The following is a 115,343-nucleotide window of genomic DNA, read 5'->3' on the forward strand; positions in this document are numbered from 1 at the left end:
TAAGGCAGATTCGCCTACAGGCTTGTAATATAAACCACTACGATGGATACTCAACAGTTTACACTGATGGGTAACACTTAACTTGTGTGCCTTGTCAACATGCCCTCTGCGTTGCTGTACATTCTATTTCATGACAAGGCTTTCTTTAAAAAATCAATCTCTACCTTTTGCTGCCCAATGGTTTTTAATAAACGTTCTTCCTTTTCCTCTGCTTCTGTTTTTTTGGACTTTGAACCTTTGGTAAAAACATCCTCGGCATTTTTAAGAAACTCGCGTTTCCAAGAGGTGATTTGCTGCGGAGCAACATCAAAACGTTGTGATAACTCATTGGTCGTCTCTCGTTCTTTTAAAGCTTCTAAAACAACTTTTGTCTTGAATTTTGAAGTAAATTTTCTTCGTGTCATAATACAGTAAATTTAATCATTTTTTGAACTTAATTTACTGCCCTAATTTTGGGGGGAATTATATTCAAAACGTGACCCAACTTCCGTTACAAAATTTAATCCTATTCATCCCGTTGTTTTTTATTTTTGGATTTTTACTTAACGGTGCCATTACTACTTTACTAGGTATATACTCCGGAAACAAAAATTCAAACCATTTGATGTTTCTAAGCAATATCTTTAATTTTGCGTCGATTTATTTTGCTATGTTTGCTGCGACTAATCCTGATCACGTTGCGGTACTATATGGAAAATATATCCCTTTTGTAAGCTATTTAACCATACCCACCTTATTGCCCTATGGATTGCATCTCACAGAATTACTTCTTGCATTATTCATATTAATACTAAGTACAATAGGTATAATGGTATTATCTGCAAAAGTTTATAAAAAACCATTTTCTCTGCAGGTAATAAAAATGCTGCCAAAAAAATTAACAGATTACTTGAAAGAACATGATGTTTAAACCCGGATTATGCACTATAAAATCTATATATGGCTTGAAATACTTTATTCTAATACGTAATCCGGGCTTGATTCACGTTCATTTGTGTAACAGTAAAAAAATATCCACCAGATTGCCTTATCCTGCAGAAAGGTGGATATTTTTTGAATACAATGGTCAAAATAGTAACAGGTAGTACCGAATACTTACTTAAAAATCATCTTCTTAGTTTGTTCTGTAGTTCCCTTAGTGCCTTTTGCTACAAACTTTACAATATACATACCCTGGCGAATATTTTTTGGCGTGTACCGAATCAAATGTCTTCCGGCTTCAAACGTTTTATTAGCCAAAGTAGCTACGAATTGCCCCTGAGTAGTATATATGGAAACAGTAACTTGTTGCTTTTCAGGAATAGAAAAACCAATTGTTGTGGTGTCTGTGAAAGGATTTGGGAAATTACCCCATAATAAAGGTTTAATATCATTACTAGAAGTTATAGGATCTTCATTCTTTGTTTTTGAATCCTCGAGCGTGCTGATTTTAGTATTCTGAAGGTCTACAATCGACGTATTTGTTTTTGATTCTGGAGCTTGATCAGCATATGATACTATAAGTCTAGGAGCCATAAAGCCTTCACTGCTGTAAAAATCCCATCCATTACCTCGGGTAGGTAAAATCGCCCAACCATAGTTTGTTTGTCCTTTGGCCCAAGCTTGCAAACTGGTAGTAACATCAATAGATAGCATTCCTTTTTTTACAGTAGATACTTCGCTATCGGGTTGCGAGATTGCTTCTTGATCGTTTGCTGAAATTCCATTATTGAGCGTATTCCAGGTTTCATTCTCGTCCCATGAGGTCAACATACGATGAAAACGACCTCCTTTACCTTCATTTACCACTCGAACTTGTAATGTAGCCTTTTGAATAGAAGCATCGTTAGGTATCTGACCCTGCGCCGACCCAATGATATTTTGAAATCGCAATAACGATTGATTATCTCTGCCACTCCACCATGGATCTGCATCATCTACAAGTAGTGTTCCTCTCGAACCGTAACTACTATTGCGCTCATGGCGTCTTACATAAGTATCTACAGTGCCTCGGTATTGGTTAAGCCCCTGTTGAAATACGAGTATGGTATTATTTTGAGATGAGGTTACTTTTAAGGATTGATCTGCGTTATACACCGACCCCGGAACAGAGGGCAGCGCTAACAAATTAAGGGCAAGATTAGCAACTTCTCCATATCGAATAGGTAATAATGAGCCGTCATCGGTGGGTTGTCTTGTCCCTGGATCTTTTCGTATATCAGTATTAAGTGCATAGAGATCTGCACCTGGTGTTATCCCAGGTCCCCAGACATAAAAAGGTATCGTATAGTTATCAGGATCAAATAAGTTACCATGATTTTTTTTACCTTCTTCACCGCCATGATCGGCAGTAAGGATAATTGCTGTACGACCGGCTAATCCTGGAGTGGTTTCAATAACTTGAAAAAATCGACCTAATAAAGCATCTATTTCTGCTACTTTTTGAGCGTATGCTGAAATAGTATTCAATTCCCACCCGGTCGAATGTCCTTGCCCGTCAGGATTTCTGAAATGGAAAAATGCATACGTATACTGTTGTGTTTTATAATCTTCAATAAAGGTGGAAGCCAATGCTTGCATATCAGAGGTATTGACATAGGTGTCAATTTTGTCTCTTCCATTATCGACACCGATACCATCTGCCGCACCAGAATCAGCGTCATAAGAATTTTCGTAGAGTATGAATTTGCTTTTTCCTGCGTAAAGCGCAGTAGAGAATCCGTGATCATGAACAACATCAAATACAGAAGCGATATACGTTTGGGAATGCAGGGTAAAAGGTCCGGGATCACTATTCCACCAAAATCCATGACCTTGATCCCCAAAAACAGGTCTTCCGGTAATATGACTTGTATGACCGGGAATGGTAGAGGTATTTAGCACATCGGTTCTTGCGTTATCGGTCCATGCACCTTCAGTACGAAAACGAAAAAAATTGGGCACATTTTGTGCACCAAGAGATGTAAGTACATCTGGTCGCAGTCCGTCGACACTTATATGCAGTACATGATCAATTTTCGATACTTCAGATGTTTCGTTAGATGCTTGAGCGTTTGACAGGATACTTGCCAAAAGAACGAATAAAGAGAGTAGTGATTTTGTAGTATTCTTCATGATTTAAGGTTTTAATTATAGATATTAAGATGAGTTTTATATATTTTCAAAGAAAAAAAACCTGAGGACACCTATTTGAAATTTACTGTTATGTTTTTGTAGTAAAAAGGTTAAGGATGACCCTTATGAAGTTGATTTTCTAGATAAACATGCCTTTACATCTTCCTCTTTCCCAAAGGCTCTTCAGAAATGAGATTAAAACTGTCTACAGGACACTTTTTTAACGCTTCGGTCGTTTTCAAGATTACTATTTTAGTGATGATTCGTGATCACCGACGAGCGAGGTACGAAGCGAGAGGATGATCTTTTTGAAGTAACTTTTATACTTCATTTGCCAACGCACCATCTCGCACCTACGCTAAAACTGTCCACTGGACACTTTTTTAACGCTTCGGTCGTTTTCAAGATCATTATTTTAGTGATGATTCGTGATCACCGACGAGAGAGGTACGAAGCGAGAGGATGATCTTTTTGAAGTAACTTTTATACTTCATTTGCCAACGCACCATCTCGCCCCTATGCTAAAACTGTCCGCTGGACACTTTTTTAACGCTCCAGTCGTTTTCAAGATTAATATTTTAGTGATGATTCGTGATCACCGACGAGCGAGGTACGAAGCGAGAGGATGATCTTTTTGAAGTAACTTTTATACTTCATTTGCCAACGCACCATCTCGCCCCTATGCTAAAACTGTCCGCTGGACACTTTTTTAACGCTCCGGTCGTTTTCAAGATTACTATTTTAGTGATGATTCGTGATCACCGACGAGAGAGGTACGAAGCGAGAGGATGATCTTTTTGAAGCAACTTTTATATTCAATTTGCCAACGCACCATCTCGCACCTACGCTAAAACTGTCCACAGGACACTTTATTAACGCTTCGGTCGTTTTCAAGATTACTATTTTAGTGATGATTCGTGATCACCGACGAGCGAGGTACGAAGCGAGAGGATGATCCTTTTGAAGTTACCTCTAGGTTCAATTTGCCTGCGCGCCATCTCGCACCTACGCTAAAACTGTCCACTGGACACTTTTTTAACGCTCCGGTCGTTTTCAAGATCATTATTTTAGTGATGATTCGTGATCACCGACGAGAGAGGTACGAAGCGAGAGGATGATCTTTTTGAAGCAACTTTTATATTCAATTTGCCAACGCACCATCTCGCACCTACGCTAAAACTGTCCACTGGACACTTTATTAACGCTTCGGTCGTTTTCAAGATTACTATTTTAGTGATGATTCACAGGCTGTGTCGTCTATTTGCCTCTTCAGAACCTGTTGTGAATTGCTTTCAAGATTACTATTTTAGTGATGATTCACAGGATACTTGCTTCAATTAGCTGGTATTCTGTGTTTTATATTTATGATAGGATTAGTGTTTTTTGTATTACAGTAATTAGATCTGTTCTGTATACTAAGATTTTATACTGTCAAAATAGTTCCAATTGCTGACTTGGCGGCTCAGGTTCTACTTCCTTTTGACCATGAAAAAGTTCTATCATCCCGAACTGTTTGTCTGTAATCTGCATAATGCCTATCTTTCCTTTTTTAGGCAATGCGCTTTTAGTACGTTTGATATGAACCTCAGCATTTTCGCGACTGGCGCAAAATCGCATATAGATACTAAATTGAAACATAGCGAAACCATCATTCAGTAAATTTTTGCGAAATCTTGCAGCTACCTTACGTTCCGTCTGTGTTTCAGTCGGCAGATCAAAAAAGACAAGTACCCACATAGACCGGTATTGATTTAAACGTGAAAAGCGTTCCATTTACATACATATTATTAGTTTCGTTATGCAAATTCAGGATATACTATTTTTCTTCGACTTCCCTTAAAACATTCATATAAACTAGCGGTTGTTCGGCTCATTGCATTCATTAGTGGACTCAACTTCCCATCAAGTACAACATCCAGGGTGGGAATGCATAATAGTTGAGATTTCATATTTGTAGTAAATTCTTCAAGATTACAACCCGTTTCTACGATATCATACACTACGGAATCCACAAAAGGCCGATACGGTTCCATGACATCGTCTGCCAGGCAAAAGGCATTGTATTTATTACTGTGAAAGATTCCTACGCTGGGCAATAACCCGCTGCTCACCAAAGCCCTGGCCGCTATAGCCCTTAAAATAGCATAGCCATAATTCAGTAAATTATTAGGAGCTACTCCTTTTTGATTTCGGCTAAAACCATCAAGATCAAAAAGATTTTGAAAATAAAAGGCTGCTGCGAGTGCTTCTTCATTGCCTAAATCACCACTCCGTACTTCTTTCGCATAACGTTTTAAACGTAGTGCATTTTTACCTTGTTGCAAAAAATGAGCTGCCTGGTTTTCAATCTTGGCAGTAACTGTCTGCTGCCATAAATTCTTTTTCAAAGGAACACTGGCATTCAATTGATGCCGAAAACGTGCTGTTTGTTCGCTATGACCCACAAGAGGCTGTAAAAAAGAGCAAGGTAGATGTTGTTGGTCACAGGTGATCACTGCGGTTTTGTTTTGTACTAATTTCATTAATAATCCATTAGTGATCGTGATCTGTGGGTTTTCCAACACAACGTATCCAAGATCCTCAATAGGAATAGACTTTTCTCCCTTTTCCTTTTCAGGATAATTGACGACTAACTGTTCGTTTTTAGTGCTTAGATAAGCAGGGTTGCCGAAAAAGAGGGTGCGTTTAATCATATCAATATTCTCCTATTTGAACGATTTGACCTATGTGATCTAATCGAACTTTTTCAATACCCTTCAATAGATTCGTAGATTGATAATGTCTATAAGTAAAATCAATATTATTTGTTATTGTAGTTTCTAAATGGTGCCTGAACATATAATTCTTAGTTGCAATCTTTTGAACTCTAAATAGGTAAGGAGAAATCAAAGAACTATTTCTAGGATCCAACAGATCTATCTCTAAAGGGTTAAAATCTTCAGCAGGAAAAACAAACATTTCATTTTGTTTCATGGTAAATAGAAATTTCCAGCCTTTAGAATGATTTTTATTGATTACTGCATTTCCCTGGTTTTTCCTGATCACAGCTTCGTAAAAGGAAACCACCTCTTCTTGCAGATTTCCATCCTCATCTTCATAAATGGCAATATGATGATTATTACCAGTACTGACATAATCTACCGGAATGTCTCTGTTATTCTTATGTATATGATTTCCCAGATGGTCTTTGGCAATATGCAGGGGCTCGGCATTGCTTACTCCGGTTATCGTAACACGCTTAATAGGTATTCTTTTCTGTTCATTGAGCCAGATAGGGTTTTTGTCCAAATCAGAAAAGGCTTTTTTAAAATCTTCATGATATATTTTAAGTCTGTTTTTTAAGGTCGTTTTCACCCCTTCATCTAGAATTTTATCAAGATGTTTTTCATTTTTAAAATTATCGTAAGTAATATCTTTTCTGATCGTATAGATTTCTTCAAAACAATACACTTCTTTAAGTACCTCTTTTTGGCATATCAATGGCTCCTTTTTCAGGGTTTTAGTATCGAAAGCAACCTCAGGATTATGATCATATTTTTGTAGGTGAGCTAAAACTGTTTTTCTTTCCTGATAATTTATGATAAGATGCGCCTGTTCAAGGGTAAACCTCTTATTGACCTTAATAGGCTTCTTAAGCGGACGTTTCGATTTTCCATAAATAGTTTCTTTATGTAATTGTCCGCGCGGAGTGAGCTGAACCTTAGTATTGATTTTACCTTTACCTACTTTGGTTACATTCACATTTTTGGTGACCACCTTATTTTTGTTTTTAAAACTTATTAAAATACTCTCGGTATGTTCTTTAGCGCTTTCGCGAAAGCGGGGCAAAGGGCTTTTAAAAATACGTTTCCCTTTATGATTTTTCTCGGTAATCAGCGCCTCAATATTTTTTATGACTGGGTGATTATCCTGCGAAGTATCTTTTCTGGCACTTAAATTGTTTATGTATTGAATATGGTTTTTGGTTGTAAATGCAACGGTGAGTGCATCCATAGCATGATGGCGATGATCATTTCTTTTTGTCCAGTCTTTGATCACTTCACGTTTTATTATTTTTCCTGAAGATTTATCTAAACGTTCTTCAAACTCGGTTAGACCTAAAGCACGATATTTTGGCAAATTAAGCTCTTTCATCACGTTTACCAGATCCCAATCATTTCTAAGTTTATTAGTTATACTTCCTGTAGTAGGTGTCACTTCTCTGAATACCTCAAAAAGCATTTTACGTGCCTCTTTTGCAATATATTGAGTATTTCGTAAATCACGTTCAATAAACTCATCAGGAATTTCTCTTAAAGACATCAAAAGTTTTTTGCCTTTAGTCCTACTTATAGTTTTGTTTTTTACCATTCCTTCAACACGTTCTTTAAACTGCTCTAATGTTGAGTTATAATCTTGGGAGATAAAATCATAAGCCGTTCTATTGGCTTTTTTAAGGTTATCCTTTTTAAACGCTAGCGTCTTATTTGAAAATGAATCGTCAAACAATAGCGCTTTTGGAATAATATGTTCTATATCTATTTCTTTTGAAAATAATTTATCCGGCGCAATGTATGTATCTGTAAATAAATCTTTATGACCTCTGGATTCCAGTTCTTTATATAACCGGTAGCGGATGACATCATTTTTAGTGGGATTGGGGATTTTATAATCTCTGTTTATAATTTTACGTATTTCATCATTGCGCCTTGTAGCATCGGCAATGCTCTTAGTCATTTCGGCACGTTCTTTTGCTGATTTTTTTAGTTCCCGAGCTAGTTCAATCCGTATTTCATCCGGTTTTCCGTAAGTTTCAATCACTTGATTTACTACGTTCACCATCTGATTCAGGATTTTTTCTACTACTGGATTGCGTAGGCTGTTTTTCTTTAGAATTTCAAGCTTCGGCTTTAAAACCCTATCCTTTAATGCTTCCTTATCTAAACTATGGGAATGATTATAGCCAGCCAGTTTACAAGCTTCTGAATATAAATGACCCTGTTGCAGGTAAGGAAAAATATTACGTATAGCTTTAGCCGAAAGGTTTCCATAATCTTGCGAAAAAGAGATGTTAGCCAATAATGAACTGTATTCTGGCTTAAAACCAAATTTGTCCTGAAGTTTCTTTTTTAAAGAGACACTAGAGTTGCCATAAATAAGCCTATCCTTTTCAGTCACTTTGTCGTCTTCTTCTGTAGCATACAGTAGATGCCACAATTGATAGCTTGGTTGTTGTTGTAGGTTCTCATGCGCATTAAAGTCAAAAATAGTAGGATCTATTCCAAGTTCCGGAAATGTAGTCGCCAGTTCATTCTTAATTTCAGAAGCAGACTTTTTTTTCCAATCTAAGCCATAGCCTTCACGTTCTGAAATAGTTTGAAATATATTATATAGTGCTGCATTCGTACGATTACCTTCTATTTTTTCAAAGTTGGATCGCCATTGGCTTACTTTTCCTAATTTCATATATTGAGAAAGTACTTTCAATGCCTCTTTTGCAGTTAAATCTCCTCTTAGATTCAACTCGTCAAATAGTACTTGCCGTACTTCCTGATCTAAATCTTTAACTTCTATCTTCTTTTTTTCTTCATCATTAGTAAAAACAAGATGATTCAGATTCTGCCATATTTTGAACTCCTGGAATAATGGCGAAGACTTCGGGATAACCCGCTTACCGATAGTACGCGTTTTAGTCTTTCCCGTTTCTTTTTGAATATATTCTTGCTTCCAACTTTCAAATTGACAAAAACTAAGTAACGCTTTCTGGGATTTTAATTTACGTTGATAGAAAATGATAGTATCTCGAATTTTATCTTTCAAACCAAGAGTCAGTTCCTTATAAAATGTAGCCTGTGTTTCCCAAATCCTTTCAAACTCGTCCAGATAATCCTGTCGATAAAAAACTTGATTTTTTAAGGAAGTATGAGGATCTCTTACTAATTGTTTATATAAATATTGACCCACCGTTTCATTGTTCATGTATAACTGCTTACTTCGGTCAGAAATTGCCCCCAGATACCCACTGGATTGATTGATGTTATTGTTTATTTCCTGTAGGGCAATGACCAGGTGTTCTAATTCCAATTGCTCTTGTAATCCCTGCACCCTCCATTTATAATTCTCTTTACGTTTTTGAGCAGCAGTACCTATCCTCTTGATTCCTACGATGGAAAAGGGCTGTTGGCATATCGCCCAGGTTTGACTTTTGTTTTTACCTTTAAGTTCTTTGTAAAGCCCTTCTGTCAAGATATTAGGATAGTACTGTTTTTGGGTATTCCAAATAGTATCAAATTCCTCTTGAAGGTCTGAGTGATAAAAATCAGGAATGTATTTACTATCTTTTTCAAGTATTTGTAAGGCGTACTGTCCTGGGGTAAGATTTTCATCATACAAAGTTTTGGCAATTTGCATGCCATCAATAGCTTGTCCTTCTTCTTCGTTAGCAGCTTTTCTACTGCTTTTATAGCCTCTTTTTTTATTAATGGCTAAAAGTACTTTAGCCAGATCTTCCAACGCAATTTTTTCTATAGCTGCCCGAGCCCTTAGGGACAAGGTTTGATGTGTGGTATTTTTTCCAATCTCTGTGAGTGGTGTTTCTCCTGAAATGAAATGATGCTCTCTTAAAATATGAATAAGCGTTTCTCTTCTAAGTTTATAGCGCTGCAGATTACGACGCATACCTCTCTTTTGAGTTCTCTCAGCATTTGTAGAAAGGGGTCTTCCTTTTTCAAAATTGGTTTTTTCATCTACGGTCAGTGGATTTACACGCACACCTAATTTCACTATAGAAGATTCCTCTTGATCATTTTCTGCTTCGTTAATTAACGCCCAGCCGATTGAATTGGTTCCAAGATCCAAACCTAATATTCTTTTCATGGTATAGATTCGATTATTTACTTTCTAATATAAGCAAAAACACTTCAATAGATTTGTGAAAAACCACAATGAACGTAATTTTTTTTTGCGTATTTTTGAAATATTGAAAGCAATTCACAATAAGGATTATTCCGTTGTGAAAACATTTAAAGCGGCCTTACAAGGGTCGCTTTCTTTTTCTTAGAACCCTCCTGAAGTGAAAATCGATTATTTTAGATATCTTCGAACTTTGGAAATTCATTGACAAATTGCGCTATTTTTTTTAGGTCACATTTTTAGAAAGTACATTAAATCACAATTGGAAATTCATTCCCATGCTTGTTTCAGTAGAGGTTATATATTTTCTATGCAAATCTTCTAAAAACAAAAAAGAGCTACAATTCTAATTGTAACTCTTTAATTATGAAGCTCCCCCTCTTGGGCTCGAACCAAGGACCCTTTGATTAACAGTCAAATGCTCTAACCAACTGAGCTAAGGAGGACTATTTCTTAGCAAAAAGAAGATGTTTTTCTCTTTTGCGAGTGCAAATATATACTATTTTTTGTATCTCAAAAAGATTTTTTTGTTTTTTATTGGTACCGCCAAAGGGGCTGTATTCTTTGATTCGTTTCTAAAAATGAAAGTTTTGTTCATAAAAATATCTAAAAGCCTCGTTATAAAGAAGTTTACTACTTTCCGGTAATGGCTCGATAAATATCGTTTCCGTTGGCAAAGAGTAAAAGCGCGATGAGAATAATAAAACCTACCAATTGCGCATATTCCATAAACTTATCATTGGGTTTTCTACCGGCTATAATTTCATATAACAAAAACATGACATGTCCTCCGTCTAATGCAGGTATAGGCAGTATATTCATAAACGCCAAGATAATCGAAATAAATGCAGTAGTACCCCAAAAGGCCCTCCAATCCCAAGTATCTGGAAAAAGATTACCTATGGCTCCAAATCCACCTACCTGGCTGGCCCCTTTTTTAGTAAATACGTATTTAAATTGCGCAACATAATCATGCAAGGTCCAGTATCCAAATTCAAACCCTTTTGAAATACTTTCGACCAACGAATATTCTTTGTGTTGTACGGTATAATTTACTTTGGGATACACGCCAAAAGCACCGTCTTCGTCGGGTACTATTTGCACGGTATTCTCTTTACCATCCCTAAGATAGGTAACTTTAATAGCGGTATCTGTAGTGTCTTTTGCTTTTATACTATTAAAGTCACTCCAATAATCTACCTTTTGATCATTAAGCGATAAAATTTTGTCTCCCTTTTGCAATCCTGCTTGATTGGCAGGAGACCCTTGGATAATACTATCCAAAACCGGTGGCATTAGTGCAGAAAAAGGGCGTAGCACTCCAGATTCAAACATGGTTGTGCCGATATCTTCGGGAAGTGTAATGGTTTCTTCCTGACCGTTTTGATGTACTACTCGTATGGTTTCTACATCGCGCATAAACAGATAGTGATTAATATCTGTTACGTCTTGAAGCGGTTCACCATTTACAGATAGAATACGGTCTCCGTCCTCAAAACCATACGCTTTAAAAGATTCTTCTACTGCAAATCCTTTAGGCATATCCTCGAAGCCCACGTAACTTATTCCCCAGGTAAATATAATGGCCATGTAGATTAAAAAACCAAGAATAATATTTACGGTTACCCCACCTAACATAATAATAAGTCTTTGCCAGGCTGGTTTCGATCGAAATTCCCAAGGTTGTGGTGGCCCGGCCATTTGCTCTTTGTCCATGCTCTCATCGATCATTCCCGAAATTTTAACATAGCCGCCCAAAGGTAACCAACCTATACCGTATACGGTTTCCCCTATTTTTTTCTTAAATAGCGAAAACTTGACATCAAAAAAAAGATAGAATTTTTCAACTCTGGTTTTAAATAGTTTTGCCGGTATAAAATGTCCCAATTCGTGTAAAACGATCAGGATGGATAAACTTAATAATAGCTGTATAGCTTTTACAAAAAATGGACTCATAGGTCTTGTTCAAAATTAAATCACGCAAAAGTAACCTTTTACTAGAGTATATAAAAATATGTATACGCGATATCCTAACTTTTAGTATTATTTTAATGCGGTAAAAGCACTTTTCAGTCAAAATACCCGTAATTTTGCAGCCAGAAAAATGTAAGGATGCTTCAGTTTTTTGCCAAATATAAATTTTTTGCAGTAGTACTCTTTGTATTATCTGCCATTATCGTTTCGATAATTTATTCTATCCTGAAACCAGATCGAAAATTACCCGTATATGAGCCTGATATGGTAAATACCGAATTGGTAGACAGCACGGTTCAATACATACGGAAATATCATCAAATAGCTGATTTCAATCTGACTAATCAAAACGGAGTATCAATTACTCAGCAGGATTACAAGGATAAAATTTATGTGGCCGATTTTTTCTTTACTACCTGTCAAACGATCTGCCCGATTATGACGGGTCATATGAAAGAGATTCAGGATCGCTTGATTGATGATCAAGAGGTTTTGTTATTATCACATACCGTAACTCCAAAAATTGATAGTGTGCCAAGACTTAAAGCATATGCGCAAAAAAAAGGAGTGATCGATTCAAAATGGAATTTGGTAAACGGTGACAAGAAACAGATTTACGATCTGGCACGAAAATCATATTTGGCAGCCAAATCAGATGGTGATGGCGGTCCTTATGATATGGTACATACTGAAAATTTTGTGTTGGTTGATACAAAAAGGCGAATTCGTGGATTTTATGACGGTACCAATCCAGAAGAAATCGATCGATTGATAGAAGATATTATCCTTCTAAAAAAAGAGGGGAAGTAAACTACTTCGGTATAAGCCCTTGGATGGGTGTTTGCTGGAAACAAATTTTCAATTTCGAGTCGCTTCGGTATATCATATCCTTTAGAGGTACAAATGCATTCTATTTTAACGAATTGTTAAGCCTATTTTAAGGGCAGGGCTTTCCTAATACGATTTTTTCAGTTACTTTTGTCTTGTTTAAAATCAATCTAAATAATTTTTTTGAAGACTACTATAGCTCATCTCAAACGAGGTCAACGCGCATTAATAAAAGAAATAACCTCAGATAGAATTCCGTTAAAATTACTCGAGATGGGATGTTTGCCGGGAAATGAAGTAGAATTGATCCAGACGGCACCTTTTCAATGCCCAATGTATCTAATGATTAATGGTAGTCATCTTGCAATACGCAAAGACATAGCAGCTCAAATAGAAGTTCAAATTATTTAGTCGTAAGGAATATATATGGCTAAACCAATTAAAGTTTCATTATTAGGAAACCCAAATACCGGAAAAACATCAGTTTTTAACCTGCTAACAGGCCTTAATCAACAAGTGGGAAATTACCCCGGTATTACAGTCGAAAAAAAAGAGGGTGTTTGCAAATTGTCGAAAGGGGTAAAAGCGCATATTTTGGATCTTCCGGGTACTTACAGTCTCAACGCTTCTTCTTTAGATGAAAATGTGGTAATAGAGCTACTTTTAAATAAAAATGACATCGATTTTCCTGATGTAGCAGTAGTGGTAAGTGATGTTGAAAACCTGAAAAGAAATCTTTTACTTTTTACTCAAATTAAAGATTTAGAGATTCCTACGATTTTGGTCATTAATATGGCAGATCGAATGAAGAGACGCGGCATTACCCTCGATATTCCTTTATTAGAAAAAGAGCTAAACACTAAAATTGCTCTGGTAAGCGCACGAAAAAAAGAAGGAATCGATACGCTTAAAGCATTGATCGAGTCCTACACATTATTACCAAAAACACCCTGTCTTCAGGCATTGTCATTTGCTCCAGACTATTTTAAAAAGTTGCAAAAGACATTTCCTAATCAGTCGCTATACAAGCTTTGGTTAGTGATTACGCAGGATGTAAACTTTAGAAAAGTAGACAAACAGGAGTATGTGACTACTCCAGATTTTAAAATTAAATCAGAAAGTGAATTAAAAAGACTTCAGCAAAAAGAAACTATAAAGCGATACCAATTTATTAATAATGTGCTTAAAAAAGCACTTGTTATAGATGAAAAAGCCGCAACAGGAATGCGTGCCAAACTTGACAAAATCCTGACTCATCAGTTTTGGGGGTATTTTATTTTCTTCGGAATTCTTTTGGTCATCTTTCAGGCGATTTACGATTGGTCTTCGTACCCAATGGATATGATTGATGAGGCATTTGCCTGGTTAAGTGAGACAACAAAGTCGATATTACCTTCGGGTCCCTTTGTCGATTTAATTACTGAAGGAATTATACCCGGATTGGGTGGGATTGTCATTTTTATTCCTCAAATAGCGTTTTTGTTTCTCTTCATTTCAATTTTAGAAGAAAGCGGCTATATGAGTAGGGTAGTGTTTTTGATGGATCGCATTATGAGGCGATTTGGGTTAAGTGGCAAGAGTGTGGTGCCGCTGGTTTCTGGTACTGCTTGTGCTATACCGGCAGTTATGGCTACTCGCAATATCGAAAGCTGGAAAGAACGGTTGATTACTATATTGGTAGTGCCTTTTACAACTTGCTCGGCTAGATTACCGGTTTATCTCATTATTATTGCACTTGTTATTCCTGATAAAAAAATAGGATGGATTTTTGGTTATCAAAGTCTAACCCTTATGTTTTTATACTTTTTGGGTTTTGCCACTGCAATCGCAGCTGCATGGTTACTTCATAGAATTTTGAAGATGAAAAGTACTTCATATTTTGTGATAGAAATGCCGGATTATAAAATTCCGTTATTCAAAAATGTCATCATTAATGTTGTTGAAAAAACAAAGGCATTTGTATTGGGTGCAGGAAAAATTATTCTGGCTATTTCGATCATTTTGTGGGTTTTGGCAAGTTACGGACCCAATGAGAACTTTAGTAACGCTCAAGAAATCGTAACCGGTCAATTTACTGATCTTTCTGAAGAGGAACAAAAAAAGAAAATTGCATCTTATAAATTAGAACATTCATTCATAGGATATGCAGGTAAAGCTATAGAGCCTCTAGTCGCACCATTGGGGTACGATTGGAAAATAGGGATCGGAATTATTAGTTCCTTTGCCGCCAGAGAAGTCTTTGTAGGTACTTTGGCAACAATTTATAGCGTTGGCAGTGAAGAAGACGAGACCATAAAAAACAGAATGGCAGCAGAGGTGAACCCCGTTTTAGGAGGACCTCTGTTTAATTTTGCTAGCGGAATATCATTATTGCTCTTTTATGCATTCGCCATGCAATGTATGAGTACCCTGGCCATCGTAAAACGAGAAACAAATAGCTGGAAATGGCCAGTTATACAATTAGTTTCTATGAGTATTCTGGCTTATGGCGTAGCGCTGATAGCGTATCAAATTTTAAAATAGTTACAGGTATTGATTTTGTATATTTGTATAAAATGAACAATAATAAGTCTTTGGAATATCGATTAAAATTCATCATTCATAAAATAGTAAGAATTTCATATGAATATCCGTAATCAATCATACTGCACTGTCTCCTCGAGCGCAGTCGAGAGGTTAGTAAACCTAACGAGCTCTAAATCAGATCTCGACTGCGCTCGACCAGACATTAAAGTTAATGCTATGATGTATAGCGGATATTCAAAAAAATTTAATTCAATATTAAATAAATACTTATGAATATCATCTTTCAAAATATACTTGTTTTTCTTGTTTTTGGTGGGGCAGTAGGGTATTTGATTCAAAAATTCTTCTGGAAACCGTCACCATCTTCTTCAAAAAAGAAGTCCTCATCATCTTGTGCCAGTTCAGATTGTGGGTGTCGTTAAAACTTTCGTTTCTTTAGCCGTGCTACTGGGGCACTACTAATAAGATAAACCCCGATCACAATCAATACACAACACAATAATTTGGTAAGCGTAATATCACCTTCATATTGGCTGTTCACCATACTATACGATACTGCAGCTACAAGAATCATGGCTACTGCCGGCTGCACATAAATATAACTGCTCGAAACCGTTGGCTTTACATACTGAAGCGCAAACATATTCAATAAATAAGCTAGAAAAGTAGGTCCGATGACTACATATGTTAAAGAAATCCAGTTTGATACAGTTAAAGACTGAAAATCGGTATGTATTGCAGGTACAATACAAAACGGAAACATAAAAATAAACCCAAACAAAAAAGTCCAGAGAATCACTGTAACCGGGCTATACCTAGACATCAACGGTTTTACGATAACCAGGTAAAAAGCAAATGCCAAAGCGTTGATGCATACAAAAATGTTTCCTCTTAACGAACCAGTTCCTAATCCTGAATTCCCTAAATAAATGAGTAAAGTAGCGCCTGTTGCTCCAATAGAAATACCTGCTATTCGTTGTAGGGTAAAAGGCTCTTTAAGCAAAAAACGACTAATAACCACGGTAAAAACAGGCATTGCTGTAATTATAATGGCGGCATCTACAGGAGAGGTAAGACTTAGGCCATTCATAGAGAAAAATTGATTGGTGGCCACCCCTAGTAATCCGCATAAAGCCAATCGGGGAATATCTTTTCTATCGATTTTTTCTTTGTGAAAAATACGTAGTGTTAAAAATAATATTCCGGCACCGCTAATACGCAAAAATACAAGGGCAGAAGCTTCGATTCTATTTGGCATAAGCCCTTTGGCTATAAGATAATTCGCGCCGTAGATCATATTGACACTAATTAACGCCAGATGCGCCGTAACTTTTTTCGAAATCATTTGGCAAAGGAAATGATTTCTATAGATTATTTTACTACGAACTGTAAATAATATAATGATTTACGAGAAGTACCCGTAGATGAAGGGTAGGGATAAAGATCGTAAACATATAGTATTTTTTGATCGATAGCGCATAGCTTAGCGGGAGCATATGGTTGAATATGATCTGCTCCAAAAACCAGTTCCTTATCTTCTTTATGAGTTCCATTTTCGTAAATGCGTACTAGGGCAGTAGCTTTGCCCGACCAGAAACAGTTCCTATCTTTCGGGCATCTAGAATCTTCAATTACTTTAAGAAATTCAATGCTCTTAGTACCATACAATAGGGTGTCTTGTAGGTTAAGTGTACTACTATCTAGAAGATTTTCGAGTAGTACAGACCCCTGCGCGGTCATTTTGAAAGGTAAGAAAACAAAACATAAGACAAGTACAGATAACTTCATACGACTTCGACAGAAGTTAAAGATATACAAAAATTACGGTAGCATAAAGTACATTATCTTCTAATTGTTGATTTTTGAAGAATTCAATTTACGTTGCTTAGTTTTGTTACGTAAAACTAGTTCAATACCAGAAGCACATCATGCAAAGAAAAAAAGCCGTACTTATAGGATCTGGTATCGCCAGCATAGCTACTGCCATACGATTACAAAATTTAAACATGGATGTTCATGTTTTTGAAAATAATGACTCGCCTGGGGGGAAACTAACAGAAATACACAAAAAAGGATATCGTTTTGATTGCGGTCCCTCTTTGTTTACCATGCCACAATTTGTAGAAGAACTATTCGCGATCTCTGGAAAATCTACTGAAGCTTATTTTCAATATATCAAAAAAGAAAATGTTTGTACATATTTCTTTGAAGACGGTACTAGATTTACTGCTCATGCAGATCAAGAAAAGTTTGCCCGAAACGCTTCTCAGGTTTTCGATGTAGAAGCCTCAAAAATTTTAGAATATTTTAAAAAAAGTAAACGAAAATACGACCTTACCGCATCTTTGTTTTTAGAAAAGTCGTTACACAAAATAACCACATACTTTTCTTGGGATACTATCAAAGCGATACTAAGAGTACAGGCTTTAGATGTCAATAAATCATTAGATCAGGTGAATAATCAAGCCTACGCAGATCCAAAAATGGTACAATTCTTTAACAGGTTTGCCACTTACAATGGCTCTTCGCCTTATCTTACTCCGGGGATTATGTCTATGATTCCTCATCTCGAACAATATTACGGTACGTATTTTCCGAAAGGCGGAATGTATAGCATTACCAAAAGCCTCTATCAATTAGCACTAGATTTGGGGGTTACTTTTCATTTTAATGCTAAGGTAGAGCAAATCGTAGTGGCAAATAAAAGCGCAGTAGGAGTAAAGGTGGGCGAAAAAGACATTCCGGCAGATGTTATCATTTCAAATATGGATATTGTTCCTACGTACAAACGACTTTTGCCAGATCAAAAAGCCCCGGTTAACGTACTACAACAGTCAAGATCCAGTTCTGCTCTTATCTTTTATTGGGGCATACAAAAGAAGTTTCCAGAACTGGATCTGCATAACATCTTTTTTTCTCAGGATTATAAAAAGGAATTTGACTGTATTTTTAATCAAAACACAGTGTATAGCGACCCTACAGTATATATTAATATCACCTCAAAAAATGAAGAGAACGATGCGCCCAAAGGTTGTGAGAACTGGTTTGTAATGATTAATGTTCCTGGTAATAAAGGACAGGATTGGGATCAAATCATTACTAGGTCACGAAATCAAATTTTCAAAAAATTATCCAGAATCCTGAAAACAAACATTCAAGATGTGGTTGAGACCGAAGAAATTCTAGATCCCAGAACAATAGAAAGTAAAACGCAATCGTATCAGGGTTCGCTATATGGTGCTGCCAGTAATACGAAGTTTGCTGCTTTTTTAAGACATCCTAATTTTTCAAAAAGGATTAAAAATTTATATTTCTGCGGGGGCAGTGTGCATCCTGGAGGGGGGATTCCTTTATGTTTGTTGTCTGGTAAGATTGTATCAGAATTAATTCAAAAAGATTATCATTTGTAAGACTATGGATAGCAGTAGAAAAAAATACATTTCGATATTCGTTGTTTGGTTATTTACTATTTCTGGCGTACTAGGGATTTTAATGGGCTACAAACAGTGGTTCTTATCATTAACCTGGCTCAATTTACTTGTTTATTTTCTAATCATCCTCTGGAATGCGGATTTCAACAAAACCGTACTCTTAGCGCTTTGCATCCCCTTTGGAATTGGAATGGTCACAGAGTTTCTAGGTGCGAATTACGGGTTAATTTTTGGAGCGTATGACTATGGTGAGAATCTGGGTCCCAAAGTTTTAGGGGTACCCTGGACTATTGGGCTCAATTGGGCCATTTTAACGTACTGCTCTGCAGGTATTGTAAAGAAATTACAAAGTAATTTATGGATATCCTCGGTATTGGGATCGATATTGATGGTGTTTTTAGATCTTATTATCGAAGTTTCTGCGCCCAAATTTGATTTCTGGAAATTTGAAGAGGAAATTGTACCCCTTCAAAACTATGTGGGTTGGTTTTTTGTGGCCTTATTGGCTCATGTATTGCTGCAGCGTAGCATAAAAGTATTTCATTTTACCGTTTCCCTGCATATTTTTATTGCTATATTGTTCTTTTTTAGCGTCTTTTTATTCGTGTGAATGCAAACATATGATTACATTATAACAGGTACAGGAGCAGCAGGCTTGATACTCATACATCAACTTATCTCAGATCCTCATTTTGATAAAAAACAGATCTTAATGATCGATAAAGAGATCAAAAACAGCAATGATCGTACATGGTGTTATTGGGAAAAAGGTGAAGGGAGTTGGGACGAAATTTTGATAAAAAAGTGGCATCACATTTATTTTGGTAGTGAATGGTTTAAAAAGAAGATAGATATTTTGCCTTATCAATATAAAATGCTTCGTAGCCAGGCATTTTACAGTTTTATCATCGATAAGGTGAAAAAAAGAGCCAATGTTACTATCGTTTTAGAAAATGTTCTTACAGTCAAAGATCAAGAAAGTAAAGTAGTGGTAACAACCGATCAAAACAAGTATCACGGCACCAAAGTTTTTAATAGCATTCCCTTTACTTCAGCGTATAAAGACCAACAAAAATACCCGGTTTTAAATCAGCATTTTATAGGTTGGTTTATTCAGACACCTCTACCTGTTTTTGATGATAGTATGGCTACTTTTATGGATTTTGCCGTACCACAAAAAGGAAATACGAGATTCATGTATGTGCTCCCTTTTTCTAAAACCGAAGCATTGTTTGAATACACATTATTTTCAGAAACCCTTTTAAAAGAAGAAGAGTACGAAAGTGAAATCGAAAATTACCTAAACGAAAAAGGAATTACAACCTATCAGATTACTGAAAAAGAAAAAGGATGTATCCCAATGACCTGCTACGAGTTTTCACAACATAATTCTAAAAATTTGATTCACATAGGGACCGCCGGCGGGTGGACCAAACCAAGTACCGGATTTACATTTAATCTTACCTCAAAAAAAACACTACAACTCTCCGCTTTTCTTAAAAAAAATGATGACCTGTCTAAATTTGGCAAAAAAACCAAGTTTTGGTATTATGATTTACTGTTTATCGATCTTTTGTATAAAAAGAATTACTTAGGCGCTTCATTATTTTCAAAATTATTTCAGCGAAACAAGACTTCGCAAATTTTAAAATTTTTAGATGAAGAAAGTAAAATATTAGAAGACGTTAGCATTATGGCAAGTTTACCACCGTTAAATTTCTTGCGCATGCTTTGGGCGAGAATGCTGAAATAAATAACTCGATATACCACCAAATTAAATTACAATAACAGCATAGATGTACATAAAAGGCAGTTTTATGATAGATTAGATAGTGTATCAGCTCATACCACGCTCTTTTTTAATCTGATCATATGCTTTTTGAACTTCCTGAAATTTTTCTTTCGCTCCTTTTCTATATACCTCGTCCATATGCTGTAGTTTATCAGGGTGATATTTTTTTGCCATGATTCTAAATGCTTTTTTTACTTCGGCATCGCTTGCGGTTTTTTCTATTTCCAGGATTTTGTAGGCATGATCTCCTGTTTTGAAAAACATGGCCTTTATACTTTCAAAATCTCTAAAATTGATGCGCAAAAATTTTGCAATATTTTGAATTTCATTTGCCTCTGCGGTACTTACAGTGCCGTCTGCATTAGCAATTCCGAACAGAAAATGAAGAATTTGAAGTCGAGAAGGATAGCGGGTATGTTGATTGATGTAGGCACAAATTCGATGTGCAGAAACATCCCGGTTTTTAATAATTTCGTTAAATGTTCTAAACGTGGCATTGGCGCGTTCTTTACCATACGCACTCACAAAATAGCTACGTACATAATCAAGTTCGGTTTGATTTACTTTGCCATCTGCCTTGATTACGATAGAGGATAACGAAAGTAAATTGAGCTCAAAATCGGCCGGAGTAACCTGCTTACTTTCAGAAAAAACAGATGAAAAACCACCCCTGGTTTTAATTGTCGATGAGTCGAGAAGACTTCCTATTATAAAACCAAGCACACCACCCGGAAGCCTAAAAAATACATATCCTAATATCGCAGCAAACCACTTAATCATTCAAATCCTTTTTTCGAGGGTAAAGATACTTTAAAAAATACGAGTAAGAAATACAGTTTAGGTATTCGATAAGATGGTTCTTATTTTTGTTACCCAAATAAATCATAATTTTAGTTAAATAATGGCATGAGGATCAGAATGGAGTATTCTAGAACTGCTACTTAATTTGTATCTTTGCAGTCAAAATTTAAACAAAAAATAGGTAAGATATGTATCCAGCAGATTTAGTTAAACCAATGCGTGAAGATTTGACCAACATCGGTTTCCAAGAATTACATACAGCCCAAGCTGTAGAAGAGGCTATGACAAAAGAAGGAACTACATTGGTCGTTGTAAATTCGGTATGTGGTTGTGCCGCTGCAAATGCCCGTCCGGGAGCGAGAGTTTCATTAGACAATGATAAAACACCTGATCATTTAATTACTGTTTTTGCAGGAGTGGATCGAGAGGCAACCGATAAAGCGAGAGGCTATATGATTCCTTTTCCACCTTCATCACCATCTATGGCACTTTTTAAAAATGGCGAACTGGTTCATATGCTGGAGCGACATCACATCGAGGGTCGACCTGCAGAAATGATCGCAGAAAACCTCAAAGATGCGTATAACGAACACTGCTAAAAGCAATTTGTTCGCTTTTTGGGCATTCTTTTAAAAAAGTCGTATTAAATTAAAAGTAATATATACGAAGTTTAAGTAAAACCGTTTCAGTACACTAACGATTTTACTTAAACTTCGTGTTTTACGCCAAATGTATTTGAATAAAAGAAATGGAGAGATTTAAAAAGATGATCAGTTATCCTCTTTCTATAGTTTTCTATATGTGTTTTGGGTTAACATTAGTCATTTTTCATCCTTTGCAATGGTTGGGTAAAAATATTGGAGGCGCTTCTATACATAGGGGAGTAGTAAATATCATGAATCTGTTCTTATTACGATGTTTACACCTTCTAGGGGCTTCGATTAGTTTTAAAAACAACCATAAGCTACCTATTAACCGACCGTTAATTATTGTTTCTAATCATCAAAGTATGTTTGATATTCCTTTACTATCATGGTACTTACGTAAAAATAAACCAAAATTTATCTCTAAAATAGAATTAGGTAAAGGGATACCAAGTATCTCATACAACCTTAAACATGGGGATAACGTTTTAATTGATCGAAAGAATCCTAAGCAATCCATTCCTGCATTAGCAACATTTGCGAAGTTCATTGCTGAACATAATTTTTCTGCAGTCATTTTCCCCGAGGGAACCAGAAGCCGGGATGGAAAATTAAAACCTTTTGCACCCACAGGTCTGAAAATTTTATTGAAAAAAGCTCCTGATGCCCTTATTGTACCCGTAGCAATTACTAATAGTTGGAAATTTTTACGATACGGAAATTTTCCAATGGGTCTTGGCGTACATTTGAAACTCGAAGTACAAGAACCGCTAATAAATGATAAAGAACCTGAAATATTACTCGAAAAGATAGAAGAAAGGATTACTTTAGCAATAAAAACGTAACACAATCTCATTATGGCCTTAGATAATATACGATTAGAAGTAATGCAGTTGCTCGAGAAGAAAGTAGATTCTTTTATCGATAAATTCTTAATCCCTATTGACACGGTATGGCAACCAACAGATTTTTTGCCAGACTCTCAAAACGAAGATATTTTTTATGAAGAAGTAAAAGAGTTGAGAGCATTAGCAAAAGAATTACCATATGATTTTTGGGTTGTTTTGGTAGGAGATACTATTACTGAAGAAGCACTACCAACTTATGAATCCTGGCTGATGGATGTTGAAGGGATTAATCAACATGATGGGGGAAAAGATAATGGATGGGCAAAGTGGGTGCGGTATTGGACTAGCGAAGAGAATCGACATGGGGATACGCTAAATAAATATCTGTATTTATCGGGTCGAGTTAATATGATTGAAGTAGAACGTACTACACAACACTTGATTAATGATGGTTTTGATATAGGAACCGATAGAGATCCTTATAAAAACTTTGTATATACAAGCTTTCAAGAATTGGCGACCAATGTCTCACATAGTCGGGTAGCCAAATTGGCAAAAGAGTATTCTAACAAATCCTTGGCCAAAATGTGTAGAATTATAGCAGGAGACGAGATGCGACATTTTAATGCCTACAGCGAGTTTGTTAAGCATATATTTGAAGTAGACCCAAGCCAGATGATGATTGCATTTAGCGATATGATGAAACATAAAATCGTTATGCCTGCTCACTTTTTGAGAGAATCTGGGGATGCCATAGGTACAGCTTTTGAAGAGTTTTCGAATGCCGCCCAACGCTTAGGGGTCTATACTTCGCAAGATTACATCGATATTATGCAACGCCTAATTAATAAATGGGAGATTGATAAACTCGTAGATCTTACAGATGAAGCTGAAAAAGCTCGTGATTTTGTGATGAAATTACCCGCCAGAATGCAGCGAATTAGTGAACGATTAGTGATTCCTGAAGAAGTCTTTAAGTTTAAGTGGGTAGAGCCAGCATTGACAAAATAGTTGAAGATCATGCAGCCTTCAGCGATTGTTGATAAAACCATAGCTTTTGTTCGAGATACCTTACACGGTGCAGAAGGTGGTCATGATTGGTTTCACACACAACGAGTATTAAAAAATGCTATACTCATTGCAAAAGATGAACAAGTTGATCCTTTAGTAATCGCTTTAGGAGCGCTACTTCATGATATAGCAGATTCCAAATTTCATGATGGGGATGAAACCATAGGTCCCAGACTCGCAAGAGAATTCCTGGAGCAGTTTGATATCGAAAAAGAATGTATAGATCATGTAATTCTTATCATATCACATATTTCATTTAAAGGAGGTAACGAACAACAGCAATTTCGTTCAAAAGAATTAGACGTTATTCAGGATGCTGATCGTCTAGACGCCATCGGAGCTATAGGTATTGCAAGATGTTTTAATTATGGAGGTTTCAAAAACAGAGCTATCTACGATCCTGATATTTCACCGAACCTCAATATGACCAAAGAAGCATATAAAAATTCTACCGCACCAACAATTAATCATTTTTATGAAAAGCTATTGTTGTTAAAAGATCGCATGAATACCAAAACAGGTAAAAAAATCGCACAACAAAGACATGAATTCATGAAAACATTTCTTGACCAATTTTATAAAGAATGGAATGGTGAGGAAACTTTTGGATAACCATAGGTAATTCAAAACTAAGCAGCGTCGAAAACCACTCTGTTTTCGACGCTGCTACCCACACTTTTTGCTATTTTTGAGCGCTGCTATACGCTTCAAACTATAGATTTGGTATTATTTAAATACTTTGATATTTTTTTCATTTCCGTCTTGTAGTATACGCAAAATATAGAATCCTTTTGGTAATCTATTCGTGTCGATGCTAATTTCATTTCCATTCACTACTGGCTTGATTCGTTGAGAAATACCATTTATGCCAATCAGTTGAATAGAACGAGCCGTTTTTTTAGAGGTAACTCCTTTGATAGTAAGTTCATCACCAAACGGAATAGGAAATACTTTTATACCCTCAAAATCGGTAAGGTCTACAGCTGGCGGAGTAGGAGCACTTTCAGTATCCTTAGTTGCAAGCCTAGCTTCATCCTGTGCAGGTGTATATCTAACGGTGAACTCTGCGACAGAAGCCCATCGTTTTCCATCTACTTCAGAAAGCGCTCTAAAATATAAATACTGCCCTGTAAATTTTTCAAAATCTACAGTTTGTTTCAAGTTGGATTTCTGAAAAGTACCTGTAGATAATTGTTTCCAATTGTTACCCGTCCAGCCAAATAAAATATAATCCTTAACCATACCAGTAGTTCCTGTTTGTCTTCCTTGATATGAAAAGCCTACTAAGTCTCTTTGTTGACCAAGATTGATGGCAATAAAGTGAGGATGAGAAGTCTCGTCGTCATACCAGTTAGAGTGCCAATAGGTATTGGGGTCGCCATCTACTGCTTTTTCTTTGGATTGATCAGCATTTTTGGTTTCTTCACTATTCGTATTATATACAATACAACCTTCGCAATTGTCTATGATATTAGGCGGATTTACGACATCTCCTATAACTACTCGGGTCGTATTGGAAAAACCAGAATAAGTGTCGGCGTCATAGGCTCTAACTCGATAAGTATACGTTCCATTTACTAAATTTTTATCGGTATAAGTTTGTATTCCTGTTGTTACATAACCAATTCTTTCAAAAGCGCCTCCGTTACTTCTTTGAATCGTGAAGCCATCCTCGTTAGAAGAGTTGTCTTTCCAAGTTAAGGTAATGTCTTTACCTCTTACTTGTGAGAGTAAGTCACTCGGTGAATCAAGTCCTGCACCTGTATCGTCGTACAGATCAGATTCCCAAATACCACGACCATAAGTCGCAACTCGAATTTTTCTAGAAGGATAGTGAATCTCTAAATCTGTAGTTTGCACACCTGGTAGATTCGTAGAAAATGGCACCCACGAACTAAGATCATCATTTATATAATATACACCCGACTGCATTCCCAAATACAAACCATTTTTTTGAGTGTCATCAAACACCAGACATTGCGCCGCGATATTAGGGAGATTCCCTCTGATGTTTGTCCAGGTATCCCCTGCATTGGTTGATAAATATACTCTAGAACCTGTGGTAGCGATTGCTACACGTTGCGGATCGTTTGGGTCTACGGTAATGAAATTTACGTCTCCTCTAAAATTACTAACTTCAGTCCATAACGGATTTGAACTTCGACCGTTTTTGGTTCTCCATAATCTTCCTTTTCGAGCGATATAGATATAATTGTTATTTGAAGCAGCAATAGCCATTTCATTTAAATTACCACCAATAGTAATAGTAGAAGTTATATTTCGCCAGCTACCGCTACTTCCTCCATTATTACTTCTGTAGAGATTTTGATAGCCTACGTAAATCGTTTTGTTATCTATGGGGTCCATCATAAACGGGGTTACCCATTCTCCGCTAAAATTTCCGGGTTTACTGATGTTTCCGATACTATTTCCAGCATCTGTACTTTTGTAAAGTGATCCAAACTGAGTGGTTCCATATACGATATTACTATTTTTATGATCTATAAAACACTCCATTCCGTCTGCGCCTAGCCATTCTCTAAATTGTCGGTTAGCCCCACGCATGATATTGGTACCATTATCTTGGGCACCCCCTATAATCATATTAGCATCGGTGGCCGCACCTCCGATTCGATAATATTGTCGCACTGCAAGTCCGCGTTGCGTTAGATCAGTAACATTATTTCCACGATCTCTGCTTCTAAAAATACCTCCATCGGTACCCAAATAAAGTGCTCCGTTGACGTATTGAATTACTTCAATATCAGCGTGAACATAAGATCTATCATTAGGTTGGTTCCAAGCAGCAAGCGTCGTAAAATTGGCTCCTCCGTCTACAGATCTGGAATAATTCATACCTCCAACATGAACTTCGTTCGCATTTGTATTAGATACAGCAATGGCCATGTCTCGCGAAGCCTGGGTAAAATAGACTTCGTTGTTAGAAACTGTCGTATATGAAGCGCGTATACTGAAGTTGGATCCACCGTCTAACGATCTATACAAGTATCCAAAACTACTACCTCTTTTTTGAACTAAGTACACGACATTTGGATCTGCGGGAGTAACTGCCATTTTCATACGTTCTGTTGCAGCTATCCCTCTGGTAATACGACTAAAGGAAGATCCACTATTGGTAGAGCGATAAAAAGAATTTCCACAGGCATATACCACATTTGTATTGCCCGGTTTAAATTCGACATCCTCGGCACGAGCATTAAGGACTCTGGTAAAACTACTTCCTGCGTTGGTACTTCTATATAAAGCTCTGGTTGTTCCTATAAATAGTACATTGCTATCAGGATGTATAAGAATTCTTCTTGGTGTACCGTTAACCCTATAAATTTCGCTCCAGGAATTACCACCATTAGTAGATTTCATGATCTGACCGGCAGCGTTTCCTAAGTAGACAAGATTGTTATTATTTGGATCAATGGCTATTGCCCAGATTGACATATTGGTCATTTGATCTCCCAAGGGCTTCCAGCTCTGCCCGGCATCATCAGATTTCCAGATTCCTCCTCCGGGAGATCCGGCAAATATAATTTGTTGATCTTTTGGCTCTACAGCAATTGCAGTTATTCTTCCTAATCCGGGATTCCAGCTTCTGGTTCGTGTCCAGTTAAATGGTCCTAACTCAGTCCAACCGCTGCTTTGTTGTATATTTTTCGTTGTAAGGTCTTTGCTATTCTTAATCGATTTTTGATATGCTTTGCGTTCATCGACGACTGTCTCATCGCTAATTACATTGCCGTTTTTATCGGCATTACGCTTTGCCCAGTATAAATTGCGCATATATAGCTTATATCCACTGCCTTTACCTTTGTCGTGATCTTTAAAATGACGTTTGCCTAAACGTTCTAGTTTATTAACATTAACATGGTCTTTTTGTGTGAGCTCATAAAGTTCCTGAGCGTAGATTTGAGTACATAGTGTACTGCATAACAAGAAGAGCAGTACAATCACGAACTCTTTACAAGTGATAGTTACTTTTGTAAAATACATAATGATTTGTGTTTGGTTAAAATTTTATAGCTAAGTGTGGGATTAGAAAAATGTATAAGAATAGAAGAACTAATTAAGCAACCAGAACCTAGTAGACTAGTACAAGTTATGCATATTCTTAGAATACCCTAAAATTGAATAGTTGCTACTATGATGGAGTTAATTTATATATATATGGAATTGTAATTCTAAACTAACTTATCAATTCTGAGTAGTCATCAATTCTAATACTAAGCAATTAAAAATGTTTTGAATACGATATGGTTTCAATACTAATAAATTACTTACTTGAGATTTATGATGTAATAATTAAGTAATTGACAGTAATAGAATGTAAGAGAATTTCGATGTTTTTTCATGGTGTTGAGTTTTTTGTGTTATGTAAGAAATATGAAAAGTTAATTTAAATTGGTAAGCGAAATATACAATTTTTTATTTTAATTAACAGAAAGCTATGTTAACTTTCGGGAGGAAGTAGGCAATAATTAAGCGTTCCTTGCTAAAAGATCAGTCAAAAAATCGAGTGGTGATCAATGAAGGTACTCAAAACAACCTCAATTGCTTGTCTTTGTATTGTGCATGTAAATCACAGTTTAATTGAAGCTTTTGATAACCAGAGAAATACTTTCTTTTGGCTACCTCAAATAATTGGTGAATTTGATCTGCAGTCTTTCCCGTACCCTTCATTCTAATACCAAACTGGCTATTGTTTAAATTACCTTTATGGCATTCTGCAATTTGATGCAAAACTTTATCCTTTCGATCGGGTAAGGTTTTCTCTAACCAGGTAGTAAAGATTTGGTCTAAAACGCCATTAAGTCTTACTACAGTAAATCCTATATTTCGAGCACCTCTAATAGCAGTTTCTTTGGCGAGTGCGAGTATTTCATGGCTATTGATAGCCGGAATAATAGGTGCCATCATTATAGTCGTAGGCACGCCTGCAGCGGTTAGCCTTTCTAGGGTTTTTAGTCTTTTTGCAATGCTGGATGTTCTTGGTTCTAAAATTCTTCGAGTTTCTTCGTTTAGGGTAGTGATCGATAAGTAAACCATGATTAAATTATCTTTTGCCAAAGCTGATAAAATATCTAAATCTCTTAGGATAAGCGCGTTCTTGGTGATGATACCTACAGGATGCTTGTAGGTAAGAAATAGGTCGAGTAGCTTACGTGTTATTTTTAGCGTTCTCTCTATAGGTTGATAGCAATCCGTATTTCCAGAAAGTGAAATGGGGCACGCTTTCCACTGCTTACTGCGCAATTTTTTTTCAAGTAATTCTGGTGCATTTTTTTTGACTAATATTTTGCTCTCGAAATCTATCCCGGCACCATATCCCCAGTATTCATGAGAGTTTCTGGCGTAACAATATACACATCCATGTTCACAACCTTGATACGGGTTAAGAGAATACGACATTCCAACATCTGGACTAGTAACCCGATTAACGATAGTTTTAGGATAGGTAGTTATGTAACTAGTTTGTGATTTGTCGATCGGCTCTCCAGATTTTTGGCAAAAATTTAAGAAATCATCCCTAAGGTCATGATGATTTTTTAGGTATTTATTTTTAACTTTTTCTTGTGCGCCCCTGCCTTTATTGTGGTTTTTCGGTTTCATGTGTATGGTTTTATTACGGTTTAAAAGTAAAACTTTTGTTGGAATATTTCCTATAAAAAATGGAATATTTCCAAATAAAGAAAGTAATTTTGTACAAGTGGATTTCCGATAATAGGTATTCGGAATTTAGGTATAAAAATAGTCAGTGATGAAAAATAATAGCTATGAGTATGATGTGGCACTCTCTTTTGCGGGAGAGAATCGGGCGTATGTAGAGGAAGTTGCAAATAGCCTGAATAAAAAAGGAATTAAAGTGTTCTACGATTTGTTTGAAGAAGCAAATCTGTGGGGAAAAAATTTATATGAATATTTGTCTGAAATATATCAGAATAAAGCGCAATATACGGTATTGTTTATTTCAGGGTTTTACAATCAGAAATTATGGACAAATCATGAGAGAGTTTCGATGCAGGCTCGAGCGTTTCAAGAAAGTCGGGAATACATTTTGCCAGCAAGATTCGATGATACAGAAATCCCGGGTATTTTGAAAACGGTCGGATATATCGATCTTCAACAAAAAACACCTGAAGAATTAGCCTCTTTGATCGAAAAAAAGTTGAATAAAGATCAAACTTTTTTCAGAAGACGATGGTCGAAACTCTCTACCATGATTAGTGCAAAACCTTTTATATTTTCAATAAAAATTCAAGATAAAAACAAGGCACTTATAAAAAATGCCAAGGTGGTATTAATTGCCAATAACGCTACGTATTTAGAAGGTGTTTCAGACGAAAAAGGGCTGGCACATTTTATAATTCGCACTCGTAAACTGTATACGGTTCTTATTGCGCATCCGCAATATCCTGCTGTGATCTTCAATAATGTGAATCCCAAAGAAGATATTGAAGTAACTATCGAGAAAACTAATGGCTTTGGTTCTCAGATTATCAACAAATCAGGTGAAATTCCTGGTCTTACAGGTAAAATAGAGCCTGTTCATAAATCAGATAATCAGCTCGCCCTGTATGCAGACAATATTGCTATAGAAGAGGGAAGCCATCAACCACACGACTTTCAGTTAAATAAGTCAATAGTTTTAGAAGACAATAGTGGAAATAGCATACACCTAACGTTTAGATTCTTTTTAGGACGAATCGCCTTGGTCGATTATAGTAAACATCAATCGGTTTAAGTGATAGCCGCTTATTTCAGTTCATGACGTTTTAGCGAGATCTATCTAAAATACTACCGGAATATCTGTAAAGTTTCCTAAAACAGTGCTCGTCAAGCCGAATTCGCTCTAGAATTCAGCATAGATTTGTTTCAGTCATCAAAATACTGCCAATTTAAAAATTAAGTATGACAGGCAATCTCAAACTTTTGTATTATTTTTATCAAATTAGCTATAGTAATTAAAATTTACATCAATTCTTCAAAAACACGTGAACGTATGAAATGAGCATAAACTTTTTTCAGCGTACCATACCGATATGATTACAATAAGTTTATGCGAAAACGAAGTGGTTACATCTATTTATAATTTTGTAATTACTTATTTTTCATTAAATTAATTGATTGTCCGTTATTATATCTAAAATTTAACTGAGAAGTCATCTTGAATTCATTTCAGGATCTCATTAAGTTTATTTTCAGTAAATTGAAATGAGAAGCTGAAACGAGTTCAGCTTGACGAGCACTGTTTTAGGTTAAATTATGGATATTCATATTAAATTATAAAATTTTAAACAAATGAAAAGAGCACTTATTTTTTTTAGTTTCGTTTTATTTCTAGCCTGTAAAGAACAACCTAAAGAGGCCGCAGAAACGTCTGTTTCTAAAAATGAAAACACGCGCACAGAACAAGTAGAAAATACATTTGGAATAGTAATCCATGGCGGTGCCGGAACGATATTGAAAAAAAATATGACTCCAGAAAAAGAAGCCGAATACAAAGCAAAGCTTGAAGAAGCAATTCGAGTGGGTCATACGATCTTAAAAAATGGAGGTACCAGCTTAGAAGCAGTCGAAAAGACAATTAATATCCTAGAGGATTCCCCATTATTTAATGCCGGTAAAGGTGCCGTTTTTACTAGCGAAGGTAGTAACGAATTGGATGCCTCTATCATGGATGGTAGCACATTAAATGCCGGAGCCGTAGCTGGTGTAAAAACGGTTAAAAACCCTATTAACCTGGCCAAAGAGGTCATGCTTAATTCACCACATGTACTTTTATCTGGTTCAGGGGCCGAACAGTTTGCCAAAACACAACATCTGGAGCTTGTAGACCCTTCTTATTTTTTTACCGAAAACCGGATGAAGGCCCTGGAACGCGTTAAAGAAAAGGAAAAAAATAAAGAAGCCAACCAAACGACAGCGTTTTACGATCCGGTGATTAGAAATGCTAAATTTGGTACTGTTGGGTGCGCCGCCTTAGATAAAAATGGTAATCTTGCCGCAGGTACCTCTACAGGTGGGATGACAAACAAAAAGTGGAATAGAATAGGTGATTCTCCTATAATCGGCGCCGGAACGTATGCCAATAATGCAACTTGCGCAGTTTCCAGTACAGGATGGGGAGAGTATTTTATACGAGGGATGGTCGCACATGATATTTCTGCAATGATGGAATATAAAGGGATTTCACTAAAAGAAGCCACATCAGAGGTGATTCAAAAGAAATTGACTGCTCTTGGAGGCACTGGTGGGATAGTTGCCATAGACCGAAACGGTAATGTGTCTATGGAGTTTAATACCGAAGGAATGTATCGTGCCACTATGAATGCTGATGGGCAACTAACTATCGGTATTTATAAGGAGTAGTCGTTCAATTTTCGATTTGTTATCTCGACTTAAAACGAAGTGCTATACCTATACGGATTGGTACTCTTGGTTTTATATTCGTTCTGGTAGTAGAAGACCTATCTAATCCCGCACTTTGGCTTGGTTTATCTGTGATGATTTTTTTAAGATGTTTAGATATTAGAAATTGTCTTACATTTATAAGATCAACCAAATTTCACGCTTTATATGCTACTCCATCGAATTCTTTTGCTGATCTGTATAGTTTTTATTAGTAATGCTTGCAAAAAAAAAGATACCGAAACTATTGCGGCAGAAAACGCTTCAGAACTACATAAATATCAAGAGTATGTCTCTGACGTATCGTCGGGAACAATTTCGGTATCAGAAAATGTGTACATTGTTTTGCGTAGGCCTATTTCAGGCTGGAATGATGGTCAAGAATTAGCTCAAAACCTTTTTCAGGTTTCACCGCGTGTCAAAGGAAAAGTCATTGCCGTTAATAATAGAACGATATCATTTCAACCAGAAAAGGCTTTTGACCAAGATACACACTATACTTTTACAGTAGCTCTTAAAGATATAGTAAAAGAGCTACCCGATGATCTGGCTGATGAATTCGTATTTAGCGTACAAACCATAAAGCAACAGTTTTCGATACGTATCAATAACTTACAATCCTATACCAAAGATTGGCAGTATATCGATGGAACAATAACAACTAGTGATCAATTACAATTTAGTGTCGCTAAAAACCTAGTACAGGCAACGCAAAAAGGAAAAAGAATTGCCGTAAATTTTAATGAAACAATCAGTAAAGGCAAACAATTTAGTTTTAGAATCGACAGCATTCGTCGTTTTGATGAAGATTCTGAAATTACGGTAAAATGGTCTGGAAAATCGTTTACTATAGATACTGAAGGAAGTGAAGTATTACCTGTTCCCGGAAAAGATAATTTCTCGGTACTGCATATCGCTGTCGTTAATGATGATAAACAGTACGTAGCCATCAATTTTACCGACCCTCTGAAAAAAAATCAAGATCTTCAAGGGTTAGTAACCCTCTCTGGTATAAAAGACCTAAAGTATACCATAGACGGTAATGTTTTAAAAGTTTTTCCTAAGAAAGAACTCAAAGGAACTGCAGAAATAAAAATCTTTCAGGGAATTCGAAGTGTGAACGATTATAAACTCAGAAATACGTATACTGAAACCATAGCATTTGAGCAGCCCAAACCAGAAGTTCGTTTGCTGCAGAATGGTGTAATTTTACCGACCTCAGATCAACTAAAATTTAATTTTGAGGCTGTAAATCTGCGAGCGGTAGAAGTTCAAATCATTAAAGTATTTGAAAATAATATATTGCAATTTCTTCAGAATAATAATCTAAATGGTAATAGCAATATACGAAGTGTGGGAAGACCCATTGCTAAAAAATTGATAAATCTAAGAGAAAATGCATCATTAAATCTAAGTAAATGGAATGCATTTTCTATAGATTTAGAAGAAATAATAACTCCCGATCCGGGAGCTATCTACCGACTCGAATTAAACTATCGTAAGTCGTATTCTTTATATCCATGTGATGGCCAAAACGCAGACGATACCTCTATACAAGAACTTACTAAAAATTATGACGAAGAGACCGAATCAAGTTTTTGGGATTCTTCGCAATATTATTATGATAATTATGAAGGGTATACTTGGCAAGAACGAGATAATCCCTGTAGTCAGTCCTATTATAGAGATCGAAAAGTCGGGGCAAATATAGTAGCATCCAACTTGGGTGTTATCGTTAAAAAGGGACTTAATCATTCCTACGCTATTACTGTTAACGATATTATAACCACAAGACCGGTTCCTGATGCTACGATAACCTTTTATAATTATCAACAGCAAAAAATGAGTGTGGTCACTACAGATAGTGATGGAATGTCGGTTTTTGATGCCGATCGCCCTGCATTTTTTGCTATCGCCAAATCGGGGAAACAACAAACGTATGTCAAGCTTAATGATGGTAATGCCTTATCGGTGAGTAAATTTGATGTGTCTGGTGTTCGTCTTCAAAAAGGAATCAAAGGATTTATCTTTGGGGAACGTGGTGTTTGGCGACCTGGTGATACCCTATTTTTATCATTTATACTTAACGATAAGGCGAATCCACTTCCTAAAAACCACCCGGTCAAGTTTGAACTTAGAGATCCCTACGGTAAAATTGTTCACCAAGAAACCAAAACACAGGGAACTACTAACTTTTACAAATTTGTAACGCAAACGTCAAATCAGGCACCTACCGGTAATTGGCAAGCAAAAGTCAAGGTAGGGGGAGCAAGTTTCACAAAATCTCTTAAAATTGAAACTATAAAACCCAACCGACTTAAAATCAAGACTACATTCGATAATGATTTGCTAGAGGCGAATACGGCTATTAAAGGGAACTTAGAAGTGCTTTGGTTACATGGTGCAGTTGCAAAAAACCTTAAGGCCGATATTCATGCTCGTTTTGTAGCTTCAAAAACAAGTTTCAAAGATTTTTCCGGTTACATTTTTGATGACCCTACCCGTCGTTTCAAAAGCGAAGAACAAGAAGTATTTACCGGCAAAATTTCTAATACAGGAAATGCAAATTTCAGAATCACGCCAATACTTCAAAACAAAGCTGCAGGCATGCTGAATGCATCTTTTATTACCAAGGTATATGAAAACGGAGGTGATTTTAGTACCGACGTAATTTCAAAATTGTACTCCCCTTACCAAACATACGTAGGTATCAGTATTCCCAAGGGTGATAAAGCTAGAGGTATGCTACTCACAGATACTCAACATACTTTTGATGTGGTAACGGTAGATGAAAAAGGAACCCCAAAATCAGTAAAAGATCTCGAGGTTTATATTTATAAAGTCGACTGGAGATGGTGGTGGGATACTTCAGAAGATAATTTATCATCATATAACCGCGGTTCTTATCACAATGAGGTATTTAAAACCAAAGTTACAACTAATGCAGCAGGCAAAGCTAATTTCAATTTTGAATTAAAATACCCAGAATGGGGAAGGTACCTTGTACGAGTAATAGACCCAAACGGAGGTCATGCTACAGGTAAAACGATCTATATCGATTGGCCCGGCTGGGCAGGAAAATCCCGTAAAAACGACCCTTCTGCTGCAACCATGTTATTATTTTCAACAGATAAGAAAACGTACATCGTAGGAGAAAAAGCGATAATTATATTTCCATCTGGTGAAGCAGGTAGAGCACTTGTAACAGTAGAAAATGGAACCGAAGTATTGTCATCACAGTGGATTACACCCAAAAAGGGGCAAACCAAATTCGAATTACCTATCGAGAGCGTGCACACTCCCAATGTGTTTATTCATATTACCTTACTTCAACCTCATGCTTCTACCGCAAATGATTTGCCCATTCGGTTATATGGCGTCGTCCCGATTACTGTAGAGGACCCCTCGACCAAAATACAACCACAATTAACAATGCCAGATGTTTTAAAGCCAGAAGAGCATATAACAATCAAAATAAATGAAAAGCAAGGAAAACCGATGACGTATTCCATAGCTATTGTAGACGAGGGATTATTGGATTTAACACGATTTAAAACGCCCAATCCCTGGGAGAATTTTTATGCCCGAGAAGCCTTGGGAGTGAAAACATGGGATATGTATGATGAGGTAATTGGCGCCTACGGCGGAAGTATTAATCAAGTCTTTAGTATTGGAGGTGATGCTGAAGCTGGCGGAAGCAAAGTCAAAAAAGCCAATCGTTTTGAACCTATGGTCATTTACAAGGGTCCGTTTGAATTAGCTGCTGGTAAGACCCAAACGCACACTATCAAAATTCCAAAATATATTGGTGCTGTTCGAACCATGGTAATAGCCTCTAATGCTAATGAGGCCGCTTACGGAAGCACTGATAAAACTACTCCGGTTAGAAAACCACTAATGGTGCTAACCTCGGTACCCAGAAAAATCACCCCCGGCGAAAAAGTTACCATACCGGTTACCGTTTTTGCTATGGAAAAATCGGTAAAAAATGTTGAGGTAACGCTAAAGCCCAATAAAGGATTTAGAGTGATGGGTAAGACCCAAAAACGTCTTTCTTTTTTACAACCCGACGAGAAGATAACCTACTTTGATATCGAAGTTTTAAATGGGGTATCAACAACGGTAATTGATGTGGTCGCCAGCAGTGGTAACGAAAAAGCATCGTATACTATTCCTATTGCTATCACCAACCCTAATCCTGTAACTACGGCGGTTACTTCACTTATTTTAGAGCCCAATAGCCAAAAAGAGATCAATTTTGAAGCATTCGGGGTGACGGCAAGCAATAGTGCTACTTTAGAGTTGTCATCACTACCTCCTATGAATTTTGAGAGTAGACTCGATTACCTAATTCGATATCCTCATGGTTGTGTAGAACAAACCACCTCGGCTGCTTTTCCTCAGCTATATTTAGATGATATTTTTGAGATTTCTTCTGATCGGCAACTCAAAATTCAAAAAAACATTGAAGCTGCAATCACGACGTTAAAGCGCTACATTCAACCAAACGGTGGTCTTTCTTATTGGCCTGGTCATAGTGAAACTGATGCCTGGGGGACTACTTACGCCGGCCATTTTTTACTCGAGGCTAATAAAAAAGGATATATATTACCCTTGGGCTTCAAAAGTAACTGGATTACTTATCAACAACGGCAAGCCAAAAAATGGCGAAGCGGAGGTAACGATCTGGATCAAGCTTATAGGTTATATAGCTTGGCTCTGGCCGATAGTCCAGATTTAGCTTCTATGAATAGACTCAAAGAAATGTCAAATTTATCCAATGATGCAAAATACAGACTAGCCCTAACGTATAGTCTAATTGGTCAGAAAACTGCAGCAGAGCGACTATTACATTCGGCCGCTATCAATTTTCAGCCAAAATCAGACTATAGTGCTACCTATGGTTCGGCTCATCGCAATCGAGCTATGGCTTTAGAAACGCTGGTTATATTGGATCAAAAAGCAGCAGCTCAACAGGTAGCTGTTGAGCTTGCCAGCGCGTTGTCTTCAGAAAAATGGATGAGTACACAAACGACTTCGTATGCGCTTATGGCTATGGCAAGATATGCTATTTATGTTGGCGGAAAAGGAGTACAATCGACATATACATTGAATGGAGCAACCGCTACTGTAGCTACTCAAAAGGCTATGGCAACATCAGGCAGGCTTGCTATTCAGGAAAAAAATACATTACGTTTACAAAACAATAAAGATAATACAGTTTTTGTGCAACTTTTAAATAGTGGTATTTTGCCTGTTGGCGAAGAAAAAGTAATCCAGAATGATTTGAAGGCAATTGTTGATTACAAAGATCGGGGGGGTACAGTTATAAATCCGGCCCAACTTCATCAAGGAACCAATTTTGTTGCCGAAGTTACCGTTACGAATACATCAGATAATGTAATACGCGATATGGCAGTCACCGAAATCTTTCCATCGGGATGGGAAGTCGTAAACACCAGATTTACAGATTTTGGACCTTTTAAAGCTAACGAAGTTGAATATACCGATATTCGCGATGACCGAATCAATTTCTATTTCGACTTACAGCCTAAAGAAAGTAAAACAGTAACTGTTTTATTAAATGCTTCTTACTTAGGTACGTATTATTTACCAGGTATTCAATGTGAAGCTATGTATGATCATAACTATAGTGTAAGAACAAAAGGAAAATGGATCGAGGTGGTACAGTAGTATGATTAATGGTTTTAAGTTCTGAAATTATAGTAATAAAAAGACTTCTATTGTACAGGGGCTGGTCCTTATGGAATTTACAAATGAAAAATGAATTGGAGAAAAATATACAAGTTCATAACCATACGATCTATAGGCTTTACTGCTACTGCAGTACTATTAATTGGCTATTATTTTGTGCTTCCTAAACCCCTATTTAATGATCCTACGGCTACGGTCTTAGAATCAAATGAAGGAGAACTTTTGGGAGCAAAAATCGCTACAGATGGGCAATGGCGTTTTCCAGAAACCGATAGTGTGCCTTTTAAATTCAAAAAATGCATCCTTGCCTTTGAGGATCAGCAATTTTACTATCACCCTGGCTACAATCCCGTTTCGATAGTTAAAGCATTGATACAAAATGGCAAAGCTGGTAAAATTGTTAGGGGCGGCAGCACGATCACACAACAAGTCATACGCCTGGCAAGAAAAGGTAAAAAACGAACCTTTACCGAAAAATTTTGGGAACTTATCCTAGCGACACGTTTAGAACTAAGCACTTCTAAAGAAAATATTCTCAAACTTTATGCATCGCATGCTCCCTTTGGAGGTAATGTGGTGGGGATTGACATGGCGGCATGGCGATATTTTGGATTACCGGCACATCAACTTTCCTGGGCAGAACATGCGACTCTAGCGGTATTACCCAATGCTCCATCACTAATTTATCCGGGAAAAAATAAAGAAATTCTTAAAAAAAAAAGAGACAAACTCCTGCAAAAACTTTTGAGAAAGCAAATAATTGATTCGCTAACATTTACTCTGGCAATTGCCGAGGCACTACCTGTTAAACCTTATCCTCTTCCGCAAACAGCACCACATGTTGTAGAACAATTGGCCAAAAAGTATCCCGGTGAGAGCGTTAAAACAACAATTCATTCAGCATTACAAAAACAAATCAATCAGGTAGTTAAACAACATTATGAAACGCTTCGTCAAAATGAAGTGTATAACATGGCGGTTTTAGTGATTGATGTGGCTACTCGCGAGGTGATGAGCTATGTAGGAAATTCACCAACTGATGCTCATCATCAAAAAGCAGTAGATATTGTTCAGGCTAATCGAAGTACAGGAAGTACCTTAAAGCCACTTTTGTATGCAGCTATGATGGATAAAGGTGAGTTATTACCTACGCAATTGGTTTCAGATATTCCTACCGTGATTGCGGGATATCACCCCAAAAACTTTGATAAGCGTTACAGTGGTGTTGTACCTGCAAATCATGCATTGGCAAGATCATTAAATGTACCTGCAGTGCGTCTATTGCAAGAATATGGTTTATCGAGATTTAGAGAAGAAATAAAGGTCTATGATATTAAGGGCATCCAAAATACTGCAGCTCATTATGGGTTGTCATTGATTGTTGGGGGCGCTGAAGGTAGTTTATGGGATCTTTGCAAAACGTATGCAGGTTTAGCTGGAATTGTAAATCACTACCAAAGCACTTCTGGCAGCTATTATCAAAATGAATTCATACCACCCATATTAGTAGCTCAAACAAAAGCAGATTTTGGGAAAAAAATACAACAAAAACCAATATTAGGAGCAGGAAGCGTTTGGCTTACCTTAGAAGCCATGAAAAAAGTAAACCGCCCCGAAGGTGACGAAGCTTGGGAGTTTTATGATTCTTCTCGAAAAATCGCATGGAAAACCGGAACAAGTTTCGGGAACCGTGATGCCTGGGCTATAGGAATTAGTAAAAAACATGTGGTTGGCATTTGGATCGGTAACGCCGATGGGGAAGGGCGCCCGCAGCTAACAGGTCTTAACGCTGCGGCACCGGTATTGTTTGATATATTTAACCTATTACCTAGAACTGAATGGTTTTCAATCCCATATGATGACCTAAATCAGGTCGAGGTTTGTAAACAGAGTGGTTTTTTGGCTGGGAAGCATTGCAAAGGTGAACATATACTAGTGCCCGTTACTGCAGTGAGCAACAAGTTATGTCCTTTTCATCAATTAGTGCATTTGGATGAATCTAAAACGTATCGGGTGAATTCATCATGCGAATCTGTTACGGCTATGATTCATCAACCTTGGTTTGTGCTGCCTCCGTTGCAAGGGTATTATTTTAAGATGAACAATGCTCAATATCAACCTTTACCACCGTATCATCCGGATTGTTCTTGGGAAGCCGAAACCAAAATGGATTTTATATTTCCCAAAGCGAATAGTACTGTGTACTTACCTAAAGGCTTTGATGGAAAAACAAATGCTGTTGTACTCAAAGTGGTACATACAAATTCTGAAGCAAGCCTATATTGGTATCTCGATACAACTTTTATAGGAACTACCAAACAATTTCATGAAATGCCCATTGCACCAGAACCAGGAACATACCTCGTTACAGTGTTAGACGAACAGGGTAATGAATTAAAACGTATGATTGAGATTAAGAAATAAATTGATTATCCATTAGTATACCTAAAATTTAACTGAGAAGTCATGCTGAATACTGAAACGAGTTCAGCACAGGCTCGTTTCAGTATTCAGCTTGACGCAAACCGTTTCGATTAAATTATGGATATTCGTAAAAAATAATAGCGCTACCCCTCTATATCTCCCTCAAAGGGAGACTTTCTTCTGTTTTTCTCTAAAAAAGATACCACAATGTAGCTAAATCTTTTGCATCACCATGTAGCATAAGGTGTTTTACTAAGTTGAGAATTATAATATTTTGGATCACCTGTGACTTCTTTTCCAAGCCAATCTGGCGATACAAAAGGTTCGTTTTCATCAGTTAATTCTATTTCTGCGAGAATCAAACCATTATTTTCACCTAGAAATTGATCAACTTCAATCGTGTGTTTACCCGACGGAATTTCAAAACGTATTTTTTCTATTACTCCGGGCTCACAAATTTTTAATAATTGTGCTGCATCGTTTCTGGTAATTTCTTTCTCCCATTCAAACCTGGAAATGCCTGATGAGTTTCCGATGCCTTTTACGGTAATAAATGCTTTTTCTCTTTGTATTCTAATTCTAACGGTTCGATTGGGATTGGTGTTCAAGAACCCTTGTACAATACGATAATTGTTTATAGATTCTGAAATAAAAGCTTCTGAAGTTACTAGAAATTTACGTTCTATTTCGATCATAAAGATTATTTTTTGGTTTGATAATTGGTATAAAATGCCCTAAAGTTGTTCGCTACCGAAGAATGCAATTCACCGGGATAATGCTACTTTTGATACTTTGAAATTTGTTTAAGCTCATCAGATTCGATCCGCAGATTGCTACATTTGTTATTAGCCAACCAAATCATAGCAGAAACGATTGTTTCAGGAGGTATCATTCGATATTTCTTTAGGGCTCCAATGAGTAAGGGTTGAATGACTTTCATCATAATTTTAAAGAGGTATTCACCTAATCTCTTTTCAGTTCTTGAACCCCCAATAAGCGATGGCTGAAGAATGTGAGTTTTAGGAAGGTGTAAGGCGATAATAGCATTTTCCATTTTTCCCTTGGTTCGATTATAAAAAATAGCACTTTCAGGATGAGCGCCAAGTGCTGATATAACGATAAACGTTGGAATACCATTTACTTTGCATAGCTGTGCTGCATTTACTGGGATCCCATAATCAATTTTATAATACAATTCTTGGTCAGGAGTTTTGGCTTTAGTAGTTCCGATACAGCAAAAAACTTCATCGGCTACAAAGTGATCGGCATACTCCTTTAATTTCAAAAGATCGATGATATGCTCTTCTATTTTTGGATTAGAAATAGGCACACGCTGTCTCGAAAAAAGTTTAATTTTTGCATATCGTTCATCATGTAATAATTGCTGTAATAAGATGCCTCCGGTAAGACCGGTGGCTCCAAGGATGATTGCTGTTTTCAACATTTTTGACCGATTTGTAGATAAAGGTATAAAAGTGACGTATTAGTTTAAGAAAAGAAGCCATAAATTTGTAAAAGAATAATGATTTGGTTGGAAAACTCTGATTCACATAGAAAAATTATCCACGTCGATATGGATGCCTTTTATGCCTCGGTAGAGCAACTCGATAATCCCGAATTGAAAGGGAAACCCTTGGCGGTAGGGGGAGGCTCAAAAAGAGGGGTGGTAAGCGCGGCCAGTTATGAAGCTCGGGCTTTTGGTGTACGATCTGCTATGCCAGGTTTTACCGCTAAAAAATTGTGTCCTGATCTTATCTTTGTTCGTCCTAGATTTGATCGATACAAAGAAATTTCATTAAAAATTCGCAAGATATTCTACCACTTTACAGATCTTGTAGAACCCTTGTCACTTGATGAAGCCTATCTCGATGTTACTAAGAACAAAAAAGGAAATCCTAGTGCCACATTAATTGCCCAGGAGATTAGGAGACAAATTTTCGACGAATTGGGTCTTACTGCTTCGGCCGGGATATCAATTAATAAATTTATTGCCAAAGTCGCTAGTGATTATAATAAACCAAATGGTCAAAAAACTGTAAATCCTGAGGAGGTGATCACGTTTTTGGAGGCGTTGGATGTTAAAAAGTTCTACGGAGTCGGTAAAGTAACTCAAGCCAAAATGTATGCCATGGGTATTTATACGGGTAATGACCTTAAAGCAAAATCAGAAGAGTTTTTGACAGCACATTTTGGTAAGGCCGGCAGGCATTATTATCGCATTGTACGAGGTATTCACCTTAGCGAAGTAAAGCCTAATCGAGAGCGTAAATCTTTGGCAGCCGAGCGAACCTTTAGCGAGAACATTGCCTCAGAGATTTATATGTTGGAGCGATTAGAAAGCATTGCCGAAGAACTACAAAAGCGATTAAAAAACAATAAGGTATCAGGAAGAACGGTTACCTTAAAAATCAAATACAGTGATTTTACCATACAAACGCGTAGTAAAACATTGCCCTATTTTATAAGCGACGCCAGGATACTTTTAGAAACGGCAAAAGAACTGTTATATCAAGAAAAGATGAAAAATTCTGTACGACTACTCGGGATTTCACTTTCTAATTTAAATACAGGGCAAATACCATTAAAAGAGAAAAAGAAAAAGAAAAATGAATTTGAAGTGGTGCAACTTAGGTTTGATTTTTAATTTAATTTCGTCTATCCTTTTTAGGTTATCAGTCGTCTTTACAATGTAAAACCGTAGAACGTATTTTCTTGCCAATTGACGTCGGACTTGCTTTGAAATCTAGAAATCCATTCAATAGAATAATGGCACTATATTGCCGTGCGATCAAACTCATCGAAGTAAAAAATGTCGTAGAAATACTTGGAAGTTTAGAATCAATAGTCTTCATGGTTCAAATTTACTATATTTCCTAAGAGAACATGGTTTTTTGTTTAAGTTTGAAGGTTGATTTCCAACGATTTCAAAATAAAACATAAACAAAATATAGCTCTTTTTTAAATTCATTATAAATACGAGATAAACAGATTAAAATGTTGGTAAAAAGGTACATGAGCCTTACTTTTGTTGTGCGAAATTTTAAACATTTTAAATAATGGGTGGATTGATAAAATCATCAATAGCTAGAAAAGTTGCCATGGCACTTTCGGGACTTTTCTTAGTATTTTTCTTATTACAACATTTCAGTATCAATTTTACATCAGTTTTTAGTCCAGATTTGTTTAACGAGCTTTCTCATTTTATGGGAACTAACCCTATCGTTCAATTTGTATTGCAACCGATTTTAATCTTTGCAGTCGTTTTTCATTTTGTTATGGGTTTTATATTAGAAGTTCAAAACAATAAAGCCAGAGCTGTAAAATATGCCAAATATAACGGAGGCGCTAATGCACCATGGGTGTCTAGGAATATGATCTATTCGGGATTGGTAGTATTAGCATTTCTAGGATTACATTTTTACGACTTTTGGGTGCCTGAGATCGTGTACAAATACATTGAGACGAATCCAGAGGTACCTACGCGATACTACGAAGAATTATTGCACAAATTTGAAAGTCCGATCCGAACTGGATTGTATGTGCTTTCTTTTGTTTTTTTAGCCCTGCACTTGTGGCATGGTTTTGCATCGTCTTTCCAGTCTGTTGGATTTAACAATAAGTATTCTGAAGGATTGACCAAGTTTGCCAAAGCATTTGCAGTGCTTATCCCTCTTGGCTTTGTGGCGATTGCTGTTATTCATTATTTTAATCATTAAAAACCACTATTATGTCGATTTTAGATTCTAAAATACCTGAAGGGCCACTGGCTGATAAGTGGACAAAACATAAAAATACTATCGATCTCGTTAATCCTGCAAATAAAAGGAATATCGACGTGATCGTAGTAGGAACTGGTTTAGCGGGTGGTAGCGCAGCAGCGACGCTTGCTGAACTAGGCTATAATGTTAAAACTTTTTGTTATCAGGATTCACCTCGTAGAGCACATTCTATTGCTGCACAGGGGGGTATTAATGCTTCAAAAAATTATCAAGGCGATGGAGACTCAGATTATCGCTTGTTTTATGATACCGTAAAAGGAGGAGATTATCGTTCTAGAGAAGCCAATGTGTATCGTTTGGCTGAAGTATCTGGTAATATCATTGATCAATGTGTTGCACAGGGAGTACCTTTTGCTCGCGAATACGGAGGTTTGCTTGATAACAGATCCTTTGGTGGTGTGTTAGTATCCAGAACCTTTTATGCTAAAGGACAAACCGGACAACAGCTACTGTTGGGAGCATATTCTGCCATGAACCGACAAATCAACCGAGGTAAGATACAGGCGTTTAATCGTCATGAAATGTTAGACTTGGTAAAAATTGACGGTAAAGCACGCGGTATTATAGCTCGAGACCTGGTAACCGGTGAAATAGAACGACACGCTGCCCATGCTGTAGTATTAGCTACCGGTGGATATGGTAACGTATTTTTCTTAAGTACCAATGCTATGGGAAGCAATGTCATGGCCGCTTGGAGAGCACATCGAAGAGGCGCATTTTTTGCCAATCCTTGTTTTACGCAAATTCATCCAACTTGTATTCCTGTTTCAGGAGAAAGTCAGTCCAAATTAACACTCATGTCTGAGTCGTTAAGAAATGATGGTCGTATTTGGGTGCCCAAGAGAAAAGAAGATGCCGAAGCGATACGAGAAGGTAAATTAAAACCGACACAACTATCAGAAGAGGAAAGAGATTATTATCTGGAGCGTCGATATCCTGCTTTTGGTAATTTAGTGCCACGTGATGTTGCATCAAGAGCGGCAAAAGAGCGATGTGATGCCGGTTTTGGTGTTAATAAAACAGGAGAGGCTGTGTATCTCGACTTTGCTTCAGCCATAGAACGTTATGGAAGAGAAAAAGCATTGACTTCAGGTATGCAGGATCCTACCAAAGAACAAGTGATCAAATTAGGAGAAGAGGTAGTAGAAGCCAAATACGGGAACCTGTTTCAAATGTATGAAAAGATCGTAGACGAAAATCCATACAAAACACCGATGATGATTTATCCTGCTGTGCATTACACTATGGGCGGACTTTGGGTAGATTATAATTTACAAACCACTATACCTGGATGTTACGCTGCCGGTGAGGCGAATTTTTCTGATCACGGAGCGAATCGTTTAGGAGCCTCTGCATTAATGCAAGGATTGGCAGATGGATATTTTGTATTGCCGTACACGATAGGAGATTACCTTGCGGATGATATACGTACAGGAGAAATTCCTACAGATACACCAGAGTTTGAACAAGCTGAACAAGAAGCTAAAGAACGTATCGATAGGCTAATGAGTGCCTCGGGAACCCATTCTGTAGATTATTACCACAAAAAACTAGGTAAAATCATGTGGAATAAATGCGGAATGTCTCGTAATGAAACAGAACTAAAAGAAGCCATCGAAGAAATTGCAAATCTGAGAGAAGATTTCTGGAAAAATGTAAAAATTCCCGGTCAGGCTAACGGTGTAAATCAAGAATTGGAAAAAGCAGGAAGAGTCGCTGATTTTCTTGAATTAGGAGAACTGTTTGCCAAAGATGCTTTAACAAGAAACGAATCTTGTGGTGGTCATTTTAGAGAAGAATACCAAACTAAAGAAGGTGAAGCGTTAAGGGACGATGAAAACTTTAAGTTTGTATCTGCCTGGGAATATAAAGGAGAACCTAAAGATGCTGTGCTTCATAAGGAAGAGTTGGTATATGAAAATATCGAATTAAAAACACGTAGTTACAAGTAATATAGCTCATAAAGATATCACTAGATGAATACAATTGTGAAGTCTTATAAAGTAAAATGCGTAATGCCTTTATTACATCAATAGACAAATGGCTATTGACTTTTGGCTAAAAAACAAAAAAATATGAATCTTACATTAAAAATATGGCGTCAAAAAGATGCTAAGTCACAAGGAAAGATGGTAGACTATCAAATATCAGGTATCGAAGGTGATATGTCTTTCTTAGAAATGTTGGATGTGTTAAACGAAGATTTAATAAGCAAAGGAGAAGAACCAGTAGTATTTGATCATGACTGTAGAGAGGGCATATGTGGTTCATGCTCATTACAAATTAACGGAGAACCTCATGGTCCCGATCGATTGATCACGACTTGCCAGTTACATATGCGTAAGTTTAACGATGGCGATACTATTTACATCGAACCCTTTAGAGCCAAAGCTTTTCCTGTAGTAAAAGATTTAATGATAGACCGTAGTGCTTTCGACAGGATACAACACGCCGGGGGATACATCTCTGTAAATACTTCGGGAAATACTATGGATGCCAATGCTATACCAGTAAATAAGCATGATGCAGATGATTCTTTTGCAGCGGCTACCTGTATTGGATGCGGTGCCTGTGTTGCAGCTTGTAAAAATGCATCGGCAATGTTATTTACATCGGCAAAAGTATCGCAATTTGCACTTTTACCTCAAGGACAGGTTGAAGCCAGTGAGCGAGTTATGGCCATGGTAAATCAAATGGATGCAGAAGGTTTTGGTAATTGTACAAATACGGGAGCATGCGAAATTGAATGCCCAAAGGGTATTTCACTAGAAAATATAGCACGTATGAATCGTGAATATTTAAAAGCGAGCGTAAAAGGATAGATGCTATTCAAACAATACTATTTGTAGTAATATCAACTGTCAAGAGGTTTTGAGAACGTATAAGCAAGTTCTTTTTCTATCGCAGAAGCACTAATCAACTTTCCTTTTGAAGGTGTTTTGTGGTCATAGTCGGGTGTCGATAATCCCATGCGCTTGCAGATAGCAGTATAATATGTAGCTTTTTCAGGATGATCGGGGTATGAGGCATTAAAATGTTCTCCCCAAAACTCGATAGTTATAATTTTTTGTATAATTGCGATACAATCTTCTAAATGAATGAGATTAACAGGGGCTTTAGGGTTTTTGATATTTTCTCGTTTAGATAACATAGTTGCAGGATGTCTTTTGGAACCAAATAATCCTGAAAATCTCAAAATCGTAGTCTTAAAGTTTGAATTTTCTTGTAGTAATTGCTCTACTTTAATAAGTTGTTTTCCGGCATTAGAACTTGCATTCGGCTTTGTTTCTTTAGAAATAACAGGAAAACTTTCGTGATCTGCAAAAACTGAGGTCGAACTGATAAAAAGAACCTTTTTGATCGTAGCAGCTTCAATAAAGGGAATAAGCTTCTCAATTTTGGCTACAAAATCAACTTCAGGGTTTCGTCGTAATCCCGGGGGAATATTAATGATGATAAGTTCACTTCCTTTCAAAAAAGATGCTATAGCTCCCTCTGGACCATTTTCGGTGAGTGTAATTGTGTAAGCTTTTATTTTCTTTTTTTCTAAAGTAGGCAACTTTTCGTCTGTGGTAGTAGAGCCTTTTATGATCCAATTCTTATTCATAAGGGCTTCTGCCAGCGGCAATCCCAGCCAGCCTGTCCCTAAAATGCTAATTTGCATATGTTTCTTTATTAGTTGTATTCAAAAATTCAGTAGTAGTGGTATCTCTTCTCTTAATTTGATATTCGGGTATAGCGAATTTTTTTGTAACAACAACAGCATCATTTACAATAAAAGGTTTGGGCATCATATGTTTATCGCGTTCAGGAACACTAAAATGTTTATTCTCTAACAGATCATAAGAGGTTTCATATAAAATAAAATTGGGTACCGAGTCTTTATGAAATTCCATTGCCAGTTCTAGCGGTTCGTTATTAGAAACCAAATATGTGATCAAATTTTCATTCCATCGCTTCGTATATGCATTGTATTGTTTACCATCTTTATGTGTAAAACTGATTGCCGTTTCTCCGTTAGCTTTCAACTTCTTAAAATTAAACAAAGTTGCTGTGTACAAATCCATTCTCTGTATGTTTCTTTGAGGGGCGATACATAAATTAATTGATCGTGTTTCGCCATAAACAGTATCCTGGCTAAACTCTATTATGGGCCGTGCTATATTTTTAACAGGTGCTGCGCTACGGTATGTAAATGCTTTACCGTACTTGCTTTGTAGTGTAAAAGCAATAGCTTTATTTGCATCTTTTTTCGAAAGTTGTTTGTTTTCATCGCTAGGATTATCTTCTTTGGGTTTGATGTAGTTTTTTGTCCATGAATCTAGCGTTTTATCATAAGTAGCCCAAAAGGCCTGGTTTTGATTGGCGTCAAGGGTATATATCAAACTATTTGGTTTTTGTCTTTGTTCCGTAAAATCTGCCGACAAATGAGCAGAAAACATAAAGATTAGTGCGGCAAATAGCGCTACATTGCCCACCAAGTGTTTTCGTTTATAAAATCCAAAAACCGGAAGCATGATTCCGAATAACATTACGGTTAATAGGGAAGAAACAAATAAAATTTTAAGTCCTAAAGCAACAGGAAAAGAGGTGATAAAAGGAAATACAATAAAAATGGCTGGCAAGCTTAGCAAGACCATTAAATAAGGGTTGGGTCTTTTTTGTCGAATAAGCACAATCAACGAAATAAGCCCAAAGAAAACGATGATGATAAAGTAACTGGCTCCTTTGAGATAAAAAGCAGCAATAGCAGCTGTAATGAGCCATATGGTTAATGGAGCCACCAGTAAACTAGGAAGAGTTTCTGTTTTTTTTACGAATTTGCCATACATTTTAAAGCAAATCCCTATTGTTAATAGTAAAAACGCAGCAATGTATTGGTACCCGTTATATGTAAATCCATGTTGAATTTCATTATACTGCGGGTATATAAGTAGAATAAGCTTCCATAGCCCAAATGACATAATGCCCGATAAAAGTAATGTAAATAGAAAAACACCAAATCCGGCAAGTACCTGTTTAAAATCAATTCTAAAAGCAGTTCTACCATAAAATAGTAAGATCAAAAAGAACAATATAGCGCTTACAAGTAGTGGGATAATCCAGCTGAAGGGATACATTACAAGTTTAAAAACAGGAGTGTTGAAATAGATATAATCTTGATCAGATTTTAGATTATTGATATCAGTTTCAGAAAAATAGGTAAGTAATGGCATTAGGTAATTGCCTTGATGCTGCAGTGTATTCAGGTCCAAGCGTTGCCATATATCATTTGCAGTATGATAATCATAATGATCCCCAATAAAAGCAAAGTTAAACCCATCAATATTCGCTTGCTCCCTTAAAACAGTCAGATCTGTATCGTTAGGAAGCATTTTATAGATGCTGTATGCCAACGAATTTGTAACAGGATATTGAACACCTGCATTGGCGAATGTATTAATCATTTTAGCGTTTTTCCCATTAGTCTCGAGAAGCATGTAAGAGTCGCCGCCGCTTCCCCTGGCTTCAAAGTTGAGTGCCAGACCAATGTTTTTTGCATAAGGATGCTTTTTTACAAAAAAATCTGCACCGTTGAGACCTAATTCTTCACCATCAGTAATACAAATAATAATATCATTTTTAGGTACTTTACCAAGCGATAAGTAAGCACGTATACCTTCTAAAATGGTAGCGACACCACTCGCAGCATCACTAGCACCGTACGACGAATGAGGGGAGCTGTCATAATGTGAGAGTATGGCCAGAGATTTTCCAGAAGAATTACCTTTAATTCGCGCAATAATATTCTTGGGTCGACTTACCCTTCCTGCTTTCGAAACCGAAACACCTTCTTGCACTTCAGGTTGTAATCCCATTTTTCGCAATTCATCAACTATATATTGTCGAACTTCTTCATGTGCAGGACTACCCAGATAATGGGGTTCTTTGGCCATATTTTTAACATGTTGAAGGGCTCGTAAGGTAGAAAACTCTTCTGGTGGTGTTTCCAGATCACTAATGCGATGAGACTTTGTGCTATAGAAGGTAAACAGTAAAGAAGATACAATAAGAATAAACGTAAGTAATGAAGGGAACTTTCGCATACAATTAACTAATTTATAGTAAAGGTAAGAAATAAGCCACAGTTATTATAGATACGGTAACCGAAATGAATACTAGATGTAGTACTACGGATAAAAGCAAGAAACAGTAGCATAAAAATGACATTATGATAAAAATTTAAGAAAAAACCTAGTAAAGCAGGGTGTCTTTTTGAATTATATTAATGAAATCACTATATTTAAGATTCACTAAATCATGATATTATGGGAATAATAAGTTTTCAAGGAGCGAGACCTAAGATAAAGAAGCAGGATGAAACTCGAATTAAGGTTTCAGACTACATGACCAGAGATTTGATAACATTTACTCCTAATCAATCGGTAATGGAGGTGATAGAAACGCTAGTTAAGCATAAAATATCAGGTGGGCCGGTAGTCAATACCGAGGATCAATTATTAGGAATTATTTCTGAAGGTGATTGTATCAAGCAACTTAATGAAAGTCGATATTATAATATGCCAATAGATGATGCGAAAGTTGAAAAATTTATGGTGAAAGATGTAGAAACCATCGATGGAAATTTGAACATATTCGATGCTGCCAATAAATTTCTACAAACCAAAAGAAGGCGTTTTCCAATTATCGAAGATGGGAAACTTGTTGGGCAAATCAGTCAGAAAGACGTCATGAAGGCCGCTTTAAAAATGAAAGGACAAAACTGGCACGATAAGTAGTGGTTCGACCTGCGTGACATGGTATAATCGTATCATTTTAGGTTTCAATTTCTTTTAACTAATGCATAGAAATCATTTTCTAAAGGTAAATATCCCTGATCGTAAACGAAGTAATATATAGTCCCTGTTTTGGTAGTATATACACTAGTAAAATGCTGAAAATCGAATCCTTTAGCAATTAATTTTGTTTTAGTAACTTTCGTTTTGTCTCTGGGATTCAATTCTTCAAGAATTCGATAGTTTTTGCGTAGTAGGTTATTGATATTTCTAACCAGATTCTTACTATCTTTATTTAATTGATTGTTAAATGCGTTGCGACAATAATCGTTACAAAACTTCTTGTCCACACGACCAATGATTTTATTGCCACAAACCGGACATTTTTTTTGCATAGTACCTATAAATTATAATTCGAATATACATAAATATCCATTTACAAGCATTTTGACCTTTTTTAAAAGAAAATATCCTGTGCTAGTCGAAACGTATTCGCATGAGCATCTACTATAGTTTTGATGTCTGGAGAATATCCACCTCCCATAGAACACATAACGGGGAGATCTAAATCCTTACAGGTTTGCAAAACGAATCGATCTCTCTCTTTACAACCTGCCACGGTACAGCCTAGTTTTCCGAGTTTATCGGTAGCCAAAATATCGACACCGCATAGGTAGTACATAAAATCAGGCTTTTGCTCTTTAATTAACTGGGGTAGGGTATTTTTTAAAATTTGAAGGTATGCTGCATCTTTAGTCTGATTGGGTAGCGCTATATCAACATCGGATCTTTCTTTTTTAAACGGATAGTTTTTAGCACCATGCATCGAAAATGTAAATACCGAGGCATCATTTTTAAAAATCTCTGCAGTGCCGTTACCCTGATGTACATCAAGATCTACAATTAGGATCTTATGTGCTAATTTTTTTTGCTGAAGATATCGAGCCCCTATAGCTTGATCATTAAGTAAACAAAAAGCTTCACCACGATTGGTATAGGCATGATGTGTTCCTCCTGCAATATTCATAGCGATCCCATGTTGCAAAGCATATGCTGACGCTTTGATGGTACCATCGGCAATGATGACTTCACGATCAACAAGTGCTTTGGATAAAGGAAATCCTATTTTTCGGACCTCTTTTCTATCAAGCGTAAGACCACGTAGGGAATCATAGTATTCTTTGGTGTGCACATTCAAAATAGGAGCTTCTTCAGGAATATTTGGTGTAAAAAAATTATCCTCAACACACGTCCCCTCATGCAACAGCTGTTTAGGTAACAACTCGTATTTAATCATCGGAAATCGATGACCATCGGGTAGGGGGTGTGTATAAATGGGATGGTATGCTATTTTGAGCATTTGTACTAACCTATTTGTTTTCAAATTTGGTCAGAATATATTTTCGAGACATGGAATCATAATATGCATGGATGTAATCTTCTTTAAAACTGAAAATAGTTTCTGCTTTTTTATTCAATAATTCATCGGCATATTCTTTTATCTGTTCAAATATATTAGGGTGTATTTCACCCTCTATATGCTCTATACTACTATTGAATAAACCTTTAATATGAGTAGATTTAGAACCTATATAGCCTATGTATGATAACCACATTGTATTGTGATACATAGGCATCATGGGCAAAGCACCATTTCCCATAGGCATACCTCCCATCATAGGCATAGGTGCACCGAAGCCACCTCCTTTACTAGTTTTAACACCTCCCATTGTAATTTCGAAAAGATTATTATGATGACGAACAGTCACTCCAATATTACCTGATGAAATTTTTCTCAAAAACTTTGAAGTTTTCTCCATTTCTCGATGTTTACTATAATAACCGCCATCCTGTATTATGGGAGTATTCTTAAAAAGAATACTATCATTTTTTCGTAAATGTATTTGTTTAATCAGTTTTTTCGAATCTATAGTTTTGACAAAAAAACACATCTGTTCTGACTCTCCGACTATTTGATATAATCTATCTTCAAAAAGATAAGAGTTAGATTTTACTGAAGAATTTTTATTTTCAGTATATAATAGCTGTGGTTTTTCGATATTTAAAACTTTACTATTAGCAGAATTTGGATCAAGAACTATTATATAAGTGAAATTGTTGTTATGATCTAAAGTTATATAAAATCGATCATCTTTTTTATAGAGTTTTCGAATTTTGCAAGCTGATTCTAAAGAAACGGGTAGATCGTTTTCTATGATTTCTAGTTTTGGTTTATGTACTATAGTATGTGTATCAAATAGTAATTCGTATAAACTAACTATTTTGTTATTCTTATTATAAAATATCTCGTCTGAAAAATTGTAATTTAAAGAGGTTATATCTCCTAATGCATCAATTTTATATGTATTTATTACAGAGGTATTCTTCTTAAGAGTAAGTAAGTATATATAACTATTATGCGTAAAGGATTTTAGATAAATTTCACCTTTATCAAAGATCGAATTCGATTTTAATTCATGGGTACGTGAAGAAGAATCAAAATATAGTAATTGAAAAAATGTTTTTTTTTCATTATCTAACAAAAGCAGATGATTTTTATCTTTTTTTATCGCACAAATGATATTTTTTGCTCTTGTTTTGGGTCTTTCAAAAACAAAGTCTTCAACTATAGTATATGAATCATCGTATTTATTTAAGTGTAAATTTTTCCTATCTGCTATTAAAATCGAGAAAGAATTTTCTTTATCGTCCACAATTGTGATAGATTCTCTTCTCTCGTTGAGATTAGACTTTAGAGATAATTCCTTTTTTGAAATTATTCTTTGAGACCATCCAAAGGTAAAAATGTTTAAGAATAGCAAAAGATAAATACAACGAATACAATTCATATAGTTAGAGTTCAAATTATTAAATAAATAGGATTGACGATTAAAAATTTTAGTCTTTTAATTAATAACTGCACCAGAATTCACGCCATCCTCATCGGGATTCAAAAACACTAATTTACCATTAGGGGTTTCAGTCATCAAGATCATACCTTCACTTTCGACCCCACGTAGTTTTCTTGGAGCGAGATTCACCAAAACAGTTACCTTTTTGCCAATAACTTCTTCAGGATTAAAATGTTCTGCTATACCCGAAACAATGGTTCTTAGATTGATGCCTGTATCTACTTTAAGTACCAATAATTTTTTGGCTTTTGGCATTTTTTCGGCTTCAATGATCGTCCCTACACGAATATCAAGCTTAGTAAAATCTTCGAAACTTGCGGTTTCTTTTTGAGGCTCTATTGATTTGTTTTCAGCTTCGTTTGCTTTTTTGGTGGTTTCCAATTTTTCTAATTGTTTTTGAATTTCAACGTCTTCAATTTTAGAAAATAATAAGGCTCCCTTTTCAATTTGATGTCCTGCCGGAAGAAGCGCTTCTTTATGAGCAATATCATTCCAAGTAGATTCCAGATCAAGTCTGGAATGACATAGCATTGATTTTAACTTGATGCTTGTAAAAGGCAAAAACGGCTCTGATAGTGTCGCCAGCGCAGATGCGATTTGCAAAGCCACATACATTACGGTTTTTGTACGTTTGTCGTCTGTTTTGAATGTTTTCCAAGGTTCTTCATCAGCAAGATACTTATTACCAAGCCTGGCTACGTTCATTAGTTCCTGGCTGGCTTCTCTAAAGCGATAACGCTCTATAGCACTTGAAATTACTGAAGGATAAGCTCGTAACTCGGTAAGCGTTTGTTGATCAACGTCAAAAAGTTCTCCTGGTGATGGAATAACACCTTTGTAGTATTTGTTCGTAAGAACGACTACTCTATTGATAAAATTACCAAAAATAGCAACCAATTCGTTATTGTTTCGAGCCTGAAAATCTTTCCAGGTAAAATCGTTATCCTTGGTTTCTGGGGCATTGGCTGTAAGCACGTAGCGTAAAACATCTTGTTTATCAGGAAAATCCTGTAAATATTCATGTAACCATACTGCCCAGTTTTTAGAAGTGGATAGTTTATGACCTTCTAAATTCAAAAACTCATTGGCGGGTACATTTTCTGGTAAAATATAACTTCCGTCTGCTTTAAGCATACTTGGGAAGATGATACAATGAAATACAATATTGTCTTTGCCTATAAAATGAACCAGTTTTGTATTCTTGTCTTTCCAATACGGTTCCCAGTCTTTACTTTCTCTTTTGGCCCATTCTTTGGTTGAAGAAATATATCCAATAGGGGCATCAAACCAAACATATAGTACTTTACCTTCGGCACCTGTTACCGGAACAGGAATCCCCCAGTCTAAATCTCGAGTTACAGCCCTAGGTCTTAGTCCATCATCAATCCAGGATTTAATTTGACCGTACACATTGGCTTTCCAGTCTTTTTTATGCCCTTTTAGTACCCATTCCCTTAAAAAATCTTCATATTGATCCAAAGGTAAAAACCAATGTTTGGTTTGTTTTAGAATAGGTTTGGCACCCGAAATTGTAGATTTTGGATGTATAAGGTCTGTTGCATTAAGTGAGCTACCACATTTTTCGCATTGATCGCCATAGGCTTCTTCATGACCACATTTGGGACATGTGCCTATCACAAATCGATCTGCCAGAAACTGTTTAGCTTCAGGATCGTATAATTGCTCTGTAGTTTCTTCGATAAATTTACCGTTGTTATGTAGTTTTTTAAAAAAATGAGATGCGGTTTCATGATGAACAGGAGCAGAGGTTCTGGAATAATTATCAAAAGAAATCCCAAAGTCGGCAAATGACTGTTTAATAATTTCATGATATTTATCTATGATTACTTGTGGGGATACGCCTTCCTTTTTTGCGCGCATAGGTATAGCAGCCCCATGTTCGTCGCTGCCGCATATAAAAGCAACGTCATTATTGGTTATCCGCAGGTATCGCGCAAAAATATCAGCAGGTACGTAAACTCCGGCCAAATGCCCAATATGAATGGGTCCATTGGTATAGGGCAAGGCTGCTGTAATGGTATATCTCTCCTTTGTACTCATAAATTTAAAAATAAGGCACAAAGGTAATAAAAGCCCTGATGCATCCAAAAGAGTAAGTTAAAAAGGAGCTTTCTATTGCTACGATAAATTGATCTCGGTTCGTTAGGAAATCACTAAGGATTTACTATAATTTCCAGAATTCGTTTGTATTCGGTAAACATAAGGGCCTACGCTTAATCTTGTTTTAGCAGATTCTTTAACGTTGATTACCAGATTTCTTCGCTCCATCAGCATTTCGTTGGCTAGTGTCGCCACTTTTTGACCAATCACATTAAACAATTCAACATTGATATGAGTCGTTTGTGGTGATGCGATATTTATCAATATTTGATTACTGTTATAGATAAGGCTATGACTTAAGCTTTCCCCATTGATAGGGATATTACCACCACTAGTTCCTGAACAGTTAAACCCTAAATCTAAAGACTCAAAGGGTCCACCATTGGTATCGAGAAGGGCTTCGCCAACCATCCCTTCATCAATACATAACCAATCTTTCATCACAGTAGCATATACTTTTCTAAAATCCATAGTGTTGGTGACATTGCCCCCTCGTGTTAAATTATTGAGATCAGGATGTTCTCCAACAAAACCATTACCGTTCAAACCGGTTCCAAAGAACATAATAGGAGCAGCAGTACCATGATCGGTACCTAGAGATCCATTTTCTCTAAATCTTCTTCCAAATTCAGACATCGTCATGGATAATACTTTGTCATCCCAGCCTGCAGCCGTAAGATCTGCATAAAAATTACTGATAGCTTCAGAAAAAGAAGTAAGTAATTGTTGGTGCCTTTGAATTTGATTGTTGTGTGTATCAAAACCGCCAAGGGTTACCATATACACTTTAGTTCCTAAATTACCTTTAATTAGTCGTGAAATGATACTGAATTGTCTACCCAGATTATCATCGATATATCCTCCATAATCAGTAGACCTCTCATAAGCTGCACTAATGGTTTCTGCATAATTAAAAGTCGTATTGGTCGCTTCTCTTAAAAATCTTAGCTTATCACCATAGGTACAATTTTCATCAACACCATCGAGATTATAAAAGGTTTCATTCTCTATGATCTGAAGTAACCTTCTTGGATTAGAAACAGCAAAAGAATAATCACTATCTGGACCTTTAAAAACCAGGTTACCGATACTGCCTATCTGAATAGACGGCGGACTTGGTGGAGGATTGTCAAAATAATCGGGATAGATTCTTCCAAAATACCTACCCATAAATCCTGTTCTGTCGTCATCTAAGAGATTTGTATTCGCATAGATGTCTGATCCTTTAAAGTGTGACAATGACGAATTTTCATACCCTACACCATGCACAACTTTCATTTGCCCATCGCCCCATACTCTTTCGAGTTTGTTCATAGGCTTGGGCATTGCATAATCATCACTCAAGTTGATAAATTCACTAGGAGGGATGTGTATTAATGGTCTTGCATTGGCATAAACATCGTAGTCATATACAGGTATGATGGTATTAAAACCATCATTACCACCTTGAAGCCTGACTAAAATAAGAATATTTTCATTTTCTGATTGACTTAGTGCCGTGGATAAGGGTGACGGTCTCGATACTGATAATGGCGTGTTAGCCAACATCATAGAACCGCCTCCTACAAGGCCTAAAGCTTGTAAAAAAGATCTTCTATTCCAATTTTTGTGCTCATCGGTATTACAATTACCGTTTTTATCTAATTTTATATGGGATGTATGATTGGTCTCGCACATAGCAGTATTATTTTAATTGAAATTCGGGGATGTCGACAATATAGTCTAGAAAAGCATAGAACTGCTCTGCCACTTCACTACGATCTAATCGCCAGATGGCAGGATCTACAGCATCTGGTTCGTAATACGTAGGTGGAAAAGCGTCTATATCTTTAAAAACACCAGAAATTTCGTTGTAAATTACCTCATCTTCTATACCGCGAGGGAAGAAATAATTGACCAAAGCTCTTACCACGATATCAACTTGTGGTCCGCTTAAGCTGGTATCAAGGTTACCTTCAGCAGCTGTACCAATGGGTAATCCTACGACAAAATTTCTAAATTCTTCTGGGTTTTCACTCCAGGCGCGGTTGATCAAAAATCGGATACTCTCCCAGCGTCCGATAAGCAAATCGGGGCTAATCCAATCTTCGTCACCCTGCCATCCTTCTACATCGATAGGGTTCAAAACATCCTGACCTAAAACGCGCACTGTATTTCTGAGAAAATCAGTACTATCCATCATCGGGTCATTAATTCCTAATTCATTGTAGAAGCAAATCATCAAATCACACGGGCTTTTAATGATCGCACCTATAGCCTCTTGGTTATAGAAATGTTCACTTTTGAAGAGCTGCCGTAATACTGGAGCTATTTGAAAATTATTAGTTATAAAAGTTTGTGCCATTTGAGCCACGATAGCTTCATTGCAAGTGGGACTCACAAAATAGGCATATAATTTTGAACAAATGAATGTAGCGACTAGCGTTTCTCGCTCCTGAAACAATATATTGATTACATCATCGTATCCCCAATTGCCAGATTGTCCAAAAATCGTTTTATTCTCATTGCTAAATTGTTCCGGATTAAATAAGATATCTCCCCAGGGAATGCGATTGGTGTTTACGTAGCCGGTAAGTGCTTTTGAGGTTTCTTGTATATCATCTTCGGTATATCCGTTATCTACGCCCAATGTGAAGAGCTCATACAATTCTCGGGCATAATTCTCATTGGGTCGGTTCTTTACGTTTTCGTCACCGTTAAGATATACCAACATGGCATTTGAAATACCAATATCATAAACAAAATCCCTAAAATTACCTAATGCATGTATTTGTAAAAGATTATAATATTGTGATTGATATGCAGGACTTCTATAGGTTCTATCTTCGGTTACAAAATGGTTACTCCAAAATAAGGTGAGACGTTCCCTTACCTTATTTTGAATAAGGTCATTTATCATTTGATTTTTACCTTCTCTTCTGTAGAAACTTAAATCATTGTCGTCATTTGCCATTTCGGCAGCCTCAAAATCGTCTCTGTTCCAAAATCCCCATGCCGGTGGCGATGTAGTATTTAGTGCTAATGCCTCATCGATTAGTGTATCGACAAGAGCGCCAGGATTATTTAAAGATAAAGCATTTAAAACTTCAGCTTTCGAAGCTCCAAAACCTATTCTTCGATAGAGATGATGTATTTTACTAACGTTCCATGGATTCTCTGGAGAAGGAACATACATATCCAAAGAATCTAGATTACAAGAAGTATCAGATACCATAAGCATTCAAATTTTATTGTAGATTGAGGGACAATTTCCTTACAATATAGTAGTTTATAACGAAAGAGTTTGTTATTTAGTATGATAATTTTGAAATTTTAAGAGATGTTTACCCCTAATTTTGTTAAAAAAGGTGATAAAATTGCAATCGTTTCTACGGCCAAAAAGGTGAATTATAGAGAGATTGAAGAGGCTATTTACTGGTTAAAACAATGGGGATTAGAACCGGTAAAAGGTTCAACAATAGATAAGGTTCATCATCAATTCGCAGGCTCTGATAGCGAACGAGTCGAGGATTTTCAACGCATGTTAGATTCAAATGATATCAAAGCCATCTGGTGCGCGCGAGGAGGCTACGGTACAATTAGGATATTGGATGGCATTGATTTTTCTGTCTTTAAAAAACAACCAAAGTGGATCATTGGGTATTCAGATATTACCGTACTGCATTCTCATATTCACAATTTTAAGATTAAAACAATTCATGCTGCTATGCCATTTGATTTTTATAAAGGTACCCAGGCTTCTATAAACTCCTTAGAAGAAGTACTTTTTGGGCAGCTAGGTGCATATACCATTGCTTCTTCAAAAAAAAATAAGACAGGAAAAGGTTCAGGTCAACTTATAGGGGGTAATTTATCGATATTGTATTCGCTATGTGGCTCGCCATCTGCGCTAGATACAGCGGGTAAGATTTTGTGTATAGAAGACCTTGATGAATATCTTTATCATATAGATAGAATGCTTTATAATTTGAAAAGAAACGGCTATTTTGATCAATTAAGCGGACTTATAGTCGGGGGCATGACCAAAATGCATGATAATATCATTCCGTTTGGAAGAAACGTTAAAGAAATAATTTTGGATATTGTTCAAGAATATGATTTCCCGGTTGCATTTAATTTTCCGATGGGGCATATTGAAGATAATCGTGCACTCATTCTAGGCAGCAAAATCGCATTAGAGGTATCTAAAGAGAGTGTTAAATTTGAATATATATAATTATGGCAGATCATCACCTATTAGGAAAAAAAGGAGAGCAATTGGCCGCCGATTTTTTAACCGATAAAGGATATGATATTTTAGAAAAGAACTATAGATACCTAAAATCTGAAATTGATATTATAGCCCGGCAGGGAGAAACAATTGTCGTTGTCGAAGTTAAAACCAGAAGTACTCCGGATTTTGGTAATCCACAAGATTTTGTAAAACCTAAACAAATTCAATTGCTTTTAAAAGCGATTAATCAATATGTTAAAAATCGTGATCTCGATGTAGAAATACGTTTTGATATCGTAGCTATTATAAAAAATGCGAGAGGTACAACAATCGAACATCTCGAAGACGCTTTTTATCATTTTTAGAAAAATGAAGTTTAATGTGTACAATGGTATACAGCACTACCAAAAACCTGATACGAATTAGTAGATTTATACCAAATTTGGTAGTATAAAAAATTGTAGATTGGTTTTATGATATCATTCAATAGTATAGATATTCTTCTCTTTTTAGGTATAAGTCAAGGTGTATTTTTGGCGTTGATGATTCAGGTTATCCAGCATAAAAACAGACTTGCTAATCGCACTTTGTCACTCATTTTGATCGTCGCCGCTATTATGCTTACTGGGCGGTTTTTTTACACCCGTGGTACTAGCGTTGCGATCTTATTTCGGGTAGCATTATTTGTAGATATTTTAATTTTTGTTTTTGGCCCACTCCTGTTCTTATATTACAAGAGGCTATTGTATAACGAAGCATCGAAGTATCGTCTTCCATTCATTCATTTTGTTCCGGCACTGGGAATGTTTACCTATCATTTGTGGACCTATCGCTACACGCAAGAAGAATTTATAGTAATGGCAAATGATGGAAGACTTTGGCTTCCATTTGTTATCATAGAAACTGTTGGATTATTAAGTAACTATTACTATGGTTATAAAAGCTTCACTATTCTTCAGGAATACAAAAAAGAAGAACAAAAAAATCTGTCGTATTCCCAACGTTTAACTCCTTATTTAACTTCAGTTTTAATTACCGTATTTTTGTTTTTACTATTATGGACAGTAAGTTATGTATTGTATTATTTCTTCGGAATCTATTCGTCATTTGTAAGTTATAATGCTATTTGGATTGCCATTTGTGTTTTTATCTATTGTATAGGTTTTTATAGTCTGAAGCAACCTGAATTTTTTAGAGTTCCTATCCCAGTAATTCAATCAAAATCAATAGCTAGAAATAGAGTTTCTGGAGAAGCGTTACACCAACTTACTAAAAACTTAGAATATTTGATGGTTGAAGAAAAGATATATCTCGATCACCGGCTTACTCTTACAGAACTGGCGCAAAAGTTAAATACATCTACGAATGATCTGTCGTGGTTGCTCAATACTATTCATAAAAGTAGTTTTTATGATTATATCAATACATACAGAGTACAAGAGTTTATTGAAAAAATTCACGAAGGAGCGCATCATCGCCATACCATATTAGCGCTATCATTGGATTCTGGATTCACTTCTAAATCCACGTTTAATAAAGCCTTTAAAACCGTGGTTCAAGACACTCCGTCGAATTACATTAAAAAGATGGAAGCTGCATAGCATTGAAGTAGTGCAGTTTAAAGTTCAAATTTTCAGGGGTCATCGTAAAGGATGCGTACAGATGTACCCAAACGGTCGATACGCATACGGGTTCAATTTACTTTTATCTCAAACTTTAAAATTTAAACGTATGAAAATTCGACCAAAAAAATCAACACATCTTAAACGGGCTATTGTATTTTTATCCTTTGGCTTTACTATTTTATTATCGTCTTGTTATGGCGACGGTATAGATCCCGATCCTGAAGTGGAAACATTAATTAGCAATTTTGCGGCTAACGGAGCAGTTTCTGTAGACCGCCAAGGAACAATTTATGTATCAGAGTACGGAAGGTTCGTAGAAACCGGTGGTAGTGGTACACGAGTATTTAAGTTATCTCCGCACGGTAAAGTTTTAGATACTATTACAGGTTTATCAGGTCCTATGGGAACAGCAAAGGATTCTAAAGGAAATCTTTTTATAAATAACGATAACAATACGGTAAGAGGGCAAGTGTTAAAAATTTCTCCAAATAAAGAGCGAGAAGTTATAGCGTCTATAGAGGGTTGGCCAAGTAGTATGGCAATCGATTATGAAGATAACTTGTATATTTCTAATTACACAGCACCTACAGTACATAAAATTACCCCAGATGGCACAGTTTCAGTATATGCAGAGGATCCTCGATTATTAGGGGGTGTAGGTATCGATTTGGATAGTAAGGGCAATGTTATCGTTGCGAACTTCTACACTGCCACAATTTACTCGATTGATAAAAATGGAGAAGTATCTTTAATTGCGAATATACCCGATATAGTGATTCAAAATTTTGGAATCGGTTACATTACCGTAATTAACGATGTGATTTATGCGACGGGTATAGCGGTTAACTATATCTATAGTGTATCTATGGATGGCACTATAGAAACAATCGCAGGTAATGGTGAAGCGGCACAAGTTGACGGACCTTTATTAGAAGCCTCATTCAGTAATCCTAATGGGATAGCCGCTAATAAATTCAGAAAAACATTATATATCTCAGAGTACACCGGAGTAGGGGGAGTTCGGAAGATTAAGCTTTAAGACTTATAGTTTTAAAATTTTATTGAATGTGCACAAAATTACCTAGGTGTTAAAAAGCTATACTAGGATGTTACATCGAGCGCAGTCGAGACCTTGTTGTTTTACAAAAATGACCTCTCGACTTCGCTCGAGGTGACAGAGGCAAAATTGTAACTACTGGAAATCAATAGTTTAATTGTCGAACTCAGATTACATGGTTGAATTCTTGGTTTTTAAACTAAGAGTTCAACCTTTGTTTTTTTAGCTTCGGTTTTGATGTGATTTATGTATTATGACTCAGAATTTTCGGATTTATGCTGCTATCTGTATCGACCTAAGATAATGTTTTACATGATAAAACATGATTTGCTTACTCATAACATCATCATTATTAGTGCTAAAAAGATAACCAAAAGAATAATTCAATGAAAATTCATCAATATCCATAAGTTCGGGATAATGTCTATAGTTCTCTATTGCTTCTTGATATTGGGTCAATAAATTTGAATAGTTGATAGCGAAAGGCTTATTTTTAAAACAATGTATACTGGTATCTACCGCAACAGTCGATGCGTGAGAAGTAGTATTTAGAACGTCTACTGTTTCTTTTTTCGGTATCATAGTGTTGAATGGGTTGCTCTATACATTCTAAAGTCGTACTTATTTACGTAGAGTCTTGAAAATCGATGTAAATTTATAAAAATATATCGATAAAAAACAAATTTAATCGATAAAAAGTATTTTTATGGAAATTACGTACCCTTTTTACGTTATTAATGTAAGAAATATTTGTTTTTTCTTACAATTATTTTCTATCTTGTTATATCTTATCAGTTAAGGGGCAGTTGTTTCTTTCAAAGTTTGCTGAAGGGGTTTCAAAATTGTAAGCGCCTGATCTACAGAGTTGATCGTATCAAAAGTTAATAGCAATCGCAAACCGTTTCTAGTTTTCTTTTCTTTTATTTTACCTAAGTTTGGATGTTGTTGCATAAATTGAAGCACTTTAGAAAATGCATCACTCTGGTAAAATGCGCTTTGTTGATCGTTTATAAAATAGCCTACAAATTTATTTTGTTTAAGTATAATTTTTTCTAATCCAATCGAGGTGGCAATCCATTTGATACGAACAGAGTTGAGCAAATCAACGGCTTGATCTGGCAACTCACCAAAACGATCGACAAGACGTAATTCAAACTGCTGTAAGTGCTCTTCGTCTTTTATAGTATTAAGCTCGGTATACAAATTTAATCGTTCTGTGATATTATTAATATAGTCATCTGGAAATAATAATTCAAAATCGGTATCGATCTGAGTATCCTTTAAAAATACTTTTTCCTGACCTTGATCCTCATATAGCGATGCAAATTCATTTTCTTTCAGTTCTTCGATAGCCTCATTTAAGATTTTTTGATACGTATCAAAACCGATTTCGTTGATAAATCCGCTTTGCTCGCCTCCCAATAGGTCTCCGGCTCCCCTGATTTCGAGATCTTTCATGGCAATATTAAATCCGCTACCCAATTCTGAGAATTGTTCTAAGGCCGTAATACGCTTACGAGCATCTTCGGTCATGGCAGAGTAGGGTGGCGTAATAAAGTAACAGAATGCCTTTTTATTGCTTCGGCCCACACGACCACGCATTTGATGTAGGTCTGACAGTCCAAAATTGTTGGCATTATTAATAAAAATAGTATTGGCATTTGGTACATCTAATCCACTTTCTACTATTGTAGTAGATACCAAAACATCAAATTCTCCATTCATAAAAGAGAGCATTAGGTCTTCTAATTTCTTACCTTCCATTTGCCCATGACCTATAGCAATCTTTGCATCGGGTACGACACGCTGTATCATTCCGGCCACTTCTTTAATATTTTCAATCCTGTTGTGTATAAAAAACACTTGACCGCCACGCTGGATTTCATAACTTACCGCATCCCGAATTGTTTTTTCGGTAAATCGTATCACATGTGTCTCGATAGGATAGCGGTTAGGCGGTGGCGTAGTAATAGTTGATAGATCTCGAGCTGCCATCAAGCTAAATTGTAACGTTCTAGGTATGGGAGTTGCTGTTAGCGTAAGGGTGTCTACATTTTCTTTAATCGTCTTTAACTTGTCTTTTACAGATACTCCAAATTTTTGTTCCTCATCTATTATTAATAATCCCAGATCTTTAAACTTTACATTTTTATTAACCAGTTGATGCGTACCTATAATTATATCTACACTACCTTTTTCCAGACCTTCTAGAGTTTCTCGTTTTTGTTTCGCCGAGCGGAAGCGATTGATATAGGCTACCGTGACCGGAAAATCTTTAAGGCGCTCGCGAAACGTTTTTGCATGCTGAAATGCCAGAATAGTCGTAGGCACCAAAACTGCCACCTGTTTACCATTGTCTACAGCTTTAAAAGCAGCTCGTATGGCAACTTCAGTTTTGCCAAAGCCTACATCCCCGCAAATTAAGCGATCCATAGGTCGTTCACTCTCCATATCGGCTTTAACAGCAGCCGTAGCTGTACTTTGATCGGGGGTGTCTTCGTAGATAAAAGACGCCTCTAACTCATGCTGTAAATAACTATCAGGATCGTACTGAAATCCTTTTTGTAGTTTCCGCTTTGCGTATAATTGAATCAGATTAAAGGCAATATGCTTTACTTTTGCTTTTGTTTTTTGCTTAAGCGTCTTCCATGCTTTGGATCCGAGTTTGTAAATTTGAGGCGCTTTGCCATCTTTACCATTAAATTTGGAAATTTTATGAAGCGAATGGATACTTAAATAGAGCACATCCCTTTCACCATAGATCAATTTAATGGCTTCTTGTTTTTTGCCTTCTACGTCTATTTTTTGCAAACCACCAAATTTACCGATCCCGTGATCAATATGAGTAACATAATCACCAACTTCAAGATTAGTAAGTTCTTTTAAAGTAATCGCCTGTTTTTTTGCGTATCCGTTTTTGAGGGTAAATTTATGATAACGCTCAAAAATCTGATGATCGGTATAGCAAACAATTTTTTGCTCATGATCAATAAATCCTTGAAACGCCGAGAAAACTATAGTTTCATACTGTCTAACGTCTAGGTCTGCATCATCAAAAATATCATGAAAGCGCTTGGCTTGCTGTTCACTCACACAAAAGATGTAGTTTGTATAGCCTGCCGAGTAGTTCTCGTTAAGATTTTTGATTAAAAGATCAAATTGTTTATTAAAAGAAGGTTGAGGTTTGGTCGTAAACTTTACGGTGTGGTCTGCTTTGCTCAAAGGGCGATTCCCCATGTCTACCAAAGTAAAATCTAGCAATTGCTTTCTTATGAGATCTGAAGTGGCAAATAGTTCTTTGGGAGTGCTATGTTTGATTTCTTTGGATAAGGTTTCAAACGCTTCCTGGGCTTTCTCGAAGTTTTTATCAAGTCGGGCAGAAAGCAAATCAGTATCTTTGGTAATGACAATCGTAGTGTTGGCAATGTATTTTAAGAAACTTTCTCTAGTTTCTTGCATGGTCTTGTTTTCGACATTGGGAATGATAGTGATTTTTTTGATCTGATCTGTAGAAAGCTGTGTTGCTACATCAAAAGTTCGTATGCTATCTACTTCATCACCAAAAAATTCGATACGATACGGTTGATCATTACTGAATGAAAATACATCGACAATCCCCCCACGTACCGAAAACTCGCCGGGCTCTGTTACAAAATCTACCCTTTGAAATTGATATTCGAATAACACTTCATTTACAAAATCGAGAGACAAAGTGTCTTGAACTGCAATTTTTAGTGTGTTTTTTTCCAGTTCTTTTCTTGTGACTACTTTTTCAAACAGCGCATCAGGATAGGTAATGATCAACGCTGCTTTTTTGCGAGAGTTGATTCGGTTTAACACCTCGGCACGCAGTAGTACATTTGCATTATCGGTTTCTTCGATCTGGTAGGGTCTGCGATAACTACCCGGGTAAAAAAGTACATTTTTATCGCCAACTAGTTGCTCTAAATCATTTAAATAATAAGCAGCTTCCTCTTTATCATCGAATATACAAACAAAGGTTTGGTTAGCTGTTTTAAAAAGGTTCGAAATAGCAAAAGACAATGAAGATCCCAAGAGTCCTTGCAAATGTACTTTTGCTTGAGGTGTGGCAATAGCGTTCTCCAATTTCTGTAAAGACAGAGACTGTTTGAAAATTTGCGAGATAGAAGATGTACTCACGTAGCAAAAATTTTGGTGCAAATATACTATGATTCTTTTTATTCTATATCACTTCATTTATGGATTAAGTGCTAATTTCTTCGAATTACGTTAAGTAAATCCTTCAACCTGTAGTATTTTCATTTTTAGGGTTGTCTATATAGGTTTCGTTTCCTTATCATTTTTGGTGAGAAAAAGATATATTCCTAGCTCTTTCTTCAAAAGGACGGAGCTTAAACTCTCCTCTAGAGGGGAGATAATGAGAGGTGTAATTCACTGTTTATTCTCGAAAAAATGTAAAATATAATCTGAAACTTACATGGGTAAATCACTTAATTTTATATATACAGTAAAGAATATCTTCAATGAAAATAAAAGAGTTTGACGTTTTTATAATAGGTAGTGGGGTTGCAGGTCAAACTGTAGCAGAGCAATGTGTTAAAAATGAATTAACAGTAGCTATTGCCGATAAAAGAGCATACGGTGGAACCTGTGCAAACAGGGGATGTGATCCCAAGAAAGTAATCCTTGGCAGTACCGAAATAATCAAACAGGCCAAAGATCTTTTGGGAAAAGGTATTACAAAGCTTCCCCAATCTAACTGGAAAGATGTAATGAGTTTTAAACAAGAGTTTACGGCTGCTGTTCCAGCAGGTACCGAAGAAAAACTTAGGGATATGGGCATTACCTTATATCATCAATCTCCAAAATTTATAGATTCGAATACCCTTTCTGTAGAAGGAAAAACGATAAAAGCGAATAAAATTGTAATCGCTTCTGGTTTAGTGCCTCGACCCTTGGATATTGAAGGAGGTTCAATGGCATTAGAGAGTGATGACTTTTTAAATTTAGAGGCATTACCAGAATCTATAATTTTTATCGGGGGCGGTTATATCGGGATGGAGTTTGCACATATGGCAGCAAGATTTGGAGTTGACGTCACGATTATTGAATCTGGAGACAGACCTTTATCGATGTTTGATCCAGATATGGTAGCACATCTTGTACAAGCCTCTAAAGATCTAGGGATCGAGTTTGTTTTTAAGGCTGAAGTTACTGCTATCGAAGCGTTAAGAAAAAACAAGCGAGTACATTACAGCAAAAACGGCAAAAAAAATAGTAAAAAAGCAGCATTGGTTTTTAATACCACTGGAAGAATACCTTCTATTCAAGATTTGAACCTTGAAAAGGGTGGAGTGGTATATAATCAAAAAGGAATAGGGGTGAATGATTTTTTGCAGAATCCAGGCAATAGTGATGTGTATGCTTGTGGTGATATTGCTGATAATGCGTTGCCACTTACGCCATTCTCTTCTCGCGAAGGGACAATCGTTGCTCACAATCTTTTTCATGGCAATGAAAAGAAAGCAAATTTTCCAGTCACACCGTCAGTAGCGTTTACATTACCAAATATTGCTTCGGTAGGATTATCTGAAGAAGAAGCCAAAAAAAAATATCATACGATTCGCGTAGTTTATAAGGATGCCGCTGATTTTTACAATGCGAAACGTATAAATGAGCACACCTATGCATATAAGATTATAATAAAGGACGATGTTATTTTAGGAGCGCATCTGGTCGGTCCCGAAGCTGCAGAAATGATCAACCTTTTTGCCATGGCTATTTATAATAATATGACTACCAAAGCACTTAATGAACTAATTTTTGTTTACCCCAGCTGGGGGGGTGATATGCAATACATGATATAATTTGATAAGGGAGTCACTTATTGAAAACGTTCTAATAGTTTGTGATACGGACTCGTCTTTCTATTTAAATATCCATGCGTTCCTATAACTATCAAAAGAATTGCGCTACAAACAAGCGCTGTAATGGCGATGTAAGCTATGGTATCCTTATGACGCATATAGATAGCAACTAGCGCCCAAACTCCCACCAGGGCAAATTCTCTCATATTCCTTTTCATAATAACAAGAATATTAATAACCATTGCGATTATTATCATTGCTACTGTCCAACCTTCTTCAGACAATGCAAAGCCAATCCAATCAATTTTAACAAGGTAGGTGGCCGTATTAGCGATTGTAGCTACTGTAATCCATCCCGAATACAAACAAATAGGCCACCAAACAAATGCAATAGTGCCTATAGGTGCATCCCAACATTCCATATTCGTATTTAAAATAATTTTGATAAGAGATATGAGGATACCTATCATGATAAAAACAGAAAGACCGGTATAATCGTAAACAAATGCTAGTACCCAACATCCGTTCAAAAAATTAGCAAAAAGAAACCAATACCCGGTTTGCTCAATAAAAGCAGTATCTTGAGACTTAAAAAACGCTTCTCTGATTTGATATACACTATAAGCGATAAGACTTATAAATATAAGCCCCCAAATGGCAAATGCATAACTGGCTGGTGTAAAAAGGTTGTTATATGTGTTGCTTATCTCTCCAATAGTCGTGTTATTAAAAGTAGCTGTTTGAGAAAGATAATTGATCCCTAACACAAAAAGTACAGAGATAAGGTTGATTATAGATAACTTTTTTTTCATTCGATATTTCTTCTCGAAATAAAGATAGCCAATGTTCTCTGTTTTTTTACTTCAAAAGAATGAATTGTTGTCGTTATTCAAAATACGATATATCCATAGTGATGTTAAAGGAATTTTTTAATCAAAACGATGTCAGCCCCAGTTTAGTTAAAGAAACGATACAATGGTGTTCATTAAAAACTATTCATTACCATAATTTTAACCCGCTTTATGCATTAGAATTTCGTTATGAGGGTTGAAAATGCAATAAAACCAAGTGTTTTCTAAGTTTCGGCATAGCATCGCTACGGTGAAACTTAAAAATACAACGTAGTGCTTGGTTTTGCAGCAGTTTAAAGCCGTAATACCTGCTCGCCTTTTATAAATAATAGGCAGGCGGGGATTTTCTAATGCATAAAGCGGGTTTAATATATGTTTTTTATCGAATACACATTAAATAAGTTCCTCATCTTCTGTGAATGTAGTTTCTTCTAGTGGTTTTACTGTCGAATTCGTTTTTAAAGGATCACATGCTACAGCGCCGCCATTGATGATAGAATAATCATTTAATTTTGAGATGATAAACTTTTGAAGTGTTAAATTTTTGTTCTGCATTTTGTTTATTTAAAGGGATAGTTATTGAAATTGATTTAAATTTTTATTCAATATCCACTATAAATCATAAAATTGACTTTAATGTCTGGTCGATCGCAGTCGAGAACTGATCTTAGAGCTCGTTGGATTTACTAACCTCTCGACTGTGCTCGAGGAGACATTGCGATATGATTGATTATAGATATTCATTAATTATTATATACTTAGTGAAAAAGTTCGAATTACTTTCTCATAAAACTTCAAAGGTACTTACACATTGCGTTGCACCTCTATCATTTTTACGATTATTTGCTTGTTTTCCGTGAAAACATGGCAAAACAATACGGTAGTATTCAGTCAAACTCTTTCTCGAAGGTTCTTATAAAGTAGGATGGATGAATACCATTTTTCTTGTAGAAGGCTTTAGAAAAGGCATCGGTAGTTTTAAAACCAACTTCTTTAGCAATGGCTTTTATCGTATACTTCCTAAACTTGGCATCTTCTTTTAAGCGACGAATAGCATAATCTATTCTTAAGTTATTTACATAATGGTTATAGGTTTTTTGCTGGTAAGTATTAATAATTTTTGATAGATATTTAGTATTTGTTCCCAGTTTTTTTGCCAAAATACCAATAGACAAATCGCACTCGAGAAACCCAAGTTCTTTTTCAAAAACTAAAAGTTTGTTGCGTATATCTTTGATACTTTCTTCAGGAATATTCAAAGCTTCATTCTCTTCATTACTCGTTACGTTTTTTAAAGTCTTTGGATTTGTTGTTTGTTCGTTCAAAATTTTTTCAAAACGATGCTTAAATTTATTCTGCCTTTCTTTATTAATCACCCAGAGAGCACACATTATTAGCGATAGGAAACCTAAAATGAGTATATATGTATGTGATTTTTGTTGCTGAGTTTCTAGTGTATCGATAATATCTTGTTTTTCTAAAAGTAATTTGGGCGTATCATAGTGCAACACCATCTTCTTTGAAAGATATTTATAATTCACATTTAAGATGCTATCGACTTTCATTAACTGTTCGATATAATACAGTTGTTTATTTGTTTTTCCATTTTTTTTGAAATAGTTGATCAAAATTTCATAATTCTCACGATTATTAGGCATAATCTCTAATATATCTTTAAATATGTTATCAACTTTAATGTGAGCGTCGATAGCTTCCTGTTCTCTTCCTAAAGCCATCAATGTTTTGCCATAGTAGAAATACGCCATAGAAAGATTCGCCTTATCTTTGTTGTTACGAAGCTTAATAATAGATAGTGATAGACTATCCAAAGCGGGTTTATAGTGATCTTTGTAATATAAATTTACGCCTTCATTTAGGGTAAAATAATACTGTAACTTTTTCAAATTAAGATCAGAACAGCTTTCATACCCTAGTTGATTTATAAAAGAAGCTGAGTCCAGTTTTTTAGTATAAATATATGCTTCGGATAAAGCAGTTAATGTACTAATATAGGTAACAGGTTTTGCGCTTATCTTTGAAGTGTAATATGCATAACACTCTCTTAGCTCTTGAAGAGCAGCGTCATACTCGCCAATTCTACTTTTAAGAATACCAATGCTTTTCTTGCTGGCATAAAATAAATGTGTATTGTCTAATGCTTTCGCTGTCGCATTAGTTTTTAGATAAAAATCAAGAGCTTGTTTAAAGTTGCCTTTATTATATTCGATTTTAGCTTTGTTAAAGAAGGCTAAGGCAGGATAAACTTTGGTATGGATAGTTTTTGAAAACAAAAGCATACTATCAACATATTTTTCTGAGATTTTTTCATCCTTGGTTATTCCCGAAAAATAATAGAACCCATTCACTATCTCCAAAGTGTCTTGTTCTCTTTTAGCCTTTTCTAAATAATAGCGGGCATAAGGTATGGCCTTGACTGAATCTTTTGCAAATGCATAAATGTATTTTTTTAGGTATTTATAATCTCTTTGCTGCAAGCTATCAAAAGAGCTTTGGAAAGCAAGAACACGAACCTGAGTAAACAAAACAAAAGCAATACTGAAGAAAAGAACGGGATGCGTGATGTACTTACATGGAAAAACAGTAGCGATTGACATGAGTGTCTGTTTTTTGTAAAACAAACATATAGATTTGATAGCTAAAATACCAACATTTAACTTTTTGTAACTACTTTCTTTTATTTCATAATTACGTATCATTTTTGGGTTATAAAGCTATCCTTATTTCCATGAAAACAAACTGTGTTTTCATGGAAAAGCTACTGAAAGTATTTGTTTGACTCATATTCATTCCCTTACATTTGGTGAAAGATAAAATGTAGGTACAATAAGTACAACTGAATATTCAATGCTATTTATTAGTGTATTTACCAGATCAATCTGACAGAACTTCTGACTGTCCTAAAATGTTCAGAAAAACACAAAAACTATAAAACTCATCACTTATGTTAAAAAACATTTTGAATTTAAAAAATACGGTAAAGTTAAACAGCGAAGCACAGAAGACCATCAATGGAGGTAGATTTGTAAACTGTTTTGCTATCTGTGGGCCTACAGGTGGGAAACCTAATGGACATGGTTGCGATTGCTATTAATCTGTTTTAGTTGGGTAGTGCAAGTTCGTAAGGCAGCCATGTATTCAATTGTTTGAACATGGCTGTTTTTACAAAAAATAGAACATTATCTGCTGCATTAGACCATACTACTTTTAGATATAGGTGATATCTATGCAGAACAAGTGCTAATTGTTCTTAAATTTTTAGTAAATCATTATAAATTATACTTTATTATTATGTTAGACAAAATTTTAAACGTAAACGGAGTTCAAAAAATTGAAAAAGATCAGCTTCAACATATTACGGGTAACGGTTGGGAAATATACTGCAGTTCTAATTTTTGTTATCCTCAGTGTTCTACTATTGGATCTGCATGTCATTAAAAATTTATTATAAACAAACTAGACTCATCACCTATCGTTTGTTTACTATAAAATTATCCCATAATAAATTTGATAATGTAAATTTTGCTTTATCTCAGCTCATAAGATCCTCAAAAAAGGATAGCTATTAATTTTAAAAGGAGTAGAGTTTATTTATATTTGCGGCAAATTAAATTCTAGTATATAATGTCCATATCTGATTTATTTGATAGTGGTTTTCAAAAAAGAAACCAAGATCATTTTGCCGCAATAGTAAGAGTTGCTATGAGCGATGGTGTCATTACAGACGAGGAAAAAGCTTTTCTTGATCGATTGGCCGACAGACTTGATATTTCTGAAAATGATTATAATGAAATTTTAAAGAATTACAAGTCACATCCAATTAATCCTCCTTATGATTATGATCGAAGATTAGAACGATTATATGATTTAGCAAGAATGGTATTTGCAGATAATATCAAAGAAGATGACCAAGTTATATTATTAGAAAAACTAAGTATTGGTCTTGGGTTTACTCCCGAAAATGCAAAATATATTGTCGATAAGGCACTTTATCTAGTAGATAGAGCAGTAGACAAAGATACTTTTGCAGAAGAAATCAAAAATATGAACAGATAAACATAGCATCTTTATATGCTTAGGCTGCCTATACGGCAGCCTTTTTTGCTATTTGCTTAACGATTTTGTAAAGTAATTCTTCTTGTTCAAAAGGTTTAGCAATAAAATCATCCATACCCGATCGCAAACATTTGTCTCGTACACCATCATCGGCTGTCGCAGAAAACCCTATAATAGGTACTTCAGAAATAAATGAATCACCATAATTGTTTCTAATCATTCGAGTGGCTTTGTACCCATCTATTTTCGACACAATCAAATCCATCAATATGAGATCGTATTGCCGCTTTTCTATGTATTCGATTGCCTGTTCCCCATCAATAGCAACATCAACAAAATAAGATCCTTGCGAGATAAGTACTTTCATGATTAAAAATTGCGTGATTTCTTCATCTTCTACCAAAAGTATCCTAAATTTCTTTTTATGATCGGGCAAACTGTATTTCTTTCTTTTTTGAGGGACTTGCGATTTTAAAATTTCAAAAGTAAAAGGAAGCTTAATATGAAAAATTGTTCCCTGATCGGGAATACTTTTAACTTTAATATCACCATTTAGTAAGCGAACCAAATTGTTTACAATAGCAAGACCAAGACCATTGCCAGAAATCTGCGGGTCGTTATTAAATCGAGTAAATCGTTCAAAAAGATAAAGCATATCTTCTTCTAAAATACCAGACCCGGTGTCTTCGATTTTAAATGTTAAGCTTAGCTTATTAGAACGTTGATAATTTTTGGATACTGTAAATGTGATTTCCCCCTTTTCAGTAAATTTAAATGCATTGTTCAGAACGTTATTTAGGATTTGATATACCCGTGTTCTGTCTCCAATTAGGTATTCCTGTATGTGCGTATCTACATGGGTTTCAAATATTAGTCCTTTTTCTTGTGCAGTTTTAGAATAGGTTTCTCGAAAGCCATTAATTAAATCCTGGAAAGAAAAACGTTCTTCTGCGATTTTCAAAGTTCCCGACTCAATTTTAGCGATATCGACCATATCATCAATAAGCGCATTTAGATGAAGGCTTTCACGCTTGATAATTCTAGATAATTCTTCTTGTTCAAAGGTTAATTGCGTTTTTTCTAATACCTCTACAAAACCCAATATACTCGTTAACGGTGTTCTTATTTCGTGATTAATATTGGCGATAAAACTATTCTTGAACTCTTCTTTTTCTAGCAAGTATTTATTCTTTAATTCTAACTTTTTCGCAAGAAGAATAGATTCATTTTTCTCTTGTGCTATGCGATTAACTTCTTTGTATTTATCGGTATAATCATATACGTAAATAGTAATTTCTTTGGCATTAGGTTGTATGGTAAGGTCACAAATCTTTTCAAAATGACCTTCTTCAAGGTGTATGCATGGGAAATTTAAAGCTTCATAGGTAGTAGTAGTCTTATCCAGCGTTTTTAAAATTTCAAAAAAGGGATGAAGATCATAGATAGAATCTCCTATTGACCATGAAAAAAGTGAGGTATCTGTTTTTTTGATAACACCTTGGTAAGATACCGTGATAATTTGTACTTGCGGATTAAATTGAAGCTTTTCGTTTGGGTCTGCCATCATTTATTCTTCGGTTATTTCATGCGCAAGATCTAAAAAGAAACTTTGCACATTTTTATTGGTTTTCGCACTTGTTAAACCATCAAAATCGATTCCTTTTTCTTTTAGATTTTTAACCGCAGTTTTTTCGTTTATAAGATCTAATTTATTTCCAATCACTTTTATCGACACCTTATCATATTGTTGTTTTAAATAGTTTACATCTTGAGCAATGTTTTTATAAGTGTCTTCTCTGGTTACATCAAATACATATATAAATGCATGCGATCCTAATAAGTACGATTTTCGGGTATCTTCTACGGTATTCGAATGTCCTTCGGTATCCCAAATAATCATAGATACTTCGGTATTATTTGGTAACTGAATTACTTTTTTTTTGATCTGAACACCAAGAGTTACTTTGTATTCTTCAGAAAATTCGTTGTCAATAAAACGCCTGAAGAGTGATGTTTTTCCAACACCGAAGTGTCCTAGAAGCACTACTTTTTTAGACAATTTCATTTGCAAAGTGTTTTTTAAGTTTTTTTGTAAAAAGTGTATTGTTTTCTAAGTCTCTATTTGAAATTCTATGTGCAGCAAAATCCAGTATGTGATTTTCTAGTACTTCTTTAAACAAAGGGGTGTATGCTCCAGAAATGACTGCTGCCATATAATATGAATAAAAATTTTGAATATGTATCGTATATAGTTCATATTCAATAGTTTCCAGATTTTGATCCCCGCCTTTAAATGCATCTTCAACAAAACTCTTAATGGCTGTTAGCATGCCTGCGATCATTTCATTATCAATAGTATCCTCTCGAAACGGACTGTAATCAGCAATTAAAATTCCGGAGTTTTTTTCTATAACAAATAGCTGAATAAGCCTGGGCTTCGAATATTCTGAAAGGGTCAAATCACCATCAGATACTCCATATGCCTTTGCTTTTGTTTTTCTGAACCAATTTTTGAAAGAGAACGCTTTTTTTGTTTGTCTGCTGATGTTTTCACTAAGCAATTTCATCTCATGGGCGATGTATTTTTTGATCATCTTGCCAATAATAGGAAAAAGTGCCTCGACTACAGCATCTTGAGAATTTTTAATTTCTTCTTTTAACGCCTCGGTAATCGTTGGTCCGAGCGTTTTAGGGATTTCCTGAACGAATTCATCCAATTTATCATCGATAATAGGATCTACTTTATGAGAAAGTTCTTGTTTTTGATGTACTATTTTACTGAGTTCTTCTAATTTTACCGCAATAGCATCGGTGTATTCTTTTTCCTCAGTAAAAAGAAGGTCTTTTAAAATTTTAAGTTTATCCTGATCTTCCATAGTTTTTGGATAGATGGATTATTTCTGACTTATTTTTTCACCTAATGTTATAAGAAGATCACCTAATGTTTTTTTATCTACTTTTTTAGCATCCAACACCTCGGCTTTATCGGCCAGATTATCCTCTAATTCTGTAATCCTGATGTTGATATCGGTACTTAGATTATCTATGGCCTGGTTTAATTCTTTGCTGGTATCTTCTATATAATCTCTCAGTTCTTGTCGTTTTGCAGCGATATCTTTTTTAACTTTTTCGAACTCTGAATTATAGGCGGCAATATTTTCTCCAAAAATAAGATTTTTGATGGCTTCTATTTTGGATGAAGGATCGTTGGTATTTTGTTCTTGATTAACTTTATTTTCTTTGGCCATTGTAAAGATGTATTTAATGCATGTACGAGTTCTTTATAAAATTAATAATAAAATGTTAAAAACAAAGAGGGAATGGTGTATAATATGAACTCGCTTTGTATTTAACCCGGATTATGTATTGAAAACTATATTCTTTACCCTTGACTGGGCATACGGGAGTATGGTGTCCTTACACCAAGTTCAATATAGAAGTAAGATTTTGATTGCGAATTGTAGACGTTATTTTGTCTCTTTCATAAAAGACTCTACTCTGGTAACCATGTTCTTGCTGCCGCATACAAAAGGAGTACGTTGATGAAGTTCGGTCGGTTTTATATCCAAAATTCTTTTAAAGCCATCACTTGCTTTTGCACCTGCTTGCTCTGCTAGAAATGCCATCGGATTACATTCATAAAGTAAGCGTAATTTTCCGTTAGGTGATTTTGAGGTGCTTGGATATAGATAAACACCGCCTTTAATCATATTGCGATGAATATCACTAACCAAAGAGCCTATGTATCTAGAGGTGTAGGGGCGATCTTCTTTCTCTTCTTGGCAGTATTTGATATAATCTTTAATACCCTGGGGGAAATGAATATAATTGCCTTCATTAACCGAATAGATATGACCGTCTTCTGGAAATTGCATATTAGGGTGCGATAAATAATACGTGCCCAAAGCGGGATTTAACGTGAAACCGTTAACGCCATGACCTGTAGTATATACCAGCATCGTAGAAGTACCATATATGATATAGCCGGCGGCTACCTGTAAGTTTCCTGGTTGTAAAAAATCTTCAAGCGTAACGGGCGTACCGGTAGGAGTCACCCTACGATAAATAGAAAAGATAGTACCTACAGAAACATTTACATCAATATTAGAACTACCATCCAAAGGATCCATAAGCACCACATAATTATTGCGATGATCATTATTCTGACCCTTAATGGTAATAAAATCATCATTTTCTTCAGAAGCGATTCCGCATACAATTTCTCTATTGGTTAAGGTATTAATAAACGTTTCATTGGCTAGTACATCCAGTTTTTGTTGGTCTTCACCTTGTATGTTGGTATCTCCTGCTGCTCCTGTAATATCTACCAAACCTGCTTTATTGACCTGGTGGTTCACCATCTTAGCTGCTAATCTAATAGAATTGATCAAACGTGACAGCTCGCCACTGGCATAGGGGAAATCTTTCTGGTTTTCTATAATGAATTCTCCTAAGGTTTGGTTTTTTCTCATGGTTGGTGGTATATCATATTTGATGCAAAAATATTGTTTTTTGAATAACTATAAGGTTTTCGTAAGTTTAAATTATGCAACAATTTTAATTTTGTTATAACTAAAATGAAGAACGTAGTATCCTTATTAAATTGTAAGGTTTTTGATTCTTATTTTATAGTTTTGGTAGCGCATTGAGCTTACGTAGCGAAGTTCGAAAAGGCTTTTAATTGAAAATTTACTTGTTTTCGTTATCTACCTATTATAGGCAGACAGGCAATTTTCTATAGAAAATCATCTTAGTTAACAAAAATTTTCTACGCAAATTCACGATGTACAATAAATATTAAAGTTATGGATTATATCATAAGAGACGCAAAAAAGACTGATATGCCCCAGGTACTTGCATTAATACAGGAACTTGCTGTTTTTGAAAAAGAGCCAGAGGCTGTAGAAATAACAGTCGAAGAACTTATTAGAGAAGGGTTTGGTGAACATCCTCTTTTTCATTGTTTTGTTGCAGAAGTTCATCAAGAGATCATTGGAATTGCCCTGGTGTATGATCGTTTTTCGACATGGAAGGGTCGTACAATTCATCTGGAAGATTTAATTGTTAAAGAAGCCATGAGAGGCACTGGATTAGGAAGCGCATTATACACACAAGTTATGAAGTATGCTAAGGAAAAAGGTGTGCGCAGGGTAGAATGGGTAGTACTGGATTGGAATCAAAATGCCATCAAATTTTATGAAAAAAGTGGTGCGACTCTATTAAAAGATTGGTATTTGGTGCAAATGCATCAAGACGGGATTAATAAATTTATAGCACAGCTTTAGAAAAATTAGCGAGCATGAGAGTATTTAAATTTGGAGGCGCTTCTGTGAAAGATGCACAAGCGGTTAAAAACGTAGTTCGGGTGCTTGAAATTACAGCAGATTCTAGCCTGTTAATAGTTGTTTCTGCCATGGGCAAAACTACGAATGCTTTAGAAAAGATTGTCTCGGCTTATCTCAAAAATACCACAGAGCTTACTGCCTTAATTGCTACGGTAAAAAATCATCATCTAAAAATTGAAGAAGAGCTTTTTGAAAACAAACAGCATCCTGTTTTTCAAAAGACAGAAGATCTGTTCAACAAATTAGAAGCTACACTCTCACAAAATAAATCTCAACAATATGATTATGTTTATGATCAGGTGGTAGGTTATGGCGAATTGATTTCAACAACGATTATAAGTGAGTATTTAAATACCGTGGGATATAAAAACACATGGTTAGATGCCCGGGACATGGTTAAAACCGACAATGCCTACAGAGATGCAAAGGTAGATTGGGAACGTACTCAGAAGAATATTATGACCTTAGTTCGTAAAAACGAAATGTTTATCACTCAAGGGTTTATAGGATCTGATACACATAATTTTACAACCACTTTAGGAAGAGAAGGAAGTGATTACACTGCGGGTATATTTGCGTATTGTCTGGGAGCAGACAGTGTCACTATTTGGAAAGATGTACCCGGAGTGCTAAACGGAGATCCACGGGTATTTAAGAACACAGAACTCTTATCTCAAATATCGTATGAAGAAGCTATAGAACTAGCTTTTTATGGAGCTTCTGTAATTCATCCCAAAACAATACAGCCCTTGCAGCGCAAAGAAATTCCGCTTCGCGTAAAATCTTTTATAGATCCAACTTCTCAAGGAACATCAGTAGAAAAAGGGCAAGCATTACACCCTTATATTCCCTGCTATATTGTTAAAAAAAATCAGATATTGATCTCGTTGTCGTCCCTGGATTTTTCATTTATAGTAGAAGATAACATCAGCGAGATTTTCAGACTTTTTCATCACTATCAAATTAAAGTGGATTTGATACAAAATTCTGCCATCAGTTTTTCGGTATGCTTAGATGATAAATTCAATCACCTGGATACACTACTGCAACAATTAAAATCAAAATTTAAAGTAACCTTTAATACTGGGGTATCACTATATACCATACGTCATTACACTAAAAAAGCTATTCAAACCTTAGAAAAGGATAAAGAAATTTTGTTGAAGCAAACCACCAGAGAAACCTACCAGATGATTGTGAGGGAGTAGTATTTCAATTCGAGGATTTTGCTATATTTGCAGGTAGCACAAATTGTATTTAATGCCCATTGTCACAGCAAAAGAAATAGCCATAGGGCTTAAACTGGATAAACTTGGTTTTATTGGTACTTTTCTAGGTTGGCTAATTCTTAAAGTCACTCGATTATCCAAAGTGAATCGTCAATATGATAAGATAAGACATCTTAACGATTTACAATTTTTGGTAAAAGCATTAGAAATCCACGGGGTGACTTATGAGATTCCTGAAGAAGACCTGAAAAGGCTGCCTAAAGATGGTGCTTTTATTACGTTGTCTAATCATCCTTTAGGAGGGTTAGATGGTATTGTATTGCTCAAATTGATGCTCGAACATCGATCTGATTATAAAATCATTGCTAATTTTTTACTACATAATTTAGATCCTTTAAAGCCTTATATTATGCCTGTAAATCCTTTCGAAGACAGGAAGGACAGCAAATCAAGTCATAAAGGAATCAAAGAAGCCATTTTACATCTTCAGCAAGGCAAGCCTTTAGGTATTTTTCCTGCGGGAGAAGTTTCTACCTTAAAAGAAGGGAAAAATTATGTGGATAAACCATGGGAACCAGGCGCTATGAGATTGGTACAAAAAGCAAAAGTACCGGTAATTCCTATATATTTTCATGCCAAAAACAGTGCGCTTTTCTATCGCTTGGCCTCTATTAGCGATACGTTGCGAACAGCAAAACTGCCTAGTGAATTATTCTCTCAAGAAAATCGGGTGATCAAGGTAAGAATAGGAAACCCGGTATCTGTAAAAGATCAAGAAGAATATACCGACTTAAAAGATTTTACTAATTTTTTAAGAAAGAAAACCTATATGCTGGCGAATCCTTTTGAAAAAAAGACCCTGCGAGAATCAATACCCAATCTAAAAATACCAAAGTCTCCTAAGCAAATAGCCGGAGAAGCAAACACCCAGATTATTGAGTCAGAACTGCAGTTTTGTCGAGATCACGATAAGCGATTGCTCACTAGTAAGAATTATGAGGTTTTTTTGGCACAGAAAAAATATATTCCCAATATTTTAAATGAAATAGGAAGGCTACGAGAAATAACGTTCAGAGCCATTGGCGAGGGAACCAACAATTCGATCGATCTGGATAAATTCGACGACTATTATCATCACATGTTTTTATGGGATAATGATGCAAAACGTTTAGTTGGCGCTTACCGAATGGGCATGGGATCTAAAATTTATAGCAATTTCGGGATTGATGGATTTTACTTACAGGATTTATTTCGCTTCGAACCCGAATTACACAAGATGATGAGCCAATCGATAGAAATGGGTAGGGCATTTATTATCAAAGAGTACCAACAACGGCCAATGCCTCTATTTTTACTTTGGAAAGGTATTGTACATTGTACCTTACGATTTCCTGAGCATAAATACCTTATAGGTGGTGTAAGTATTAGTAATAAATTTAGTAGCTTTTCTAAATCGCTAATGATAGAGTTCATGAAATCTCATTATTATGACCCCTATGTCGCACAGTATGTACATCCGAAGAAAGAATTTAAGGTAAAATTAAAAGACGCTGATAAGGATTTTGTATTTGATGAAAGCAAAAGTGATTTAAATAAATTTGATAAAATTATTGATGAGGTAGAACCAGGAAGCCTTCGTATCCCTGTACTGATCAAAAAATATATTAAACAAAATGCAAAAGTAGTCGCATTTAATGTCGATCCGTTATTCAATAATGCAGTAGATGGGCTTATGTATATTAGGATAGCTGATTTACCAGAAAGCACCGTAAAACCGGTTATGGAAGAATTTCAGGCTGAATTAGAGCAGAAATATTTCAAAAACGTAGATAAATAGCGCTAACAATATGTATTTTTTCCAGCGTTTTCAAAATTTAAGTACTTGCTTAATCCCTAATTTCTAGATCGATAACCTTAACCTAATTATACTAATGACTGTTCAATACATTTACTTTGCCATCGCTCTTTTAGGGATAGTATTATTTTTCTTTTTGAGTAAGAAGTTTTTTAATTGGCTTCAAAGACGAATTAGTACTATCGAACATAATATTTTCTTCGGAAACCAAAAAATTGCCCAGTTTTTTAGGTTTATCACGCCACGACGAGAACGACATATTCTTAAATTTGTTATTCGGCTACTTCGCATTTCTATCTATATCACTTTTTTAATTTTATACCTTCCGTTTTTATTTAGTTTGGTGCCGCAAACACGCGAATATGCTGATATCGTTATAGAATACATTAAAAAACCGTTACTATTTATCTATCATGGGATCGTAGGATTTATACCTAATCTGTTTTTCATTTTAGTCATCTTTTTCTTGACCAGATACGTGTTGCGATTTTTGAAATATGTCACCAACGAACTAGAACGTGAAGCGGTTAAACTCGATGGTTTTCATGCTGATTGGGCACGCCCTACTTTTAATTTGCTTAGAGTAGTCATTATTGCTTTTTCGGTTATTATAATTTTTCCGTATATACCCGGTTCAGATTCTCCTGCTTTTAAAGGAGTTTCGATATTTTTTGGAGTACTGTTTTCTTTGGGTTCAACTTCGGCGATTTCAAATATAGTGGCAGGAATTGTTATTACCTATATGCGGCCTTTTAAAGTGGGGGATAGGGTACAGATCGGAGATACCATTGGCGATGTAATCGATAAAAGCCTTTTGGTCACTCGTGTAAAAACTATTAAGAATTTAAACATAACAGTACCCAATTCTTCAATTTTAGGAAATCATATCATTAATTTCACAAAAAACGCGAAAGAAGATATTGGTATCATTCTACATACCTCTGTGACTATTGGCTATGATGTAGTAAGCAACGAAGTATTAAAAGCCCTAATAGAAGGCGCAAAAAAAACAGAATTTATTTTACAAGAGCCTTCGCCATTCGTTTTAATTAAAAGTCTAGATGACTTTTATGTCAATTATGAAATTAACGCTTACACCCAAAACCCTGAAAAATCGGCGTTGATTTATTCTATGCTGCATGAACATATAAAAAATGCACTACATGATGCCGGAATTGAAATTTTATCTCCACATTATCATGCGGTAAGAGATGGAAACATGCTTACGGTGCCTTCGCATAATGTACCCGATACCTATTCGAAACCAGGCTTCAAAATCGAGAAATGATGTAGTTAAAGCGTAATACTGCTAGTTTACGCAATAGCCTTCGGCAGTTCTCGCTTCACAAAATCTTTACAATATTCTTTAATCTGGTTTCTGGTTTTAGTAAAAGCTGCGTGAATTTCCTCTTGGGATCCTTCTACCTTTGAAGGATCGAAAAAGTTGTAATGTAACCGCTTTCCTTTACCAGGGAAAAAGGGACATTGTTCTTTGGCATTGTCACATACCGTAATGATATACTCAAATTTAATGTTTTGATATTCATCTAAATGATTAGAGGTGTGTTTCGAAATATCAATACCGTCTTCTTGCATGATTGTAATGGCTTTTGGATTTACACCATGAGTTTCTACTCCGGCACTATAAATTATAGCTTGTTCTTTTGCAAAATGTTTTAAGTAGCCCTCTGCCATTTGGCTGCGACAAGAATTTCCTGTGCATAATACTAAAATATTCATCTTTATGTGTGGTTACAAATTTAATTTACTTCTTCTTTCTAAAACAATGTTATTAAACCATTACTATAAACATTGCCTATTTTTTCATACGCGTCTTTAATTTTAATCAATATTTACTTACAAAGTTAATTGCAAAAATTATGGACAAGCGAAAGCAATGTTAGTAAGGCGAATATTTTAACAACACCCGCTTCCTGCTGCACAATTATCGGCATTAGCTATAGTTGTTTCTGGTATTCCACAAACCTCTTTGGCTTTGCAATCTGTTGGGTTTACGGCCAATTTGATAATGAGACTATTTTCTTTGACTAAAAACCCTGTGACATGTAATTGTGCGGTATGAAATTGTGAGTTACCATACTCAATTCTTACTTGTGCTTCCATTACATAATCTTTCATCGTCCCCACCTTTTTTAAAATAGCAAGTGCTTTATACGAACTCATAAAATCGGCTTTGCCTAGCTCGGTAGGGCTCTCCCAAAGCTGAATTACAGTTTCTCTCCACGAGTCTGTTCCTGCACCGCAATCTACAGCTTCTACGGTAACATGTTTAACCTCGGTGATGTGGTAATTAGTGCCTACTAACATTCCAGGTGCATACTCAAATACTAATGATTTATCCTGGTGCTCGGCTAATAAAGTAATAAATTCAGATGTATTCATAGTTTGATATATTTAGGCTACTTACTTTAGCAGCAATTGTGTTTTGTTGTATTGAAAAAAGTGTTTAAGGATTCTTGTAACTCGTTCCAACGATCAAGGTCTATACAATAACACATACGTTTACCTTCAATTTCCCCTTTGAGTAATCCAATACTTTTTAGTTCTTTAAGGTGTTGAGAGATCGTAGCTTGCGCCAAGCCGATTTCATCCACAAGATCATTGCAAATACAAGCATTTTGTTTGCTGATGTATTGTAAAATTGCTATGCGGGCTGGATGCCCTAATATTTTAAAAAACTGAGCCAACTCATTTTGATGGATATCAAAGATTTGCGTTTTTGTAATTCCCATTTTATTATTTATATATCGCAATATTACGATGTATTTTTGAAATAAAAAAGTCAGCAATAGTATTTCTGACTTTTTATTATTTTAGAACCAGGGTTTTCGGCCTACTTGATAGGTTTGATAAAACTCTTCATCAGATTTGGTAAGGTACATAATTCCTTCTATGAGTCCCACAATCCACGAGATCGAAGATGTAATACCGCAAGTAAATATACCTAATATACCCAATACAAGCATGATAACACCTTCTTTGGTATAGCCTAGAACAAATTTATGTATTCCAAGCGTTCCCAAGATGATACCAAGAATTCCTGCTAACAATTTTTTATTATCTTGAGATCCAAAGGCTTCTTTTGCATTTTCTGCAAATTCATTAGCCGTATCTTTTACGGTTTCAGCTGCTTCTTCAGCACCTTTTTTAATATCGTCTCCCAAATTCTTGTTTTCTTCACTCATGTTGTTTGATTAATTGATTAATTGTAGAAAAATACGAAAAAAAAGTTTCTTGACTCAAACTAGCCTAAAAAAAGGTCAAATGATACGTTGCTTGCGTATTCTTTTCTGGTATGACTTACGAGATTTATTTATCTTTTTTGATATTTAATTGACTTTTATTCGTTTCATTTATCGCTTTAAATGGTCAAACGAATCACCAATTAAACATATTGGTGCGTATCATCCCTATTAGTATAGCTCATTTTATAACTTAGTTCTTCTATAGATGTATCCAGAAAATGAATCTTCATAGCTTCTCTGCGTTATTTCATTACTACCTGTCTTTCTAGCAGAAGAGTTCAACTATATTCCTTTGGGGTATTGACTTGATATTATATGGTTAAATTGATGCTATTTTTAGTTTTGTTTGCGCTGCAAAATTACTGCTGAAATCAACGATACTATAAATCCAATGATCAAAACCGTAGCGAACATGAGAAAAAAATTGAAAAAAGTGTTGGAGAATAGCTCTTTTTGGGATTCTAGTTTTTCTAGTTCAATTTGAAATTCTGCTTCAGATAGCGTGTTTCTTAATGTATCGACATGATGCATATAATATTCGGTTACAAAATCTGGATGAATATATTTGATATAGATCACATCTAAAATCCCAAATGATAACCCGGCTATTAACGAAATAACGACGCCTATCCATAAGGCTGTGCCAAAGGATACAATACCCTTGTTTTCATGATCTCTATAGTATCTAATTCCGAAGTAAATAAATACTAAAGATACTACCATAGTGGTATATCCAATAGCTTCCTGGATGGTGTAGTCAAAATTTTTACCTATAAACCATCCTACCAGGGCAAGTGAGCATAGGGTTATTGCACTATAGGTTCCGTAACGAATAATTGTATGTTTCATCTGTTTATCTTTTTTGTTTTTTAGTAGTCAGATGGAATCGCCATGTAATCATATGGGTGGGTTTCATCATCATTGCTATGGCTTATTTCGTATTTTGAAATAGCCTCTATTCTTCAAAAGTAGGTGTAGGTTACAGTTTTAGGATCATACTTTAGTATGAATTGTAACAAAGTAAGCATTTGGTTTCTTTATAAAGGTAATATTTGCAGCTGTTTTGCAATCTGAATGGCTTGGGTACGTCGTTTAGCATCTAATTTAAGCAATACATTAGATACATGTGTTTTAATAGTACTTTCTGAAACGAATAATTTTTCGGCAATTTCTTTATTCGAGAGTCCCGAGGCGATTTGACAAAGTACTTCATACTCGCGTTTGCTCAATCCTAATTCTTGGATTTTCTTGTGATCTATGGCTAAAGGTTGTTTTTTCGGGAATAGTACTCTTTTTTTTATAATGATTCCGATACCCAAGAAGGTTATTGCTACTATCGCGAGTATGGTTTCAATAGAAGCGTCTCTCATAAACAAAGTATACCTACTGATTCTAAAAAGCGCCAATAGAGCCAAAATGAGTGCTGTAAAAATTAGAATTGTTTTTTTCACCTGGTTAATTTATAAAACTTAATATGAATATCCGTAATTTAACCTAAACAGTTTGCGTCAAGCTGAATACTGAAACGAGTTCAGCACAGGCTTGTTTCAGCTTCTCATCTCAATGTACTGAAAATAAACTTGATGAGATCCTGAAATGAATTCAGGATGACTTCTGAGTTAAATTTTAGGTATAATAACGGACAATCAATAAAATTAACTTCATATTATAATAATATAAGCAGACTTATTTTTACCCTAATATTAGTTCTTAAATTGAATAGTTGAGAAGGGGTTTAATGATATAGTTGTTTGAGTTGATTCAAATGATGATAATATCGTTTCTTTTGCCTATGCTTATTTTTAATTCCGTGCTATACTAATGCTATTTGTTTTGAATCCTTCGTATATATTGAGAATACGGTTTTTAACAAAAGGCGATTTTTATTTTATCGACTATAGTTTGTGCCAATTTTTCTTTGGACTCTACTGTCCATCCTGCTACATGCGGACTTAAAATCACATTTTCCATTCGAAGTAATTCACGAAAAGCCTGAGGCATTTCGTTGTGATAATTAAATAAATTTTCAAACGAGGATTTTTCATATTCCAGAACATCCAATCCTGCACCAAGAACGTTACCATTTTGTATAGCTGCTACCAAATCTTGAGTAACTACACTTTTACCCCGGGCGGTATTGATCAACCAAAATGGTTTTTTAAACTGCCGAATAAATTTTTTATTAATCATACCAATAGTTTCAGGAGTTTCGGGAGTGTGCAGGCTCAAAACATCTGTTTTTTCAAAAATGTCCTCAATCTGAACCTGAGTAGCATCCTCATTTCCCACGTGATCCAAAATGTCATAACAGATCACTTCGACTGTAAATCCTTTAAGTTTTTTCGCAAAAGCTTGCCCCATATGCCCATATCCTATAATTCCAACTGTTTTGCCATCAAGTTCTAAGCCGCGGTGTTCTTCGCGAAGCCATTTCCCTTGCCGTACGCTTTGATCGGCTTGGTTTAATTTATTAAATAATGACAATATCATGCCGAGTGCGTGTTCTGCAACAGCATTTCGGTTTCCTTGGGGAGCATTAAAAAGTTGAATTCCTAGTTTTTGAGCATAATCTGTATCTATATTTTCGAGTCCGGCACCAACCCGACCGATAAATTTTAGGTTTTTAGCCTTATCCAGAAAAGTTTTATCTATCATAAATCGACTTCGAATTATAATTCCGTCATAATTAGAAATTTTGGATTCAATTTCAGATTTAGAGGATTGATAATCTTCATCATTTTCAAAACCAGCTTCTTGAAGTTGTTTTATTAACAAAGCATGATTGGTATCTAGGTGAAGGATTTTCATGTGTTTTTCTCGATATTCGAATTACAAAATAGCTAAAGAACAGTAAATCTATTCATTTATGTGGATTCAGGTGTAAATACCTTGATATATTTATCTCTAAATCCATCAAATAAAATGAAGAGCCTATTTTGATTTTCACTGAACAAAACTTCATTAAAATGATCATGATTTTCATCGATACGACCAATTATTTTCCAATCGCTATTTATTCTTTTATGGATATAGATAGTATAGGCTTTGCCTGAGTACCCTTCGTAATCAGAGCTGCTTAAAAGAATATTACCCTCTTTGCTTAGCTTTAAAATAGCGTTATCATAAAACCTGGAAGGGATATAGTTTTTTTGCTGTACCCAATACTTATTTTCTAAGTTATATTGCAAAAATTGGCGATCTTTGATTCTTGAAGAAGAAGATAGCATAAGTGACTTACCATCTGGTCTTATAGTTACCGAAGTTCCTAAATTTTGATAAGGAAGATCCCCATTAATATCATTACCCACCTGTTTCCATATACTATCGGAATACTTAAATACCTTTACTTGACCCGCATCGGGACCATTGTCATAATTATATATGTTGGCAATAGTTATTATTGATCCATCTTCATTTAAGTTGACATTGTTCCAATAAAAATTAGCACCACCATAATTTAAAGCCATTTTATCTTTAATAGGAATAGCATTACCTTTTGGAATCCATCCTTTGTTTTTCCAGGAGTATACTTGTACTTCTGAAGTACTATTTACAAGAACTGGAGACGATATCGCTAAAGTTTTACCATTCGCACTTAGTTTTACATTCTGCAGCCAGCTATACGAGCTTGGTTTTCGTACAACACTGGTGTCGTTTATTAAGGTCCAATTTTTATTTTTACGATCAAAAGTTTGTATCTGTTGTAGATTATAGGCTAGCTGTCCGGTTACAATTCTGGAAGCATCACTACTCATAGCATAAACTTGAGCGTTGGTGAAGTGCGTACTATCTGTATGTGTATTGCCAAAAGATGACCAAATAGAATCTCGCAGTTCGAACGTTGCTATTTTTTTTGAAGGTAATGTGGTATCTAATTGTTGAAAATAATCTATAATCGCTACTTTACTACCATCTGCACTTATACTCATTTCTATTAAATCAGTTCGATTTTCTCCTGCAGATAGCTTGATTGTATTTCCTAATGGTTTCCAAATGGTAATGTCTTTGTTATTAGCATCTCTACGATCGCAGCCGTATATGATGAATAAAAGTAGTATATAGAGTACCCGATTGACCATAGCGGCAGTTTCAACTTTCATTTCGAGGTGTTTTTAAAGATTTTTACTTCACCAAATGTGGTATGATTATCATCCATATTGCTATTACCAATAATTACTCTGGTCCCATCAGTATTGATAGCAAATGAAGTTGGAAAATCTAAATATGCTCGTTCTAGTTTAATTCGTTCACCAAATAATTGCCATTGATTATTCACAAGTTCAAAAACTGATACAAAATTGTAATCTTTGGGACCTCCATCGGGATCTCGACCTCGACTGGTAACTGCCAGGCGGTTTCCTGACTTATCCAATTCGATTTTGTAAGCAAAATGATCTAAATCTGTTCCATAAATAGTATTACCTAATTGATTCCATCGGTTATTCGAATCAAGAGTAAACACCTGTATATGTCCATTAAGTAATAGTCTACCCCTTTTACTATCGTTTGAATATTTCGATATTTGCGTTATGTCATATCCAATAGCAATCACAGACCCATCATTATTTATAGAAACTGTATTTGCCGGGATCGTATACCCGCGATAATTGTAACGAATACTATTGCCTTTTTGTTTCCATTCACTATCTTCGAGTTGATATATAGTGGTATCATTTTCTCTGCCATCTGTAGCGATAATTAATGATTTGCCATCATTACTTAGCTTTAGAGACTTGCCAATTTGAACTTCATGAATTTTTGAATTGTCTTTGAAGTATGAAGTTTTTATTATCCCTTGTATGGGCGTTCCTAAAACTTTCCAGGTTTTGTTGTCCCATCGGTACACGGTGATACTGCTCTGTACTTCTCCAGTAGGTTCAACATGAGGCGCACCTACTGCAAGTGTTTCTCCATTATCGCTTAGGCTTATATCATATCCAAATGCTGCATGAGCTTTGCTTCCGTTAAGACTTTGACCTAGTTGTACCCATTTTTGATTTTGTAGCTTAAATACCCTAACCTGTCCAGAATTTTCACCGTGTATCGAACTATGTAGTGCGCCTATCGAAATAATATTCCCTTCTGCATTCATTGCGAGGGTAGAACCAAAGTGTTCATAAGGTTGTAATCCTTCAATGCTGTTACCTAAAGGAACCCACTGCCCATTTTTTTCCTGAAATACTCTTACTTGTCCTGCACCAATCCCAGTATTATCATTGTATGGCGATCCAATAGCAATTATAGCACCATCGTCACTCATTGCCGTAGCGATACCGGTAAAATCTCCGGGATGTTCTGAATGTATGCTTTCGCCAATTTGTTGCCAATCATTACAAGACTGCGTGCTCATAACGATACTGAGTGCAATGACAAAACCAATTTTTTTCATACATTTAACTATTTTTAATTGTTTGAAAACTAAATAATTAAAAAACGGAGAACGTATGTAACCACTACGCTCTCCCATTAAAAATTTTGAACATTCCCTTTTGAAAAGTAATTTTTAAAATTCTTATTATCTCTTTTAAAATGCCCAATGGTATTTTAAGATAAAGATAACGTTTTTCCTAACCTGGCAGCTTTATAGATAGCCTCAACAATTTTAATATCTTTCATGCCTTCTTCACCAGGAACCAATACTGCGGTATCGTTAAGAATTGCCAACGCGTCATCATCCATTTGTCTTGCTTGCTGATTTTGAATAGGTATATTCAGTAAAGTGCCATCACTTGCTTTTCCCTGCACTCCCGAATACATAGAGAAAGGAGCAAGGGTGTACCACCCTTTTTGACAGTCTACATACAATTCGTGCATAGATTTACCAACACTAGTTTTACCGTGGGCAACGATTCCCGATGGAAATTCTAAAGTGAAATGCGTGGTCTCATCGGTTTCCGTAAATATGTCAGGACGGGTAGTCATTTGTTTGGCAGCAACCGAGATAGGTTCTTCTCCAGTGCTATATCGCGAGGCGTTAAGTGCGTAAACACCCAAATCATACATGGTACCTCCTCCTAATTGTGCATCTAATCGCCAGGAACGTTTGGGATCTCTAACGTGGTATCCTATTTCTGCCCGTACCGTTTTGATTTTTCCATACGGTTTTGTGGTAGCCCATTTCATAATTGTTTGGGTGTTAGGTTCGTGTTGCATACGATAGCCAATAGCTAGCTTTACTTTATTTTTTGAGCATGCCTGTATAATAGCCTTACACTCAGCTTCGGTTTTTGCCATTGGTTTTTCACACCATACGTGTTTGCCTGCATTAGCGGCTCGAATGGCATACTTGGCATGCAACCCTGTAGGTACTACAATATAGATGACATCAATATCAGGATTGTTCGCAATCTCATGCATCGAGTCATAGTTGTACACATTTTTATCAGGAATATCATACTGTTCTTGCCATTTTGGAATTTTAGAAGGACTCCCGGTTACAATTCCTGTAAGTTTACAGTACTTTGTAAGTTGTAGGGCAGGAGCAAGTACAGAAGTACTGTAATTGCCTAAACCAACCAAGCAAACTCCTATTTGCTTTGAAACGGCACCTGAATATAAATTTGAATAAGGAAACAGACTGTAGCCAAGCAAAAGACTACTATTTTTTATAAATGCTCTTCGATTTAAATTCATAACTATTGGCTTTATAGATTAGCAGTGATCAGTACCACTTAGTTACAAAAAATGTTTTTGTTCGTGTCGAATACAGAGTAAAGTATTTGACACGATTTCATCTTTGTATTACATATTAATATAAGTTGAGGCGGTGCCGTCGCTTTCTACTTCTCCTGTATGTTTGGTACTTGCTTTTTCGAACAGCAATACATGATGCACCGTTTCCTTATAAAAACAAGGTACTTATTTCGTCTGTGATTCTAGTAGGTCTTAACGTTTCTTTATCTAGCAGGCACCACATTGTTTTTGCTGAAACCAATACTTTTTCGGTTTTTGAGAGATAAATTTTGGTATGTCGCTCACTTTTTGCTCCCTGATAATGATCTATCCAGGTGTGTAATACCAGCTGATCATCTTTAAATGCCGGGTGATGATATTCGATAAAGTGATGTAGCACAACCCAAACATAGGTATTACGTAGGGTTACATCAGTTTTTGATTCCCAGTGTTTTTTAGCAATATCTTGTATCCATTGAAGATACACAACATTATTAACATGATGCATTTCGTCGATAGCCGATAGCGGAACAGTTAATTGGGATTCGAAAATCTTGGGTTTCATATAAAATGGAATTTTAAAGAATTTTACAAGGTGAAACTCGATGTAAAAATTTAGGTTTAACCCGCTTTATGCATTAGAAAATCTATTACGGCTTGAAACTGCTGCAAAACCAAGCACTACGTTATGTTTTTAAGTTTCACCGTAGCGGTGCTATGCTGAAACTCAGAAAACACCTGGTTTTATGGCATTTTCAACCCTCATTACGAAATTCTAATGCATAAACCGGGTTTAAAAACTGAATATCCGTTAAGATTCATAATTCATACGTCCCCCTGAACTCGTTTCAGGGTCTCAATTCATAAAGCACTAAAAATTAAATACTTATAAGATGCTGAAACGAGCTCAGCATGACGTTACGATTAAATTATTACTACTAACAAATATCCAATCTAGAAAATCGTCAAATCGAGACCTCAAATAAAAATTTTATCCAATGATTGAACCAACGTATTACCCTCTCTGTCCGCCTTGGCGTATGGCAGGCTGGCATCCCTTTTCCGGTGATCTATCTCGCCTGTCGCTACCGCGCCATTGTCTTCTGGTGTAAAGGAGCAAAGTCCCTTTTTGAAGAGTGGAAAGCGCGGTGCTTGCAGCCTGCCTAAAAGTCTAAAATTACCTTGGCAATATAAAAGAACAAAAAAATACCAAAAATATCGTTGCTGGTAGTAATAAAAGGACCAGTGGCAATCGCAGGATCAATCCCTCTTTTATCGAGTATAATTGGTACAAAAGTACCTACTAAAGCGGCAACAATAATAACGCAAAGCATAGAAATGGCGATGGTAAAACTAAACAACAAATCCATACCGTCAAAAATTCCAAAAAGAATAACTAAAACCCCCAAAGTGACACCGCTTATCAAACTGAGCCCGATTTCTTTGAGTAAACGGCTTAATAAACTACCTTTCACATTATCGTTTGCCAATCCCTGCACAATAATCGCCGAAGATTGTACCCCAACATTACCTGCCATGGCGGCGATCAGCGGAGTGAAGAAAAATAATTCTTTGTATTTTGCCAAAGCTTCTTCAAATCCTTCCATAATAAAAACACTACCCAGACCACCAAATAAACCCAGGATTAGCCATGGTAGCCGAGCTCTTGTTAATTCCCAAACGGTATCATCTGCTTCGACATCTTGAGAAATACCTGCGGCCATTTGGTAATCTTTTTCGGCTTCATCTTTTATAAAATCAACGATATCGTCGATAGTGATTCTACCCACCAAAACATGTTCATGATCTACAACCGGGATGGCTTCGAGATCATATTTTTGCATGATTCGGGCAACTTCTTCACCCTCGGTATCTACATTAACATAGTCTACTTTTGGGATATACACATCACTAATATGCGCTTTTGCTGCGGCTGTAAGTAGATCTTTGAGAGACAGTCGACCTTTAAGTTTTCCATCTTTATCGACTACGTAAATAGAATGCACTCGAGTTACATTTTTGGCTTGCCGGCGCATCTCGCGCACGCACCCGGCTACGGTCCATGTTTCTTTGACCTGTACCAATTCTTTGGCCATCAAACCACCGGCAGCGGTTTCATGATAGGTAAGAAGCTCTTTAATATCCTTGGCATGCTTTTCGTCCTCGATTTCTGATATAACTTCTTCGGCTAGTTGCTCAGGTAATTCGCCAATAACATCGGCTGCATCATCGGTGTCCATTTCTTCAAGCTCTTCAGCAATTTCTTTGGCCGAAAGATTGTCGAGGATACGTTCACGAAGATCCTCTTCCAGTTCCATGAGCGCTTCAGAGGTTTTTTCGCTATCTAATAGTTTTACGAGATAGGTAGCTTTTTGAAGGTCTACTTCTTCCAGGATTTCTGCAATATCTGCGAAGTGAACCTCACCTAATATTGCGAGGAGCTCTTGTTCATCTTCGGCATCGATAAGGTACCTGATTTGATGAATAAGTTCGTTAGAAATCTGAAATTGCATAGTGTGAATATTTAATAAACCAGTTGACCGATGCCCACAAAGATAACTAAAGAATTTTAGCAGGGTTGTTCAAAAAAATTAAATAGTATTACGATCTCACTTTTTGAATATGAGTGGTTAAGGCTATGAATTCATCTACAGATAATTGTTCGGGACGCTGAGAGAATACGTTTAAGGTTTTGGTTTCTTCGTCTAGCTGAAATGCTTTTAAACTATTTCTTAGTGTTTTACGGCGTTGCCCAAATGCTGTTTTTACCACAGCGAAAAAAAGTTTTTCGTCACAAGGAAGGGAATACTCTTTTTTTCTAATCAGTCGTAATACGCCGCTTTGTACTTTGGGTGGGGGATCAAAAACTTCGGGATGTACTGTAAATAAGTATTCTGCATCGTAGAAGGCTTGTACCAGCACCGACAAAATACCATATGTTTTGCTTCCTTCTTTTTCACAAATGCGCTTTGCTACTTCTTTTTGAAACATTCCTGTAAATTCGGGAATACGATCTCTGTTTTCTAGTGTTTTAAATACAATTTGTGAAGAAATATTGTATGGGAAATTTCCTGTAATTGCAAACTCCTCGTTCGTAAAGAGTGTACTAAGATCGTATTTTAAAAAGTCGGCTTCGATCACTCGAAAATTGACATTATTTTTCACAACTTTTGGATGTTCTAAAGCAAAGCTATGATTAAGATATACTATAGATTCTTCGTCGAGATCCATGGCGACTACTTGTACATCTTTCATAAGAATATACTTGGTAAGTACACCGGTACCAGGACCAATTTCTATCACATTTGTATAGCCTTTTAATGTGAGTGTATCTGCTATTTTTTTAGCGATATTTTCATCTTTTAGAAAATGCTGTCCCAAATGTTTTTTGGCACGTACCGGGGTTTTTTCTGAAGACGATTTTGTGTCCTGAGCGTATTTTTTATTCTTTTTATGATGTCGCATGATGCTCACTTACTAGTTCTAATTCTGTTCTGAAGGCTACATATTTACCGGCAAATTTTTCTGATTTGCTTCGAAGTCGGTCTGCATCTTCTGTGTAATATTGTTGAAGCGTATCTTGATCTTTTACAGTATACTGTACAGAATAGGTAAGGCCTCCCAATTCTTCTTGAACTAGAACTTTGGTCATTAAGGCTTTGCTAAATTTTCCTGTGGCAAGCATATCGGGAATATGTTCATGCTTCATCCAATCTAGCCATTCCTCATGAATAGTTTCTTCAATGTTAACCGTAACGTTATAAATGTACATAGTAATCTTTAGTTTGTAGTTTTTAGAGTGTAGTCTAATACATAAACCGGGTTTAGGTTCAAAAAGCAAAGGTACAAAGATGTATAAAGGTACTATACATTAACATAGGTTATTGACTAAACTAGATCATAAAGCTGGCAAATACAAGGTCTTTGATATAGCTTTCTACAGATAATCATTCTGGCGTACGTCAATTTTCTTATTCTAAACGCATGTATGTTTGGAGAACATAAAACTTCGATTCTTAACAACTATCTAATTTTAACCCGGTTTATGCATTAGAAAATCTATTACGGCTTTAAACTGCTGCAAAACCAAGCACTACGTTGTATTTTTAAGTTTCACCATAGCGGTGCTATGCTGAAACTTAGAAAACACTTGGTTTTATGGCATTTTAAACCCTCATAACAAAATTCTAATGCATAAACCGGGTTTAAAGTAAATTAATTAATAGCATCTCCACGAAGTGTTCTATACTTTTTTCGAGCTTCTACAAAATAAATGCTGTCGGCGTGATTAAAAATGATTTTTTCATAAAGTTCTTTAGCTTTTTCGGGTTGCTCTAGTTGATTCGTGTAGAGCGCTGCCAAATGGTAATATGCATCGTCTATTAGAATATCATCCCCGTAAAATTCTATTATTTTAAGATAATTTACCTTAGCTTTTTCGTATTGTTCTAATTTTTCATATAATTTAGCCTGTCGCAAAAAGGCTTCATCTTCTATCTTTTCTCCTTTATGTTGTGTCAAAATTTGGTCATAGGCTGCTATAGCATCTTCATTTTTATTCTGAAATGCCAACAAATCTGCTTTGGCAAAAATTTTAAGCGCAGTTTGAGTAGAATCTTCTTGAGAGTTGTCGCTTATGATTAGACTAAGCTCCATAGCATCATTGGCAATAAGTTGAGAGCTCGAAGACTTGAGTACGTCGAGTTGTGTTTGGGCCCAGGCAAAATCACCTTTGTAGTAGCTCGTTTTTGCTACTTTATATCGGGCATCTTGAGCTAGAAAATTGTTTTTCAAAGCATTTTGAACCTGAGTATAATAAATCAAGGCTTGGTTAAATTTTTGATCCAACACCAAGATATCGGCAATTTTCATTTTTACTCTAGAAGATTGAAACCGGGATAAACGTTCTCTATCTAATAGTTCTTTTAAAAAGGTAATAGCTTCTTGTTTTCGATCCATATTAAAAGCAAGAAAGTGAGCATAATCTACCTGTAGACCAATGGTTTCTCGAGATTTTCCGTAAGTTTCAAATACAGTTTGATATTGTTCTACGATACTTTTGTATTCTTTTTTATTCGCCTGATCGACCTTGGCTTTCAAAATGATTTTATGAGCGGTTAGTTTCATATCATTTGAAACAGGCGTTTCTAGAACATAATCCAGGATTTCTGTAGCCGATTTGATGTCTTTTTCAGAAATTGCAATTCTTGCTAAATCAATGATTCCGTGCGGTCCCGAATCATTACGTTTGTAGATTGCCTTTTCATGAATAAATGCTTTTTTAAACTCTTTTTGCTGAACAAATAGCCAGCTTAGCATCTCGTTATATAAAATATCTGGATTTTGTTGTAATCTTTTGATCAGTAGTTTTTTAAATATAGTATTTGCCTTATTTAACGGGTCTTCTTGTATATAATCGCTAAAATTTCTCTGAACAATAGAACTATAGTTGGGTTGTAATTGTAATAATGACAAATAACTATCAAACATTTTTTCAAGTTTACCCTGTTCGCCATAGATTTTGGCCAGTTGCACATTAAAATTGGCTCTGGGGTTGTCTAGCATTCCTTTTTCATAAACCAAAGCAGCTTCATCCAGAAGGTTGTATTTTTCAAAAGTTTGGGCTAAAGAATACGCGTGATTAGCATCATTATTTTTATAGGTTTCTAATGCTTTATCATAATATGTCCTGGCTTGAGCAGATTTGCCTTGAATATCATAGTGATGACCCAATTCTACCAAAAGTTGCGCATTGTAGGGAGACTGTTCTATTTTTTTGGTCAATATTTGTGCAGCTTCATCAAACTGTTCTAGTTGTTGATGTGAGGCCACAAGACCTAGCAAATAATTAATACGTCCCGGATTTCTGGTATATAATTTTTGATAGATAGATAACGCTTTTTCATATTGCCCCTGCTGTATATAGTTTTTTGCCAATTGCTCTGATTGCCCGGCAGCCAAAAAAGTCATAAACAAAGTAACGTAAAAAAGGATAAGACGCATTATTGCAGGTTTTTGTGTAAAGATAGTAAATAGTTTGTGAGTTTTTGAGCGGATGAGTATGTGAGTATGTGAGTTTTTGAGTGGATGAGTATGTGAGTAGAATATGAAAAACAAAATTAGAAAGTAGGGGGTATATTTGATTTTGCGTTATTTGAAAAGATGATATTAAAAAAGCAACAAATGTATGCCAATATTAGATTTCGAAAAAAGAGCTAAACATGATTGCTGCACTAAGCTTATTTCGCCTCTGTTAAAGAACATTAGAAATCAAACATTTTAGCAGACAAAATTATTAAATGCATAGAATAAAAACCGGCTACAACGACTTGTAAGCGCATTAACGACTAAATTTCTTAATCAAAAATTCATTACGTTTTATTAACTTTGAATTACGGCGGGAAAGTGAGTGAGCACCTTCCTTTTAATGAAGCTCATATAAGATCATTAGCTATTAGTAAACTATGTATTCTTACTAAATTTATTATGAAAAATAAACATATTGTTCATTTAACATTCTTTTATTTACTACTTATTTCTTCTCTACATTCACAATCCTATTATCTTACAAAAGAAAATGAAAAAATTTTAACTAATGATGTGAGCGAAGGATTATTTTCAGGTTATCAAGAATTAAAATTAAAAAATAATAAATCAGCTATTGGCTACGAAAAGATTCTTGGTAAATATGATTACGATAGTGATACTTTTTTCTATCTAAAAAAATACAAATCAAAACTTCCCCTCAGTAAGAAAAGGAAACTTGCATATATCTTTATGTCTAAAGTAACAGAAGGAGAAATTGAAATATACAAAGGAATAATTACTGCTGGTACTGGGAAAACACAACATTCTAAAGCAGTTTGGTTAATAGAAAAAGACTCAACTTCTACTAAAATTCATGAGGATGGACTTATATCTACCAAAAAAGGGTTGTTTGAAAAACTAGTTGTAATTTCTAAGAATGAACCCTATTTACAAGATAAACTTAACGAACCTAACTTTAACCAATCCATCAAGAATATGATACATCTCGTACAAAATTTTAATATTAAAGTATATCTAACAAAAATAAACAAAAAACAGAGTAAACCGGATGGAAAAATAGTTTTTTTTAGAGATGCAGCAAAACAAAGCAAAACCCCTGTTGAATTTCTGGTAAATGGAAAATCATTTGTCCTGAATAGAAAAGAAAAATTTGAGACAACGTTATCTACTGACTCCGAAAGTTTGATTGAAATCACTAATTCTAATGATAGAATTAAAAAGCTAATTAAGCCAAATCAAAATTTTACTAAGTATTACGAAATAAAATTAGATAAAAATAGTGTTGGAGAGATATTACGAAAAAACGCTAATAATTCTTTTATAAAAACTAGGATCAAGACCATGAAGCTCATAGAAAATTAACAATAGCTAATGCTGCAGGACACAGTCTAGTAACCCTTTTGGACAACAACTTTTATTGTATTTACCAGTAAACATTCATAAAAAAGAAATGATTAAAAAATTATTTATCGTATACTTTTTCTTGATTTCATATTCTTCAAAAGCCCAAGAAGGACATATTGACGTAAAATACTTCGCTTCAACTAGCGATTACACGAATAAGGTAATCTCTGATGAAATAGTAACAGTAAGACTTAGAGATAAAAGCGATACATTTATAAAAGTTAAAAAGTTACTTGATAAGAAAACAGGGAAAAGAAGTAAAAAAGCTGGATTTCCCTGGGCTATTCAGTACGATTCTCTTACATACTTCAATTTAAGATATTGCAAAGAATATCTAAGTCCTGAAACTTTTCTGAAATCAGATTTGAATGGGAAATACATAGCAATTTTTCTTGATAAATCTGCTCAAAAAAACATTAATAATCAAAAGAACTACTATGGTGGAGGATTACAAGGATTATTAATTTCTGAGTCTGTAAAATTGGGTGAAAGTTGGATTTCAGAAAGTGGAGATACATCTAAAATTTTGATTGTTAACACTCAAAAACTAGATTTAAATAATATAAGAGGTTATAAAAATGCTCAATGGAGGTTGCTAACGAAAAAGAGTATTAATGAAATACTTGGTTTAACGTTATCAAAAGAAGAAATTAAACAACTTACAACCGAAAAAGTGAAAACACTTATTATTAATAAAAATAAAGTAGGCTAGCAATACCATAAGAAAACATTGCACTTTTGGCTTACCTAAAAGTTCTGTTTTAATCAATCAATCCACTCAAATCCACAGTAGGGTACAAGCACGTCAGGGATTTTGATCCCCTTTGGTGTTTGATAGTTTTCTAAGATGCCTGCAAGAACTCTTGGTAATGCCAGCGCGCTTCCGTTAAGGGTATGAACCAGCTGGTTTTTACCATTGCTGTCTTTGTAACGTAGTTTTAAACGATTTGCCTGAAACGACTCAAAATTAGAAACCGAACTTATCTCTAGCCAACGATCCTGTGCTGTAGAGAATACTTCAAAATCATAAGTTAGGGCAGCCGTAAACCCTATATCACCCCCGCAAAGACGCAAAATTCGATAGGGCAATTGTAGTTCTTTTAAGATGGTTTTTACATGTGCCACCATATCTTCCAACGCTTGATACGAGTTTTCAGGTTTTTCGATACGCACGATTTCTACTTTATCAAATTGATGAAGACGATTTAGCCCACGTACATGAGCCCCGTAAGAACCAGCTTCCCTTCTAAAACACGGCGTATATCCCGTACAGCAAATAGGTAGCTCTGCTTCTTGCAATAGATCGCCTCTAAACATGTTCGTTACAGGCACTTCGGCAGTAGGGATAAGATATAAGTCATCACCGGTTACGTAATACATTTGACCTTCTTTATCAGGCAATTGGCCCGTACCGTAACCCGAAGACTCATTAACCAGATGCGGTACTTGATATTCTTTGTATCCGGCTGCTGTGTTTTTATCCAAAAAATAACTAATCAAAGCTCGTTGTAGCCTGGCGCCTTTTCCTTTGTAAACCGGGAACCCCGCACCTGTAATTTTTACTCCCAATTCAAAATCGATAATATCGTATTTGTTGGCAAGCTCCCAATGGGGTAAAGCACCCTTTGCAAGAATAGGCACATCTCCTTCTTTATAAACCTCTTCATTATCTTCATCATTATGACCATCGGGTACCGACTCATGAGGTATATTTGGGATTGTGTACAAAAGTGTTTCCAATTGTTGTTGTACGCTAGTAAGCTGTGTAGAAAGTTCTTTAGCAGTTTCTTTAAGCTGTACAGTTTTCTCTTTTAATACATTTGCTTTTTGCGGTTCTCCGTTTTTGAACAGCATTCCGATTTCTTTGGAGAACGTATTTGAATCTGCTAGTACAGTATCTAATTTTGTTTGAGTAGCACGACGCTTTTCATCTAATGCGATCACTTTATCGAATACTGGTGCGGCATCAAAATTACGTTTGGCTAAAGCTTTACTATAGGCTTCTTTATTGGCAATAATCTGTGGTACTATTAACATGATGTGTTTTTTGGGCGATGGCCGGGCTATTCGCTATATCTTTTTATGATCATATCTTTCATCACTTCATGGGTTGATCATAAAAAGGATGCCGCTGCTATCCCTATCGCAATGAAAGAGCAAATGTAAAGAAAAGCTGGCTTTTTGGAAACGTAATTTAACCCGGATTACGCATTATAAAATCCCCGCCTGCTATTTTATTTAGAAAAAGGTGGGCAGCAGGTATTATGGTTTGAAATACTTTCAAAAACAAACGCTGCGCTGTATTTTTCAATTTCACCGTAGCGGTGTTCCGAAAAGATATTGAGAAAACACTAGTTTTATCGGCATTTCAATCCTCATTACGAAATTCTAATACATAATCCAGGTTTAAAAATTGGTTTTGAAACCTGAACAATTCCTCACTTGAACAATGGTTAAAAAAGTTTAAAATTGAGTACCATATCTTCTAATGGTACGAAAATCATGAAAATAGACTGTTATTTAGCCTGAAAATAAATATTCATTTTAAATTTTTTGCTCATGAAAAAATCATTGGTAAACTTAGGAGTTAAATTAAGTAAAGAAGAACAAAAACATGTTTTTGGTGGTAGAGAAGTATTCAGAACGCCGTGCATACTCGAAGAATTCGGAGGTAAATGTTGTTATACCGTAGGATCCTATGTAAACGGGAAGTGGTATAAAGAAAAAGTTTGCGTTTAGGAGCTTGTATTAAATCTAATACCAAATCTACCATAAAATGGCATAAAAGATGCGAAGTTGCTTTTCTCTCCTTCGAAGCCGTAAAATTATTGCATAGCCATAGCTACATAATTATTTTTCAATGAAGTAGCAGAGAAAATGAACAAGGAAATTTATGTTATTTTATGGTAGATCTGGTATTATTCTAATGAGTATTGCTACGTTGATACAGATTATATTACCTTGAGATATACGAATACCCTGGTAGTGTATATCAAAGTTGTTAATCGCTATATTTTAACACCCATGGATTGGTAGTAAAATAATTCCACGGTACATTGGCAAGATCGACTTCGGGATCTATAAGCACTTTTCGTTTGTTACCATTGACCGAAACACTGCTTTTTGCATACACTTCAATTTCTTTTCCTTCTGCGGCGTATTTTTCTTTTAAGCGTTGGGCAAATTGCCACATAAAATCAGGCTTGGTATTTACCGATCGTATTTGTTTACTGGTTAAATACGCTTTTTTGTTGACAATTTTTCTTTCTTTTTTGGGATCATTTTTATCAATAGTATAAAAACTAGTGATACCCGAGCGCCCTCGCAACATCATACGCCAACTTAACCGATGACCTTCTTCGGTCCATAATACGTCTCCAGGGATAAACCAATGCCGTATAGGTAGTGTGATTTGTATAGCAAACCAAATAATGACTACAGGAATTAGAAATTTTTTATAAGAGGGAACTATAATTTCGTTTCCAGCATAAAATTCTTTCTTTTTCATGAATATGCGATGTATTTTTTCTTTGGAAAAGAAAAACACGCTAAATGCCAGTGACAAGTACGGAAATATGCCAATTTGAAACACTACAGAATTAAAAAGATGAAAAAATATACCTAAACAAAATATTGTAAAACGTGTTCGTTTCCACAATAATAAAGGGATCACCAGGAGGTCAAATAAAATTCCAAAGTACGCTACACTTACGTGAGCCCAATGATGTTGTAATATTGGTCCGACTACAGGATAGTATGCCCGACCTGCCATTAGATTTTTGGCGACTGTAAAGTCAAGCCAATCTGGATATAATTTGGCAATGGCAGCATAGGTATACACAATCCAAAGTTGCAAAATAATGAATAGCACTACCCATCTGGGCATTGCTATCTTTTTTAAAGATGGATTTTGTTTCACATCTACAGAAAAATAATTCCCCGCCGGAAGTATGATCATCATCAACAACAATAATAACAGTAAATAGTAATGATTGTTATATGATGATTTCTGCATAAAATAAACACCCGCCCACAAGATCGTATAGGCTGTCATACTGAAGCGATATCTATATCCTATCATGATGAGCAGGCCAAAAATACCCATCAACGCAAAATAGAAATACATACCATTACCTGGTAGCGGCTGTAAAAAATCAAACCCAATAAAGTTGAACGTAAACTCTGGTTCTATTAAGGTTTTTCTTACCCATCCTGTGAAAATAGCTCCGATAGCTTCGGCAGCGATTAAAAAACCAAAAAATACTCTGAATATAATTAACGCACTATTGTCTATTTGTGTGAACAGCCAACGATTGATCATACTTTAGCATTTATGTAATCACGAGAAAATTCTTCATCTTGTTGCATAGCTTCTTGTAATTGGTCTAAAGAATCAAACTTTTTTTCGTCTCTAATGCGTTTTAAAAGTTCGATTTGAATTTTTCTATCATAAAGATTGAATGAAATATCAAAAAAGTGGGTTTCTATGGTTTGATGTGTACCGTGTACGGTTGGATTTGTACCTATGTTCATCATGCCGTAATAGACTACCCCATCGATATCAGACTTAACGATATATACTCCATTTTTTGGAATAAGTTTATAATTTTCTTCAATATGAAGATTTGCAGTAGGGTATTGTAGTTTTCGTCCCAATTCTTTTCCTCGTACTACGCGACCGGTGAGCATAAAATTATATCCTAAATAGGCGTTTGCTTTTTCTATAGTACCATTAAGCAAGGCTTCTCGAATTTTGGTCGAACTTATAGCAACATCATCGATATCTTGCTTAGAAATTTCTTCTACAGTAAAATTATTCTGGATCCCGTAAGATGCTAAATCGGTTATATTCGAGTTTCGGTTACGGCCAAATCTATGATCATAACCAATAATTACATGCCTTACATTAAGATAGTCTACCAACATTTCCTGCACATATTCACCTGCAGTTAAACGAGAAAATTCTTTGGTAAAAGGATGAACTATCAAGCTGTTTAGGCCGGTTTTTTCAAGAATTTGTTTTCGCTCATCTATTGTGTTGATGAGTTTGATATCAGAATCTTGTTGCAACACCATCCTGGGGTGCGGAAAAAACGTAAGAACCACAGATGCTAAACCATTATCTTTTGCACTTTCTAACAAGCGTTCAATTATTTTTTTGTGACCGATATGTACGCCGTCAAAAGTACCTATAGTTACCACAGATGGGACTTTATGATCATAGGTATCGGCGCTCGTATATAGTTTCAAGAAATATAAGTTTTGAAGGATAAAATTACGGAAATGTTGGGATACATTTGCTTATTTTCCGTTAAAGATATTCATGGTATGAGCAAGTCCGGCTGTGGCAAAGGATTTGATAAGCGCTGTTCCTTTTTGTAATCGCTCGGGCATTGCAGATGCTTCATCTGGATTCCACGTTCCCAGTACATAATCGACTTGTCTTCCTTTACTGAATTCTGCCCCCACTCCAAATCTAAATCTTGCATATGTTGAAGTGCTTAATTGCGTTTCTATATCCTTAAGACCATTATGACCGCCGGCGCTTCCTTTAGCCTTAAGTCGCAGGGCGCCAAAAGGGAGGTTGATATCATCGGTAATGATTAGTATGTTTTCTGGCAAAATTTTTTCTTTGTTTTGCCAATACCGTACTGCTTTGCCACTTAAATTCATATAGGTATTGGGTTTAAGCAGCAGCAGCATTCTACCTTTATGTTTTAAGGTAGCAAGATCTCCTAACTTTTGAGTCTCGAATGTAAGATTTTCTTCTTTGGCTAGTGCGTCTAAAATTTGAAAACCAATATTATGTCTTGTATCTTGATATTTGGGACCAATATTTCCTAAACCAACAACTAGATATTTTTTCATAGGATCTTTCTGAATTTTCTTTTCTTCTTTGTAGAATAATTTTTTTAAGACGGAAAGCATAAGTTTTTATTTTGCGTAAGGGATAGCAGCGGCATCCTTTTTTGAGTTTAGAAACGGTAGTTATAGTTTTTATATATCTGGCTATGTACTACGCATCAAGTTTTTTTAAAGATACAAAAAAGATATAGCGTATAGCCCGACCGTAGTGTAACGAAGGAGACGCCCTACAATACCATAAAAATAAAAAAGCACCTTGAATATATCAAAGTGCTTTGGTATTCTTTGTTAGTTACAACATTATGCTTCTGCAGCAGGAGCCTCGGCAGCGGGTGCTTCTCCTCCTTCAGTTGCTGTAGCCTCATCTTCTTCATCATCTTCGTCATCTGCCACAGCAGTACGAGACGTTTTCACCATACATATTACGGTGTTATCAGGGTGCAGAATCGTAAAATCATCACTAGCCACATCGGTTACATATAATTTGTTTCCGATTTTAAGTTTTGTGATATCTCCCTCAATTGCATCAGGTAAATTAGCGGCAAGGCCTTTTACCTTGATACGTCTTAAATTGAAACGTAATACACCACCGTTTCTGACTCCGCGTGAATTTCCTACGGTTCTAAAAGGAATTTCCATGGTGATTGGTTTATCATCGAAGATTTCAACAAAATCGATATGTAAAATTCTATCAGTTACAGGATGAAACTGAATATCCTGTAAAATTGCATTTATTTTGGTGCCATTATCCAACGCTATGACTACGGTATGAACGTCTGGAGTGTACACTAAGTTTTTGAAAGCAATTTCGGGTGCTGCAAAGTGTACGATAGTGTCTCCACCATAGATCACACAAGGTACCTGTCCAGCATTACGTAAGGCTTTTGTTGCTTTCTTGCCCACGCTTTCTCTTTGAGATGCGTTGATTGTTAATGATTTCATTTTAAAATTTATTTAACTATTAATTTACATTATAAATTTAGAGCTAATAGACTCATTGTGATGCACACGATGCATTACATCTGCAAATAAATTGGCACAGCTTACTACTCTAATCTTATCACTTTTCTGTTTTAGAGGAATAGAATCGGTAACGATTAGTTCTTCTAATTTTGAATCGGCCAGCTTGTCGTAGGCATTTCCTGATAGTATGGGGTGCGTACAAATGGCGCGTACACTTTTTGCTCCTCGTTCGATCATTAGATCTGCCGCTTTGGTGAGTGTACCTGCTGTATCTACCATATCATCTACCAATACCACATTTTTACCAGTCACGTCACCAATAAGCTCCATATGGGAAATGACATTGGCCTTGGCACGTTGTTTATAACATATCACTACATCACTTTTTAAAGCTTTTGAATACGCATAGGCTCTTTTTGACCCCCCCATATCGGGTGAAGCAATAGTTAGGTCATCAAGATGAAGAGACTGTAGATGCGGTAAGAATATAGTTGATGCAAACAAATGATCTACCGGCTTTTCAAAAAACCCTTGAATTTGATCTGCATGTAAATCCATAGTGATAATTCTAGTAGCGCCAGCAGTCTCAAGCATTTTTGCAATTAATTTTGCAGCTATAGGCACTCTGGGTTTATCCTTTCTATCCTGTCGCGCCCAACCGTAATACGGCATTACTGCGGTTATATGCCTGGCCGAAGCTCTTTTTGCTGCATCCAGCATGAGTAACATCTCCATAAGATGATCAGAGCTTGGATGCGTAGAGCCGATAATAAAGACTCTCGACCCTCTTACCGATTCTTCAAAAGAAGGCTGAAACTCGCCATCACTATAGGTAGAGGTAATTACATTCCCTAATTTGGCGCCATACGCTGTTACTATTTTTTCTGCAAGTTCAGTACTTTGATTGCATGTAAAAAATTTTGCTTCTGTAATCGGGGTGGGCATAGGGTAAAATGTTGTATAGTAATACGTTAAAACCGTTTTTCTGAAAATAAGGTGCAAATTTAAAAATTTATTTCAACTATGACTTGTATTTTATTACTTATTTAATGGTCTTGAACGAATATTTTTTTAATTTTGCCATCCAATTATACCAAAAGCTCAAGTGGCGGAATTGGTAGACGCGCTGGATTCAAAATCCAGTTCTTTCGGGAGTGTGGGTTCGATTCCCACCTTGAGTACTGTAAACCCTGATAAATATTTGTTTATCAGGGTTTTGTTGTTTACAGACCTTGCAAAAGCAAAAGTTGCAAGGTTAGAGTAGATGCTTTTGCTTCATTTACCAATAATGTATTTTATACATTCTTAACCTCCTTTGGTACATTGTAACTTTCTCAATTCAGCTAACCAAGCTACATTAGATTCATATACTTTAAAACCTAAAACCTTTTGTGATGAGTGATTCTATTGTAGGGGGTACTTACCCCCACACTATCGAAAAAATTAAGGTTGGCGTAATGTCGGCAAATGATATTGACTTATTTACATCTTTTACATCTCTACATACTGCATTTGAAATTGTTCCTATATGGAATAAGTATGTATGGGGGGATTATTTCAAGGATTCGATGCTGGATTTAATTCTTACGTCCTATCAAAATTTTCAACCTTTTCAGGATATGGTGGATTTTGTAAAAACCCTTGATCCAGAGATTGCCATACCCAGCTTAATGCAAGTAACACCAATTGAGTTTGCAACAAAACACAGTTTAATTCGTCAATTTGCCGATGAAATACTGCTTAAGCCATTTACGGCAGATGATCTCACATTTAGAATTCAAAAGGTCATATCTGCACATATAGCCAGAGCTGCTCAACCTAAGAAATCTGAGTTATGCCAGCAAATAGACCTAATTATTGAAAGAAATATAGCCAATCTCAATTTATCGGTAGCATTGGTAGCTAGTGAGCTGGGAATGTCTCCTAAAACCCTTTGTAGAAAGATAAAGGGCAATCAAGATAAAAAAGTGAACCCCGTACAATATATTTTACAAAAAAGACTAGAATATGCGGCTCGATTATTATCCGATGATCCGCACATACAGATAACCGATGTTGCATTACAGACTGGGTTTATGAGCTTGTCTTATTTTTCAAAAGCTTTTAAGCAACAATATGGTCAACTGCCCAGTACTTATAAAGCATCTAAATTGAAGTGAGTGCAGATTTGAGTTTGTTTTTTTACATCTCCGGATTATGGTATACACCATAGTCCGGATTTTTTATGGGTGAGAGTATGTTGATACCATTTAAAATCAGTTGTCTAAAATAAGCGAATAGCTGTCTGTTTTTAGCATATAGAAACAAAGAGACTGCTTCTACCTTTGTTTCGTGATCACACAAACAAGGCGTTTCCCGAAAAGCCTCAAATAGAGTAGGGACTAACTTTATTAATTTATTATGAAAAATTTGAAATTTAAGTATTCCAATCTATTGCTGATACTTGGGGTTTTTCTTTGGTCTTGTGAAAAAGAGGAGCCTGTCTCACCGTCTCAAAATGCAATGGAGGATGTAATTGGAGTTGGTGAAAACAAAGAGTATCATGATCATCCAAAGGTAACATTTGGAAATAACAATCTTCAATTAGCCAAGAATAGAGGTTCTGGGGAAATTGTAATAGAGCAACCTTGGGAAAGTTTGGATTTTGAATCCTTAAAACTTCTTGGAAGAAATTTCATAAATAGGGATTTTTTGAAGAATAGGTTTACCCATATATTAAATAGAGGATCACGTAGACCCTTAAATGTAAGTATCAACGATACTAAGTTTGGTAGTGGTCATAATATGACCGAAGATTTTAATTGGCATACTGATTATAGAAGAAGAGCAAAACGAGTAAAAGTTATAAAAAACAAAAAATTTGGTAAAGTAACACCCGTACCAGGTTTTAGTGTGCTTAAGATTAAAAATAATACTAATAAAGGTAAAATGATGAATTTACCGCCAAATTCTTTTGAAACCAGAAGAAGTACAACTACCAATTGGAGTATTTCTGCTGGATTTAATTTTAAAATAGGCGCAGAAATGGGATTTCCTCTTGTAAATAAAGCAAGTGCAGAATTTACGGTGAATTTTGACAGAACTCATGGAGAGAGTACAACTACCACTAATGTGCAGCGATATCCTACAGACCAAGTTTGGGTTCCTGCAGGGCAGACCGCATTTTTTCAACTGGTAGAGAAATCCAAAAAATATACATATGAATGGCATATACCTATAGAGTTTAGAGGTCAAGTAGGTGCCGATTATGGTAAAAAAAGACATCATGGTCATCACTTTTGGTCAGTGCCGGCAAAAAATTTCTTTTATGAATTTAAAAACGGTAGTAATAAAATGATCATTGATATAGATGAAGAATATTATGTAGAACGATGGGTACGCTCCAAAGTAGAATTTGATGATGAACCTATTCAATGGTAAAGACTGAGTACGTTAAAATCCCGATAATTATTTTACAAAACTATTACTATATCATTCACTACAGCATAAAGGTTAATCTTTTTAATACAGGTAATCTTAATGAATACATAAATTAGGTTTTTTCTTTAAAAGTTCTTACACGCCTGCCTGTCAGCATGACAGGTCTTCGATACCATCTTCTATCGAAAATTACTATGATTGACATTAATTTTCTTACTTCAAGTTACGTTAATCATATAAAGATCCAAGAATAGAATTCCTGGATCTTTTTTCATAATCGCAGAACGCATACCACAGCTATAGAAATCAACTAAATATCGTACTAACAACTTTATTTTCTCTATCATAGACAAGCAAGTACAATATAATTTTGGTATGCTCCTACCACAAACCTATACGTGCATATATCGTTTTTAAGTGTCCAAAATAAGCAAATCCGTGTCTTTTTTGAGCCAATAAAAATCTTAGATCATGTTCTACATTTACATCGTGATCACACACAAATCAGGTGGTTTCCCGAAAAGCCTCAAATAGAGTAGGGACTAACTTTATTAATCATTTAATTATGAAAAATTTGAAATTAAATTTGAGATCATTAGGATTGATTGTGTTACTTTTTATTGGATATTCTACTATTTCTTGTAATAAAGATGAAGTTGATGAAATTAATCCAGAAGAAACCAAGATATCCGAGGAAGAATTTTTCAATTCTCTGAATAATGATCCAATAGCATTAAATTATATTAATGCCACAGAAAAAGTTGAACAAACCATAAAGAATGCTGTAAAAGCTAAAAATTTGACACCCAATGAATTTAGAGAAATTTATCAAAGTAAAAATTATGATATGCTAGAAGAAATGTTTGGTAATACTAATTTCTTAAATGAATTTGAAGAACATAGAATAGCAAAAGAATTATTCAATCAGAAATATCCTAATTTTCAAAATGATGTATTAAGTTTTATCCCAGAAGATCAAATCGTTTATGGAAATAATAGCTCTAAAAGGTTTAAGTTTTTAGACGAAAATATTGCAAAGGGATGTAAGAAATTTTCCAGAGGATGGTGGGCAATGAGAAGTTGTCAGTTAGTTTGTGCAACAGGAGGAGGTGCTTGTTTTCTGCTACCAGTCCCCGGAGCTAGAATTGCTTGTGCCGCAGGAGCATTCAGCTGTGCAACGGGATGTGAAGTAATTTTCTGCTAAAAGAATAGAAGCAAAATGAAGCTTTTCGTTAAAAGGTGCTTAAAAGTTTTAAGCATCTTTTAATGTTATATAATGTATGAACAGATATAACTTTCGACACCTTTTAAAAGCTTCAATACAATTCAAATATATTTTGAAAACGTAAAATGGAGTTTTTAAAAAAGTGAACTAATGCATGCTAAATTATAATTAAACGTATTAAGAAAATAAATTAGCATTCAATCCAAAAAACAAATCAAATGATTCTAGATTTTTACGATAATCCTTCACCAAGCGCAGCATATACTTTGATCACGACACAAATCAGTAGTTTGACTATTATATTAAAAGTGACTGCTAAAAAAATGTGCTACCAACTAGGTAAATACCAAAGTAGTTTTTATTTAGGAGAACCACTTTATATTTATTTTAGATGAAGAACAGGTACTTTGACTAAATTAATAATCCAATAATGCCCAATTACGTATCGAAAAAAGTTGGGCATTTAATGTATAGTGATTTAAGTACCATCATCTTAAAGCACATTAAGTCGGTTCAATAGTTCTTTTTTATAATTTCTGGAAATAGGGAGAATACTACCATTACTCATCGATACAGATCCGCCTTGTTCCTTATTCACAAAATCAACATGGGATAACTGTATCAAATAGGATTTGTGCAGTCGTAAAAAATTATAAGATTCCAGTTTATTTTCAAAGTACTTTAAATTTTTTGAGGCTACTATTTCATTGCCACCCGCCAATATCAAGGTGGTGTAATTGCCATTGCCGTTGCAATAAATGATATCAGTAATCTTAACCATATGAATACCTTTGGCATCGGCTATTGATAGTTTTGGTGCTTCAAAAACACGTTTTTGTAGCGTATTGTAATTGTGCTGTATCTCATCGGCAGACATTTGATCCATAGCCATGATTTTTGCAACCACCTTTTTTAGCTGCGTAGCTGCCACCGGTTTTAATAAATAGTCTATGGCATCAAATTCATATCCCATAAGGGCATAGCCATCGTATGCCGATACAAAAATTAATTTAAACGAGATCGAGTCCAGCTCGTTTAAGATATCAAAAGCGGTGTAGGTACCTATCTCAATATCGGTAAATACCAGGTTGGGTTGATAGGTTGCTACAGCAGCCAAAAACGTATCACTATCTGTTGTTTCTGCCACAATATGCAATTGCGGGCAATAGGATTCGATTAAGATTCGAAGATTTTGTAGACACCTCGGATCATCATCCAGCAATATGCAATTAATTTGATTTTTCATAGTCACTTTTTTTAATAGGTAAGGTGATCACAACTTCGGTACCCATAGACTGATTGTTCTCATCTAATAGGTCACGAATTGCCACATTCGCCTTAACTCGTAGGGTACGATTTAAAATTTCCAGTCGTTCCCGCGTATTTTGGGTTGCTATCGATAAATGAGTATTGATATGTTTTTGTTCTTTTTTAGCTTTATTTCTTCCTACACCATTATCACTTATCTTGCATCTGACCATATTTGCTGTTTTTCGAAATGATATGGATAATCGATTATCTCTGGAAGACAAAACGAATCCATGTTTTATAGCATTTTCTACATACGGTTGTATGATCATTGAGGGAATGAGTGGGTTTTGTTTTTCCAGCTCCTTATCAATATCATATTGTATTGAGAAAAGATCTTTATATCTTCCTCTTTCTAGAGCTACATAGGATTGTATGATATCCAGCTCCTTGTTAAAAGGAATATATTTTCTATCACTGCAATAAAATACATTTCGAATGAGCGAGGTAAGCCTAACCATATACTCATCGGCCTCTTTGGTTTTTTTGGTGAGGATAAGATTTTGAAGTGTACTGAAGGCATTGAACAAAAAATGTGGATTCATAGCCGACTGCAAAGATTTCATTCGGTCAAGTGTGGCTTGTTCTCTTAATTGAAACATTCTTATTTTTTGTAGGCTTACGCGATAGATAAACATAGAAATAACGATGATACTTAGTGCCAGTCCGCCAATAGTCACTTTTTGAAGGGTTGTGTTAGAATTCTTAAGGATTTTAATTCTATCCTTTTGTTCGTTTTGCGCTTGTTTCACTTCAATTCGATTGGTAATTTCACTAAGTTTTAATTTCTCTTTTTTTTGACTCATTATATTAGTAACCTCTTCTAATTTTTGAAAAGCATATTTGTGAAGCCCCAATTTATGGTACGTTTTGGCCAGGTCTTGTGTATACATAAGTATCCCAATAGAATCATTTAAGGTTATTGCATGCTTAGCTACAATTTCCAAATTTTTTCTAGCGTTTTTGTAGTTACCTGTTTTGTAATCTAATAGTGCTATGGTATGCAGTAGTTCATGATATTCAATAGTTTCAAAATCAACGTGCTCTATACCATCTGGAAAAAAGTATTGAGTAATTATCTCTTTTGCTTCATTTAATTGACCATTTTCGATGTAAATATTAGCGACATTGTTAAATAAGACTAAACAACCCTCTTGTTGTGGATCACTCTTACAGATTGAGATACTTTGATTTACGTACTGGTTAACTTTTTCTTTTTGAGATATCGGAATCGCGTACAAAATGGAAATAAAAGCATCTATGATATCAACATTATCGTTCTTTGAAGAAATATAGCTCAATGCCTTCTCAAATTCTGGTAATGCTAAAATCAGGTCATTGTTCTCCAACAGCAAGTTGCCTTTATTATTATGCAACCTCCACATGATAACAGAGTCTAACTCTTTTGTGCCTAAGGTAATTGCCTTGTTATACGTCAGTAAAGATTCAACAGGATCTGAATTTTCTAAAAATTTGGCATAGGCGTTATAGTACCTTCTTAAGCATCGCAAATCGTTATTAGCATTACAATGTCTTCGTAAAAAATTGAAAATTTTTACGATTTCACAGTCAGAGCCCTTACCGGTTTTTATTACTGCAGGAAGATATAATTCTAATCCCCAATTTATGATTTTTTGATAGTTGTTCTCTTTCAGAACTTTACACCATCCTTTTTCTATATAATAAGCAGCTGCACTGTATTTACCGACATTTGATAAGCTATCCCCCATTTTTTTATAATAGGTATAGGGCTGATCATCTACAATAGCTGTAGTATCACTTTGAAAAATCGGTTTTGGTGGTTTCTGAGCTAATAACAGGGCAGGAAATAGTAAACATGTTATCCATAAAAAGAGTATCTCATTTTTCATAGCAGTTGTAAATTACTAGGCTTATCTAATTTGCCCATGTTGGTCTAATTTTATACTTGCATTACTACATAATCCGGGTTAAAACTGAATCCTTTACAGAATAGTTCTAAGATCGATTACTTTATTATTGTAGTTTTCATGTCATAACAGGTTATTTTATATAGACAAGGAATCTTCTATACCGAAGATTCCTTGCCATTTCTTAATACTAAAATATGCTATTCTATAACTAAACTTGTTACTACAGCTTCTTTATTTTTAGTATATATTTTTAAGAAATACATACCTGAGGGAAGTTGACTTGTATTCAACTCTATATTAGTCTGTTCCTTTACTACATTTTGTGTCATAACTGCTCGACCCGTATTATTATAAAGTTCTATTTTATATGCTGTAATCGGCAATTTTCTCAAAAATACTACTTCCCTGGCTGGGTTGGGGTATAGAGAAAGTTCAGTTTTTTTAGTTTCTATACTTTTTAAAATAGCAGCCTGTCTATTATTTGTTGTAGTAACGGTTAGCTCTGGCTTTTTGGTGCCTTCTTTAGACCAAAAACTCACGTCGTTACCCGAGGTATGTTCTACAATTAAGCTTACCCTTCCGCTAGTTGAAAGCCCTTCCAGGTTCCAGACATATGATTTGTTGGTGTTGTATGAGGTATTTTTGGTAGCCAGTAACTTTCCTTTACCTGGTTTGTTACTGTTTGAGAGATTGCTTTCTTTCCAATTCGTACCGTTGCCCAGATATATTTTAATTTCTCCATTACCTGGGTCAGATCCTACGCTAAGTTTGAGTTCTGCAGTATCAATCCTTCCATTAATAATACTAAGGTCAAACATGAGATAACTCATCCTCTTGCCGGATTCGACTCTTAGTTCTTTGTCATTAATCCGGGTATTTCCCTGTAAATAAGCATCTTGTATTGTAGTTAATTTTGTCACTTCAGGTTGATTGCCCTTTACCGTCAATATAAATGTAGTTTCTGCCGTATTCCCTTTATTATCCGTAGCTATTGCTTTTATAGTATAGCGACCTGCTGTAAGCCCATTCAACTCTTTCGGGTTTGGTGAACCATCATGCCCCCATTCATACAATGAAAAGTTTTCCTGTCTCACCAATACATCATCAATAAACAATCGTACGTTATCTATAGTTC

The 115,343-nt window shown here is 35.6% G+C and carries 93 protein-coding genes and 2 tRNA genes (1 of these 95 running past the window's edge); 39 read left to right on the top strand and 56 right to left on the bottom strand.

The window, feature by feature from the left end:
- Positions 1-128: 128 nt before the first annotated feature.
- On the bottom strand, positions 129-404 hold the full coding sequence (locus J8281_RS13110) for a transposase (RefSeq protein WP_210198091.1): 276 nt from the start codon (positions 402-404) through the stop codon (positions 129-131).
- Positions 405-427: 23 nt separating this feature from the next.
- Between J8281_RS13110 and J8281_RS13115 the strand changes: the two genes are divergently transcribed.
- Positions 428-910 (top strand): hypothetical protein, encoded by a 483-nt coding sequence (locus J8281_RS13115; RefSeq protein WP_210198092.1) that lies wholly within the window; start codon positions 428-430, stop codon positions 908-910.
- A gap of 185 nt (positions 911-1,095) precedes the next feature.
- Here J8281_RS13115 and J8281_RS13120 read toward each other — a convergent pair whose 3' ends face one another.
- The 6 genes from J8281_RS13120 to rseP all read right to left on the bottom strand — a co-directional run bounded on the left by J8281_RS13120 (position 1,096) and on the right by rseP (position 11,940).
- A complete protein-coding gene (locus J8281_RS13120; RefSeq protein ID WP_210198093.1) occupies positions 1,096-3,093 on the bottom strand; it encodes an alkaline phosphatase family protein in 1,998 nt (665 codons plus the stop codon).
- 1,431 nt (positions 3,094-4,524) lie between these two features.
- Positions 4,525-4,866, bottom strand: a complete 342-nt coding sequence (gene cas2, locus J8281_RS13125; RefSeq protein WP_246849120.1) for a CRISPR-associated endonuclease Cas2 — start codon at positions 4,864-4,866, stop codon at positions 4,525-4,527.
- 23 nt (positions 4,867-4,889) lie between these two features.
- The gene (gene cas1 / locus J8281_RS13130; RefSeq protein WP_210198094.1) at positions 4,890-5,786 is read right to left on the bottom strand and encodes a type II CRISPR-associated endonuclease Cas1; all 897 of its coding nucleotides are present in this window, start codon (positions 5,784-5,786) and stop codon (positions 4,890-4,892) included.
- Between the two features lies 1 nt (position 5,787).
- Positions 5,788-9,948: a type II CRISPR RNA-guided endonuclease Cas9 gene (cas9, locus tag J8281_RS13135; protein ID WP_210198095.1), complete on the bottom strand. Its 4,161-nt coding sequence runs from the start codon at positions 9,946-9,948 to the stop codon at positions 5,788-5,790.
- Positions 9,949-10,356: 408 nt separating this feature from the next.
- Positions 10,357-10,430: transfer RNA gene (locus J8281_RS13140), tRNA-Asn, on the bottom strand.
- Between the two features lie 187 nt (positions 10,431-10,617).
- Entirely contained in the window at positions 10,618-11,940 is a 1,323-nt protein-coding gene (rseP, locus tag J8281_RS13145) for an RIP metalloprotease RseP (RefSeq protein ID WP_210198096.1), read from the bottom strand.
- 156 nt (positions 11,941-12,096) lie between these two features.
- Between rseP and J8281_RS13150 the strand changes: the two genes are divergently transcribed.
- The 4 genes from J8281_RS13150 (at position 12,097) to J8281_RS13165 (ending at position 15,734) form a co-directional block, all read left to right on the top strand.
- A complete protein-coding gene (locus J8281_RS13150; protein ID WP_210198097.1) occupies positions 12,097-12,768 on the top strand; it encodes an SCO family protein in 672 nt (223 codons plus the stop codon).
- A gap of 201 nt (positions 12,769-12,969) precedes the next feature.
- Positions 12,970-13,197 (top strand): FeoA family protein, encoded by a 228-nt coding sequence (locus J8281_RS13155; RefSeq protein ID WP_210198098.1) that lies wholly within the window; start codon positions 12,970-12,972, stop codon positions 13,195-13,197.
- A gap of 15 nt (positions 13,198-13,212) precedes the next feature.
- Positions 13,213-15,309 carry a ferrous iron transport protein B gene (gene feoB, locus J8281_RS13160; RefSeq protein ID WP_210198099.1) on the top strand — a complete coding sequence of 699 codons (2,097 nt, stop codon included), beginning with the start codon at positions 13,213-13,215 and terminating at the stop codon, positions 15,307-15,309.
- Between the two features lie 272 nt (positions 15,310-15,581).
- The gene (locus J8281_RS13165) at positions 15,582-15,734 is read left to right on the top strand and encodes a hypothetical protein (RefSeq protein ID WP_210198100.1); all 153 of its coding nucleotides are present in this window, start codon (positions 15,582-15,584) and stop codon (positions 15,732-15,734) included.
- Here J8281_RS13165 and J8281_RS13170 read toward each other — a convergent pair.
- Together J8281_RS13170 and J8281_RS13175 are read right to left on the bottom strand one after the other, a co-directional pair.
- A complete protein-coding gene (locus J8281_RS13170) occupies positions 15,731-16,657 on the bottom strand; it encodes a DMT family transporter (RefSeq protein WP_210198101.1) in 927 nt (308 codons plus the stop codon). The genes J8281_RS13165 and J8281_RS13170 overlap by 4 nt on opposite strands.
- 26 nt (positions 16,658-16,683) lie before the next feature.
- On the bottom strand, positions 16,684-17,100 hold the full coding sequence (locus J8281_RS13175) for a hypothetical protein (protein WP_210198102.1): 417 nt from the start codon (positions 17,098-17,100) through the stop codon (positions 16,684-16,686).
- Between the two features lie 140 nt (positions 17,101-17,240).
- Between J8281_RS13175 and crtD the strand changes: the two genes are divergently transcribed.
- From crtD to J8281_RS13190, 3 genes are read left to right on the top strand one after another with little or no spacing between them, the layout of a single operon-like run.
- On the top strand, positions 17,241-18,722 hold the full coding sequence (crtD, locus tag J8281_RS13180) for a 1-hydroxycarotenoid 3,4-desaturase CrtD (protein ID WP_210198103.1): 1,482 nt from the start codon (positions 17,241-17,243) through the stop codon (positions 18,720-18,722).
- Between the two features lie 4 nt (positions 18,723-18,726).
- Positions 18,727-19,353 (top strand): carotenoid biosynthesis protein, encoded by a 627-nt coding sequence (locus J8281_RS13185; RefSeq protein ID WP_210198104.1) that lies wholly within the window; start codon positions 18,727-18,729, stop codon positions 19,351-19,353.
- Complete coding sequence (locus J8281_RS13190; RefSeq protein WP_210198105.1) at positions 19,354-20,496, top strand: lycopene cyclase family protein; 1,143 nt, start codon at positions 19,354-19,356, stop codon at positions 20,494-20,496.
- 84 nt (positions 20,497-20,580) lie between these two features.
- On the opposite strand, the gene J8281_RS13195 is transcribed toward J8281_RS13190, so the two are convergent.
- Positions 20,581-21,315 carry a TerB family tellurite resistance protein gene (locus tag J8281_RS13195; RefSeq protein ID WP_210198106.1) on the bottom strand — a complete coding sequence of 245 codons (735 nt, stop codon included), beginning with the start codon at positions 21,313-21,315 and terminating at the stop codon, positions 20,581-20,583.
- 209 nt (positions 21,316-21,524) lie between these two features.
- On the opposite strand from J8281_RS13195, the gene J8281_RS13200 reads away from it, so the two are divergent.
- The 4 genes from J8281_RS13200 (at position 21,525) to J8281_RS13215 (ending at position 24,511) form a co-directional block, all read left to right on the top strand.
- The gene (locus tag J8281_RS13200) at positions 21,525-21,935 is read left to right on the top strand and encodes a BrxA/BrxB family bacilliredoxin (RefSeq protein ID WP_210198107.1); all 411 of its coding nucleotides are present in this window, start codon (positions 21,525-21,527) and stop codon (positions 21,933-21,935) included.
- A 149-nt stretch (positions 21,936-22,084) separates the two neighbouring features.
- Positions 22,085-22,825, top strand: coding sequence for a 1-acyl-sn-glycerol-3-phosphate acyltransferase (locus tag J8281_RS13205; RefSeq protein ID WP_210198108.1), 741 nt, complete (start codon positions 22,085-22,087; stop codon positions 22,823-22,825).
- 12 nt (positions 22,826-22,837) lie between these two features.
- Positions 22,838-23,839: an acyl-ACP desaturase gene (locus J8281_RS13210; protein ID WP_210198109.1), complete on the top strand. Its 1,002-nt coding sequence runs from the start codon at positions 22,838-22,840 to the stop codon at positions 23,837-23,839.
- A 9-nt stretch (positions 23,840-23,848) separates the two neighbouring features.
- A complete protein-coding gene (locus J8281_RS13215) occupies positions 23,849-24,511 on the top strand; it encodes an HD domain-containing protein (protein ID WP_210198110.1) in 663 nt (220 codons plus the stop codon).
- A 114-nt stretch (positions 24,512-24,625) separates the two neighbouring features.
- Here the strand turns inward: J8281_RS13215 and J8281_RS13220 are convergent, their stop codons facing one another.
- The gene (locus tag J8281_RS13220; protein WP_210198111.1) at positions 24,626-27,904 is read right to left on the bottom strand and encodes a discoidin domain-containing protein; all 3,279 of its coding nucleotides are present in this window, start codon (positions 27,902-27,904) and stop codon (positions 24,626-24,628) included.
- Positions 27,905-28,447: 543 nt separating this feature from the next.
- On the bottom strand, positions 28,448-29,521 hold the full coding sequence (locus tag J8281_RS13225; RefSeq protein ID WP_210198112.1) for a PA0069 family radical SAM protein: 1,074 nt from the start codon (positions 29,519-29,521) through the stop codon (positions 28,448-28,450).
- A 148-nt stretch (positions 29,522-29,669) separates the two neighbouring features.
- Between J8281_RS13225 and J8281_RS13230 the strand changes: the two genes are divergently transcribed.
- From J8281_RS13230 to pbpC, 4 genes are all read left to right on the top strand, one after another.
- Positions 29,670-30,653, top strand: coding sequence for a toll/interleukin-1 receptor domain-containing protein (locus tag J8281_RS13230; RefSeq protein WP_210198113.1), 984 nt, complete (start codon positions 29,670-29,672; stop codon positions 30,651-30,653).
- Between the two features lie 557 nt (positions 30,654-31,210).
- The gene (locus J8281_RS13235) at positions 31,211-32,281 is read left to right on the top strand and encodes an isoaspartyl peptidase/L-asparaginase family protein (RefSeq protein WP_210198114.1); all 1,071 of its coding nucleotides are present in this window, start codon (positions 31,211-31,213) and stop codon (positions 32,279-32,281) included.
- Positions 32,282-32,488: 207 nt separating this feature from the next.
- Positions 32,489-38,014: an alpha-2-macroglobulin gene (locus J8281_RS13240; RefSeq protein ID WP_210198115.1), complete on the top strand. Its 5,526-nt coding sequence runs from the start codon at positions 32,489-32,491 to the stop codon at positions 38,012-38,014.
- A 90-nt stretch (positions 38,015-38,104) separates the two neighbouring features.
- Positions 38,105-40,459 carry a penicillin-binding protein 1C gene (pbpC, locus tag J8281_RS13245; RefSeq protein WP_210198116.1) on the top strand — a complete coding sequence of 785 codons (2,355 nt, stop codon included), beginning with the start codon at positions 38,105-38,107 and terminating at the stop codon, positions 40,457-40,459.
- Positions 40,460-40,686: 227 nt separating this feature from the next.
- On the opposite strand, the gene J8281_RS13250 is transcribed toward pbpC, so the two are convergent.
- Together J8281_RS13250 and J8281_RS13255 are read right to left on the bottom strand one after the other, a co-directional pair.
- Positions 40,687-41,154 carry a CYTH domain-containing protein gene (locus tag J8281_RS13250; RefSeq protein WP_210198117.1) on the bottom strand — a complete coding sequence of 156 codons (468 nt, stop codon included), beginning with the start codon at positions 41,152-41,154 and terminating at the stop codon, positions 40,687-40,689.
- A gap of 83 nt (positions 41,155-41,237) precedes the next feature.
- Positions 41,238-41,903 carry an NAD(P)H-binding protein gene (locus J8281_RS13255; protein WP_210198118.1) on the bottom strand — a complete coding sequence of 222 codons (666 nt, stop codon included), beginning with the start codon at positions 41,901-41,903 and terminating at the stop codon, positions 41,238-41,240.
- 78 nt (positions 41,904-41,981) lie between these two features.
- On the opposite strand from J8281_RS13255, the gene dinB reads away from it, so the two are divergent.
- The 4 genes from dinB to J8281_RS13275 all read left to right on the top strand — a co-directional run bounded on the left by dinB (position 41,982) and on the right by J8281_RS13275 (position 47,060).
- Positions 41,982-43,103, top strand: coding sequence for a DNA polymerase IV (dinB, locus tag J8281_RS13260; protein ID WP_210198119.1), 1,122 nt, complete (start codon positions 41,982-41,984; stop codon positions 43,101-43,103).
- Between the two features lie 412 nt (positions 43,104-43,515).
- Positions 43,516-44,175, top strand: coding sequence for a succinate dehydrogenase cytochrome b subunit (locus J8281_RS13265; protein WP_210198120.1), 660 nt, complete (start codon positions 43,516-43,518; stop codon positions 44,173-44,175).
- A gap of 11 nt (positions 44,176-44,186) precedes the next feature.
- Complete coding sequence (locus J8281_RS13270; RefSeq protein ID WP_210198121.1) at positions 44,187-46,190, top strand: fumarate reductase/succinate dehydrogenase flavoprotein subunit; 2,004 nt, start codon at positions 44,187-44,189, stop codon at positions 46,188-46,190.
- Between the two features lie 123 nt (positions 46,191-46,313).
- Positions 46,314-47,060 (top strand): succinate dehydrogenase/fumarate reductase iron-sulfur subunit, encoded by a 747-nt coding sequence (locus tag J8281_RS13275; RefSeq protein WP_210198122.1) that lies wholly within the window; start codon positions 46,314-46,316, stop codon positions 47,058-47,060.
- 32 nt (positions 47,061-47,092) lie between these two features.
- Here J8281_RS13275 and J8281_RS13280 read toward each other — a convergent pair whose 3' ends face one another.
- A complete protein-coding gene (locus tag J8281_RS13280; protein ID WP_210198123.1) occupies positions 47,093-47,902 on the bottom strand; it encodes an NAD(P)H-binding protein in 810 nt (269 codons plus the stop codon).
- Entirely contained in the window at positions 47,892-50,324 is a 2,433-nt protein-coding gene (locus J8281_RS13285; RefSeq protein WP_210198124.1) for a M28 family peptidase, read from the bottom strand. Before J8281_RS13285 ends, J8281_RS13280 begins: the two co-directional genes overlap by 11 nt.
- Positions 50,325-50,546: 222 nt before the next feature.
- Between J8281_RS13285 and J8281_RS13290 the strand changes: the two genes are divergently transcribed.
- Positions 50,547-51,017, top strand: coding sequence for a CBS domain-containing protein (locus J8281_RS13290; RefSeq protein ID WP_210198125.1), 471 nt, complete (start codon positions 50,547-50,549; stop codon positions 51,015-51,017).
- 44 nt (positions 51,018-51,061) lie between these two features.
- Here J8281_RS13290 and J8281_RS13295 read toward each other — a convergent pair whose 3' ends face one another.
- The 6 genes from J8281_RS13295 to J8281_RS13320 form a co-directional block, all read right to left on the bottom strand.
- A complete protein-coding gene (locus tag J8281_RS13295; protein ID WP_210198126.1) occupies positions 51,062-51,409 on the bottom strand; it encodes a DUF2116 family Zn-ribbon domain-containing protein in 348 nt (115 codons plus the stop codon).
- 62 nt (positions 51,410-51,471) lie between these two features.
- Positions 51,472-52,374, bottom strand: a complete 903-nt coding sequence (locus J8281_RS13300) for a histone deacetylase (protein WP_210198127.1) — start codon at positions 52,372-52,374, stop codon at positions 51,472-51,474.
- A gap of 10 nt (positions 52,375-52,384) precedes the next feature.
- Positions 52,385-53,863 carry a hypothetical protein gene (locus J8281_RS13305; protein ID WP_210198128.1) on the bottom strand — a complete coding sequence of 493 codons (1,479 nt, stop codon included), beginning with the start codon at positions 53,861-53,863 and terminating at the stop codon, positions 52,385-52,387.
- 57 nt (positions 53,864-53,920) lie between these two features.
- Entirely contained in the window at positions 53,921-55,987 is a 2,067-nt protein-coding gene (gene metG / locus J8281_RS13310) for a methionine--tRNA ligase (RefSeq protein ID WP_210198129.1), read from the bottom strand.
- 102 nt (positions 55,988-56,089) lie between these two features.
- Entirely contained in the window at positions 56,090-57,724 is a 1,635-nt protein-coding gene (locus tag J8281_RS13315; protein ID WP_210198130.1) for a DUF1501 domain-containing protein, read from the bottom strand.
- A gap of 7 nt (positions 57,725-57,731) precedes the next feature.
- Complete coding sequence (locus J8281_RS13320) at positions 57,732-59,261, bottom strand: DUF1800 family protein (protein WP_210198131.1); 1,530 nt, start codon at positions 59,259-59,261, stop codon at positions 57,732-57,734.
- A 105-nt stretch (positions 59,262-59,366) separates the two neighbouring features.
- On the opposite strand from J8281_RS13320, the gene J8281_RS13325 reads away from it, so the two are divergent.
- The 4 genes from J8281_RS13325 to J8281_RS13340 all read left to right on the top strand — a co-directional run bounded on the left by J8281_RS13325 (position 59,367) and on the right by J8281_RS13340 (position 62,924).
- A complete protein-coding gene (locus J8281_RS13325; protein WP_210198132.1) occupies positions 59,367-60,263 on the top strand; it encodes an LD-carboxypeptidase in 897 nt (298 codons plus the stop codon).
- Between the two features lie 2 nt (positions 60,264-60,265).
- Entirely contained in the window at positions 60,266-60,625 is a 360-nt protein-coding gene (locus J8281_RS13330; protein ID WP_210198133.1) for a YraN family protein, read from the top strand.
- 108 nt (positions 60,626-60,733) lie between these two features.
- Positions 60,734-61,861, top strand: coding sequence for an AraC family transcriptional regulator (locus tag J8281_RS13335; RefSeq protein WP_210198134.1), 1,128 nt, complete (start codon positions 60,734-60,736; stop codon positions 61,859-61,861).
- 130 nt (positions 61,862-61,991) lie between these two features.
- Positions 61,992-62,924 carry an SMP-30/gluconolactonase/LRE family protein gene (locus J8281_RS13340; protein ID WP_210198135.1) on the top strand — a complete coding sequence of 311 codons (933 nt, stop codon included), beginning with the start codon at positions 61,992-61,994 and terminating at the stop codon, positions 62,922-62,924.
- A 291-nt stretch (positions 62,925-63,215) separates the two neighbouring features.
- On the opposite strand, the gene J8281_RS13345 is transcribed toward J8281_RS13340, so the two are convergent.
- Positions 63,216-63,524: a hypothetical protein gene (locus tag J8281_RS13345; protein ID WP_210198136.1), complete on the bottom strand. Its 309-nt coding sequence runs from the start codon at positions 63,522-63,524 to the stop codon at positions 63,216-63,218.
- A gap of 213 nt (positions 63,525-63,737) precedes the next feature.
- Positions 63,738-67,103, bottom strand: coding sequence for a transcription-repair coupling factor (mfd, locus tag J8281_RS13350; RefSeq protein ID WP_210198137.1), 3,366 nt, complete (start codon positions 67,101-67,103; stop codon positions 63,738-63,740).
- Positions 67,104-67,447: 344 nt separating this feature from the next.
- Between mfd and J8281_RS13355 the strand changes: the two genes are divergently transcribed.
- The gene (locus tag J8281_RS13355) at positions 67,448-68,791 is read left to right on the top strand and encodes an NAD(P)/FAD-dependent oxidoreductase (RefSeq protein ID WP_210198138.1); all 1,344 of its coding nucleotides are present in this window, start codon (positions 67,448-67,450) and stop codon (positions 68,789-68,791) included.
- 17 nt (positions 68,792-68,808) lie between these two features.
- Here the strand turns inward: J8281_RS13355 and J8281_RS13360 are convergent, their stop codons facing one another.
- The 3 genes from J8281_RS13360 to J8281_RS13370 form a co-directional block, all read right to left on the bottom strand.
- On the bottom strand, positions 68,809-69,603 hold the full coding sequence (locus tag J8281_RS13360; RefSeq protein WP_210198139.1) for a tryptophan-rich sensory protein: 795 nt from the start codon (positions 69,601-69,603) through the stop codon (positions 68,809-68,811).
- A 432-nt stretch (positions 69,604-70,035) separates the two neighbouring features.
- Entirely contained in the window at positions 70,036-70,197 is a 162-nt protein-coding gene (locus tag J8281_RS13365) for a hypothetical protein (RefSeq protein WP_210198140.1), read from the bottom strand.
- A gap of 332 nt (positions 70,198-70,529) precedes the next feature.
- On the bottom strand, positions 70,530-72,257 hold the full coding sequence (locus J8281_RS13370) for an AraC family transcriptional regulator (protein WP_210198141.1): 1,728 nt from the start codon (positions 72,255-72,257) through the stop codon (positions 70,530-70,532).
- Positions 72,258-72,951: 694 nt separating this feature from the next.
- Between J8281_RS13370 and J8281_RS13375 the strand changes: the two genes are divergently transcribed.
- Positions 72,952-73,098 (top strand): hypothetical protein, encoded by a 147-nt coding sequence (locus J8281_RS13375; RefSeq protein ID WP_210198142.1) that lies wholly within the window; start codon positions 72,952-72,954, stop codon positions 73,096-73,098.
- 186 nt (positions 73,099-73,284) lie between these two features.
- Entirely contained in the window at positions 73,285-73,716 is a 432-nt protein-coding gene (locus tag J8281_RS13380) for a TerB family tellurite resistance protein (RefSeq protein WP_210198143.1), read from the top strand.
- A 28-nt stretch (positions 73,717-73,744) separates the two neighbouring features.
- On the opposite strand, the gene J8281_RS13385 is transcribed toward J8281_RS13380, so the two are convergent.
- From J8281_RS13385 to fbp, 5 genes are all read right to left on the bottom strand, one after another.
- Positions 73,745-75,283, bottom strand: coding sequence for an ATP-binding protein (locus J8281_RS13385; RefSeq protein ID WP_210198144.1), 1,539 nt, complete (start codon positions 75,281-75,283; stop codon positions 73,745-73,747).
- Positions 75,284-75,781 (bottom strand): Rab family GTPase, encoded by a 498-nt coding sequence (locus J8281_RS13390; protein WP_210198145.1) that lies wholly within the window; start codon positions 75,779-75,781, stop codon positions 75,284-75,286.
- The gene (locus tag J8281_RS13395; protein WP_210198146.1) at positions 75,768-76,592 is read right to left on the bottom strand and encodes a cell envelope biogenesis protein OmpA; all 825 of its coding nucleotides are present in this window, start codon (positions 76,590-76,592) and stop codon (positions 75,768-75,770) included. The genes J8281_RS13390 and J8281_RS13395 overlap by 14 nt, the downstream gene beginning before the upstream one ends.
- Positions 76,593-76,610: 18 nt before the next feature.
- A complete protein-coding gene (locus J8281_RS13400) occupies positions 76,611-76,964 on the bottom strand; it encodes a fructose 1,6-bisphosphatase (protein ID WP_210198147.1) in 354 nt (117 codons plus the stop codon).
- Positions 76,965-77,183: 219 nt separating this feature from the next.
- A complete protein-coding gene (gene fbp, locus J8281_RS13405) occupies positions 77,184-78,188 on the bottom strand; it encodes a class 1 fructose-bisphosphatase (RefSeq protein ID WP_210198148.1) in 1,005 nt (334 codons plus the stop codon).
- Positions 78,189-78,521: 333 nt separating this feature from the next.
- Here fbp and J8281_RS13410 point away from each other — a divergent pair, with 333 nt between their 5' ends.
- From J8281_RS13410 to J8281_RS13425, 4 genes are all read left to right on the top strand, one after another.
- Positions 78,522-79,001, top strand: coding sequence for a GNAT family N-acetyltransferase (locus J8281_RS13410; protein ID WP_210198149.1), 480 nt, complete (start codon positions 78,522-78,524; stop codon positions 78,999-79,001).
- Positions 79,002-79,015: 14 nt separating this feature from the next.
- Positions 79,016-80,269, top strand: coding sequence for an aspartate kinase (locus J8281_RS13415; protein WP_210198150.1), 1,254 nt, complete (start codon positions 79,016-79,018; stop codon positions 80,267-80,269).
- A gap of 52 nt (positions 80,270-80,321) precedes the next feature.
- Complete coding sequence (locus J8281_RS13420) at positions 80,322-82,127, top strand: lysophospholipid acyltransferase family protein (protein ID WP_210198151.1); 1,806 nt, start codon at positions 80,322-80,324, stop codon at positions 82,125-82,127.
- A 94-nt stretch (positions 82,128-82,221) separates the two neighbouring features.
- Positions 82,222-83,433, top strand: a complete 1,212-nt coding sequence (locus J8281_RS13425) for a mechanosensitive ion channel family protein (protein WP_210198152.1) — start codon at positions 82,222-82,224, stop codon at positions 83,431-83,433.
- Positions 83,434-83,459: 26 nt separating this feature from the next.
- On the opposite strand, the gene J8281_RS13430 is transcribed toward J8281_RS13425, so the two are convergent.
- From J8281_RS13430 to J8281_RS13500, 15 genes are all read right to left on the bottom strand, one after another.
- Positions 83,460-83,885 carry an arsenate reductase ArsC gene (locus tag J8281_RS13430; protein ID WP_210198153.1) on the bottom strand — a complete coding sequence of 142 codons (426 nt, stop codon included), beginning with the start codon at positions 83,883-83,885 and terminating at the stop codon, positions 83,460-83,462.
- Positions 83,886-84,062: 177 nt separating this feature from the next.
- Positions 84,063-84,548 carry a DUF6428 family protein gene (locus J8281_RS13435; protein WP_210198154.1) on the bottom strand — a complete coding sequence of 162 codons (486 nt, stop codon included), beginning with the start codon at positions 84,546-84,548 and terminating at the stop codon, positions 84,063-84,065.
- Between the two features lie 26 nt (positions 84,549-84,574).
- Positions 84,575-84,898: a helix-turn-helix transcriptional regulator gene (locus tag J8281_RS13440; protein WP_210198155.1), complete on the bottom strand. Its 324-nt coding sequence runs from the start codon at positions 84,896-84,898 to the stop codon at positions 84,575-84,577.
- A gap of 81 nt (positions 84,899-84,979) precedes the next feature.
- Complete coding sequence (locus tag J8281_RS13445; protein WP_210198156.1) at positions 84,980-85,351, bottom strand: TM2 domain-containing protein; 372 nt, start codon at positions 85,349-85,351, stop codon at positions 84,980-84,982.
- Between the two features lie 396 nt (positions 85,352-85,747).
- The gene (locus tag J8281_RS13450; protein ID WP_210198157.1) at positions 85,748-86,260 is read right to left on the bottom strand and encodes a DUF4199 domain-containing protein; all 513 of its coding nucleotides are present in this window, start codon (positions 86,258-86,260) and stop codon (positions 85,748-85,750) included.
- Positions 86,261-86,448: 188 nt separating this feature from the next.
- Positions 86,449-86,862, bottom strand: a complete 414-nt coding sequence (locus J8281_RS19890) for a response regulator transcription factor (RefSeq protein ID WP_371812615.1) — start codon at positions 86,860-86,862, stop codon at positions 86,449-86,451.
- A gap of 415 nt (positions 86,863-87,277) precedes the next feature.
- Positions 87,278-88,219 (bottom strand): 2-hydroxyacid dehydrogenase, encoded by a 942-nt coding sequence (locus J8281_RS13460; protein WP_210198158.1) that lies wholly within the window; start codon positions 88,217-88,219, stop codon positions 87,278-87,280.
- A gap of 56 nt (positions 88,220-88,275) precedes the next feature.
- Positions 88,276-89,511 (bottom strand): hypothetical protein, encoded by a 1,236-nt coding sequence (locus tag J8281_RS13465; RefSeq protein WP_210198159.1) that lies wholly within the window; start codon positions 89,509-89,511, stop codon positions 88,276-88,278.
- A complete protein-coding gene (locus tag J8281_RS13470; RefSeq protein ID WP_210198160.1) occupies positions 89,508-90,800 on the bottom strand; it encodes a WD40 repeat domain-containing protein in 1,293 nt (430 codons plus the stop codon). Before J8281_RS13470 ends, J8281_RS13465 begins: the two co-directional genes overlap by 4 nt.
- Before the next feature lie 155 nt (positions 90,801-90,955).
- Complete coding sequence (locus tag J8281_RS13475) at positions 90,956-92,044, bottom strand: Gfo/Idh/MocA family protein (RefSeq protein WP_210198161.1); 1,089 nt, start codon at positions 92,042-92,044, stop codon at positions 90,956-90,958.
- Between the two features lie 208 nt (positions 92,045-92,252).
- The gene (locus tag J8281_RS13480; protein WP_210198162.1) at positions 92,253-92,648 is read right to left on the bottom strand and encodes a thioesterase family protein; all 396 of its coding nucleotides are present in this window, start codon (positions 92,646-92,648) and stop codon (positions 92,253-92,255) included.
- A gap of 598 nt (positions 92,649-93,246) precedes the next feature.
- Positions 93,247-94,596 (bottom strand): magnesium transporter, encoded by a 1,350-nt coding sequence (gene mgtE, locus J8281_RS13485; RefSeq protein WP_210198163.1) that lies wholly within the window; start codon positions 94,594-94,596, stop codon positions 93,247-93,249.
- An 88-nt stretch (positions 94,597-94,684) separates the two neighbouring features.
- A complete protein-coding gene (gene rsmA, locus J8281_RS13490; RefSeq protein ID WP_210198164.1) occupies positions 94,685-95,548 on the bottom strand; it encodes a 16S rRNA (adenine(1518)-N(6)/adenine(1519)-N(6))-dimethyltransferase RsmA in 864 nt (287 codons plus the stop codon).
- Complete coding sequence (locus J8281_RS13495) at positions 95,535-95,855, bottom strand: DUF4286 family protein (RefSeq protein ID WP_210198165.1); 321 nt, start codon at positions 95,853-95,855, stop codon at positions 95,535-95,537. The genes rsmA and J8281_RS13495 overlap by 14 nt, the downstream gene beginning before the upstream one ends.
- Positions 95,856-96,298: 443 nt before the next feature.
- Positions 96,299-98,086: a tetratricopeptide repeat protein gene (locus tag J8281_RS13500; protein ID WP_210198166.1), complete on the bottom strand. Its 1,788-nt coding sequence runs from the start codon at positions 98,084-98,086 to the stop codon at positions 96,299-96,301.
- Between the two features lie 483 nt (positions 98,087-98,569).
- Between J8281_RS13500 and J8281_RS13505 the strand changes: the two genes are divergently transcribed.
- Together J8281_RS13505 and J8281_RS13510 are read left to right on the top strand one after the other, a co-directional pair.
- Positions 98,570-99,493 carry a hypothetical protein gene (locus J8281_RS13505; RefSeq protein WP_210198167.1) on the top strand — a complete coding sequence of 308 codons (924 nt, stop codon included), beginning with the start codon at positions 98,570-98,572 and terminating at the stop codon, positions 99,491-99,493.
- Positions 99,494-99,581: 88 nt separating this feature from the next.
- Positions 99,582-100,247, top strand: coding sequence for a hypothetical protein (locus J8281_RS13510; RefSeq protein WP_210198168.1), 666 nt, complete (start codon positions 99,582-99,584; stop codon positions 100,245-100,247).
- Between the two features lie 53 nt (positions 100,248-100,300).
- On the opposite strand, the gene serS is transcribed toward J8281_RS13510, so the two are convergent.
- Positions 100,301-101,572 (bottom strand): serine--tRNA ligase, encoded by a 1,272-nt coding sequence (gene serS / locus J8281_RS13515; protein WP_210198169.1) that lies wholly within the window; start codon positions 101,570-101,572, stop codon positions 100,301-100,303.
- A 522-nt stretch (positions 101,573-102,094) separates the two neighbouring features.
- Here serS and J8281_RS13520 point away from each other — a divergent pair.
- Positions 102,095-102,274 (top strand): hypothetical protein, encoded by a 180-nt coding sequence (locus J8281_RS13520; RefSeq protein WP_210198170.1) that lies wholly within the window; start codon positions 102,095-102,097, stop codon positions 102,272-102,274.
- Between the two features lie 262 nt (positions 102,275-102,536).
- Here the strand turns inward: J8281_RS13520 and J8281_RS13525 are convergent, their stop codons facing one another.
- From J8281_RS13525 to J8281_RS13545, 5 genes are all read right to left on the bottom strand, one after another.
- Positions 102,537-103,856, bottom strand: a complete 1,320-nt coding sequence (locus J8281_RS13525) for an HTTM domain-containing protein (protein ID WP_210198171.1) — start codon at positions 103,854-103,856, stop codon at positions 102,537-102,539.
- Positions 103,853-104,785, bottom strand: coding sequence for a bifunctional riboflavin kinase/FAD synthetase (locus J8281_RS13530; protein ID WP_210198172.1), 933 nt, complete (start codon positions 104,783-104,785; stop codon positions 103,853-103,855). The genes J8281_RS13525 and J8281_RS13530 overlap by 4 nt, the downstream gene beginning before the upstream one ends.
- Before the next feature lie 51 nt (positions 104,786-104,836).
- Complete coding sequence (gene pth / locus J8281_RS13535; RefSeq protein ID WP_210198173.1) at positions 104,837-105,463, bottom strand: aminoacyl-tRNA hydrolase; 627 nt, start codon at positions 105,461-105,463, stop codon at positions 104,837-104,839.
- A gap of 237 nt (positions 105,464-105,700) precedes the next feature.
- Positions 105,701-106,342, bottom strand: coding sequence for a 50S ribosomal protein L25/general stress protein Ctc (locus J8281_RS13540; RefSeq protein ID WP_210198174.1), 642 nt, complete (start codon positions 106,340-106,342; stop codon positions 105,701-105,703).
- A gap of 24 nt (positions 106,343-106,366) precedes the next feature.
- Positions 106,367-107,308, bottom strand: a complete 942-nt coding sequence (locus tag J8281_RS13545; protein WP_210198175.1) for a ribose-phosphate pyrophosphokinase — start codon at positions 107,306-107,308, stop codon at positions 106,367-106,369.
- Positions 107,309-107,462: 154 nt separating this feature from the next.
- Between J8281_RS13545 and J8281_RS13550 the strand changes: the two genes are divergently transcribed.
- The 4 genes from J8281_RS13550 (at position 107,463) to J8281_RS13565 (ending at position 110,987) form a co-directional block, all read left to right on the top strand.
- Positions 107,463-107,544 (top strand) — tRNA-Leu (locus J8281_RS13550).
- A 213-nt stretch (positions 107,545-107,757) separates the two neighbouring features.
- Positions 107,758-108,522: an AraC family transcriptional regulator gene (locus J8281_RS13555; RefSeq protein WP_210198176.1), complete on the top strand. Its 765-nt coding sequence runs from the start codon at positions 107,758-107,760 to the stop codon at positions 108,520-108,522.
- Positions 108,523-108,763: 241 nt separating this feature from the next.
- Positions 108,764-109,783 (top strand): ETX/MTX2 family pore-forming toxin, encoded by a 1,020-nt coding sequence (locus tag J8281_RS13560; protein ID WP_210198177.1) that lies wholly within the window; start codon positions 108,764-108,766, stop codon positions 109,781-109,783.
- 565 nt (positions 109,784-110,348) lie between these two features.
- Entirely contained in the window at positions 110,349-110,987 is a 639-nt protein-coding gene (locus J8281_RS13565; protein ID WP_210198178.1) for a hypothetical protein, read from the top strand.
- Between the two features lie 514 nt (positions 110,988-111,501).
- Here J8281_RS13565 and J8281_RS13570 read toward each other — a convergent pair.
- The 3 genes from J8281_RS13570 to J8281_RS13580 all read right to left on the bottom strand — a co-directional run.
- On the bottom strand, positions 111,502-112,254 hold the full coding sequence (locus J8281_RS13570; RefSeq protein ID WP_210198179.1) for a LytTR family DNA-binding domain-containing protein: 753 nt from the start codon (positions 112,252-112,254) through the stop codon (positions 111,502-111,504).
- On the bottom strand, positions 112,238-114,187 hold the full coding sequence (locus tag J8281_RS13575) for a histidine kinase (protein WP_210198180.1): 1,950 nt from the start codon (positions 114,185-114,187) through the stop codon (positions 112,238-112,240). Before J8281_RS13575 ends, J8281_RS13570 begins: the two co-directional genes overlap by 17 nt.
- A 218-nt stretch (positions 114,188-114,405) precedes the next feature.
- On the bottom strand, positions 114,406-115,343 hold the 3' portion of the coding sequence (locus J8281_RS13580; RefSeq protein WP_210198181.1) for an alginate lyase family protein. 1,414 nt of this gene lie beyond the right edge of the window; the window shows 938 of its 2,352 coding nt (coding positions 1,415-2,352); its start codon lies off the right edge, out of view; the stop codon is at positions 114,406-114,408.

Source organism: Aquimarina sp. U1-2 (genome assembly GCF_017897595.1).
In the GTDB taxonomy this organism is placed as follows: domain Bacteria; phylum Bacteroidota; class Bacteroidia; order Flavobacteriales; family Flavobacteriaceae; genus Aquimarina.

What these genes read in the sequence shown, in the direction of transcription:
- J8281_RS13225 (WP_210198112.1), bottom strand. Translation starts at nt 29,521, where the DNA reads ATGAAACCGAAAAACCACAATAAAGGCAGGGGCGCACAAGAAAAAGTT.
- J8281_RS13170 (WP_210198101.1), bottom strand. Translation starts at nt 16,657, where the DNA reads ATGATTTCGAAAAAAGTTACGGCGCATCTGGCGTTAATTAGTGTCAAT.
- J8281_RS13280 (WP_210198123.1), bottom strand. Translation starts at nt 47,902, where the DNA reads ATGCAAATTAGCATTTTAGGGACAGGCTGGCTGGGATTGCCGCTGGCA.
- J8281_RS13420 (WP_210198151.1), top strand. Translation starts at nt 80,322, where the DNA reads ATGCCCATTGTCACAGCAAAAGAAATAGCCATAGGGCTTAAACTGGAT.
- J8281_RS13110 (WP_210198091.1), bottom strand. Translation starts at nt 404, where the DNA reads ATGACACGAAGAAAATTTACTTCAAAATTCAAGACAAAAGTTGTTTTA.
- J8281_RS13300 (WP_210198127.1), bottom strand. Translation starts at nt 52,374, where the DNA reads ATGCTCAAAATAGCATACCATCCCATTTATACACACCCCCTACCCGAT.
- J8281_RS13295 (WP_210198126.1), bottom strand. Translation starts at nt 51,409, where the DNA reads ATGCAAAAAAAATGTCCGGTTTGTGGCAATAAAATCATTGGTCGTGTG.
- J8281_RS13340 (WP_210198135.1), top strand. Translation starts at nt 61,992, where the DNA reads ATGAAAATTCGACCAAAAAAATCAACACATCTTAAACGGGCTATTGTA.
- pbpC (WP_210198116.1), top strand. Translation starts at nt 38,105, where the DNA reads ATGAATTGGAGAAAAATATACAAGTTCATAACCATACGATCTATAGGC.
- rseP (WP_210198096.1), bottom strand. Translation starts at nt 11,940, where the DNA reads ATGAGTCCATTTTTTGTAAAAGCTATACAGCTATTATTAAGTTTATCC.
- J8281_RS13505 (WP_210198167.1), top strand. Translation starts at nt 98,570, where the DNA reads ATGAAAAATAAACATATTGTTCATTTAACATTCTTTTATTTACTACTT.
- dinB (WP_210198119.1), top strand. Translation starts at nt 41,982, where the DNA reads ATGATTTGGTTGGAAAACTCTGATTCACATAGAAAAATTATCCACGTC.
- J8281_RS13220 (WP_210198111.1), bottom strand. Translation starts at nt 27,904, where the DNA reads ATGTATTTTACAAAAGTAACTATCACTTGTAAAGAGTTCGTGATTGTA.
- J8281_RS13360 (WP_210198139.1), bottom strand. Translation starts at nt 69,603, where the DNA reads ATGAAAAAAAAGTTATCTATAATCAACCTTATCTCTGTACTTTTTGTG.
- J8281_RS13285 (WP_210198124.1), bottom strand. Translation starts at nt 50,324, where the DNA reads ATGCGAAAGTTCCCTTCATTACTTACGTTTATTCTTATTGTATCTTCT.
- J8281_RS13215 (WP_210198110.1), top strand. Translation starts at nt 23,849, where the DNA reads ATGCAGCCTTCAGCGATTGTTGATAAAACCATAGCTTTTGTTCGAGAT.
- J8281_RS13200 (WP_210198107.1), top strand. Translation starts at nt 21,525, where the DNA reads ATGTATCCAGCAGATTTAGTTAAACCAATGCGTGAAGATTTGACCAAC.
- J8281_RS13570 (WP_210198179.1), bottom strand. Translation starts at nt 112,254, where the DNA reads ATGAAAAATCAAATTAATTGCATATTGCTGGATGATGATCCGAGGTGT.
- J8281_RS13240 (WP_210198115.1), top strand. Translation starts at nt 32,489, where the DNA reads ATGCTACTCCATCGAATTCTTTTGCTGATCTGTATAGTTTTTATTAGT.
- metG (WP_210198129.1), bottom strand. Translation starts at nt 55,987, where the DNA reads ATGAGTACAAAGGAGAGATATACCATTACAGCAGCCTTGCCCTATACC.
- J8281_RS13555 (WP_210198176.1), top strand. Translation starts at nt 107,758, where the DNA reads ATGAGTGATTCTATTGTAGGGGGTACTTACCCCCACACTATCGAAAAA.
- J8281_RS13385 (WP_210198144.1), bottom strand. Translation starts at nt 75,283, where the DNA reads ATGATGGCAGACCCAAACGAAAAGCTTCAATTTAATCCGCAAGTACAA.
- J8281_RS13305 (WP_210198128.1), bottom strand. Translation starts at nt 53,863, where the DNA reads ATGAATTGTATTCGTTGTATTTATCTTTTGCTATTCTTAAACATTTTT.
- J8281_RS13345 (WP_210198136.1), bottom strand. Translation starts at nt 63,524, where the DNA reads ATGATACCGAAAAAAGAAACAGTAGACGTTCTAAATACTACTTCTCAC.
- cas9 (WP_210198095.1), bottom strand. Translation starts at nt 9,948, where the DNA reads ATGAAAAGAATATTAGGTTTGGATCTTGGAACCAATTCAATCGGCTGG.
- J8281_RS13520 (WP_210198170.1), top strand. Translation starts at nt 102,095, where the DNA reads ATGAAAAAATCATTGGTAAACTTAGGAGTTAAATTAAGTAAAGAAGAA.
- J8281_RS13230 (WP_210198113.1), top strand. Translation starts at nt 29,670, where the DNA reads ATGAAAAATAATAGCTATGAGTATGATGTGGCACTCTCTTTTGCGGGA.
- J8281_RS13565 (WP_210198178.1), top strand. Translation starts at nt 110,349, where the DNA reads ATGAAAAATTTGAAATTAAATTTGAGATCATTAGGATTGATTGTGTTA.
- J8281_RS13210 (WP_210198109.1), top strand. Translation starts at nt 22,838, where the DNA reads ATGGCCTTAGATAATATACGATTAGAAGTAATGCAGTTGCTCGAGAAG.
- cas1 (WP_210198094.1), bottom strand. Translation starts at nt 5,786, where the DNA reads ATGATTAAACGCACCCTCTTTTTCGGCAACCCTGCTTATCTAAGCACT.
- J8281_RS13325 (WP_210198132.1), top strand. Translation starts at nt 59,367, where the DNA reads ATGTTTACCCCTAATTTTGTTAAAAAAGGTGATAAAATTGCAATCGTT.
- pth (WP_210198173.1), bottom strand. Translation starts at nt 105,463, where the DNA reads ATGCTTTCCGTCTTAAAAAAATTATTCTACAAAGAAGAAAAGAAAATT.
- J8281_RS13315 (WP_210198130.1), bottom strand. Translation starts at nt 57,724, where the DNA reads ATGTGCGAGACCAATCATACATCCCATATAAAATTAGATAAAAACGGT.
- J8281_RS13400 (WP_210198147.1), bottom strand. Translation starts at nt 76,964, where the DNA reads ATGGCCAAAGAAAATAAAGTTAATCAAGAACAAAATACCAACGATCCT.
- J8281_RS13355 (WP_210198138.1), top strand. Translation starts at nt 67,448, where the DNA reads ATGAAAATAAAAGAGTTTGACGTTTTTATAATAGGTAGTGGGGTTGCA.
- J8281_RS13370 (WP_210198141.1), bottom strand. Translation starts at nt 72,257, where the DNA reads ATGTCAATCGCTACTGTTTTTCCATGTAAGTACATCACGCATCCCGTT.
- J8281_RS13395 (WP_210198146.1), bottom strand. Translation starts at nt 76,592, where the DNA reads ATGGAAGATCAGGATAAACTTAAAATTTTAAAAGACCTTCTTTTTACT.
- J8281_RS13250 (WP_210198117.1), bottom strand. Translation starts at nt 41,154, where the DNA reads ATGATCGAAATAGAACGTAAATTTCTAGTAACTTCAGAAGCTTTTATT.
- J8281_RS13270 (WP_210198121.1), top strand. Translation starts at nt 44,187, where the DNA reads ATGTCGATTTTAGATTCTAAAATACCTGAAGGGCCACTGGCTGATAAG.
- J8281_RS13470 (WP_210198160.1), bottom strand. Translation starts at nt 90,800, where the DNA reads ATGAAAAAAATTGGTTTTGTCATTGCACTCAGTATCGTTATGAGCACG.
- J8281_RS13120 (WP_210198093.1), bottom strand. Translation starts at nt 3,093, where the DNA reads ATGAAGAATACTACAAAATCACTACTCTCTTTATTCGTTCTTTTGGCA.
- J8281_RS13475 (WP_210198161.1), bottom strand. Translation starts at nt 92,044, where the DNA reads ATGAATTTAAATCGAAGAGCATTTATAAAAAATAGTAGTCTTTTGCTT.
- J8281_RS13500 (WP_210198166.1), bottom strand. Translation starts at nt 98,086, where the DNA reads ATGCGTCTTATCCTTTTTTACGTTACTTTGTTTATGACTTTTTTGGCT.
- J8281_RS13510 (WP_210198168.1), top strand. Translation starts at nt 99,582, where the DNA reads ATGATTAAAAAATTATTTATCGTATACTTTTTCTTGATTTCATATTCT.
- J8281_RS13560 (WP_210198177.1), top strand. Translation starts at nt 108,764, where the DNA reads ATGAAAAATTTGAAATTTAAGTATTCCAATCTATTGCTGATACTTGGG.
- J8281_RS13290 (WP_210198125.1), top strand. Translation starts at nt 50,547, where the DNA reads ATGGGAATAATAAGTTTTCAAGGAGCGAGACCTAAGATAAAGAAGCAG.
- J8281_RS13175 (WP_210198102.1), bottom strand. Translation starts at nt 17,100, where the DNA reads ATGAAGTTATCTGTACTTGTCTTATGTTTTGTTTTCTTACCTTTCAAA.
- J8281_RS13165 (WP_210198100.1), top strand. Translation starts at nt 15,582, where the DNA reads ATGAATATCATCTTTCAAAATATACTTGTTTTTCTTGTTTTTGGTGGG.
- J8281_RS13190 (WP_210198105.1), top strand. Translation starts at nt 19,354, where the DNA reads ATGCAAACATATGATTACATTATAACAGGTACAGGAGCAGCAGGCTTG.
- J8281_RS13575 (WP_210198180.1), bottom strand. Translation starts at nt 114,187, where the DNA reads ATGAAAAATGAGATACTCTTTTTATGGATAACATGTTTACTATTTCCT.
- J8281_RS13330 (WP_210198133.1), top strand. Translation starts at nt 60,266, where the DNA reads ATGGCAGATCATCACCTATTAGGAAAAAAAGGAGAGCAATTGGCCGCC.
- J8281_RS13380 (WP_210198143.1), top strand. Translation starts at nt 73,285, where the DNA reads ATGTCCATATCTGATTTATTTGATAGTGGTTTTCAAAAAAGAAACCAA.
- J8281_RS13185 (WP_210198104.1), top strand. Translation starts at nt 18,727, where the DNA reads ATGGATAGCAGTAGAAAAAAATACATTTCGATATTCGTTGTTTGGTTA.
- rsmA (WP_210198164.1), bottom strand. Translation starts at nt 95,548, where the DNA reads ATGCGACATCATAAAAAGAATAAAAAATACGCTCAGGACACAAAATCG.
- J8281_RS13415 (WP_210198150.1), top strand. Translation starts at nt 79,016, where the DNA reads ATGAGAGTATTTAAATTTGGAGGCGCTTCTGTGAAAGATGCACAAGCG.
- mgtE (WP_210198163.1), bottom strand. Translation starts at nt 94,596, where the DNA reads ATGCAATTTCAGATTTCTAACGAACTTATTCATCAAATCAGGTACCTT.
- J8281_RS13495 (WP_210198165.1), bottom strand. Translation starts at nt 95,855, where the DNA reads ATGTACATTTATAACGTTACGGTTAACATTGAAGAAACTATTCATGAG.
- J8281_RS13480 (WP_210198162.1), bottom strand. Translation starts at nt 92,648, where the DNA reads ATGAAACCCAAGATTTTCGAATCCCAATTAACTGTTCCGCTATCGGCT.
- cas2 (WP_246849120.1), bottom strand. Translation starts at nt 4,866, where the DNA reads ATGGAACGCTTTTCACGTTTAAATCAATACCGGTCTATGTGGGTACTT.
- J8281_RS13425 (WP_210198152.1), top strand. Translation starts at nt 82,222, where the DNA reads ATGACTGTTCAATACATTTACTTTGCCATCGCTCTTTTAGGGATAGTA.
- J8281_RS13465 (WP_210198159.1), bottom strand. Translation starts at nt 89,511, where the DNA reads ATGAAAGTTGAAACTGCCGCTATGGTCAATCGGGTACTCTATATACTA.
- J8281_RS13265 (WP_210198120.1), top strand. Translation starts at nt 43,516, where the DNA reads ATGGGTGGATTGATAAAATCATCAATAGCTAGAAAAGTTGCCATGGCA.
- J8281_RS13365 (WP_210198140.1), bottom strand. Translation starts at nt 70,197, where the DNA reads ATGCAGAACAAAAATTTAACACTTCAAAAGTTTATCATCTCAAAATTA.
- J8281_RS13440 (WP_210198155.1), bottom strand. Translation starts at nt 84,898, where the DNA reads ATGGGAATTACAAAAACGCAAATCTTTGATATCCATCAAAATGAGTTG.
- J8281_RS13275 (WP_210198122.1), top strand. Translation starts at nt 46,314, where the DNA reads ATGAATCTTACATTAAAAATATGGCGTCAAAAAGATGCTAAGTCACAA.
- J8281_RS13255 (WP_210198118.1), bottom strand. Translation starts at nt 41,903, where the DNA reads ATGTTGAAAACAGCAATCATCCTTGGAGCCACCGGTCTTACCGGAGGC.
- J8281_RS13235 (WP_210198114.1), top strand. Translation starts at nt 31,211, where the DNA reads ATGAAAAGAGCACTTATTTTTTTTAGTTTCGTTTTATTTCTAGCCTGT.
- J8281_RS13545 (WP_210198175.1), bottom strand. Translation starts at nt 107,308, where the DNA reads ATGCCCACCCCGATTACAGAAGCAAAATTTTTTACATGCAATCAAAGT.
- J8281_RS13195 (WP_210198106.1), bottom strand. Translation starts at nt 21,315, where the DNA reads ATGATTAAGTGGTTTGCTGCGATATTAGGATATGTATTTTTTAGGCTT.
- J8281_RS13410 (WP_210198149.1), top strand. Translation starts at nt 78,522, where the DNA reads ATGGATTATATCATAAGAGACGCAAAAAAGACTGATATGCCCCAGGTA.
- feoB (WP_210198099.1), top strand. Translation starts at nt 13,213, where the DNA reads ATGGCTAAACCAATTAAAGTTTCATTATTAGGAAACCCAAATACCGGA.
- J8281_RS13435 (WP_210198154.1), bottom strand. Translation starts at nt 84,548, where the DNA reads ATGAATACATCTGAATTTATTACTTTATTAGCCGAGCACCAGGATAAA.
- J8281_RS13450 (WP_210198157.1), bottom strand. Translation starts at nt 86,260, where the DNA reads ATGAAACATACAATTATTCGTTACGGAACCTATAGTGCAATAACCCTA.
- J8281_RS13525 (WP_210198171.1), bottom strand. Translation starts at nt 103,856, where the DNA reads ATGATCAATCGTTGGCTGTTCACACAAATAGACAATAGTGCGTTAATT.
- J8281_RS13460 (WP_210198158.1), bottom strand. Translation starts at nt 88,219, where the DNA reads ATGAAAATCCTTCACCTAGATACCAATCATGCTTTGTTAATAAAACAA.
- J8281_RS13320 (WP_210198131.1), bottom strand. Translation starts at nt 59,261, where the DNA reads ATGGTATCTGATACTTCTTGTAATCTAGATTCTTTGGATATGTATGTT.
- J8281_RS13150 (WP_210198097.1), top strand. Translation starts at nt 12,097, where the DNA reads ATGCTTCAGTTTTTTGCCAAATATAAATTTTTTGCAGTAGTACTCTTT.
- J8281_RS13390 (WP_210198145.1), bottom strand. Translation starts at nt 75,781, where the DNA reads ATGAAATTGTCTAAAAAAGTAGTGCTTCTAGGACACTTCGGTGTTGGA.
- J8281_RS13205 (WP_210198108.1), top strand. Translation starts at nt 22,085, where the DNA reads ATGGAGAGATTTAAAAAGATGATCAGTTATCCTCTTTCTATAGTTTTC.
- J8281_RS13430 (WP_210198153.1), bottom strand. Translation starts at nt 83,885, where the DNA reads ATGAATATTTTAGTATTATGCACAGGAAATTCTTGTCGCAGCCAAATG.
- fbp (WP_210198148.1), bottom strand. Translation starts at nt 78,188, where the DNA reads ATGAGAAAAAACCAAACCTTAGGAGAATTCATTATAGAAAACCAGAAA.
- crtD (WP_210198103.1), top strand. Translation starts at nt 17,241, where the DNA reads ATGCAAAGAAAAAAAGCCGTACTTATAGGATCTGGTATCGCCAGCATA.
- J8281_RS13540 (WP_210198174.1), bottom strand. Translation starts at nt 106,342, where the DNA reads ATGAAATCATTAACAATCAACGCATCTCAAAGAGAAAGCGTGGGCAAG.
- J8281_RS13445 (WP_210198156.1), bottom strand. Translation starts at nt 85,351, where the DNA reads ATGAGTGAAGAAAACAAGAATTTGGGAGACGATATTAAAAAAGGTGCT.
- J8281_RS13375 (WP_210198142.1), top strand. Translation starts at nt 72,952, where the DNA reads ATGTTAGACAAAATTTTAAACGTAAACGGAGTTCAAAAAATTGAAAAA.
- J8281_RS13335 (WP_210198134.1), top strand. Translation starts at nt 60,734, where the DNA reads ATGATATCATTCAATAGTATAGATATTCTTCTCTTTTTAGGTATAAGT.
- serS (WP_210198169.1), bottom strand. Translation starts at nt 101,572, where the DNA reads ATGTTAATAGTACCACAGATTATTGCCAATAAAGAAGCCTATAGTAAA.